Here is a 110,128-nt window from a genome sequence, read left to right on the forward strand (position 1 = left end):
CCCCGCCCGCCCGCGCGGGGCGGGCGCGGCCCCCCCCCCCGCCGCGCCGCCGGGCGGCGGGGGGGGGCGGGCCCCGGCCCCCCCCCCCCCCCCCCCCTCGGGGTTTCCCGCCCCGTGGGCGGCGTGAAGTCGGCTTCCCCCGGCCCTACCTGAGGGCGTTGAGGACGGCGTCGGCCATGACGCGCTCGCCGGTGGCGTTCGGGTGGAACGGGACGGCCGGGGAGCCGGGCAGCGCGCCCTCGACCCAGCGGTCGTCCGAGCAGACGTCGTGTCCGGCGGTCGGCGTGGCGGTGTCCACGAAGGTGGCGCCGTTGGCGGCGGAGGTGGCCGCCAGCATGGCGTTGAGCTTGCCGAGCACGCCGTTCAGGTACGGGATGTCGCGCGGGGCGATGGGCTGGCGGAGCACGCAGTCCGCCCCGTCGGCGGGCAGCACGGACGGGTAGCCGACCACCAGGATCCGGGCCTTCGGGGCCTTGGCGCGGATGCGCTTCAGGGTGTCCGCGACCTGCGGGGCCGCCGCGGCGACCCGGTCGGCGAGGTCGTCGTTGCCGTACTGCCAGGACCAGCTGGACCAGTCCCAGTGGCCGTGGTGGTAGAGGTCCTTGCACGGCGTGCCGAGCGGGTTGACCACCGCGCCCGCGATGCAGGCGCCGACCACCTCGCCGATCCCGAGGTCGGTGACGCCCAGGTCGTTGCCGCCGATCCCGAGAGTGACCAGGTCCGTGTCGGCGGTCACCGCGTTCAGCTGCGGGTCGTTGACCCGGATGAAGGCGTCGTACTGCGGCTGCGTCATCGCCTTCACCTTGGCCGCCGCGCAGGTGACGTCGGTGTACGCGCCGGCGCGCAGGGCGGCGGCGACCAGGTGGCCGTAGTTGCGGTCGGAGCGCAGGCAGAGCCCGGCCGACTGGCCCGGAACGCCGGCGCCGGCGGCGTACGAGTCGCCGAGCGCGACGTAGTGCCGGGGCGCGGGGGCCGCGGCCTGCGCGCCGGTCGTGGTCAGGGCGAGGGCTGCGCCCAGTGCGGCGGCGCCGAGCAGCGCGGGCTTCCGGGAGGTACGGGTCGTGCGGCGGTTCCGGGCAGGGCGGAGCACGGTTCCTCCTGGGGGAGAGAAACGGGTGGGGTGGGGGGTCGTGCGAGCCTGGCCACAGCTACTGGAAGGTAAGTTACTTCCGGGTTTCGTATTCGTCCATGGTTTGCGCGGAAACACCCGAAAATCCGTCAGAGGTATTTCGAATTTCGCTCCACGGCGTATCGAAGGTATTTCCGAAACGGGGTGGAGCGGAATTCACGCCGCCGTTCGTCGCGGCCCCCGCAGGCCGCCGACCTGTTGACGGGCCCCGCCGCAGGCCGCAGTATCGGGCGCACCCGCACCGCCCGCGGGCAACAGCACCGCGCACGGCCGGAGCACCGATGGAGGAGCCCGCATGGCCCTGGACGCCGACGTCATCGTCATCGGAGCCGGACTCGCGGGCCTCGCCGCGACCGCCGAACTCGCCGACGCCGGACGGAAGGTGATCCTGCTCGACCAGGAACCCGCGGCCTCGTTCGGCGGCCAGGCGCACTGGTCCTTCGGCGGGCTCTTCCTGGTCGACTCGCCCGAGCAGCGCCGCATGCGGATCCGCGACTCGCCCGCCCTCGCCCGGCAGGACTGGCTCGGCACCGCCGGGTTCGACCGCCCCGAGGACGCCTGGCCGCGCCGCTGGGCCGAGGCCTACGTCGACTTCGCGTCCGGCGAGAAGCGGGCCTGGCTGCACGCGATGGGTGTCCGGTTCTTCCCCGTGGTCGGCTGGGCCGAGCGCGGCGGACAGCTCGCCGACGGTCCCGGAAACTCCGTCCCCCGTTTCCACATCACCTGGGGCACCGGCCCCGGACTGCTCGAACCGTTCGTCCGCCGGGTCCGTGCCGCCGCCGCGCGCGGACTCGTCGACCTCCGGTTCCGCCACCGGGTCACGGGCCTGTCCGGGAGCGCCGGCGCCGTCGACACGGTGACCGGCGAGGTGCTCGTCCCGAGCGGCGCGGCCCGGGGCGAGGCCAGCTCGCGGGAGGTCGCCGGCCACTTCGAGCTGCGTGCCCAGGCCGTGATCGTCACCTCCGGCGGCATCGGCGGCAACCACGAGCTGGTCCGCAGGTCCTGGCCGGCCCGGCTCGGCACCCCGCCCGACCGGATGCTCTCCGGTGTCCCCGCCCACGTCGACGGGCTGATGCTGGGCATCGCCGGCGAGGCGGGGGGCCGCCTGATCAACGGCGACCGGATGTGGCACTACACCGAGGGCATCGCCAACTGGGACCCGGTCTGGGCCAGGCACGGCATCCGCATCCTGCCCGGTCCGTCCTCGCTCTGGCTCGACGCCCTCGGCCGCCGGCTGCCCGTCCCGCTCTTCCCCGGCTTCGACACCCTGGGCACGCTCGAACACATCCGCACCACCGGGCACGACCACACCTGGTTCGTGCTCAACCGCCGGATCATCGAGAAGGAGTTCACCCTCTCCGGCTCCGAGCAGAACCCCGACCTCACCGGCCGGTCCGTGCGGGGCGTCCTCGCCCGCGCCCTCCCCGGTGCCCCCGGCCCCGTCCGGGCCCACCTCGACCACGGGCCGGACTTCGTCGTCGCCGGCAACCTCCACGACCTCGCCCGCGCGATGAACGCCAAGGCGCGCGCCCAGCTGATCGACGCGGCCGAACTGCGCCGCGTCGTCGAGGCCCGCGACCGCCAGATCGCCAACCCCTTCGCCAAGGACCTCCAGGTCACCGCCATCCACGGGGCCCGCCGCTACCTCGGCGACAAGCTCATCCGCACCGCCGCCCCGCACCGCATCCTCGACCCGGACGCCGCCCCGCTGATCGCCGTCCGGCTGAGCATCCTCACCCGGAAGTCCCTCGGGGGGCTGGAGACCGACCTGTCGTCGCGTGTCCTGCGGGCGGACGGCTCGGTACTCGACGGCGTCTACGCCGCGGGTGAGGCGGCCGGCTTCGGTGGCGGCGGCGTCCACGGATACCGCTCCCTGGAGGGCACCTTCCTCGGGGGCTGCCTCTTCTCCGGCCGCGCCGCCGGGCGCGCCGCGGCGGAGGCGACGGGGTAGTGGCGGCGGCGTAGCGGGGACGGCGGCGCAGCGGCGGTGGCCTGACGGCGGTGTGCGGTGTGACGGCGGTGGCCGTGCCGCCGCCGGGGCCGCCCCGGCCCCGCGTCAGGCGGCGGGCACGCCCGAGTACTGCCGCGGCGGCAGGACGGCCTGCGCGTCGTGACCGGCGAACCAGAGGCCGATGGCGAACGCGGTGGCGGCCTCCAGCAGCCCGGCACGGGCCAGCGGGCCGGCCGTCACCGGCGTCGCACCGAGGTCGGCGGTGAGGCGGCCGACCAGGGCGAGCGCCCCCGGGTCGTCCCCGCAGAGCGGCACGGCGAGCGGGCGGCCGTCGAACACCGGCGGCGTGAGCCGCCAGACGCTCTCGTGGCAGGCGTTGAACGCCTTCACCACGTGGGTGCCGGGAGCGGCGGCGGCGATCCGTTCGGCCATCGACGGGCCGCCCGCGGTGGTGAGGTGGAGACCGATCGGGCCGGGGGCGATCGGGTTGGTGCAGTCGACCAGCACCCGCCCGGCCGGCGGGGCCGCCGCCGCGACCACCGCCTCCACCGCGTCGGCCGGGACGGCGAGCAGCACCACCTCGCCGAACTCCGCCGCCGCCGCCGGGCCGGCCACCACCCACGCCCGCGCACCCGCGCTCTGCGCCGCCTCGGCGGCCCGCGCCGCCGACCGTGCGCCGAACACCACCTCGTGCCCGGCCCGGGCCCACTGCCCGCCGAGCGCCCGCGCCATGTTCCCCGCCCCGATGATGCCGATCCGCATGCGAAGTCTCCTGTCCGTCCGGCCTGTTCGGCCCCGTTCGGTCGATTCGGGATGACACTAGGAGCGCCGTCGGTTACCGATCGGTGCGTGACCGACGAACTCTGGGGGAGCGGTGGACGAGATTCCGGGCCAGACCTACCTGGCCGACTGCCGGGCCCGGGCGGCCTTCGACCTGCTCGGCAACACCTGGAGCCCGGTGGTGCTCTGGGCGCTGCGCGACGCACCCAGGCGCCCCGGCGCGCTGCGCACCCGGATCGGCGGCATCAGCGCCAAGGTGCTCACCGAGACGCTGCGTCGGCTGGAACACAACGGCCTTGTGGAGAGGCGCAGTTACCCCGAGTCCCCGCCCCGCGTCGAGTACGCGCTCACGCCGCTCGGCCGTACCCTCCTGCCCGCCCTGGAGACCCTGGGCGCCTGGGGGTCCCGGCACGGTGACGCCGTCCTTGCGGCCCAGGACCGCGCGGAGGAGTCCCCCCGGTGAAGGTGGCGGTGGCGCGGCGGGGCGGGCGGTGCCGTACGGCGGCCTCCGGGGGTCTCAGCGGTCGTCGGTGAGGCCGAGGCGGAGGTGGTCGACGTGGTAGACGGCCTGGTCGAGGAGGGCGGCGACGTGCTCGTCGTGGAGCGAGTAGACGACCGAGCGGCCGCGCCGTTCGCCGACCACCAGGCCGAGGTTGCGGAGCAGGCGGAGCTGGTGGGAGCAGGCGGACTGCTCCATGCCGACGGCGTCGGCGAGTTCGGTGGCGGCCCGGGGGCCCTCGCGGAGTTGGGCGAGTATCAGCAGGCGCGAGGGGGTGGCGAGGGCCTGGAGCGTACTGGCCACCTTGGCCGCGTTGGACGCGTCCAGGCGCATCTGCGGCACGGCGTTCTCGGCGGCTGAGTGTCCCATGGCTGAATCCTACGGGGCGGGTCCTCGGGCGGGCCGGCCGTCCATATGAACACATGAAGGTGTGTTCATGTGTTCCTGTATCGTGACGCCCATGCCCGCCACCGTGCTCACCCGCCCGCCCACCGCCGCCCCGCCCGCCGCACCGGCGCCGCACCGCACCCGCGTGCTCGCGCTGCCCGAGGCGCGCTGGGCGGCGGCGAGCCTCGTCGCCTTCCTGGCCGCGCTCGCCGTCCAGCTGCCCGGTGGCCCCGGCTGGGCGTACGGCGCGCTGTACGCCGTCGCGTACCTCGCCGGCGGGTGGGAGCCGGCCCTGGCCGGACTGCGCGCACTGCGCGAGCGGACCCTCGACGTCGACCTGCTGATGGTGGTCGCCGCCCTCGGCGCCGCCGCCGTCGGCGAGGTCCTGGACGGCGCCCTGCTGATCGTCATCTTCGCCACCAGCGGCGCCCTGGAGGCCCTGGCCACCGCCCGCACCGCCGACTCGGTCCGCGGCCTGCTCGACCTCGCCCCCGCCACCGCCACCCGGCTGCGCGGGGACGGCCACGGCGCCGTGACCGGCCCCTGGGGCGGCACCGAGGAAACCGTCCCCACGACCGAACTCGCCGTCGGCGACACCGTGCTGGTCCGCCCCGGCGAGCGGATCGGCGCCGACGGCCGCGTCCTCGACGGCGCGAGCGACGTCGACCAGGCCACCATCACCGGCGAACCGCTCCCCGCCCCCAAGGCCGCCGGGGACGAGGTCTACGCGGGCACCCTCAACGGCGCCGGCGCGCTGCGCGTCCGGGTCGAACGCGACGCCGCCGACACCGTGATCGCCCGGATCGTCGCCATGGTCACCGAGGCGTCCGAGACCAAGGCACCCACCCAGCTCTTCATCGAGAAGGTCGAACAGCGCTACGCCGCCGGCCTGGTGGCCGCCACCCTGCTGCTGTTCGCCGTCCCGCTCGCCCTCGGCGCGGACCTCTCCGGCACGTTGCTGCGCGCCATGACCTTCATGATCGTCGCCTCGCCGTGCGCCGTGGTGCTCGCCACCATGCCGCCCCTGCTCTCCGCGATCGCCAACGCCGGCCGGCACGGCGTCCTGGTCAAGTCCGCGGTCGTCATGGAACGACTCGGCCAGGTCGACGCCGTCGCCCTGGACAAGACCGGCACCCTCACCGAGGGCACGCCCCGGGTCACCGAAGTCCGCCCGTTCGGCGGCGTCACCGAACACGGCCTGCTGGCACTCGCCGCCGCCGCCGAGCACCCCAGCGAGCACCCGCTCGCCCGCGCCGTCGTCGCCGCCGCCCGCGAACGCGGGACCGGCGTCCCGCCGGCCACCGACTTCACCGCCACCCCGGGCGTCGGGGTGCGGGCGGTCGTGGACGGCGCGGTGGTCGCCGTGGGCGCCCCCGGCCCCTACCGGGAACACCCCGAGGTCGTCGCCCTGGAGGCCGCGGGCCGCACCGCCGTCCTGGTGCTCCGCGACGGCGAACCCGTCGGCGTCCTCGGCCTCGCCGACCGCCCGCGCGAACAGGCCGCCGCCGCCGTCCGGGCCCTGACCGCGCTGACCGGCCGCCCGCCCGTGCTGCTCACCGGCGACAACCCGCGCGCCGCCCGCCACCTGGCCCGCGAGGTCGGGCTGACCGACGTCCGGGGCGGGCTGCTGCCGCAGGAGAAGGTCGCCGCCGTCCGCGCGCTGGCCGACGCCGGCCGGAAGGTCCTGATGGTCGGCGACGGCGTCAACGACGCCCCCGCCCTGGCCGCCGCGCACAGCGGGGTGGCGATGGGCCGGGCCGGCTCCGACCTCGCCCTCGAGACCGCCGACGCGGTCGTCGTCCGCGACGAGCTGACCGCCCTCCCCGCCGTGGTGGCACTCTCCCGGCGGGCCCGCACGCTCGTGGTGCAGAACCTGGTGATCGCCGGTGCGTGCATCACCCTCCTGGTCGTCTGGGACCTGGCAGGTACGCTGCCCCTGCCGCTCGGCGTCGCCGGGCACGAGGGCTCCACCGTGGTCGTCGGCCTCAACGGCCTGCGGCTGCTGCGCGAACGGGCGTGGCGGCGGGCCCTGGAGAACGAGGCCCCGCACGACGAGGCCCGCACCACGAGGCCCCGCGCCGTGAGGAGAGCTGAGACACCATGAGCCGCCGAGACCGCGAGCACACCGGCCGGCAGGGCCCGGCCTCCCCCGTGACCGTCACCGTCTGCCGGGGCTGCTGCTGCGGCACCGAGCAGAAGCACCCGGGCATCGACCACACCGGCCAGTACGAGCGGCTGCGCACGGCCGTCGGGGCATCGGGCCGGGTCCGGGCCGTCAAGTGCCTCGACACGTGCGCGCATTCGAACGTCGTGGTGGTCGGCCCGTCGAGCGAGGGCCGCGCGGCCGGGGGGCGGCCGGTCTGGCTCGGCTGGGTCCTGGCCGACGACATGATCGAGGAGATAGCCGAGTGGGTGCAGGCCGGCGGTCCCGGCCTCGCCGACCCCCCGGGCATGCTCGACCTCCAGCAGATCGCCGTCTCCCGCCGCGTCCGCGAGGGCCTGTCGGGCTGACCCGTCGGACCAGGGTGTCGCCGGGTGCCGCCGGGCCTCGGGGTCGGGCAGGGGCGTCCCTCCGCGCCGGATGAACGGGCGGTGAACAGTGCCGAGGGCCCCGGCGAAAGCAGGCCGAAGCCGACGGTCCGGGGTTTCCGGGGGAGCGCAGGGCCTAGCATGACCTTGGTTCCGACCCGGGAGGAAGACGATGACCACGGTCTGCCGCATCTGCGCGGGCACCGGCCGCACCGCCGGCCTCAGCTGTCGGACCTGCCAGGGCACCGGCACCACCGAGGTGGGCGGCGGCGGCGGGAACTGCTTCCTCTGCGACGGGACCGGCGTCTACGTCCGCTACCGGGTCGACGCCGGTGGCGCCAAGCACGCCTACCGCGACGAGATCTGCCGCACCTGCGACGGGACCGGCAACCGCGCCCCCTCGCCGTGGGACGAGTCCGCCTGAGCGGAGCCGGTCCGCAGGGCGGGCCGCGGGCCGGGCCGCGGACCGGGCGGTCCGGCCGGCTGACAGGTCGTCCGGTGCGGACGCTCCACGCTCCCCGCGCGTGCCCGCCGCCCGGGTGACGGTTGGACTGTAAGGGTGCGGCTGGTCACCGCATCAGCGTAGACGGCCACCTCACCGGTGACCCGATCCGCGCTGCTGCCGGACGCTACGACTATGGCTTCCTTCAACCGACTGCTCTCCCGCGTCCGCAGACGCGCCGGAGCACTCGCCGTCCCCTGTACCGTCATCTCGGCCCTCGTCCCGGTGCTCGCCCTCGGCCCCGGGGCGGTCACGGCCGTGGCGGCCCCGCTCCCCGGCGGCTTGGGGCCGTGCGTCCCGGGCGACTGCCCGAACCCCTACCCGAGCTCGATCAACAACGGCCCGTTCGCCGGTCGGGACAACGGCATCAACGTCTTCGTCGGCGGAGACTTCCTGGTGACCGGCCGCGCCGCCGAGGCCGAGGGACGCGTCGTCGTCCTCAACAACTTCAGCCAGGCCAAGGAGGTGGGGGTCAGCTCGATCTACAACGTCGGCATCGCCGGCGTCGGCTCCCGGGTGCCCCCGCCGGACGGCGCGGACTTCCTCACCACCGGCGGCGGCGTCACCGTCGTCCCCGGTCAGACCCTGGTCGCCGAGGGCGGTGTCGTCCGGCACGCCGGCCCCGTCACCGGCACCGTGACCGGCACCCTGGTCACCGACCCCAACGCCGTACAGCCCTACAGCGGCCTGCGGGACCAGCTCACCTCCGCGTCCGACTGCTACGCCCGGGTCGGAGGCACGCCCCGGACCCCGACCGGCACCGCCGTCAACGAGGGCGGGCAGACCCTGTTCACCGGGGACGGCAGCTCGGCGCTCCAGGTGTTCAACGTCGACTTCAACCTCACCGGCCCGACCGGCGGCCAGCAGGGCATCGTCTTCGCGAACATCCCCACGGGCGCCACGATCCTGGTCAACGTGCTCGGCGCCACCCGGGCCCTGAACACCTTCAGCGGCGGCATCAACGACACCGACGACCCGCTCAACGCCTACCGCGACCACCTGCTGTGGAACTTCCCCGACGCCTCCGTCGTCAGCCTGGGCGGCACCGGCCAGTTCCAGGGCAGCTTCCTGATCGGCGAGCAGGCCTCGGTGACCACCGTGACCCTCGCGGGCGTCAACGGCCGGTTCTTCACCGCCGGCACCCTCAACCACACCAGCCTGGCCACCGGAGGCGGCGGCCAGGAGTTCCACGCCTGGCCCTTCAACGGCGACCTTCCCGCCTGCGGCACTCCTCCGGTGACGGGTGAGGTGCGGGTGTTGAAGACGGATGCGAATACGGCGGCGCCGTTGGCGGGTGGTGTGTTCGATCTGTGGGAGGAGACGAACGGTGTTCCGGGTCTGCAGACGTCGGGGGTGAATCCGGACACGCAGGTGGGTGCGGCGTGTACGACGGGTGCGAATGGTCTGTGTGTTCGGACGGTGGAGGTCGGCACGTATTACTGGCGTGAGACGGCTGCCCCGCCCGGGTATCAGTTGCCTGCTTCGCCGGTGTTCGGTCCGTTGGTTCTGACTCCGGCGAATGCTTCGGCCGGTGTGCAGGTGACGGCCGCTGATCTGCCGCAGCCCCCGGTGACGGGTGAGGTGCGGGTGTTGAAGACGGATGCGAATACGGCGGCGCCGTTGGCGGGTGGTGTGTTCGATCTGTGGGAGGAGACGAACGGTGTTCCGGGTCTGCAGACGTCGGGGGTGAACCCGGACACGCAGGTGGGTGCGGCGTGTACGACGGGTGCGAATGGTCTGTGTGTTCGGACGGTGGAGGTCGGCACGTATTACTGGCGTGAGACGGCTGCCCCGCCCGGGTATCAGTTGCCTGCTTCGCCGGTGTTCGGTCCGTTGGTCCTGACTCCGGCGAATGCTTCGGCCGGTGTGCAGGTGACGGCCGCTGATCTGCCGCAGCCCCCGGTGACGGGTGAGGTGCGGGTGTTGAAGACGGATGCGAATACGGCGGCGCCGTTGGCGGGTGGTGTGTTCGATCTGTGGGAGGAGACGAACGGTGTTCCGGGTCTGCAGACGTCGGGGGTGAACCCGGACACGCAGGTGGGTGCGGCGTGTACGACGGGTGCGAATGGTCTGTGTGCTCGGACGGTGGAGGTCGGCACGTATTACTGGCGTGAGACGGCTGCCCCGCCCGGGTATCAGTTGCCTGCTTCGCCGGTGTTCGGTCCGTTGGTCCTGACTCCGGCGAATGCTTCGGCCGGTGTGCAGGTGACGGCCGCCGATCTGCCGCAGCCCCCGGTGACGGGTGAGGTCCGGGTCCTGAAGAAGGACGCGAACACGGGCGCGGTCCTGGCCGGTGCGGTGTTCGAGCTGTGGAAGGAGACCAACGGCATCCCCGGTCTGCAGACGACCGGCGCGAACCCCGACACCCAGGTCGGCGCCCCGTGCACCACCGGCGCCGACGGCCTCTGCCGACGGACGGTGGAGGTCGGCGGGTACTACTGGCGTGAGACCGCTGCCCCGCCCGGGTACCAGCTGCCGTCCCTGCCGGTCTTCGGTCCGCTGGTCCTGACGGCGCAGAACGCGTCCGAGGGCGTCCAGATCACGGCGCGCGACTGCCCGTCGCCGAAGCCGCCGGCCGACGGCTCGATCCACCTCACCAAGAAGGACGACAAGTCGGGCAGGCCGCTGGCCGGCGCCGTGTTCGAGCTGTGGAAGGAGACCAACGGCATCCCCGGTCTGCAGACCGGTGGGCCCAACCCCGACACCCGCTCGGGTGCGTCCTGCACCACCAGCGCCGACGGCGGGTGCGACTTCAGGCACCTGTCGGCGGGCCAGTACTACCTGCGGGAGACCGTCGCGCCTCCGGGCTACGACCTTCCGCGTGACCCGGTGACCTGCCCCTACACGGTCGACGAGGACGACTGCGTCACCGTCGTGCTGACCAACAAGAAGCACGACGACGACTGCTAGGAACCGAGGAAGCCGGGAACCCGGGACCCGGGAACCCGACGACGCAGGAGCGTCGGACCGTCGGAATGCCGGACCCGCCCGGAGCCCCGTGCTCCGGGCGGGTCCGCCATGTCCGGCCCGCCCTCAGGCGAGGACGTGCCGCAGGCCCCCGAGCAGGTGGGCGCGGAAGGCCGGGTCCGTGTACGCCTCGGGCGCGTGGCCGAGGGAGGTGTAGAAGGTGGGGACGCCGTCGTGCTCGCCGCACCAGGCGATCGGGTGCCGGTCGGCCGACCCCATCGAGGCGCCTCGGTAGTCGGCCTCGTCGACGGTGAGCAGGACCCGGGCGCCGCCTTCGCGCGGGTCGGAGCGGAAGTCGTACCACTCGTCGGTCCAGTCCCAGCGGGCCGGGAGATGCGCGGTGGACGGGTGGTCGGCGTCGGCGACCCGGACGACGGCGGGCTGGATCGGCGGGTGCCGGTCGAAGCGGGCGCCGACCAGGCCCTCGAACCAGGGCCACCCGTACGCGGTGGTGGAGGCCGCGTGCACGCCCAGCCAGCCGTGGCCGGCGGTCAGGTGGGCGCGCAGCGCGTCCTGCCCGGCCTCGTCGAGCACCTCGCCGCCCGTGGAGAGGAAGACCACGGCCGCGTACCGGCGCAGGGCGTCCGGCCGGAAGACGGCCGGGTCCTCGGTGGCGTCGGCGGTGAAGCCGTGCCGTTCGCCCAGCTCGTGCAGCGCGCGGGTGCCGTCCAGTGCCGAGGCGTGCGGGAAGCGGAGGTTGCGACGGTAGATCAGGATCCGGGCCATGGGGGCGATCCTGCCAGGTGCCCGGGCGGGCGCGGCCGGGCGTTCCGTCGGCGAGGGCCGGGACGGCGACCGCGCCGGGGTCCGGGGGCGCGTCGTAGGCTCTCGGATCATGACCGTCCTGCGCTCCGCCCTCCTGTTCGTCCTCGCCGCCCTCCTGGAGATCGGGGGCGCGTGGATGGTCTGGCAGGGGGTGCGTGAGCACCGCGGGTGGGCGTGGATCGGGGCGGGCGTCGTCGCGCTCGGTGCCTACGGCTTTGTGGCGACCCTGCAGCCGGACGGCAACTTCGGTCGGGTGCTGGCCGCGTACGGCGGGGTGTTCGTGGCCGGCTCGCTGCTCTGGGGCATGGCGGTGGACGGCTTCCGGCCGACCCGGTACGACGTGGTCGGGGCACTGGTCTGCCTCGCGGGCGTCGCCGTGATCATGTACGGCCCCCGGCGCTGAATCCGGCCCCGGCTCTCACCTGCCGGACGGGTCGTGCAGTGCCGAAGCCCCCTGCCCACGTCTCGGGGAGTCCCGAACGGTCGGCACACCACGCGATCTGCTGCGCGCCCCTTTCGGGTTCCGGGCGCCGGGGCGGCGGGTGCACGCGAGCGACCCCGCGGACCGGGGTGTCCGCGGGGTCGGGCCTTGAACGGGGCGGGACGGGGCCGGGGCGTGCCGATGCGGCGGGTCCGCCCGGCTGCGGCCCGGTTACGTCTGGCGGTAGGTGGCCAGGAAGCGGCCGATCCGGTTGATCGCGGTCTCCAGGTCGTCGGCCCGGGGGAGGGTGACGAAGCGGAAGTGGTCGGGGCGGGGCCAGTTGAAGCCGGTGCCCTGGACGACGTGGATCTTCTCGCGGAGCAGCAGGTCCAGGACGAACCGCTCGTCGTCGACGATCCGGTGGACGGCGGGGTCCAGTTTGGCGAACGCGTACAGCGCGCCCTTGGGGCGGACGCAGCTGACGCCGGGGATCTCGTTGAGCGCCTTGTGGGCGACGTCGCGCTGCTCGGCGAGGCGGCCGGTGGGCAGGACCAGGTCGTTGATGGACTGGTGGCCGCCGAGCGCGGCCTGGACGGCGTACTGGGCCGGGACGTTGGGGCAGAGCCGCATGCCGGAGAGCATGGTGAGGCCCTCCAGATAGTTGGACGCGTGCTGCTTGGGTCCGGACACGACCAGCCAGCCGCTGCGGAAGCCGGCCACCCGGTAGGACTTGGAGAGGCCGTTGAAGGTGAGGGTGAGGACGTCGTCGGCGAGCGCGGCCAGGCAGTGGTGCTCGGTGCCGTCGTAGACGATCTTGTCGTAGATCTCGTCGGCGAGGACCATCAGGTGGTGCCGGCGGGCGAGGTCGAGGATGCCCTCCAGCAGTTCCTTCGGATAGACGGCGCCGGTGGGGTTGTTGGGGTTGATGACGACGATCGCCTTGGTACGGGCGGTGATCTTCGACGCGATGTCGTCGAGGTCCGGGTACCACTCCGCCTCCTCGTCGCAGACGTAGTGCACAGCCTTGCCGCCGGCCAGCCGGATCACGGCGGTCCAGAGCGGGAAGTCCGGCATCGGGACGAGCACCTCGTCGCCGTCGTCCACGAGTGCGGTGACGGACATCTGGATCAGCTCGGAGACGCCGTTGCCGAGGTAGACGTCGTTGACGGTGACGCCGCTGACGCCGCGCTGCTGGTAGTACTGCACGACGGCGCGCCGGGCGGGCAGGATGCCGCGGGAGTCGCTGTAGCCGTGGGCGTTGGGGAGGTTGCGGATGATGTCCTGGATGATCTCCTCGGGCGCCTCGAAGCCGAACGTGGCCGGGTTGCCGGTGTTCAGCCGGAGCACGCTGTGCCCGGCCTCCTCCAGTGCGTTGGCCTGGTCGACCACCGGGCCGCGGATCTCGTAGCACACGTCATTCAGCTTGCTGGACTGCCGAAACTCCATCTGCGGCCTCCCGACCGTCACACCGCGTGGATCCTTCTTGCTTTGTTCTACCAAGTAAGCACTTGGAAAGTCCAACCTTTTGGCTATGCTGATCCACATGTCACGCCGAAGCTACGACCAGTACTGCGCCGTCGCCCGCGCCCTGGACGCGGTGGGGGAGCGCTGGAGCCTCCTGATCGTCCGTGAACTCCTCGCCGGCCCGCGCCGATACACCGACCTGCACGCCGACCTGCCCGGAGTCTCCACCGACATCCTCGCCGCGCGCCTCAAGCAGTTGGAGGGTGAGGGGCTGGTGGAGCGGCGGCGGCTGGAGCGGCCGGCCAACGCCACCGTCTACGAGCTGACCGCGCGCGGCGCCTCGCTCCGGCCGGTCGTCGACGCGCTCGGAGCCTGGGGGCTCCCGGCGCTCGGCGAGCAGCGGCCGACCGATGCGGTGCGATCGCACTGGATCACCGGGGAGGTGGATCCGGTGACGGCTCCGGACGGGGAACGGGGCGCGGGCCGGGATGCGGACCCGGACGCGGACCCGGACGCGGACGGAGCTCCGGAGGCTTCGGGAAGACCGGCGGACAGGGCGATGCTCGCGGGCTAGGGTCCGCCGGGCTCCGGGCGCCGCGCTTGGTCCGCCCGCCCGGCCGGGGCGGTGACCTCCCTGTGTGGCTCCGGTTCCGCCCGCCCGGCCGGGGGGACGCGGCCCGGCACCGCGGGGGCGCCCGTGTGGGAGGCGCCGCACCCGCGGCCCGGCGGTGGGGAGCTGCTGCGGCGCCCGGCTCCCCCGAGACCGGCCGTCGATCCGCGCAGACGGCCCGCACTGCTCGCGGCGTCCGTCCCTCCCGACCTGCACCACTCTGCCGGGCGGCGATAAACGGCGGATCGACATCCGCTTGTCGCGGTCGTTCACCGGGCAGCGGCGGCCGTGCCGCGGTCCGGTCGCGGGAGGGGTCCGCCCCGGGACGCGCGGGCGCTGCGCGTACGATCGTCGGGCCATCGAGAAGACTGTGGAGAACGCCGTGCGCCACGCGCCCACCACCTACAGCAGTTACGTCGCCGTCGGGGACTCCTTCACCGAGGGCATGTGCGACGAACTGTCGCCCGACGGTCACTACCGGGGCTGGGCGGACCGCCTCGCCGAGCGCCTCGCCGCCGAGCGGCCGGCCGGGGACTTCCGGTACGCCAACCTCGCCGTCCGCGGCAAACTCATCGGCCAGATCCACGACGAGCAGATCGACACCGCCACCGCCATGGGCGCCGACCTGGTCACCCTGGCCGGCGGCCTCAACGACGTGCTGCGTCCCCGCTGCGACGTCGTCCGCGTCGAGGAACTGCTCGGCCGCTCCGCCACCGCGCTGCGCGCCACCGGCGCCACCGTCGTCCTGTTCACCAGCACCGACCCGACGCGGCGGATGGCCGGCTCGGCCCGCCTGCTCCCGGCCATCCTGCGGATGAAGGCCTTCGTCCACGAGCTCGCCCAGGACCCGGGCATCGCCGTGGTCGACCTCTTCTCCGCGCCCTGCTTCGACGACCGGCGGCTCTGGTCGGAGGACCGGCTGCACCTCTCGCCCGAAGGTCACCGCCGGGTCGCCGAGGCCGTGCTGGAGGCGCTCGGCCGCCCCACCGCAATCGACTGGCGTGCCCCGCTGGCGCCCGCCGACCCCCCGCGCCGCACGGAGAAGCTGGCCGCCGACGCCCGCTGGGCCCGGACCCACCTGGGTCCGTGGGTCGGCCGCAGGCTCACCGGCCGCTCCTCCGGCGACGGCCGCGCGCCCAAGCGCGCGGAACTGCTGCCGTTCGAGGCCCGCGAGGCTCAGGGGGCGTAGCGGCCGGCCGGCCCGGAGGCGGCCACCCGCAGGCAGGTGCCCCGTCAGCCCCGGAAGAGGTGGTGACCGACGTCCGAGGGCACCTCGTCCTGGTACGGGGTGGAGTCCGGACCGGGTACGTGCTCGCCCGGGACCGGCTCGGTGCTCTCGCGGTGCAGCAGCACGACACCGTCCTCCGACCAGAGCGTCCGGTAACCGTGCGCCAGCAGCAGGTCGATCCTGGCCGCCTGCTCGCGGTCGGTCCGGAACGGGAAGGACCGCTTGTCGGCGCGGATCAGCACGTACTCGCGCCCGCGCGGCTTCTCGTCCACCAGGACCACGTCCGTCCGGGCCGTCAGCCGGGGCGCCGCCTGGTTGTCGGCCTCGACGGACGCGCCGTCCGGGATCCGTGCCGCGCCGCGCAGCAGCGCGGCCTCGCTCGCCTTCGGCTGCCAGTAGGCGGGCACGAACAGGTTCGCCGCCCCGAGCGGCAGCGCCGCCGCTACGGTGACGGCCGCCGCCGCCACACCGAGGCGTCGGGTCAGTGCCCGGTCGTGGTGGCGGCCCAGCACCTCCAGTGCGGCGACCAGCAGGATCGGCCAGAGGAACGCGTCGTAGTGCCGGGCGACCGACCAGTGGTTCGGGTTGCTGGAGAGCACCCGCTCGGCCAGCAGCGGCAGCGCGCAGAGGATCGTTGCGGAACGCAGCGGGAGGAGGAACAGCGTGCCGAAGATCCAGAGCAGCAGCAGCGGCTTCAGCGGCGCGTCGACGAGGGCCGAGAGGAGCCGGGTCGGATCGGAGAGCACGTTGGCCACCGCCGAGCCGCCGTCCTCGCCGAGCGCCTGGTAGTTCCAGTAGTAGCCGGGCACCCCGCCCATGGCCGGGACCAGCCAGGCGATGGCGACCACCGAGGCGAGCGGCCCGCCGAGCAGCAGCCCGGTGCCCCAGCGGACGGCCCGCCTGCGTCGCGCCGGCTCCGTGTCGCGGCGGGCCCGCAGCAGCAGCACCAGCCCGTACGCGCCGACCGCCAGCCCCATGTCCTCCTTGGTGCAGCAGAGCAGCAGTGCGGCGAACGCGGCGGTGCCGTAACGGCGGGCCAGCCCGCGCTCCAGCATCAGCAGCGTGAGCGGCACCGCGAACGCCACCTCGTGGAAGCCGCCGCGCGAGGCCACCAGCAGCGGCCAGCCCAGGCCGTACGCGAGCGCGGCGAGGTCGGCGGCGCGACGGGCGGTGCGCGGGTCGGCGTCGGCGAAGCAGCGGTCGGCGATCCGGCGGATCAGCGGCACTCCGGCCGCGAAGCAGAGCGCCTGGCCGAGGAGGAGGGAGCGCGGGTCGTCCCAGAGCCAGTAGAGCGGCGCCATCAGGGCGATCACCGGGGAGAAGTGATCGCCGAGGAGGGAGAAGCCGGGCGGGAACTCGTGGTGGTAGCTCTTCAGCGTCGAGACCGGCAGGCCGAAGTGCGCGTAGCCGCGTACGCCCTGGTCGAAGATGCCGAGGTCGAAGCCGCCCAGCTGGGCGGTGGTCCACTGCTGGGCGCCGATGGCCAGGCAGACGGCGAAGCAGAGCACGGTGAACGCGATCGTGCGGGCCCGCGGGGAGAAGCGGAGGTCGGCGAACCGGTCGGCGGACGTGCGGCCCCCGGCGTCGGCGGTGTTGCCCGCGTCGGCGGTGTTGCCCGCGTCGGCGGTGTCACCGGGGTCGAGGGCGTCCGGGTACGGCGTCACGTCGTGCCGGGACATGCCTGATTCCTCCAGTGTGCTGTGGTGCGCGGTGCTGCTCGTGCCGTGTGCGGTGCCCCCGGATCCTGAGCGGATCCGGGTCGCTTCCGTCCTGCTTGAGCCCTGACCGCCTCGCCCGGCCGAACCGACACCGGCCGACCACACTAACCGACCGCGGTTCCGGCGGATCGGTACGCTCTACAGCGCACGACCTCACCCGACCGGAGGAACACCAGCACCGTGACCGTCCCGAGCCTCAACCTCGTCTCCGACTGCGGGAGCTGCTTCGGGCTGTGCTGCGTCGCGCTGCCGTTCGCCGCGGGCAGCGATTTCGCCGTCAACAAGTCCGCCGGAAGCCCGTGCCGCAACCTGCAGACCGACTTCACCTGCGGCATCCACGAGCGGCTGCGCGACACCGGCTTCCCCGGCTGTACGGTGTACGACTGCTTCGGGGCCGGCCAGCACGTGTCGCAAGTCACCTTCGGTGGGCGCAGCTGGCGGGAGGAACCGGAGAGCGGCGCGCGGATGTTCGAGGTGTTCCCGGTGGTGCGGCAGCTGCACGAGCTGCTGCGGTACCTCACCGAGGCGCTCACCTTCGCCCCCGCCCGTCCGGTCCACGCCGAGCTGGGCGAGGCGCTGGAGGAGACCGGCAGGCTCGCCGCCGGCACGCCCGAGGAGATCCTGGCGGTCGACGTGCCCGCGCACCGGCAGCGCGTGGCCGAGCTGCTGCTGAAGGCGAGCGAGCTGGTCCGGGCCGCCGTGCCGCGCCGCCGCGAGCACCGGGGCGCGGACCTGTTCGGCGCCCGCCTGCGCGGCGCGGACCTGCGCGGCGCCAACCTGCGGGGCGCCCTGATGGTCGCCGCCGACCTGTCCGGCGCGGACCTGCGGCTCGCCGACCTGATCGGGGCGGACCTCCGGGACGCCGACCTGTCCGGCGCCGACCTCACCGAGGTGCTCTTCCTCACCCAGATCCAGCTCAACGCGGCGCGGGGTGATGCGACGACCCGCCTGCCGGAGACGTTGGAGCGCCCGGGGCACTGGCCGGAGGCCGCGGGCGGTCGGCCACGCGGTGGGGGGCAGCGCGGCGGTGCCCGCAGCGGCCAGGGCGGGGAGGGAGGCCGGAGCGGTCAGGGTGCTCAGGGCCGGGACGGCCGAGGCGGCGGTCAAGGGCGGAGCGGCGGGCAGCAGGGCAGGCCGCGCCCGCGGTGAGGCGGTGCCGGCGTTCCGTCCGACCCGTTCCACCCCGCCCGTCCTGTTCGCCCCGCGCACCCGGCCCCACCGCACCCGGCCGCGTCGCACTCGGCCGCGCCGGGTCGGCGCGGCCGGGTCAGTCGATGTACACGCTCCGGCCGGTCGGGTAGGTGCCCTGTCGGCCGGGTAGGACGACGGCGATCTCCGAGCCGCCGCAGCCCGGGGCGTCGAAGACGGAGACGGGCTCGTCGGTCTGGTTGGTGACCGTCAGCGGCGTGCGGATCCCCTCGTAGCAGCCGCTCGGGTGTTTGTAGCGGGCCCCGTTGACGGCGAGCGAGCCCTGGGCGGCGAGGGCCGAGGTGGGCAGGGCGAGGGTGAGGGCACCCGCTGCGGCCAGGGTGCCGCAGACGGTGACGAGACGTCGCACGATCGATACCTCCGGGGGTGGTGAGGGGCTGGGTCGGGCGGGGTCGGGCGGGGTCGGGCGGGTCCTTCAGACGGCCAGTACCCGTTGTTCGGTCACCGGATGCCGGCGGAGCAGTGCACAGGACGTACCGGCGAGCACGGTGAGCGCGACATCGGCGAGCGCGTACGCCGAACCGGCCGGGTGGAGGGGCCAGGCCCAGGGTTCGGGGCGGCCGTCGGGGTTCCAGCCGGTCGCCGAGCAGAGCAGCGGGACGACGGCGAGCGCGGCGGCGGCCGGGCGGTGGCCCACCAGGGGGTGGAGCAGCAGCGCGAGACCGAGGTAGCCGGCGGTGTCGCGGGCGATGACGAGGGTGAGGTCGCCCTGTCCGGCCGCGTACGCGAGGGCGCCGACCGCCGTGCCGGTGACGGCGACGCCGAGGGTGAGCGCGACGTCCCACCCGCGCAGGAACCGCCCGGCGACCGTCTCCGTCCGCAGGTCACCCCGGCCCAGCCCGTACAGCAGGAAGACCGCCGGGATCAGGGTGATCACGTGCGCGACCAGGAAGTGTCCGGTCCGGCCGCGCAGCGCGGGCACCGGCAGTTCGCCGTCCCCGAGCAGCAGGCCGAGGGCGAACGTGCCCGCGAGCGCGGCGGTGACGGCCGGCACCGCACGGGCCTTGCACCACCAGATCACGGGGCGCCACCCGCCCCGACGCTCCCCGGTCCGGCCGTCGTGGTCCCCGGTCCGACGGCCGGCGGTGGGGCGCCGCACCGGCCGAGTGCCTCGACGGCCCTTCGGTACCAGTCGAGTTGGGCCTCCCGGGGAAGGCGCAGCAGCTGCGCGGCGCGGGCGGCGTCCGCGTCGTCGAACCGGCCGCCGGAGGACGGCGGCACGGTGCTGCCGTCCGGACCCGCCCGTGCGGCGAGCCAGGCGGCGGCCGTGCCCGCCGCCGCACCCGCCGGGTACGGGCCGCCGTGCAGGGCGCAGTCCGGGACCCGGGGGAGCAGACCGCCGACCACGGCGGGCGCGACGTCTCGCACCCGGGCGTCGGTGGGGACGCCCAGCTTGGCCTCGCCGGGCCCCGGTCGGCCGGCCATGGTGAACGCCTCCGGTACGGGCACACCGTGCCCGGCCAGGGTGCCGGCGAGTCGCCGGGTCTCCGCGCGGACCATGGTCGAGCGGGCGGCGCCCAGTTCGGGCCAGAGGCAGACGCGAGGCCGGTCGTGGTCGCAGACCAGGGCGGCGGCGGACCGCGTCCGGACGGGCTCCGGGCCGAGGTCGCGGGCGAGGTGTGCGGCGAGTCCGATGCCGGCCGCCGTCACCGCCAGCGCGGCTGCCAGGGCGATCGGCGCGCCCCGCTGCCGGATCAGCAGGACGGCGGCCGAGCAGACCGCGGCCGAGAACACCAGTGAACTCGCCACCGCCCGGCCGTCCAGGACCTGGTCCACCGCGCAGCAGTCGGCGAGGCCGCCGCCGACCAGGTGCCGCAGCCAGTAGGTGTCGAACGAGGCCGGGTAGGCGTTCAGGACGAAGCTGCTGACCAGTGCGAGAGGGACGGCGACCACCGGCGCCAGCACCCGCCCGACGACCGACCCGATCAGGGTGTCGGCGAGCAGGAGCCCGGCCCAGACGGCGAGGACACCGGGCTGCGGCACCCCGGTCACCGTGCCGCCGGCCGCCGCGGTGGTGCCGAGCGCGGTCACCATGCCCAGCCCGCCCATCGCGGCGACGGGCAGGAGCAGCGGCGCGGTGATGGTCAGCGGGGACCGGACCGGCGAGCGGTCGAAGACCCGGCCGCGGTGCAGTCGCCCGCCCTCCCAGGCCCCGGCGGCCGCGCAGGCGGCGCCGGCGAACGGCAGCGCGAGGCTGGCGTGGCCGGCGGCGGCGAGCCCGTAGGCGGGGGTGATCCAGGCGGTCAGGTCGTCGCCGAGGGCGACCAGGACGAAGCCGAGCAGGAACGGCAGCACACGGGTGCCCGCCGAGACCCGGAGGACGGTGCGCAGCAGCATGTCACGTCTCCCGTTCGATCAGGCGGGCGTACGCGGCCTCGGCGCTCGGGGTGCCGGGGCCGCGTACGCCGGTATCGGGGCCCGCGGCACCGCCACCCGCGGCACCGCCACCCGCGGGGCCGCGACCTGTGGGACCGCCGCCCGCGGCGCTCCCGGCACCGGGGCCGGTGGCGTCGGCGGCACCGACGACGGCGCCGTCCGCGAGCGCGTGGAACTCCCCGGTGCCGCCCTGGAACCGGATCCGGCCCCGGTCCAGCACCACCACGTGCCGGTAGGTCTCGGCGAGGTCCTCGGTCTGGTGGGTGGAGACGACGACGCTCACGTCCTCCGTCAACTCCTCGACCAGCGAACGGAACACCGCCCGCTGGGTCGGGTCGAGTCCGGCGGTGGGCTCGTCCATGAGGATCAGCTCGCTGTGGTGGGCCAGGCAGCCGGCGATGCCCAGCCGGCGGAGCTGGCCGCCGGAGAGCTGATGCCCGGCCCGGTCGGCGAGCCGGTCCAGCCCGACCCGGGCGAGCGCGCCGGCCGAGGCCTGCCAGGCGGCGGTGCGCGACATGCCCTTCAGCCAGCCGCAGTACGCGACCTGCTCGCGCACGCTGAGCCCCGGGACCGGGGTGACCTGTTGGGGTAACCAGGCCACGGCGCGCCGGTAGGCGGCCCGGTCGCCGCCGCCGGTGGCCGGGTTGACGCCGTGCCAGGTGACGGATCCCCGGTGCGGGGACAGGTGGGAGGCGGCGAGGGACATCAGCGTGGACTTCCCGGCGCCGTTGGGGCCGAGCAGGACGGTGGCCCGGTTCTCGATCCTCAGGTCGAGACCGGCGAAGAGGGTGGCCTTTCGGTTGTACTGGAATTCGATGCGGTGGAATTCGAGAGCCATGGCGGGGTCGACGCATTTCGCTCGGGGAAGTGGGCCGTCGTTCCGGGTGGTGTTCCGGGTGTTCCCGGGTGTTTCCGGGCGTTCGGGTCGTGCCGACGGAAGGGGCGTCCGTCGGCACGCCTCGGCACGGCGGCGGATCGGCGGCGGATCGGGTCCGGGTGTGTCAGTACCGGGTGCTCACGGTGTCCACCCAGAGCTTTCCGCCACCGCGCACGCCCTCCAGTACGAAGTAGTAGTCGCCGGAGCTCTGGTCGCCCCAGGCGGAGCCGTCGCAGTGGTTGAGCCGGTAACCGTAGGACTTGTCCGGGCCGAACACGTCCTTGAAGAGCGCGAGGTCGGCGTCCTTGAAGTCGTTGGTGTCGGTGGTGCAGCCCTGGAAGGTGACCGTGGTGACGGTGTCGTCCCGGTCGGCGTCCGCCCAGCGGCGGGACTCCGAGCCCGGGCCCCACTTGCCGATGTGCGACGTCCAGGAGCCCTCGGCGAGGGCGGGCGTGGCCCCGGCGAACCCGATCAGTGCGGCGGCCACCAGGGCGCCGCGCAGGAGCGTGCGGTTCTCGGCGTGCATGTTCCGTCCGATCTTTTCGGTGACACCGCCGTGCGGGGCGGAGTCATGCAGGCAAAAAGAAACGAGCGGAGGTTCGACCGGAACGGTCTTGGTCACCCGATCGGCCGAGCCGCCGCGGGAATGACATTAGCGTGCACGAACAGGTGGCCAGCACTATTTTTTCCGGCCATTCGGAGGGCCGAGGTCTGGGGGAGGAGGGATGGCAAGGGCGTGATCGATATTCACCGTAAATTCTCTACCACGGCACCGGTCCGGACAATATCGACCGCCGGTGTCCGTTTTTGAACAGAAGGCCGAGCGATTCCTTTTCTATGTGATGGTCGTTCCGGTGATGTACTGGCCAGTTACCGCCCTCGGGCGGCTACACCGTGAGAAGCCGGGCGCGGAGTCCGCCGATCACGGCCCCGTCGATCCCGACCTTGCCGGTGGCGTAGGCGTGCACCGACCCGTGGGCGGCGGTCAGGTCCGCGAGCGTCAGCCGGATCACCTCCTCCGGAGCGCGTCCGAACGCCGGCCAGCGCAGCGCGCGCCCCGGGTTGGAGGCCCGCCAGTCGGCCACCAGCCGGGCGGTGACCAGCTCGGTGAGCGCGAAGTCCGCGGCGACGTCGTCCTCGTCGACTCCGAGCAGGGTGAGCACCAGTGCGCCTATCAGCCCGGTGCGGTCCTTGCCGGAGGCGCAGTGGAACACCACCGGCCGGTCGGCCGCGGCGATCACCTCCAGCACCTCCCGGATCTCCGCCGCCCCGTCCTCCGCCACCTCGGCGAAACGATCCGCCAGGTGCCGCCAGGGATCCACGTCCGGGTCGATCTCGGCCTGGTCGTAGGGCCGGTGCTCGATCGAGAGGTTGTGGTACGCGACCCCGTCCAGCTCCGGGACCCTCCCCTTGCGGGCGATCTCCCACGGGTAGCGCAGGTCGATCACCGTTCCGATGTCCAGTGCCCGGAACCGTTCGAGGTCGGCGGGGGAGGCGAGGGTGCCCAGGGACGCGGAACGGTAGAGCCGGCCCCAGCGGACCGACCGGCCGTCGGCGGTCGGGTAGCCGCCCAGGTCGCGGAAGTTGATCGGGCCTTCGAAGGTGATGTGGCGTGTCATGTTCGCACCCTAAGGGGTGGTGCGTGCGCGCCCCCGGGCGGGACTCACCGCTGCTCCGGCGCCGTGACGACGGCCTGGAGCAGCCCCGGGAAGGCGTCCTCGAACTCCTCCCGGCGCAGTGCGTTGAGGCGGGAGGTCCCCACGTAGTACTGGCGGATGAGGCCGGCCTCGCGCAGGACGTGGAAGTGGTGGGTGGCCGTCGACTTGCCGACCGGCAGTTCGATCACCCCGCAGGCGAGGTCCTCGCCGGCCGCGTGCAGCTCGCGGACGATGTGGCGCCGGACGGGGTCGACGAGCGCCTCCAGCACCTGCTGGAGCGCGACCGTGCGGAGGTCGGGGTGGGGCGGGACGCGGTCCCCGGTGGTGCCGCGCTGCGCTGCTCGTGTCATCGGTGGTGGGCCTCCCGCCGGTCATCGTACGACAGCCGGCGCGGTGCGGCCGGGTCGAAGTACGACAGCTGTCGAAGTTTGACAGCTGCCGTACTTTGAAGTTGTCTGGAGGGGTCGCCACCTAGGGGGAAAGGGAGTTGAGCGATGGTCAGGACTGTGCGCTTTCACGAGCTGGGCGGGCCGGAGGTGCTGCGGCTGGAGGACGCGCCGATCGCCGCGCCGGGCGCCGGTGAACTGCTGATCCGCGTCGACGCGATCGGGGTCAACCGGGCCGAGGTGCTGTTCCGCAGCGGCCGGTACATCGAGGACGTCCGGGAGTTCCCCGGTCGGTTGGGCACCGAGGCGGCGGGCGTGGTCGAGGCGGTCGGACCGGGGGTGGCGGGGTTCGCGGCAGGGGACCGGGTGAGCGTGGTGCCCGCGTTCTCGATGAACGACTACAGCGTCTACGCGGAGCGGGCGGTCGTCCCGGCGGACGCCGTCCTGCACCGGCCGGAGGGGCTGGACGCGGTCGGCGGCGCGGCGGTCTGGATGCCGTACGTGACGGCGTACGGGGCGCTGGTGGAGACCGGCGGCATGCGGGCCGGCGACACGGTGGTGATCACGGCCGCGTCCAGCAGCGTCGGCCTGGCCGCCCTGCAGATCGCCGACCGGGTGGGCGCGACGCCCATCGCCACCACCAGGACGGCCGCGAAGCGCGACGCCCTCCTGAAGGCCGGCGCGGCGGACGTGATCGTCACGGACGAGGAGGACGTCGCGGAGCGGGTCCTGGAGCTGACCGGGGGCCGGGGTGCGACGTTCGTCTTCGACGCCGTCGCGGGCCCGGGCGTGGTCGAGCTGGCCGAGGCCCTGGCCCGGGGCGGCACCCTCTTCGTCTACGGCATGCTGAGCGGCCTGGACACGCCGTTCCCGCCGATGGCCCTGATGAGCGGCAGGGCGATGCGCAGCTACATCCTCCACGAGACCACCAGGGACCCGGAGGCCCTGCGTCGTGCCGAGGCCTTCGTCGCCTCCGGTCTGCGCACCGGGGCCTTCCGGCCGGTGGTCGACCGGACCTTCCCGCTGGAGGAGATCGCCGACGCCCACCGCTACATGGAGGCGGGTACGCAGGTCGGCAAGATCGTGGTGACCGTCGACCACTGACGGCGGCTCCGGGACGCCCGGGAAGCCCCGTCGGCCCGGGGCGGCGGCAGGTCGCCGACGGGGAGGGCGGCGGGTGGCGGGCGGAGGGGAGGCCGGGAACGGGCGGCCGGGAACGGGCGTGCGCGGCGGTTCGTGGCCGCCGGCGCGGCCGAAGTGGGCAGCGGCGAAACGGTGGTGAAGACGGGGGCAGGGGGCGATCCTTCCGGCGCGGCCTCCCGCCGGCGGGGGTGGTGCGCCATGATGGGGACGGAAGGACGGTGCCCGGCGACCCGTGCCACGGAGGTCCCTTGGAACGCAACCTCGCGACCGCGGCCGACCGCGCCGACTACCTGGTCGAACTCTCCAACATCGCCTGCCAGGTCAACCTCGGCGGCCCCGCCCCGCGTTCACTGCACCGTCTCCACCTGGTGATCCAGGCGCTGATCAGGCTCACCGGAGACCGGAACGTCTCCGTCTACCTGGTCGCGGACCGCAGCCTGCTGGGCGGCAGGAGGGAGTTCACCCACCCTGCGGACGCCCGCATGCTGCGGCGGTGGGTCACCGCCGGCCTGGTGGAGGAGGTGCCGGACGCCGACGAACGCGTCCTGGAGATCGCCGGCATGACCGGCATCCAGGTCGTCACCGGCGACCACTACGACGACTTCCGCCTCGAACACCCGTGGATCCAGGGCAACACCTGGCAGTTCCTCAAGCCCGAGCCGGCCCGCGGGGGTACGGTGCGGCTGGTGCCGCTCGACATGGGGCACCGGACGGGCGCGGAGATCTCGAAGAAGATGGAGCTGTCCGCGCTCAAGAAGCAGGGACTGCTCACCCCCGCCCGCAAGCCCCTGGTCGAGGTCGTCGGCCGCGCCTGGCGCTGCCCCGAACAGCGCTGCACGCTCTACAGCGTCCACCGCGGGGGCCGGGTGATGCTCCCGCGGATGCGGCAGGGCCTGCCCACCTGCGAACTGCACGGCGCCCCGCTGCTCGACGACGGGACGCGGCCCGGCGCCGCACAGTTGAAGGTGGTCGTCGACGGGCAGTGCGTGGCCCGGTACACGCTCGACGAGGGCTCGCAGACGGCGGTAGGTCGGGCGCCCGGTACGGCGGACGGCATCGCGCTGCTCGCCCTGCTGCCGTCCGCGCTCGCCGCCCGGGTGAGCCGCCGGCACCTGGTGGTGTCGGTGCGCGGCGGCTCGGTGGTGGTGCGGGACACCAGCACGTACGGCAGCCGGATGCGCGCGGCCGGCCGGCACGGACAGTGCGGCCCCTGGGAGCAGTTGCCGCCCGGGGCGAACCGCCCGTTCCGGCCGGGCGACGAGGTCGAACTCGCGCCGGGGCTGGTGCTGACCCGCAGCGGTCGCCGCTTCCCCGCCGAACTGGCCGGCTCCTGGCAGTCCGAGGTCGCGCGCCGGCCGCTCCCGCCGGGAGCGGCGGAGGCCACCCGGACCATGTAGGCGTGAGCGGTGGCCGGTTCGCGCGGACGCCACGGCGGAGCGCCCGCGACGGAGCGCGGGCGACGGGGCGGCCGGGACGGGGCGCGGGCGGGGCTCACACGCTGCGGTCCGTCAGCACCTCCCGGAGCACGTGGCGGGCGTTGGCCGCCAGGGGCGGATTGGTCGTGCGGTAGTACGGCAGCTGGATCAGCGCGATCGAGAGGGCCCAGGCGCGGCCGCGCTCCCAGGTGGCGTCGTCGACGGCGAGGGCGGTGCGGAAGACGGGGCGGGCGCTGCCGGGGAGGAGGTTCCAGGCGGCGATCAGGTCGACGGTCGGATCGCCGACCCCGGTCTGGCCGAAGTCGAGGACGCCGCCCAGGTGCTGGCCGGTGAGCAGGAGGTTGCCGGGGGACAGGTCGCCATGGATCCAGGTGGGCGGTCCGGCCCGCTCCGGAAGGCGGAGGGCCTTGTCCCACAGGGCGGTTGCGGTGTCCGTGTCGATCATTCCGCGCAGCCGGCCGATGGCCGCGCGGGTCGCGGCGTCGCGGGCGGCGAGCGGTGCGCCGCGCGAGGCCGCCGGGGCGTCCGGAGTCGGCTCGACCTTGCGCAGCGAGGTGATGAAACCGGCGATCGAGTGGGCGAGCCGAACCGGTTCGGCGAGCGATCCGACGACCGGGTTGACGCCGTCCAGCCAGCGCACCACCGACCAGTTCCACTGGTATCCCGAGGACGGGCGGCCGTGGCCGAGCGGCTCGGGAACCGGGACCGGGAGCCGGGAGGCGAGGCGGGGGAGCCAGTGCTGCTCGCGCGTGACGCCGTCGGCGGCCCAACCGGCCCGCGGGAGACGGACGGCGAGCTCCGGACCGAGGCGGAACATCGCGTTGTCCGTCCCGGTGGAGGCGACCCGTTGCAGCGGAAGCCCCTTCCACTGCGGGAACTGAGCGGAGATCAACCGTCGGACCAGGCCGGCGTCGATGTCGGGTTCGTCGTCGTGCATGCGGTCGGGCGGTCGGGCGGCTGCGCACATGCCCGGCACTGTACGCCTGGACCGGCGGGTGATCGCCTCCTTTTCGAACACCAGGGTGGGATCGTGAGGACTTCACGGGGGTGTTGGGTTTCCAGGGGGGCGCTCGGGGGCGCGGCCGTGCTGGTCGGAGCCGCTTCCGCCGGAGGAGGGGCACGCGATGACCGACCCGCTCCGGCAGGTCTCGGTCGGCCGGGGACGCGGTCCCGCCGGAGGGACGGCCGCGCACCGCCTCCTCACCTTCCTCCACGCCGCCCGCCCGTCCCGTCGCACCCGCGCCACGCCCGGGGTGGTGGGGGCGGGCGGGGGTGTCGTCGGCAGCTGCCAGAATGCGGGGGTACGGACAGCAACTCTGAAGAAGGTGACCGGCTTCGTGACCACGCCAGTCGAACAGGCGGCCCGACAGGCCCAACAGGCGATCGAGCGGAAGATCGCCGAGGAGCTGGGCGTCCGCGAGGGACAGGTGAAGTCGGCGGTCGACCTGCTGGACGGCGGTGCGACGGTTCCGTTCGTGGCCCGCTACCGCAAGGAGGCCACCGGCTCGCTGGACGACACGCAGCTGCGCACGCTGGAGGAGCGGCTGCGGTACCTGCGGGAGTTGGAGGAGCGGCGGACGGCCGTCCTGGAGTCGATCGAGGCACAGGGCAAGCTGGACGACGCGCTGCGTGCGCAGATCCTCGGCGCCGACTCGAAGGCGCGGCTGGAGGACATCTACCTGCCGTTCAAGCCGAAGCGGCGCACCAAGGCGCAGATCGCCCGCGAGGCGGGGCTGGAGCCGCTGGCGGACACCCTGCTCGCGGACCCCTCGCAGGACCCGGCGGCGCTCGCCGGGACGTTCCTCAACGAGTCCGTCGCCGACGCGCCCGCCGCGCTGGAGGGCGCCCGGTCGATCCTGGTCGAGCGGTTCGGCGAGGACGCCGACCTGGTCGGCTCGCTGCGCGAGCGGATGTGGACGCGCGGCCGGCTGGTCGCCACCGTCCGCGACGGCAAGGAGCAGGACGGCGCCAAGTTCGCCGACTACTTCGACTTCGCCGAGCCGTACACCAAGCTCCCCTCGCACCGCATCCTCGCGATGCTGCGCGGCGAGAAGGAGGAGGTGCTGGACCTCGACCTCTCCCCGTTCGACGGCGACGAGGCGGGCGACCTGCCCGGCGCGAGCGACTACGAGCAGCGCATCGCCGCCCGGTTCGGGGTCGCGGACCACGGACGCCCGGCCGACAAGTGGCTCGGCGACACCGTCCGCTGGGCCTGGCGCACCCGCATCCTGGTCCGGCTCGGCATCGACCTGCGCGGCCGGCTGCGCCAGGAGGCCGAGGACGAGGCGGTGCGCGTCTTCGCCGCCAACCTGCGCGACCTGCTGCTCGCCGCCCCGGCGGGCACCCGCGCCACCATGGGCCTGGACCCGGGCTTCCGGACCGGCGTGAAGGTCGCCGTCGTGGACGCCACCGGCAAGGTGGTCGCCCACGACACGATCTACCCGCACCAGCCGGCCAACAAGTGGGACGCCGCGCTGGCGACCCTGGCGGCGCTGGCGAAGAAGCACTCCGTCGACCTGGTCGCGATCGGCAACGGCACCGCCTCGCGGGAGACCGACAAGCTGGCCGAGGACCTCCTCACGCGCCACCCGGAGCTGAAGCTCACCAGGGCGATGGTCAGCGAGGCCGGCGCCTCGGTCTACTCGGCCTCGGCGTTCGCCTCGCAGGAGCTGCCCGACCTGGACGTGTCGATCCGCGGCGCGGTCTCGATCGCCCGCCGGCTCCAGGACCCGCTGGCCGAGCTCGTCAAGATCGACCCCAAGTCGATCGGCGTCGGCCAGTACCAGCACGACCTCAGCGAGGTGAAGCTCTCCCGCTCGCTGGACGCGGTGGTCGAGGACTGCGTGAACGCGGTCGGGGTGGACGTGAACACCGCCTCCGCACCGCTGCTCACCCGGGTCTCGGGCGTCACCGGGACGCTCGCCGACAACATCGTGGCGCACCGCGACGCCAACGGGCCGTTCCGCACGCGCAAGGCGCTGAAGGACGTCGCCCGCCTCGGGCCGAAGGCCTTCGAGCAGTGCGCGGGCTTCCTGCGGATCCCGGACGGCGACGACCCACTGGACGCCTCCGGCGTCCACCCGGAGGCGTACCCGGTGGTGCGGCGGATCCTCGCCGCCTCGGGAGGGGAGCTGCGCGAGCTGATCGGGAACGGCACCCGGCTGCGGGCGCTGCGGCCGGGCGACTTCGCGGACGACACCTTCGGCATCCCGACCGTCACCGACATCCTCGGCGAGCTGGACAAGCCGGGCCGGGACCCGCGACCGGCCTTCCGCACCGCGACCTTCAAGGAGGGCGTCGACAAGATCGGCGACCTGGAGGTCGGCATGGTGCTGGAGGGCGTGGTGACCAACGTGGCCGCGTTCGGCGCCTTCGTGGACGTGGGCGTCCACCAGGACGGGCTGGTGCACGTGTCGGCGCTGTCGAGGAACTTCGTCAAGGACCCGCGCGAGGTGGTCAAGCCGGGCGACATCGTGACCGTCCGGGTCACCTCGGTGGACGTGCCGCGCAAGCGGATCGGGCTCACACTGCGGCTGGACGACGAGGTCGGGCGCGGGGCCGGGGACCGCGGCGGAGACCGCGGCGGTGAGCGGCGCGGTCCCGGTGAGCAGGGCGGACGCCAGCGGCAGGGCGGCGGTGGCGGTGCCGGTGGTAGCGGTGGTGCCGGTGGTGGCCGCCCGCCGCGCCAGGACCGGCGCGGGTCGGGCGGCGGCTCCGCCGCTCCGGCGCCGGCGGGGAACAGCGCCATGGCGGACGCGTTGCGGCGGGCCGGGCTGACCGGCGGTGACCAGCAGGGTCGCGGTTCGGGTGACCGGCGGTCCGGGCGGCGCTGACGCGGTGCGCCGAGCCGGCGGGCCCGCGGGCGGGGGAGCTCCCGCGCCCGCGGGCCCACCCGCCGCCCGTCGGTCCGTCGGCCGGCGGGTGGGCGGGCTGCCGGGCGGGCCCGGGCCCGGTCACACCAGGAGCTTCTCCTTGGCCCGCTGGTAGTCCTCCTCGGAGATCGCCCCGCCGGCCTTGAGCTCGGCGAGCTTGGCGAGGTCGTCGACGTGACTGCGTGAGCCGGTCGCCCCGGTCCCGCCTCCGGACCCGGCCTCGCCCGCCGGAGTGCTGCCGGCCGCCTCCCGGATGTACTGCTTGAACGCGGCATCGGACTGCCGGGCCTGGGCGACGTCGCGCTCGCCCATGCTCCTGCCGCGGGCGATGACGTAGACCAGCACGCCGATCAGTGGCAGCAGGATCACCAGGAGCAGCCAGCCGGCCTTGGCCCAGCCGCCGATGTCGTGGCTGCGGAAGATGTCCGTGATGATCTTGAACAGCAGGAAGAACCAGAGGATCCAGAGGAACAGCTCCAGCATCGTCCAGAAGATGTTGAGCAGCGGGTAGTTGTCCATGACGCTCCCGTCGGTGCAGGCCCGAGTCCCTTCGAGTCATACCACCGCCGGTCGGACACCACGGTCCGCTGTTGAGCCATTCCGGTGATCTTCAGGACGTGCGGGAACACCCCGGGCGCAGACTTCCGGAGCGGGCGGGCCCTCAGCCGGCGGAGGGGCGCTCCCGCAGCTCCACCGCCAACCCGATCAGCTCGCCCCACCACGCCTCGTGGCCGTCCAGCAGCAGCCGCTGCGCCTCGGCCGGCTCCACCGCCCGGACCTCGACGACCTGCTCGCCGTCGTCCGGATTGGTCGGGTCGGAGTCCACCGCGACCTCTCCCCAGCCCCAGAGCCAGGCCTTCTCGGGGTGCGGCTGCCACGGCCGGTACGGCTCGGTGTCCTCGGTGACGCAGCGGTGCGCGCCCAGCCAGACCGGCTCGCCGAGCAGCCGGGCGCCGGCCTCCTCGCGGAGTTCGCGCACCAGGCAGGACTCGACGGACTCGCGGTCCTCGCGGGTGCCGCCGGGCAGGAACCAGTGGTCGCGCTCGTCGCGGCAGAGCACCACCAGACCGTCGCCGGTGAAGCCCACCAGGTGGATGTTGGTGACCAGCTCGTCCGGCGGCAGGGCCGTGGAGAACTGGGCGTCGTAGCGGCCCCAGGTCCAGTACTGCGGCGCGTGCAGCGCGGGGAAGAGGGTGGCCAGCTCGGCCGCCCGGTCGGCGGTGGTGGCCGGGCCGGTGCCGGCCACCCGGTCGGCCGCGGCGGCCCGGTCGGTGGCGGCGCTGCGGGGGATCCGGGCGGTCCGGTCGGCTCTGGCGGCGGCGCCCGTACGGTCCGTGGTATCGGTCATTCGGTGATCGTAGTCCCGGCCGGGCGCAGCAGGGGGGCCGTCGGGTGAGTCAGCGTCAGCTCGGCGGTGTCGATCGCGCGCGGCCGGCGCGGGACCACGGCCTCCAGCGGTGCGCCGACCCAACTGCCCAGGGAGATCTCGGCGGTGATGCCGGGGCCGAATCCGGCGATCAGCCCCTGGGTGCCTTCGGTGACCTCGCCCTCGTCGAAGAGCCGGGCCAGTGCGTCGAAGACGACGGCGCTGGCGATGTTGCCGCGCTCGGTGAGGGTCGCGCGGGAGAACCGGAAGGCGGCCGGCTCCAGGTTGAGGAAGTGGCAGAGGTCGTCGAGGATGCGCGGGCCGCCGGCGTGGACGATGTAGAAGCCGAGGCCGGAGACGTCCCAGGCGTGGTCGGTGGCGAGTGCCCGCAGGGCGGGGGCGAGCATCTCCATGGTGCCGGGGACGCGCTTGTCGAGCTGGAAGTGGAAGCCGGTGTCCTTGACCCCGTAGGAGATCCAGTCCTCGGTGTCCGGGACGAGGTGCGAGCCGTTCCGCTCCAGGTGGATGCCGGCGCCGCCGCGCCCGCGCAGCACGGCGGCGGCGATCGCGTCGCCGAACAGGCCGTTGGAGAGCAGCGAGCCGACGCCGATGTCGGTGGGCTGGTAGCAGAGCGAGCAGAACTCGCAGGCCACGATCAGCACGTTGGCGCCGGGGTAGGCGCGGCAGAAGTCGTGCGCCCGGTTGACGGCGGCGCCGCCGGCCGCACAGCCGAGTTGGGCGATCGGCAGCTGACGGGTGTCGGAGCGGAAGCCCATGGTGTTGATCAGCCACGCGGTCAGCGAGGGCATCATGAAGCCGGTGCAGGAGACGTAGAGGATCAGGTCGATGTCCCGGGCGCCGAGTTCGGCGTGGCCGAGCGCGCGCTCGACCACCTCGGGGACGCGGCGCTTGGCCTCGCGCTCGTAGACGGTGTTGCGCACCGTGAAGCCCGGGTGGGCCAGGGTCTCCCCGATGGGCTGGACGAGGTGCCTGGTCCGCACCCCCGTGTTCTCGATCAGCCGCAGGGCGAGGCCGAGTTGGGGGTGGCCGGCGTGCAGGGTGCGGGCCAGGTCGAGGGTCTCGTCGAGGGTGATGACGTGCTCGGGCACGGCGATGGCGGGTCGGCAGAGTGTTGCCATGGGTGGACTCCCCTGGTGGCCCGGGCGGGGTGGTGGGTCGGCGCGGGCGGTGGCCTACGGATGCGTGGGGCGGGCGCCGCCGCGCGGGCGGGTCGGCGCGGTGCCGCCGGGGCGGCTGCGGGGGCGGTGCGGCGGGGAGGCGGTCACCAGGCGATCGGGAGGGTCTGCGGGTAGCGCCAGATCGAGCCGGTCTGCCAGTCGAGTTCGGCGGGCGGGACGGCGAGCCGCAGGCCGGGGAAGCGCCGCAGCAGGGTGCCGATGGCGACCTGGAGTTCCATCCGGGCGAGGTGGGCGCCGAGGCAGTGGTGGGTGCCGTAGCCGAAGGTCATGTGGTTGGCGGTGCCGCGGTCGAGGTCCAGCTCGTCGGGTCGCTCGAACATCGCCGGGTCCCGGTTGGCGGCCAGGTAGGAGACGTGCACCGGCTCGCCTGCGCGGATCAGCACGCCGCCCAGCTCGACGTCCTCGGTGGCGACCCGGGCGATGCCGACGCCCTGCCGGAACGGGATGAAGCGGAGCAGTTCCTCCAGGGCGCGCGGCAGCATCTCGGGCTGGGCGCGCAGCTTGGCGAGCTGCTCGGGGTGGGTGAGGAGGGTGTAGGTGATGTTGGAGAGCTGGTAGGTGCTGGTGTCGTGACCGGTGACCAGCAGGACCATGGCCATGACGGCGAGTTCGTCGTCGTCCAGCAGCTCGGCGCCGTCCCGTGCGGTGGCCAGCGCGCTGATCAGGTCCTCGCCGGGCGAGCGCCGCCGCGCGCTCGTGAGCTCGGCGAAGTAGGCGCGCAGGGCGGCTTTGGCGTTGACCTGCCCGGCGCCGCTGCCGGGACCCATCGTCATCATCGCGACGGCGTGGCCGCGGAGTTCGGCGCGGTCCTGCTCGGGGATGTCGAGCAGCTCGCAGATGGTGGTGAGCGGGAGCCGGCTGGAGAGGTGGTGGACCAGGTCGGCGGGGGCGCCGTGCTCCTCCATCCCGTCCAGGTAGCCGTCCACGACGCCCTGGGTGTGGGCGCGCATCCGCTCGACCTGGCGGTTGGTGAAGCCCTTGGCGACCAGGCGGCGGAGCCGGTTGTGGGCCGGCGGGTCCATCAGGTTGATCGACTCGACCTGGGCGATCGGGGCGGGCGTCATCCGGGGCAGGTCGCGGCCGATGCCGGCGGCGCGACTGAACCGGCGGTCGGTCGTCACGACGCGGACGTCCTCGTAGCGGGTGGCCAGCCATGCCTCGCCCTCGCCGTGCGGGAGGCGGATCCTGGCGATCGGCTCCTCGGTGAGCAGGCGCTTGAGGAGCGGGTCGAACTCCAGGCCGTCGGTGTGGTTGAAGGGGCAGTCCCACACGGGGGCGGAGGTAGTCACGGGCTGATCCAGGGGCCGGTGTGCTGCCGCCCGACCGGGGTCGTTCGGGCGCGGACGTGCTGATGTTCCCCCATCTGGCCGCGAAAATGTGGACAAGAGAGATTGTTCCCTCGATCGAGGGAGATAGATGATTATCGTGCGATAAAGGGCAGTTGGGGGCTCCGGATCGCCGCCTGATCGGTGCGTTCCCCGTCCGGCACGTCGGAGGGCGTGTCAGGGGGCGGGTCGGAGGGCGGTGCGCGGGCCGACGCCGTGGAGCAGGGTGTCGACGATCCTGGCCGCGAGCGCGTCGGGGTCCGGGTCCGGGGCGGTGTCCGGGCCGGTGGCGTGCTCGCCGTGGAGCGCTTCGCCGATGAGGGCGTAGAAGACGCGGCGGACCCATTCCAGGTCGGCGTCCGGGGCGATCAGGCCCTGGGCCCTGAGCCGGCCGAGCAGGTCGACGCAGCGGCGGGCGATCTCGTCGTGCGTCCGCAGGGCCCGGTCGCTCTCGGTGGCCGCCGTTCCGAGGGCGAAGCCCCAGGCGCCCTTGACCCGCAGCACGTTGGCGGTGGCGCGGTGCAGTGCGACGAGCGGCGGCGCGGTCTCGGGGTGCCCGTCCTCGATGGCCTCCGCGAGCTTCGCCGCCGCCTCGGCGGCCAGGGCGTCGACCAGCGCCTGCCGGTTGGCGAACCGCCGGTGGACGGTGGTCCGGGTGACCCCGGCGGCTTCCGCGATCTGTTCCATGGACGCGCCGGGGTTGACGGCCAGGACGCGCTCGGCAGCGGCCAGGATCGCTCGGACGCTGCGCTCGGCGTCGGCCCGCAGGGGGCGGCCGGCCGTCTTGCTCATCTGTTGCCTCCAGTGGGGTCGTCCCCGGAAACGGTACAGCCGGGGAGAGGCTCCCCAAATAAATGACACACATGTGTTGCGGATAACTCTTGATCCGATACTGTGGTGTTACAGATAGCGGGCGTCGCCCCGGCTCCGCGCTGTCCAAGGGAGAAGGAGCACCACTGTGCGCACCACCGCTTTGATCACCGGCGCGTCCTCCGGCCTCGGCGCGGAGTTCGCGGCCCAGCTCGCCGCGCGCGGTCACGACCTCGTCCTGGTGGCCCGCTCCGCCGACCGCCTCGAAGCCCTTGCCGAGCGGCTCGGAAAGGCCCACGGGATCACCGCCCACGTCCTCGTCCAGGACCTCTCGGCGCCGGATGCCGCCCGCCGCGTCGGCGCCGAACTGGCCGACCGGGGGCTGACCGTGGACCTGCTGGTCAACAACGCGGGCTTCGGCACCTGCGGCCGGTTCGAGGAGATCGACGGGTCGCGCGACCACGACCAGCTGATGGTGAACGTCGTCTCGCTCGTCGACCTCACCCATGAGGTGCTGCCCGGCATGCTCGCCCGGGGGCGGGGCTCGGTGGTCAACGTGGCCTCCACCGCCGCCTACCAGCCGACGCCGTACTTCGCCGTCTACGGCGCGTCCAAGACCTTCGTGCTCAACTTCAGCCTCGCGCTCCGCCAGGAGTACCGCCGGCGGGGCATCCGGGTCCTCGCCCTCTGCCCGGGGCCGGTGGAGACCGCGTTCTTCGAGGTCATCGGCACCCGGAAGGCCGCCGTCACGGGCAGGTTCGACTCTCCCGGGGCGGTGGTCCGGGCCGGCCTGCGCGCCCTCGACGCCGACCGCTCCTACGTCACGCCGGGTCTGAGCAACTTCGCGGGTGCCCACCTGGTGCCCCGCCGGCCGCGCGGCCTGGTCGCGGCGATCGCCGAGCGCGTCACGCGCGGCGTCCGGGACGCGGCCCGGGTGGCGTGACCCGGCACGTGATCCGGCGGCGTGACCCGGCGCCGTCGCCGGGCCGCCGGGCCGGTGGTTCGGCTCGCCGGTTCCCTGTGCGCGCTCGCCGCCCTACCGGTCCGCGGTCTCGGCGTTCACCCAGTCCAGGTACGCGGCGCTTCCGGTCACCACCGGAACGCCGACGACCTCGGGGGTGTCGTACTCGTGCTCCTCTTCGACGAAGCGGGCGAGCGGGCCCGCCAGTGCCGCCCGGGTCTTGAAGTCGATCCGCCACTCGGCACCCTCCTGCACCTCGCCCTCCCACCAGTACACCGACCGGATCGGGTACACCTGCGCGCACGCCGCGAGGCGGGCCCGCACCACGTCCGCCGCCAGGGTCCGGGCCTTCGCCTCGTCGTCGTGGGTCGTCGTCACCACGACGAAGGCGCGATCTGTGGTCGTCATGCCGCGCAGCCTAGGCGGTTCGGGGCCGGTTCGAGTCCCGGCCCGGATCCGGGGCGGCCCCCGGGCCGGTCCGGGGCCCGCTCCGGAGGGCGGGGACGCGTCGTGTCCAATCTGAAATCATCATCTGTGAGACAAAACTGACGGAGTGTCGAAAAATCCCCTACGGTTGCGCGTGCCAGCAGCACACCGCACGTCACCGTCAAGGGAGCACCTATGTCCCGGAGCCGGAAGCTCCACCGCGTCAGCAACCCCGACACCACCGAGCGTCGCGCCCAGCGGATGCTGTTCCGTCACCTCCGTGACGACACCAACGCGAACCGCGGCCGGATGGCGAAGCGGGTGCGCGAGCTCCAGCTCCTGCTGGCGATGGACCCGGTCGAGTTCGAGCAGCTCGTCGCCCGCCTGATGGAGGCGATGGGCATGAAGGTCGAGCTCACGGCCCGGTCGAGGGACGGCGGGGTGGACGTGCGCGGGATCGACACGGACCCCTTCCGCGGCGGGAACGTCATCGTGCAGGTGAAGCGGTACCGGGACACGGTGACACCGTCGGCGGTGCGGGACCTCTACGGCACGCTCCAGCACGACCGGGCCGCGACGAAGGCCGTGCTCGTCACGACCAGCAAGTTCGGTCCCAGCTCGCACCAGTTCGTCGGGGGCAAGCCGATCACCCTGATCAACGGCGCCGAGCTGGTCGGGCTGCTCAAGCACCACGGCTTCCACGAGGTGTTCACGGTCGCCGAGGCGGACGTCGACGGCCCGGAGGCCGACGGCGAGGGACTGCCCGGGATCGAGGTCGCCGCCGAGCCGGCCCGACTCCTCCTGCACTGGACCGGCGAGGACGAGTACGACATCGCCGCCCTGGTCTGCCAGGGGAACAGGGCGATGTCGGACGAGCACCTGGTGTTCTACAACAACGGTTCCACGCCCGACGGTTCGGTCCGGCTGGTCACCGGCTACGACGACGCGAACGCCTGCCTGATGGTCGACTTCGACGCGCTGCCCGCCGAGGCCGACCGGCTCGTGATCATCGCCGCGGCCGACACCGAGAACCACCCGGCGGCGACCATGGCCGGTTTCGCCGGTCCGGCCCTGATCCTCGAAGCCGGCGCCGACCAGCCCGCGGCCGTGGCACACCTGGCCGACGGGGCCGGGACCAACACCGCGATGCGGCTCGGACGGTTCGACCGCGACACCGACGGGAACTGGGACTTCACCCCCGCCCTCGCCGGGTACCCGGGCGGACTGCGTCAGGCCGTCGTCGCCTACGGCCTGGAGGTCGAGGAGGCCGCACCGGAACCGGTCGGGTAGCGGCTGCCCGGCGCGACCGCGCCCGAGCCCGCCCCCGCCGAGCCCGCCCCCGCCGTGCCGCGCTCGCCGCCACGCCGGGTGCGGCCCCGGCGACGCCGCAGCGCGGGACCTCCGGCGTAGGCTCCGGCGCATGCCGAGGACACTGGAGAACAAGGTGGCCCTGGTCGCCGGAGCGACCCGAGGCGCAGGCCGGGGGATCGCCGTCGAGCTGGGTGCACAGGGGGCGACCGTGTACGTGACGGGGCGCAGCACCAAGGGGAAGCGCTCGGAGTACGACCGGCCGGAGACCGTCGAGGAGACCGCCGAACTGGTCACGGCCGCGGGCGGCACGGGCATCCCCGTGGTCTGCGACCACCTGGAGTCCGCCCAGGTCGAGGCCCTGGTGAGGCGGATCGACACCGACCAGGGCGGCCGGCTGGACGTCCTGGTCAACGACGTCTGGGGCGGCGAGCTGCTCTTCGAGTGGGACAGCACGGTCTGGGAGCACGACCTGGACAAGGGCCTGCGGCTGCTCCGGCTCGCCGTCGACACCCACGCGATCACCAGCCACCACGCGCTGCCGCTCCTGCTGCGCACGCCCGGCGGGCTGGTGGTCGAGATGACCGACGGCACGGCCGAGTACAACGCCGACCGGTACCGGGTGTCGTTCTTCTACGACATCGCCAAGTCCGCGGTGCTGCGGATGGCGTTCGCGCTCGGTCACGAGCTCGGCCCGCGCGGGGCGACGGCGGTGGCCCTCACGCCGGGCTGGATGCGCTCCGAGATGATGCTCGACACCTTCGGCGTGACCGAGGCGAACTGGCGTGACGCGACCGGGCGCATCCCGCACTTCGCCATCTCCGAGACGACGTCGTACGTGGGCCGCGCGGTCGCGGCGCTGGCCGCGGACCCCGAGGTGTCCCGGTGGAACGGCCGGTCGCTCAGCAGCGGCGGGCTGGCCCGGGTCTACGGCTTCACCGATCTCGACGGCAGCCGTCCCGACGCCTGGCGGTACATGGTGGAGGTCCAGGACCCTGGCCTCCCGGCCGACACCACCGGCTACCGGTAGCTGCGGCGGAACCTCCCCGTGCGGCCGGTGCGTTGGGCGGACGTGGTGATGGTGACCGTGGTGATCGTCCTCGTGGCGCCGGTGACCGGGCTGGTCGCGCTGGTGTGGGCCGGCCAGGCGGCGCGTCGGGCCCGGCTGACCGGGCGGGCGGCCGGACCTGCGAGGTCCGGCGGCGCCGTCGTGCCGGGGATGACGGCGTTCGAGGAACTGCACGCCCTGTTCAGTGCGGGCAAGCGCGTCCAGGTCGAGCAGCGTCAGGCCCGGCTCGTCCTGCGTGACGACGACCGGGCCGGCGCCCCGCCCCGGACGGGTGTCGACCTGGACGCGGGCACCGCGGTCCTCCGACGAGGGCAGGACCGGGGACGGGGGACGGGGGAGGGCGGTGTCACCACGTCGCCTCCCGGTAGTCCTTGAGGAAGGTGCCCGAGACCGGGGAGCCGGCCTCGCCGCGCACGATCGGGTCGTAGACGCGGGCGGCGCCGTCGACGATGTCGAGCGGGGTGCGGAAGCCGTCGGCGGCGAGCCTGGTCTTCTTCGGGGCCGGGTTCTCGTCGGTGATCCAGCCGGTGTCGACGGCGCACATGTGCACGCCCCGGGCGGCGAGTTCCTCGGCGCTGGTGCGGGTGAGCATGTTGAGCGCGGCCTTGGCCATGTTGGTGTGGGGGTGCCCGCCGGTCTTGTTGCGGACGGCGAACCGGCCCTCGACCGCCGTGACGTTGACGATGTAGCGGCGCGGGTGGGGTGAGGCGAGCAGCAGCGGAAGCAGCCGGTCGCAGAGCAGGGCCGGGGCGAGGGCGTTCACCAGCTGGGTCTCCAGCAGCTCGGCCGGATCGAGCGAACCGAGCCGGGCCGACCAGGAGTTGGCCGGTGCGAGGTCGGGCAGCAGCCCGGCCTCGTCGGTCGGGTCGGCCCGCTCCGGCAGTACGGCGGGGGCCGGTGATCCGCCCGGGAGGGCGAGGCCGGTGGTCGGCCAGGCCGGGGTGAGCGCGGGCATCGGCCGGAATCCGGGCGCGTGCACCACGGCGCGGGCGTCGGCGGCGGCCAGTGCGGACCGCTCGCCCGCGGCGAGCCGGGCGTACGACTCCGGCGGGCGCCGCAGGGTCTGCGCGGCGTTGTTGACCAGGATGTCCAACGGGGCGCCCTCGGAGCGCAGCCGGTCGGTGAGGCCGAGGACCTGGCGGGGGTCGCGCAGGTCGATGCCGACCACGGTGAGCCGGTCCCACCACTCCTCGCTGCCCTCCGCCGCGCGGAAGCGGCGCACGGTGTCGTGCGGGAACCGGCTGGTGACCACCAGCCGGGCGCCGTCGCGCAGCATCATCAGCGCCAGCTGGTGGCCGATCTTCACCCGGCCGCCGGTCAGCAGCGCACGGCGGCCGTGCAGATCGGTGGAGAGGGCGCGGCGGGCGGTGTTGTCGGCGGCGCAGGAGCGGCAGAGCATGTGGTAGAAGGCGTCCACCTCGCGGTAGTGCTGCTTGCAGACGTAGCAGCGGCGCCCGCCCCGGAGCCGGCCGCCGGACCCGGCGGTGGGCCCCCCGGCGGGCCCCGTGTCGGGCCCCGGGGCGAGCGCGGCGTCCTCGCGGCGGTCGCGCGCGCCGGTGGCGGTGGCGGCGAGCAGTTCGGCGTCGGCGGCGCGGGCCTCGGCGCGCAGGGCCTGGCGGCGGCGCTTGCGGCTCTCGCGGACGAAGGACTCCAACTGGCGCTCGGCGTGCTGCCTGGTCCGGTGGTCGGTGGGCAGGGCCCGCAGGCGGCCGAGGGTGCGGCTGAACGCGGCCAGATCCTCGGGGGAGACCTCGTCGGTGGTCGTGTCGTCGTCGCTCCGGACCGCCATGTCCGCCCCCCTTGTGCTGCTGCCGAGTGGTCCCGCGAGGCGGTCCCGGCCGGAGGCGAACCGGCGTGTCCGCCGTGAGGGAGCGGCGCGCCTGCCTCTGCGCGGCTCCCGGGCCGTGGGAGGACTGTAGCGGGAGGCTCGGGAACGCACGATCGAATATCCGGGGAGGGGGGCGGGAGGTCCCGGACGTGCCGGTGCCGGTGGTTCCCGCCCGGAGGAGGGGGGGAACCACCGGCACCCGGGTGCGCGTCGGAGCGCCGGCGGGTCAGCCGGCGTAGGGGGCGAGGATCTTCGCGAACTCGTACGGCTGCTGCGGGATGTTGGTGCACTTGAACAGACCGCCGGTGCAGGCGTTCGCGTCCCGGGTGGCGTCCCAGAAGGACAGCATGCCGAGGTGGTGCTGCCGGGCGAAGGCGACCAGCTGCCGGGCGTCCGCCTGGTCGTAGACCTGGTGGTCGTCGTTCTCGCCGATCATCGGCGTGACCCCGACCGTGGCCCACAGCTGGGCGTCGCTCTTCGCCGGGTACAGGACCTTGAGCTGTCCGTACAGCGACTGCGCGGCCTGCACGGCGGCGTCGCCGTAGTCGGTGCCGGCCCGGTAGTAGTCCATCGCCATGATGTTGACGACGTCGACGTTCACACCGGCGTCCCGGGCCGAGCGGACGATGGCGACGCCCTCGGCGGTCAGACCCTCGGGCAGCACCGGCAGGGTGAACGAGACCCTCAGCCCGGGGTGGGCCTTCTGCAGCCGGGCCAGTGCGGCGGACCGGCGCTCGTTGGCTGCGGTGTCGGCGATCGCGGCGCCCTCGATGTCGAAGTCGACGTGGCGCAGGCCGTAGGCGTTCACCACGGCCTCGTACTCGGCGAACAGGGAGTCCACCGTGGTGCAGGCCGCGGCGAGTTCGGTGCCGCCGGCGCCGCCGAAGGAGACCTTGACGTCGCCGCCGGCCGCGCGGAGCGCGTCGACCTGCTCCTTGGCCCAGCCGGTGCGCGGGTCGTAGGCGTTGAACCAGCTGGCCCTGCAGCCGACTCCGGTGACGAAGCCCATGGTGAAGGACTTGAGGTTGCCGGCCGCGGCCATCGCGGGCAGCGACGGCGTGGGCCAGGCGCCCATGTCGATGTACGGGGCCACCGGGAGAGCCACGCCCGGCGCCGGGGTGGTCGGGCCGGTCGGGTTCGGCGTGGTCGGCGGGGTGCTGGTGGGCGGTGCGGTGGTCGGCGGTGCGGTGGTGGGCGGCGGGGTGCTGGGGGTGCCGCCGGGCCCGGAGAGCGTGACGTCGTCGGCCAGGTAGGCGCCCTGCCCGTACCACCCGTGCAGGTAGACGGTGACGCCGGTGGTGGCCGGCCCGGTGGTGAAGGTGGTGGAGAGCTGGTGCCAGCCGCTCCCGCCGGGCGTCCAGACGGCGGGGTCGGTGACGCCGTTGCCGGTCGCGCCGAGGTACACGTACTGGCCCTGGACCCAGGCGCTCAGCGTGTACTTGGTGCCGGGCTGCACCGCGACGGTCTGGCCGCACTGCGCGGTGTCGCTGCTCCCGGCGGCCCCCCGGAGCGCGTACGAGCCGCCGTGGGCGCCGGAGCCGGTCACGCTGCCGGTGGTGCCGGAGCAGCTCCACGGGCCGAGCGTGCCGCTCTCGAACCCGGCGTTGCCGAGCAGGTTCCCGTCCGCCGCACCGGCGTTCCCGGCGATGGTGGCGAGCCCGCCGGCGGCGAGGGCGACGGCGCCGGCGAGGCCGAGGAGTTTGGTCCGGGTGGACGGTCGGCGGTGTCGGGCGGGGGCGTCGTGGGGCGCGCGTGGCATGGGGGTGCCTCTCGGGGACGGGGCCGCCGCCCGTCGCGCGAGGGGGAGGTGGCGCGACGGGCGGCGGTGGAGAAGGTGGTCCGGTGGGGGAGTTGCGCGGTGCTGCCCAACAAACTGGACTAGACCTCCTGGGCACGTCAAGAACCTCCGATGCATCGGAGGCGGGTCGCAGCCGGGCTTACGTGGACCTTAAGGTTCCGGCATGACCGGAGACATGACGAGGAATCTGCGCATCTGCTTCATCGGGGACTCCTTCACCCAGGGCGTCGGCGACCCGGAGTTCCGTGGCTGGGTGGGCCGGGTGATGGCGGCCACCTGGGCCGACCTGGCCGGGAGCGCGGCGGGCGGGGTCGGTTCGGCGGGCGGGGTCGGCGCGGAGGAGGGCGGGGGCGCCCGGTCCGCCGGCGTGACCGTGTTCAACCTGGGCGTCCGGCGGAACACCTCGGCCGACGTGCTGGCCCGCTGCTGGACCGAGACGGGGGTGCGCGCACTGCCGGGGGCGGACAACCGGCTGGTGCTGTCGGTGGGCGCCAACGACACGACGATCGAGGACGGCCGCCCCCGGGTCGAGCCGGAGCAGTGCCTGGCGAACGTCGCCGACCTCCTCGACGGTGCCCGCGAACGCGGCTTCGCGGCCCTCGTGGTGGGACCGCCCCCGGTGGCCGACGGCGGCGAGGAGCGGCTGGCCCGGCAGCTGGAGCTGTCCGAGGGGATCGCCGCCCTCTGCGGCGCCCGCGGAGTGCCGTTCGTCGACGTGACGCGCGCACTGGCCGAGGATCCGCTCTGGGTCGCGGAGGCCCTCGCCGGGGACGGCGCGCACCCGGGCGCGGGCGGGTACGGGCGGCTGGCGGAGCTGGTGCTGCGGGGAGGGTTCCGCGAGTGGCTGGCGGACGGCCGGGTGCGACACGCCGCGGTGGCCGGCCGGGCTTGACCTAGAGCGCACTCGAAGGGACAGGCTGTTCACCGGTGAGCCACCCGGTGCCGCTTCCGGGCCGCCGGGAGCCGAACCACCCGCCGTTGACCCACGAAGGAGAACCGTCATGCGCAATGCCACGCTCGGCAGCGAGGGCCCCGAGGTCGGAGTGATCGGCCTCGGTTGCATGGGGATGACCTGGGCCTACGACCCGCAGAGCCGCGACGACGAGACTTCGATCGGCGTGATCCGGCAGGCCCTGGACCTCGGCGTCACGCTGATCGACACGGCCGACATCTACGGCCCGTACAGCAACGAGGAGGTGGTCGGCGCAGCCCTGGCCGGCCCCCACCGGGAGCGTGCGGTGCTGGCGACCAAGGTGGGACTGGTGCCCGGCAGCGGCACCGAGCGGGTGGTCCGCAACGGCCGGCCCGAGCACGTCCGGCAGGCGATCGACGCGAGCCTGCGCCGGCTCGGCACCGACCACGTCGACCTGTACCAGCTGCACCGGGTGGACCCGGAGGTGCCGATCGAGGAGACCTGGGGCGCGCTGGCCGAGGCGGTCGAGGCCGGCAAGGCCCGCCGGATCGGGCTCTCCGAGGTGGGTGTCGAGGAGATCAAGCGGGCGCAGGCGGTGCACCCCGTGGCGTCCGTGCAGTCCGAACTGTCGCTCTGGACCCGGGACGCGCTGGCCGAGGTGCTGCCGTACACCGAGGCGGAGGGCATCGCCTTCCTGCCGTTCTCGCCGCTCGGCCGGGGCTTCCTGACCGGCAGCATCTCGTCCTTCGACGAGCTGCCGGCGGACGACTTCCGCCGCTCGCTGCCGCGCTTCCAGCAGGACGCCCTGAAGGCGAACCTGGCGCTGGTGGAGAGGGTCGGGGCGGTCGCGGAGCGGGTCGGCGGGACGTCCGCCCAGGTGGCGCTGGCGTGGGTGCTGGCGCAGGGGCGGTACGTGCTGCCGATCCCGGGCACCAGGACGCCGCGCTACCTGGTCGACAACGCGGCGGCGGCCGAGCTGGTGCTCTCGGCGGCCGACCTCGCCGAGCTGGACGCGCTGCCGGCGCCGACCGGCGGGCGGTACTGAACCGCCCCGCCCGGTGGCCGCGCCCGGCCCGGCGGCGACGGCCCCGCCCGGCCGCGCTCAGTGCCCCTTGACCCAGACCATCTTCCGCCCGGTCTCGCCCGGTGCCCGCAGCGCGGCGCCGGTGACCCGGTCGAGCCGGTAGCCGAGCCTGCGCGGCACGGCGGCGCTGGCGGTGTTGGCCTCGTCGCAGTGGATCTCGATCCGCCCGATGCCGGGCAGGGCCAGCGCCGCCTCCGTCACGGCCCCGGCCGCGGTGGTGGCGATGCCCCGCCCGAGGTGGTCGGCGCTCAGCCAGTAGCCGAGTTCCAGCGCGCCCGGGCCGATCCGCCCGTGCAGGCCGAACGAGCCGATCACCCGCCCGGGTTCGGCGTCCAGGCCGACCAGGTAGATGAAGTCGGTGCCGGCGTCCCAGGCCGCGGAGCCGGCCACGGCGAGTTCGGCGGTCTGGGCGGGGGTGGGTGCCTCGGCGGCCCACTCCAGCCAGGGCCGCAGGTGTTCCAGGTTGGCCCGGACTGCGGCGTTGAGCGCGGGTGCGTGGGCGGGGGACCGGCGGTGCAGCGTGATGCCCCCGGCCGGCCGCAGGAGTTCCGGCGGCCGGCCGGGGGTGACCGCCCCGGGGGCGGTGCGCGGAGTCCCGGGCCTGGGCACGTCCCCGCACGGTTGTGGCATGACGTGGCTCATGACAGCGATTATGGCGACGTCCTGTACCTGTCACCACCGGCCGTCGCCGCGCGGCGGCACCGCCCGGGGGCGCGTCAGAGGCGCACCAGCACCTCGTCGAGCTCCTTGCGCTGCAGATCCGGCACGCGCGCCCCCTCGGCGGGGTAACCGACCGGGATCACGTAGGCGGCCCGTTCCTCCAGGGGCCGTTCGCACACCTCGTTGAGGAACTTCATCGGGCTCGGGGTGTGGGTGAGAGTGGCCAGGCCCGCCTGGTGCAGCGAGGCGAGCAGCAGGCCGACCGCGATCCCCACCGACTCCTTGGTGTAGTACGGGCGTGGCGAGTTGGGGCCCTTGTGCACCTCGAAGACGACGATCACGGCCGGGGCGTCCTCCAGGAACGGCTTCTCCCAGTCGGTGCCGATCGGCGCCAGTGCGGCCAGCCACTCCGGGGAGGCCCGGTGGGCGTAGAACTCGCGCTCCTCCGCCTCGGCGGCCTCGCGCAGCCGCCGCTTGCGCTCCGGGTCGGTGATCACCACGAACCGCCACGGCTGGACGTGCGCGCCGCTCGGCGCGGTGTTGGCGGTACGGATCGCCCACTCGACCACGTCGTCCGGGATCGGACGGGTCGAGTAGTCGCGGACGGTCCGGCGCTGCGCCATCACGTCGTGGAAGGACCTGCTCCGTGCCCCGGCCTCGTGGGCGGGCACCGTCATCGGGCGGAGCGGGACGCTCGGGTACGGCGTCCCGGCTGCCACAGTGCTGTCAACCATGGGCGACAGCACAGCACATGACGACCGGCCGGGGAAGGGGTCAGGTTCGGACCACATCCCCGGGCCGGTCGCGCGGACCGGTGCTCGCGCCCGGACGGCCGGGCGCCTCAGCTCTCCTGCACGCGGCCCCCGCCGACCTCGATCCGCCGGTTCACCGAGACGGTGTCCAGCATCCGGCGGTCGTGCGTGACCAGCAGCAGCGTGCCGGTGTAGGAGGCCAGCGCCGACTCCAACTGCTCGATGGCGGCCAGGTCCAGGTGGTTGGTGGGCTCGTCCAGCACCAGCAGGTTCACCCCGCGCGCCTGGAGCAGCGCGAGCGCGGCCCGGGTCCGCTCACCCGGGGAGAGGGTGCCGGCGGGGCGCCTCACGTGCACCGCCTTCAGGCCGAACTTGGCCAGCAGGGTGCGCACCTCCTCCGGCGACAACTCCGGTACGGCGGCGGCGAACGCGTCGGACAGCGGCTCCCCGCCGAGGAACAGCCCGCGTGCCTGGTCCACCTCGCCGACCACCACGCCGGAGCCCAGGGCGGCGCTGCCGGAGTCGAGTTCGAGGCGTCCGAGCAGTGCGGCCAGCAGGGTGGACTTGCCGGCGCCGTTGGCGCCGGTGATGGCGACCCGGTCGGCCCAGTCGATCTGGAGGTCCACCGGGCCGAGGACGAAGTCCCCGCGCCGGACGGTGGCCCCGCGCAGGGTGGCGACCACGGAACCGGAGCGCGGCGCGGTGGCGATCTCCATCCGCAGCTCCCACTCCTTGCGGGGCTCGTCGACCACGTCCAGCCGCTCGATCATCCGCTGGGTCTGCCGCGCCTTGGACGCCTGCTTCTCGGTGGACTCGGTCCGCATCGCGCGGCCGATCTTGTCGTTGTCGGAGGACTTGCGGCGGGCGTTGCGCACGCCGTGCTCCATCCAGCCGCGCTGCATCCGGGCCCGGGCCTCCAGACCGGCCTTGGTGTCGGCGTACTCCTCGTACTCGTCACGGGCGTGCCGACGGGCCGTCGCGCGCTCCTCCAGGTACGCGTCGTAGCCGCCGCCGTACAGGTTGACCTGCTGCTGGTGCAGGTCCAGCTCCAGCACCCTGGTCACCGTGCGGGCCAGGAACTCGCGGTCGTGGCTGATCAGCACGGTGCCCGCGCGCAGACCCTTGACGAAGGACTCCAGCCGCTCCAGGCCCTCCAGGTCGAGGTCGTTGGTGGGCTCGTCGAGCAGGAAGACGTCGTAGCGGGAGAGCAGCAGCGAGGCGAGACCGGCCCGGGCGGCCTGGCCGCCGGAGAGCGCGGTCATCGGCAGGTCGAGGGAGACCTTCAGCCCGAGCGAGTCGGCGACCTCCTCCGCCCGCTCCTCCAGGTCGGCGCCGCCCAGCTCCAGCCAGCGGTCCAGGCTCGACGCGTAGGCGTCGTCGGCGCCCGCCACGCCGTCCACCAGGCCCTGGGTGGCCTCGTCCAGCTCGGCCTGCGCGGCGGCGACCCCGGTCCGGCGGGCCAGGAAGTCGCGGACCGACTCGCCCGGGCGGCGCTCCGGTTCCTGGGGGAGGTGGCCGATGTTGGCGGAGGCCGGGCTGAGGCGCAGCGAGCCGCCCTCGGGGGTGTCCAGGCCGGCCAGCAGGCGGAGCAGGGTCGACTTCCCTGCCCCGTTGACGCCGACCAGACCGATCACGTCGCCGGGGGCGACGACCAGGTCCAGGCCGGAGAAGAGGGTGCGCTCGCCGTGGCCGGCGGCGAGGTCCTTGACGACGAGTGTGGCGCTCATGATGGACCCGATTCTAGGCGGGCCGCGGGGCCCGGTGCGGGGGAGGCCGGGGACCGCCGGCCGGGGGCGCGTGCGAGGGGTGCGGGGGAACTGCCGTCCGGGACCGTCGGGAACGCCGCCGGGGCCGCAGCGGAGGTGCTGCGGCCCCGGCGGGGGCGGGCTCAGAACGTGCCCGAGGTCACTTGCTCTTCTTGGAGAAGTAGTCCAGCGCGTGCTGGGCCACGTCGTCCAGGTACGGGCCGGCCTCCCAGGTGTTGTCGGACCCGCCGATGGAGGTGTCCGAGACCAGCACCTGCTTGCCGTCCTTGGTGGTGAACCAGCCGCCGCCGCTGTCGCCGCCGGTGCCGTTGCAGCCGGTCATCAGCATCGTCGGGCGGGCCGGGTCCATCGAGCGGCGGGCCGGCTTCCCGCTGTCGCAGTGCTCCAGCTCCATGCCGTCGAAGGGCTTGCCGGCCGGGTAGCCGTAGCTGCTCACGGCGGTGATCTGGTCACGCGGGGCGTTGAACCAGATCGGCACCGAGCCGCCGACGACCTCCTCCAGGGACCTGCCGCTGCCGTCCGGGTTGGCCACCCGGAGGATGCCGAAGTCGTACTGGCTCCACGGGCCGCCGTTCTCCGGGTCCGCCTCGCCCGCCCACTGCGGGGCGATCACGCCCGCGACCGCGCCCCACTCGCCGTACGGCTCGGCCTGCGCGAGGGAACCCTGCTTGCCGCCGCTCAGCGCACCGGTGCTGTTGAACGCCGGGGCGAAGGTGATGTTGGTGTGGTACTTGCCGCCCTTGCCGCCGTGCAGGCAGTGGCTCGCCGTCCACACCAGGTTGCTCCGGCCGGGGTTGGCCGGGTCGGAGACCACGGTGCCGGAGCAGACGTACTCCTCGCTGCCCTTCTGGAAGAACAGCTTGCCGTTCACGTGGTACTGCTTCGCGAACGGGTGCGGGACGGGCTTCTCCTCGATCAGCTTCGGCTGCGGGTCGTTGCCGCCGTCCCCCGGGGGCTGCGTGGTCGGCTGGGCCGGCCGGCTGGGCTGGGCCGTGGGCTGCGCGGGCGGCTGGGTGGGCGCCGCGCCGGTGGGCTGGGCGGCCGTCGGCTGCGCGGTGGGCTGCCCGCCCGGGCCCGGCTTGTAGGGCTTGGCCTTCAGGATCTTCTGCAGGTCCCAGTAGCCCTTGACGGCCGGGGTGATCACGTTCTGCTGGGCCCACTTGTCCCAGTCGTCGAAGTTCCACTTCTTCAGCTCGTCGACGCTGGGCAGCTTGAGCGGCGCCGCACCCGGCTTGTCGGTGGTTCCGGCGGTGGCCGCGGCGGTCGGCGCCGCGACCGGGTCGGTGTTCTCCGGGCCGCACGCGGTCGCGACGACCACGGTCAGTGCGACGACGGAGGCGCCCAGCGCGGCGCGCGTCGCCCGGGATATCGGTGACATGTGTTCAGTTCCCCCTGTGGATGCACGCCACGGCGCCGCGCGGCCCGGAAGCCCGCGGGTGTGGCGGTTGTGGCAGGGGAGGAGTCTGCCACGCGGTGCGGACCGGTCCCGGTCCCCGGAGCGGTCCGGGGCGCGGCTGTCACCGGATCGGCACGCGATCGGCACGGAACGCCCAACGGAACACTGAACGGAACGCCCGACGGAACGCCGGGGCGGGCGGCAGGGCAGAGCAGGGCAGAGCAGGGCAGAGCAGGGCAGAGCAGGGCAGAGCAGGGCAGAGCAGGGCAGAGCAGGGCAGGGCAGGGCAGAGCTGGTGGCAGGGGGGCGGGGCGGCCTGCGGATCGGTGGGCGAGCGGTGGATCCCCACGTCGGCGCCCGGTCGGCGGGACCGTCGGGGGAAAACCGGTTGCACGGCCCTGCGCGCCTTCGTAGCTTGGTCCCCGTCAGCCGCCAGAACAGGAGAAGGCCGTTGCTCTACTGAGGTCCCGAGACACCGCCCCCGCCGCGCCGCAGCCATGTCGCTGCCCGCGGTCCGTGAGTGTGCGAGTGCCCGACCTCAGTGGTGAGCCGACCCGGCGTCCCCCGTCCTGCTGACGACCCCGGTCGCCCGTTCCCGGCCCACCCCTTCCGGCCTCCGCCTCCCCCCGCGGTGTCTCCCGTGTTGCCCTGCGACCCCGAGTCGCCCCGCGACCGCACCGCCGTTCCGCGACGCCGCCGTTCCACGGCCGCGTCCCCGCCGGACGGCCGTCGGGCCGCTCCACGACCACGGCCGGTGACCGGCCACGTCCGGCAATGCCCGGGAGGCTTCCATGGCACAACCCACCACCTCGCTCCTCTGCACCGACCTCTCCTTCGAGTGGCCGGACGGCAGGCCCGTCCTCGACGGCTTCCACCTCGCGGTCGGCCCCGGGCGCACCGGACTGATCGGGCTCAACGGCGCCGGGAAGTCCACCCTGCTGCGGCTGCTGGCCGGTGAACTCACCCCCGCCTCCGGCACCGTCAAGGCGGCCGGGGAGATCGGCTACCTGCCGCAGGGCCTCACCCTGGACACCGCCCTGCGGGTCGACGAGGCGCTCGGCGTCCGGGCCGTCCGCGAGGCCCTGCACGCCGTCGAGGCCGGCTCCACCGACCAGCGCCACTTCGACGCGGTCGGCGACGACTGGGACGTCGAGGAGCGCGCCCGCGCCCTCCTCGACCGGCTCGGCCTGCACCGGCTCGACCTGGACCGCACCACCGGCGAACTCTCCGGCGGGGAAGCGGTGCTGATGCGCCTCGCCGCCCTGCTGCTGCGCCGTCCCGACGTCCTGCTGCTCGACGAGCCGACCAACAACCTCGACCGGGCCGCCCGCGAGCGGCTCTACGAGACGGTGGCCGGCTGGGGCGGCGTGATGGTGATCGTCAGCCACGACCGCGAGCTGCTCCAACACGTCGACCAGATCGCCGAACTGAGGGACGGGCAGGTATCGTGGTACGGCGGCAACTTCGCCGAGTACGAGCGCACCGTCGCCGCCCAGCAGGAGACGGCCGAGCGGCTCCTGCGCAGCGCCGAGGCCGACGTCGAGCGCCAGAAGCGGGACCTCACCGAGGCGCGGACCAAGCTGGATCGCAGCGCGAGCTACGGCAGGAAGCGCTCGGTCACCCGCAACGATCCGCACATCTTCGCCGGGAAGCTCAAGCGCCAGGGCCAGGAGACCGCCGGCCGCCTCCAGGGCATGCACACCGAGCGACTGGAGGAGGCGAGGCGCCGGCTCACCACCGCCGAGGAGGCGGTCCGGGACGACGCCGAGATCCGGATCGACCTGCCCCGTACCGCCGTTCCGGCGGGCCGCACCGTCCTCACCCTGGACAAGGTCCGACTGCCCTACGGCGCCACCGCCGACCTCGACCTGCGCGGACCGGAGCGGATCGCCCTGGTCGGCCGCAACGGATCCGGCAAGACCACCCTGCTGCGCACCATCGCCGGTGAACTCGCCCCGCTGCAGGGCGAGGTGACCACACCGGTGCCGCTGCGCCACCTCCCGCAGCGGCTCGACCTGCTGGACGACGGCCTGACGGTCGCGGGGAACGTCAAGCTGTTCGCGCCCGGTGCCGGGGACAACGCGATCAGGGCCCGGCTCGCCCGCTTCCTGTTCCGCGGCGGCCGGGCCGACCAGCTCGCCGCCACGCTCTCCGGCGGCGAGCGGTTCCGCGCGACGCTGGCGGCGCTGCTGCTGGCCGACCCGCCGCCGCAGCTGCTGCTGCTCGACGAGCCGACCAACAACCTCGACCTGGCCAGTGTCCGCCAGCTCACCCAGGCGCTCGCCGCCTACCGGGGCGCCCTGGTCGTGGCCAGCCACGACCTGCCGTTCCTGCGCGGCCTCGGGATCACCCGCTGGCTGGAGCTGGACGGCGAGCTGAGGAGGGTGGAGCCGATGTGACGATCGGTGTCTCGGCCCGGTCGGCGCGGGTCGGCGCCCGGGCCGAGACGCCGGTGCACCGAGACACCGGTGCGCCGGGGTGGTGGCGCGCCGGGGTGGTGGACCCGCAGGGTGGCGGGTCCACCACCTACTCCGCGCGGGGAGCACCGCCGAGGACGCGTCGGGCGGTGGTCAGGGCGGAGTCCCGTCCCAGGCTCAGCTCCTCGTCGGTGAAGACCGGGGTCGCGATGTCCGGCGGGATGCCCGGGCCGTCGAAGGTGGTGCCGGCACGGGTGAGGAACTTCTCGTTCGGCAGGACGGCCGTGAACGCGTCCGAGACGGGCTTGAACATGATGTCGGAGAAGACGCCCTGGGTGTTCTCGCCGATCCGGACCGCCGCCGGGCGCCGTTCCATCAGCGCCTGGGTGAACGTCTCGCCCGCGCTCACCGTCGAACCGGCGGTGAGCAGGGCCACCGGGCCGGTGAACCGCGTCGCGGCGGCCGGCCGGACCGGGACGTGCTGCGGGGCGGTGAAGCGGGTCGGGTCGGCCGGGTCGTTCCGGGCGACCTTGCGGTAGGCGAGGTACGGCCGGTCGGTCAGCCGGGCGGCGATCCGCAGCCCGAGCTCGTCCGAGCCGCCACCGTTCAGCCGGAGGTCGATCACCAGACCGTGCAGCTGCCCGGGGCGGGCCAGGAGCGTGTCCAGGGCCCGGTCCAGCTCGGCGGCGTGGGCCGGGTACCCGCCGTCGTCGACGTACCCGTCGAAGGCGCTCACCCGCAGGTAGCCGATCCCGCCGGGCAGCTCGCCGACGCCCAGCGCTCCCCGGCCGAACGTCCGCTCCGGGGCGATCAGTTGGGCGGCGACGGCCTTCGCCGCCAGTTCCTGCACCTCGTCGGTGGGCTCCCGGGTGCCCGGCCGCTGACCGGCGAAGACAGCACCGAGCCCCCCGTCGGCCCGCTTGCGGGCCAGCGCGGTGTGGGCGTCCCCGAGCGGCCGGAGCATGTCGACGAAGATCTGCTGGAGATCGTCGTCGGTGGTCTGCGCGGTGATCCGTGCCCGCTGGGTGGCTCCGACGGCGTGCCAGTCGATGCCCTTGGCGGCGAAGAACGGGTAGTTCTCCTCGAAGGTCGCCCAGAACCGGTCGAAGGCCGAGAAAGGGTCCTGCGGCGCTGGCCGGCGGCAGAGCGCCGGCAGGCCGCCCGGCAGCCGGGCCAGGTCCTTGGTCGCGCTGGCCCCGTCGTCCTTGTACACGGCCCGGTTGCGGCCGTCGGGGGTGACCGTCAGCTCGCCGTAGGCCTTGCCGGGCGAGCCGAACCTGACGGCCCCGCCGGGCCCCGGGGGGCCGACCTGCTCGGCCCTCACCCGGCCGGGGGTGCAACTGATCCGGGTCACGTCGTAGGTGGTGAGCGCGGTTCCGGTGAACTCGACGATCGTCCCGTAGCCGTCCACCTGCCAGGCGCCCGCCAGCCGGCCGACGCCCGGCCGCCTCGCGTCGTCCGCCGCGGCGGGTGCGGCCCGGGCCGCACCGACCGCCCCCGCGGTCACCGCGAGCGCCACTGCCGCGACTCCCGCCGTCCTGGCCGCGGCGCGGGGTCGGGTGCGCCGCTCGGTCGTCCTGGCCGGGGTGTTCCTGTGCCTCATCGTCCGTCTCCGGTTGCTCGGGTGGTGCCTCTGTCGTGCCGGGTCCTGCGTGCCGCGGCCTCCGCCGCCGAGGGCCCGCAGGCGTTCGTGCTGCGTGCAGTGGGCTGCGGTGCGTGCCGGGGCGGGTGGGCTGCGGCGGTGGGTGCGGTGCTACCCGGCCGGACCGGCGAGGATCCGCCGGGCCTCGGTGAGCGCCGAGTCGCGGCGGCCGTCCGGTTCCTCCGCCCGCGCCCGCTCCCGAGGCCGGCGCCGTCGCCGCGGCCCCCGCCCCCCGTGCGGCGTCGCCGAACCCGCCACCCCTGAAACCCGGACCGGACCCCGCCCCCAGGTCCGGGCCTCCCCCGCGGAACCCCTCCGCCGCCCACGACCGACGGTACGGATCCGGCGCACGTCCGCACGTCCACCCGCAGGGCGGTCCCCACCGGGACCCCAGAGGTACACCGCCTCAGCCCCGCCTCCGCCCGGAGGCGTACGGCCGTGAATCCCGCGGACGAGCCCCGCCCGTCGGTCGGCGGGGCTGCCGGCCACCGCGGCCCCGGTGCCGTCCGCGCGGTGCCGGTCCGGTACCCAACTCCCGTACGCTCCAGTACCATCGGCGCCATGCCAGCGCTCAACATCGAGTACACGGAGCACGAGCTCGCCGCCATCCGCGAGGCGGCGGCCGCCGACGGGAAGAGCGTCAAGGCGTACGTGCACGACCTCAGCGTGCGGGAGCAGCAGCGGCGGGTGTTCGTCGACCACGCGGTGGCGTTCTGGAACGCGCACCGGGAGGAGTTCGACGAGGCGTTCCCGGAGGACGCGCCGGCGGCGTGAGCGTGCGTAGGGGCGCGGGCCGGGCGGCCGGGGCGGGCGGGGCGGGAAGGGTGCCGCGATGATGCTGCTGCGCGTCGATCTGCGCTGGCTGCTCGACATCCAGGAGCAGGCCTCGCCCGAGGACCTGAGCGTGCGCGACTACTCGGCGCTGCAGGCGGCCGTCGCGCGGCACCGGGTGAACACCGCGCAGCTCGGCCACGACGCCGATCCGGCCTGGTGCGCGGCCACGTTGATGCACACCATCGTGCTGCTGAGGCCGCTGCCGGTGCGCAACAACCTCTACGCCTGCATGACCACGGCCGCGTACATGCACGCGGCCGGGGAGGGCATCGACCCGCCGTACGGCGCGCTGGTGGAGCTGGCGCGGGACATCGGCGAGGGGCGGGCGGACGTGTTCGCGGCGGCCGACCGGGTCCGCTCCTGGAGGATCTGAGCGGGGTCCGGGCCGGCCGCCGCGAGGACGGGACGGGTGTGGGGGCGGGGGAGCGGCGCGGTCAGGCCTCGGAAGGGAGGGCGGTCCGGCGGAGCTTGCCGGCGACCAGGGTGCCCAGCCGGTCCAGCCCCACCACGACGGCACCCAGGACGACGAACTCGACCGTCAGCAGCGCGATCTGACCCCAGACGTAGCCGTACCCCTCGGTCGTCGGGTCGAAGAAGAAGTAGGGGTACGGCATCGGGTAGTTGGAGAACAGCGCGTTGCGGGCCAGCACGATCCCCGCGTAGCCGAGCGGGAACGCCAGCCAGAGCGGGATGTCCCGCCAGGAGGAAGCGTTGCGCGGCCGGAGCACCAGCCAGTCGGCGATGACCAGCACCGGCGTGACGTAGTGCAGGAAGAACGACGACCAGTGCTGGAGCTTGTCCGGCCCGTCGAAGAGCCCGGGCAGCGGGTTGGCGCCGTGCTCCAGCAGGACGTGCGAGACCAGGCCGGTGATCAGGATGTACAGCGTGGCGGCGCCGCGCAGGCGGGGCGCGGGGGCGTCGACGGTGCCGCGCTTGACCATCCAGTAGACGGCGCCGATGAAGTAGCCGAGCACGATCACGTTGCTCTGGATGGTGAAGTACACCAGCGGCGCGGTCTGGAGGGTCAGGCCGAGGCCTGCCGAGAGCACGATGCCGAGGCGCCACCAGAGCGCCGGGCTGGTCCGGACTGACATACGGTCACCAGTTCGTTTCAGGCGATACGGGAGGTATCGGACGGTCGGGAGGCGAAGGCCGCACTCTACCCGCCGGTAGGCCCGGGGTGGAAGAAACGTCCCGCTCGCCGGCCCGCCCGCCCCGGTGGCTCAGCCCGGCAGGACGAAGCCCGACTCGTACGCCGCGATCACCGCCTGGGTGCGGTCCCGGGCGCCCAGCTTGGCGAGCACGCTGCCGACGTGCGTCTTGACCGTCTCCTGGCTGACGACGAGCTTCGCGGCGATCTCGCCGTTGTTGAGCCCGGCCGCCATCAGCCGCAGCACCTGGCCCTCCCGCTCGGTGAGCCGCCCGATCGGTCCGCGGTCCCGCTCCGTGGGCTTGTCGGCCGAGCCGTACCGGAGGGCCAGCTCGCGCACGGCCGCCGGGAAGAGCAGCGAGTCGCCGCGCGCGATCAGCCGCACCGCCTGCACCATCTCCTCCGCGCGGGCCCGCTTCAGCAGGAACCCGGCGGCGCCCGCCCGCAGCGCGTCGTAGACGTGGTCGTCGTGTTCGAAGGTGGTGACGACCAGGATCCTGGGCGGGTCGGCCATGCCGCCGACCAGCTGCTCGGTGGCCCGGATGCCGTCGATGCCGGGCATCCGGACGTCCATCAGCACCACGTCCGGGCGCAGTCGGCGCACCAGCGGCACGACCTCGGCGCCGTCGGCGGCCTCGCCGACCACGGTGAGGTCCGGCTCGGCGTCGATCACCACCCGCAGGCCCGTCCGGACCAGCCGCTCGTCGTCGGCGATCACCACCCGGACGGTGCCGCCCGCCGGATCGCCGGTGCCCCCGGTGCCCTCGGTGACTGCGGTGTTCACGGCGCCTCCGGTGCTCGCAACGTTCATCGCTCTCCTCCTGCCGGCAGCCAGACGGCCAGCCGCCACGTCGTCCCGTCGTCCGCGGGCCCGGCCTCGCAGCCGCCGCGCAGCGCCGCCGCCCGCTCGCCGATCCCGCGCAGCCCGCGCCCGCCGCCGGGGCGGCTGGGCCGGGCCGGGCCGACCGGGTTGGTCAGTTCGATCTCCAGCCGCCCGCCGACCGGTCCGACCCGCAGCCGTGCGGGCGCGGGGCCGGCGTGCCGGAGCACGTTGGTGAGGCCCTCCTGGACGATCCGGTACGCCTCGCGGGAGAACGCGGCCGGCAGCCGGTCCAGGCCGGGGGACAGCTCGGCGTCGACCGTCAGCCCGGTGCGGGCCAGCTGGCGCAGCAGGTCGTCCAGCCCGGCGAGCGTGGGCCCGGCGGGCCCGGCCTCCGCACTGTCCTCCTCCCGCAGCAGGCCCAGGACGGCGTCCAGTTCGGCGACCGCGCCGCGCGCGGTCTCCTCGATGGCCGCCAGCGCCTCGGCGGCGAAGTCCGGGTCGGTCCGCAGGACCCGGGCGGCAGCCGAGGCCTGGATGCCCACAGCGCTGAGCGCGTGCCCGACCGAGTCGTGCAGCTCGCGGGCCAGCCGGTTGCGCTGGGCGAGGACGGTGGCGCGCCGTTCGGCGGCGGCCACGCGTTCGTCCGGGGTCGGGCCGAGCAGGACGGGCGCCCAGCGGGCGAGCAGCGCGCCGAGGCCCGCGCTGGTGGAGACGATCAGGGCGAGCAGTGCGAGGCCCGTCAGCGGGCCGGGCAGCCAGCCGGGGAAGCCGCGGTCCTCCCAGAACTGGACCAGCTCCTCCAGCCCGGTGGGGGAGAACAGCAGCACCATCGCGAACGGTGCCCCGGCCAGCGTCATGCCGCTGACGACGCCGCCGAACAGCACGTGCAGGACGTACCAGGCGGCGGTCCGCCGCCGGGCCGCCCAGGACCGGGCCGGGCCGGTGACCACCTCGTCCGGGCGGGCCGGCGTGCAGAGCGCCCGCGCGGCGGCGCCCTCCAGGGCCCGGGCGATCGGCACCAGCGCGGTGACGGCGGCCATCGGGAGCGACAGGCCCAGGGCGGCGAAGTGGAGCAGGAGCTGGCGCAGCGGGCCGTTGCGCTGGTCGAGGCTGCCCAGGACGACGGCCGAGAGCATCCAGTACGGCATCAGCAGCGCGCCGCCCAGGACCAGGTGCACCCAGCGCAGCCGGGCCCGCCGCCCGAACAGCGCACCCGCCGCCCGCCGTACCGCCGCGCCCCTGCCGGCGCCCGTCCCCGGTCGCTTCCCCGCGCCCGCGTCCGCGTCCGTCCCCGTGCTCGCCCCCGTGATCACTGCGCAGACTCTACGTCAGCAGTACGGGAGCGGCCGAGGTCCGGCGCCTTCCGGGCGGCCCCCCGGAGCGCCGCCGCGCGTTCGACCAGGGCGATCGCGCCGACCGTCAGCACCAGCAGGCCGGTCACCACCTGCGCCGACTCCACCAGCGGGAGCAGCCCGGGCACGGCCCGGCCGAGCCCGGCCACCTCGGTGGTCGTTCCGAACGCCACCAGCTGCCACGACCCCCAGCCGAAGATCGACCCGGCCGCCGTCCAGGCCACCGCCAGTGGCACCCGCAGCCGCCACCCGGGCCGGATCCGGAACACCAGGAGGAGCAGCGCGACCGCCGCCGCTACGGCCGCCGCGGCGGTCACCCCGTCCATCACCGCGACGCCCCGGCTGTGCTGCTCCCGCCACTCCAGCGGCAGCCCGGCGTGCCCGCCGAAGGCCCAGTAGAGGCGGGCCGAGGCCACCCCGGCGGCGAGCGGCGCGGCCACGCAGGCGAACGTCCGCTGGACGGTGAGGGTGGGGGAGCGGGGCAGGTCGCCGATCCGGTCGTGCAGCAGCCCGGCCCAGCGCTGCCGCGCGTACAGCAGGAACCCGGTGATCAGGGCCAGGCCCTGGACGGCGAACCCGCCGTACACCACGGGGAAGATCCAGCCGCTCGGCCCGTCGTCGGCACCGGCCGCGGGCTCCTCGGGGCCGAGCACCACGGTGGTGAGCAGGAAGAGCGGCAGCGCCACCAGGATCGTGCCGAGCAGCCCGGTGGCCACCCACATCGGGAAGGCCAGCAGCCCGGCCGGGGCCCGCCGGCCCCACGGCCGGACGAAGGACAGCGCGAGCACCACGGCGATCGCGTCCATGCCGAAGGTGAGCAGGTTGACCAGCCACAGGTCGTCCATGGCGTCGGCGTCACCGGCCCCGACCGGGTGGCCGGTGAGCCAGAGCAGTTTGAGGGCGAGGTACGGCAGGGTCGCGGCGACGGCCACCACGGCCGCCGCGGCGCGTACCCGGCCGACGGGCGGCGCGGCGGGGGCCGGGGCCGGACGGAGCGCGGTCGTCGAGGTCATGCGGCCACGCTCCCGCGCGGGGGACCGCCGGCGCGTCCTCCGTGAACGGGATCCGCCTCCCCCGCCAGGGGGATCCGGCGGGGAGGGCACGGTTCCGGGGGAGGAGCGGGAGGTGCGGGGCGGCCCCGGGCAGGCTCCGGTCCGACCGGCGTGCGGCACCGGGCGGGGCGGGTCCGAAGGTCTTGTTACCGACGGGTCGCTTCCCTATCATCGCGGGTGTGACAGCTTTACTGTCAGACCTCGGAGGGGCAGGGGCGCCCGTGCGTGACGGTGGTGTGCGTGGGAACGGCGGCCCGCTGGCCGGGGTCCGCGTGGTCGAACTCGCGGGGATCGGCCCCGGCCCCTTCGCCGCCATGCTGCTGGGCGATCTCGGCGCCGACGTGGTCCGGGTGGACCGCCCGGAGCCCTCGCCGCTCGGCATCGAGCCGGCGTACGACGTCGCCAACCGCAACAAGCGCTCGGTGGTGGTCGACCTCAAGTCCGCCGACGGGCCCGCGCGGGTGCTCGACCTGGCCGCCCGGGCCGACCTGCTGATCGAGGGCTACCGCCCCGGCGTCGCCGAACGCCTCGGCGTCGGGCCCGAGGAGTGCCACGCCCGCAACCCGGCGCTGGTGTACGGCCGGATGACCGGCTGGGGGCAGCAGGGGCCGCTGGCCGCCCGGGCCGGCCACGACATCGGGTACACCGCGGTGGCCGGGGTGCTCGGCCTGGTCGGCCGGGCGGGCGGCGGCGCGGACGAGCCGCCCGCCGTCCCCGCCAACCTCCTCGGCGACTACGCGGGCGGCTCGCTCTACCTGGTCGTCGGCCTGCTCGCCGCGCTCCACCACGCCCGCGCGACCGGCGCCGGCCAGGTCGTCGACGCCGCGATCGTCGACGGAGCCGCCCACCTCACCGCCGTCCTTCAGGGCCTGCTCGCCGCCGGCCGGTGGCAGGACCGGCGGGGCGCCAACCTGCTCGACGGCGGCGCCCCGTTCTACGCCGTCTACCAGGCCGCCGACGGCGGCCACCTCGCGGTCGGTGCGCTGGAACCGCAGTTCTACGCCGAGTTCGCGCGACTGCTGGAGCTCGGCCCGGACGCGCCCGGCCAGTGGGAGACCGACCGCTGGCCCGAGCTGCGGGCCCGCATCGCCACCCGGTTCGCGAGCCGCACCCGGGCCGCGTGGGAGGCCGTCTTCACCGGCTCCGACGCCTGCGTGGAACCGGTCCTGACGATGCGTCAGGCCGCTTCGCACGCACACCTGGTGAGCCGCTCCACCTACGTCGAGGTGGACGGCGTCACCCAGCCCGCGCCCGCCCCGCGGTTCTCCGCCACCCCGGGGGCGCTGCGCCGCCCGCCCGCCCGCCCGGGCGCCGACACCGCCGAGGTCGCCCGCGACTGGGGCGTGCCCTCCCTGGCGGCCGGACCCCCGGGCGCCGGCTGACGGCTCGCCCCTTCCCCGGCCCCCGCCCGGCCGCCACCCCCTCGACCCTTCCCCCCAAGGAGCCCACCGTGCAACGTGATCTCTTCACCGAGGAGCACGAGGACTTCCGGGCGACCGTCCGGTCCTTCCTCGCCAAGGAGGTGCAGCCGCACTACGACCGCTGGGAGAAGGCCGGCATCGTCGACCGCGCGGCCTGGCTGGCCGCCGGCCGCCAGGGTCTGCTCGGGCTCGCCGTCCCCGCGGAGTACGGCGGCGGGGGCACCGCCGACTTCCGCTACGCCGCCGTGCTCGCCGAGGAGTTCGCCCGGGCCGGCGCCTCCGGGCTGGCGCTCGGCCTGCACAACGACATCATCGGCCCGTACCTCACCTCGCTCGCCACCGAGGAGCAGAAGCGCCGCTGGCTGCCCGGCTTCTGCAGCGGCGAGCTGATCACCGCCGTCGCGATGACCGAGCCCGGGACCGGGTCGGACCTCCAGGGCATCCGCACCCGGGCGGTCGACGACGGCGACCACTACCTGCTCAACGGCGCCAAGACCTTCATCTCCAACGGCATCCTCGCCGACCTGGTGGTCGTGGTCGCCCGCACCACCCCCGAGGGCGGCTCGCACGGCCTCAGCCTGCTGGTGGTCGAGCGCGGGATGCCGGGCTTCGAGCGCGGTCGCAACCTCGACAAGATCGGCCAGAAGGCCCAGGACACCGCCGAGTTGTTCTTCCAGGACGTCCGCGTCCCCAAGGGGAACCTGCTCGGCGAGCTGAACGGGGGCTTCGTCCACCTGATGCAGAACCTCGCCCAGGAGCGGCTCACCATCGCGGCCGCCGCGATCGCCGGCGCCGAGTACCTGGTCGAGATCACCACGGAGTACGTCAAGCGGCGCGAGGCCTTCGGCCGGCCGCTGGCCAAGCTCCAGCACGTCCGCTTCGAGATCGCCGAACTGGCCACCGAGTGCGCGGTCACCCGGGCCTTCGTCGACCGCTGCATCACCGAGCACAACCGCTACGCGCTCACCCCGGCCGACGCCTCGATGGCCAAGTGGTGGGCGACCGAACTGCAGAAGCGGACCGCCGACCGATGCCTCCAACTCCACGGCGGGTACGGGTACATGACCGAGCACCCGGTCGCCCGGGCGTTCACCGACGGCCGTGTCCAGACCATCTACGGCGGGACCACCGAGATCATGAAGGAGATCGTCGGCCGCTCCCTCCTCGGCTGACCGCGCCCGCCCGCCCCGCCGCCGGCCCGCCGCCGGCCGTCCGCTCGTCCGCCCGACCGTCCGCCCCTCGCTCCGACCGGCTTCCGACCGCCCGGACACCCGTGCAACCCTCCGCGTCTGAAAGGCTCCTCACCGTGACCACCGAAGCGTACGTCTACGACGCGATCCGCACCCCGCGCGGCCGGGGCAAGGCCGGCGGCTCGCTGCACGGCACCAAGCCGATCGACCTCGTCGTCGGCCTGATCCACGAACTGCGCCGCCGCTTCCCCGACCTGGACCCGGCGGCGGTCGACGACATCGTGCTCGGTGTGGTCAGCCCGATCGGCGACCAGGGCTCCGACATCGCCCGCATCGCCGCCATCGCGGCCGGCCTGCCCGACACCGTGGCCGGCGTCCAGGAGAACCGCTTCTGTGCCTCCGGTCTCGAAGCCGTCAACCTGGCCGCCGCCAAGGTCCGTTCGGGATGGGAGGACCTCGTCCTGGCCGGCGGCGTCGAGTCGATGTCCCGGGTCAGGATGGGCTCCGACGGCGGCGCCTGGGCGATGGACCCGATGACCAACTACGAGGGCTACTTCGTCCCGCAGGGCGTCGGCGCCGACCTGATCGCCACCATCGAGGGCCTCTCCCGCACCGACGTCGACGCCTTCGCCGCCGAGTCCCAGGCCCGGGCGGCCAAGGCCCAGGCCGACGGCCTCTTCGACCGCTCGGTCGTCCCGGTGCGCGACCGCAACGGCCTGCTCGTCCTGGAGCGCGACGAGTTCATCCGCCCCGGCACCACCGTCGAGACGCTGGCCGGACTCAAGCCCTCCTTCGCCACCATCGGCGAGGCAGGCGGCTTCGACGCCGTCGCCCTGCAGAAGTACCACTGGGTGGAGGCCGTCGACCACGTCCACCACGCCGGCAACTCCTCCGGCATCGTGGACGGCGCGGCCCTCGTCGCCATCGGCAACCGCGGGATCGGCGAGCGGTACGGGCTGCGCCCGCGCGCCCGGATCGTCTCCGCCGCCGTCTCCGGCTCCGAGCCGACCATCATGCTCACCGGTCCGGCCCCCGCCACCCGCAAGGCGCTCGCCAAGGCCGGACTGACCGCCGCCGACATCGACCTGGTCGAGATCAACGAGGCCTTCGCGGCCGTCGCCCTGCGGTTCATCCGCGAGATGGGCTTCTCGCCCGAGCAGGTGAACGTCAACGGCGGCGCGATCGCCCTCGGCCACCCGCTCGGGGCCACCGGCGCGATGATCCTCGGCACCCTGATCGACGAGCTGGAGCGGCGCGACCTCCGCTACGGCCTGGCCACCCTCTGCGTGGGCGGCGGTATGGGCATCGCCACCGTCGTCGAGCGCATCTGACCCCCCTCCTGGAGACGTAGATCCCATGTCTGACACCACCATCCGCTGGGAGCAGGACCAGGACGGCGTGGTCACCCTCGTCCTCGACGACCCCACCCAGTCCGTCAACACCATGAACGAGGCCTTCACGGCCGACTTCGAGGCAACCGTCGCCCGGCTGGCCGGCCTCGGCGAGGAACTGCGCGGCGTCGTCGTCACCTCCGCCAAGAAGACCTTCTTCGCGGGCGGCGACCTCAAGCTGCTCTCCGTCGCCCGCTCCGAGGACGCCGCCGCCGTCTTCGAGAAGTCGATGCGCATCAAACGCGCCCTGCGTGCCCTGGAGACCCTGGGCAAGCCGGTGGTCGCCGCGATCAACGGCAGTGCGCTCGGCGGGGGCCTGGAACTCGCCCTCGCCTGTCACCACCGGATCGCCCTGAACACGCCCGCCAGCCGGATCGGCCTGCCCGAGGTCACCCTCGGCCTGATGCCCGGCGGTGGCGGAGTCGTCCGCACGGTACGGCTGTTCGGCATCACCGACGCGCTGCTCAAGGTGCTGCTGCAGGGCCGCCAGTACCGGCCGGCGCAGGCGCTCGACAACGGGCTGATCCACGAACTCGTGGAGACCCCGGAGGAGTTGACCGCCCGAGCGCGTGCCTGGATCGAGGCGAACCCGACCGCCGTCCAGCCCTGGGACGTCAAGGGGTACCGGATCCCCGGCGGTACGCCCAGCACCCCGGCGCTCGCCGCCAACCTGCCCGCGTTCCCGTCCAACCTGCGCAAGCAGCTGGCCGGCGCCCCCTACCCGGCGCCGCGCAACGTGCTCGCCGCCGCCGTCGAGGGCGCCCAGGTGGACCTCGACACGGCCATGGTCATCGAGGCCCGCTACTTCACCGAGCTGGCCTGCGGACAGACCAGCAAGAACATGATCCAGGCCCTGTTCTTCGACATGCAGGCGGTCAACTCCGGTGCCGGCCGGCCGGATTCCTTCGAGAAGCGGACGGTCCGCAAGGTCGCCGTCCTCGGCGCCGGCATGATGGGCGCTGGCATCGCCCACGCCTGCGCCAAGGCCGGCCTCCAGGTGCTGCTCAAGGACGTCACCGTCGAGGCCGCGGAGCGCGGCAAGGCCTACTCCGAGGGCCTGTTGGCGAAGGCGGTGGCCCGCGGCCGCACCACCGCGGCGCAGCGCGACGAACTGCTCGCCCGGATCACGCCCACCGCCGAGGCCGCCGACCTGGCCGGCTGCGACGCGGTGATCGAGGCCGTCTTCGAGAACCCCGAGCTGAAGCACAAGGTGTTCCAGGAGATCGAGGGCGTCGTCGCCCCGGACGCGCTGCTCTGCTCCAACACCTCCACGCTGCCGATCGGGCTGCTCGCCGAGGGCGTCGAGCGCACCGCCGACTTCATCGGCCTGCACTTCTTCTCGCCGGTCGACAGGATGCGGCTGGTGGAGATCATCCGCGGCCCGCAGACCGGGGACGAGGCGCTGGCCCGCGCCTTCGACCTGGTCCGGCAGATCGACCGGACGCCGATCGTGGTCAACGACTCGCGCGGCTTCTTCACCTCCCGGGTGATCGGCCAGTTCCTCAACGAGGGCGTGGCGATGGTCGGTGAGGGCGTCGACCCGGCCACCGTCGAACAGGCCGCCGCCCAGGCCGGCTACCCCGCCAAGGTGCTGTCACTGCTCGACGAGCTGACCCTCACCCTGCCGCGGAAGATCCGTGACGAGTACCGGCGGTCCGTCGAGGCGGCCGGCGGCGAGTGGACCGCCCACCCCGCCGACGCGGTGGTGGACCGGATGGTCGACGAGTTCGGCCGCCCCGGCCGCAGCGGCGGCGCCGGCTTCTACGAGTACGGCGAGGACGGGAGGCGCGGCCGGCTCTGGCCGGGTCTGCGCGAGCACTTCACCCGGGCCTCGGTGGAGGTCCCCTTCGAGGACCTCAAGGAGCGGATGCTGTTCAGCGAGGCGCTGGACTCGGTCCGCTGCCTGGAGGAGGGCGTGCTCACCTCCGTCGCCGACGCCAACGTCGGCTCCATCCTCGGCATCGGCTTCCCGGCCTGGACGGGTGGCGTCCTCCAGTACGTCAACGGCTACCCGGGCGGGCCGGCCGGCTTCGCGGCCCGCGCCCGCGAACTCGCCGCCGCGTACGGCGAGCGGTTCGCGCCGCCGGCCCTGCTGGAGCGGATCGCCGCCGAAGGCCGCACCTTCAAGGACTGACGTACCGTCAGCTGGGCGAGGCCCCGTCCTCCGCGGCCTCGCCCAGTTCCTCCCGGAGCGACCGCTGGAACGCCGTCACCAGCGCCTGCGCCACCATCGGCCGGATGTGGCCCGTGAGCGCCTTCATCCGCTCCACCTCGTCCGGAGCCGGCTCGCTCTCCCGGTACGGCCGCCACACCGTCTCCCGGAACAGCCGCTGCAACTCCCGCGCCGTCGCCCGGCTGTGCTCCAGCACCACCGCGCGCGCGGCCTGCAGCGTCTCCAGGGGGATCGGCACGTCCAGGATCCGCACGCCCAGCGGCAGCAGTCCCGGGTCCACCCGGAACACGTCCGGGTCCGCCGTCCGCTCCAGCGCCCCCATCGCGGCCAGCCGGTCCACCTGCTCCTCGGACAGTCCCCGCCCGGCCCGCCGCTCCAGCTGCACCCGGCCCACCTCCTCCGGTGTCTCCGGCGTCCACGACGCCACCAGCGCCCGGTGGATCGCCAGGTCCAGCGGGGTCGAGTCGTGCGGCAGCCGCCCCAGGTACCGCTCGATCGCGGCCAGGGTCAGGCCCTGCCGCTGCAACTCCTCGATCAGCCCCAGCCGGTCCAGGTGCTCCGCCCCGTACCACCCGACCCGCCGGGCCCCCAGCACCGGCGGCGGCAGCAGCCCCTTCGTCCCGTAGAACCGTACCGTCCGGACGGTCACCCCCGCCCGCGCCGCCAACTCGTCGACCGTCAGCCGCACCTCCACCCCCGCCTCCCGCTCCGCGCCCGCCGCATCCCGCACCGTCACTGTGACACCGCGAGTGTGACACCGCTGTGCCACCCGGTCCACTGCCGCCGCCCGCCTCCCGCCGCCCGCCTCCCGCCGCCCGCCGCCCCGGCCTTCCGCCGCCCGGCCGCCCCGGCCGCCCGGGGAGTCCGGGTACGGCGCCGGGCCCGCGCTCCGTGGGGAGCGCGGGCCCGGCGGTCGTGGCAGCGGTGGTGCCGACGGTGCGGACGGTCGCGTCGGCGTCAGCGGGTGGCGGTGTCGACGAGGTCGGGGTGGTGGCGGCGGGTGACCTCGGGGTGGGCCCTCGTGTACCCCTTCCACTCGTTGAAGCCGAAGTCGGCGTAGAGCGGGTTGGCCGGGTCCTGGGTGGCGCCCGGGGCGTGGTGGGCGAGGGGGAAGTCCAGCGGTTCGACGTGGGCGTCGAGCCGCGGGTTGTAGAAGAAGGGGACGGAGAAGCGCTCCCGGGCGCCGGCCGGGCTGACCACGCGGTGGCTGGTGGCCTTGAGGTAGCCGTCGGTGGCGACCTCCAGCAGCTCGCCGAGGTTGACCACGAAGGCGCCCTCCATCGGCGGGACCTCCAGGAAGCTGCCGTCCGAGCGCTCCACCTGGAGACCGCCGACGGTGTCCTGGAGGAGGAGGGTGATGAAGCCGTAGTCCTTGTGCGCGCCGACGCCCTGGCCGGCGCCGTCGGGGGCGGTGCCCGGGTAGCGGACCAGCTTCAGCCGCAGGTGCGGGTGGCCGGCGAAGGCGTGCTCGTAGAAGTCGGGGCGGGCGCCGATCGCGGCGAGCAGTTCGTGCAGCAGCCGGCGGGCGACGTCACCGAGCCGGTCGATCCAGCCGAGGGCGGCGGTCCGCAGCTCCGGGAGCGCCTCGGGCCACTGGTTGGGGCCCTCCAGCCACCAGTAGGAGGGCTCGCCCGGGGCGGGGACGTGCGGGGGCAGCTCGGCGCCGATGTCGAGCTGGTCGCGCCAGTCCTGGCTGCCGCCGGTGCGCTCGTCGCCGGTCCGGGTGTAGCCGCGGTAGTGCGGGGAGTTGAGGTTGGCGACGGCGAGGCGGTCGGCCTCGGGGAGGGCGAAGAAGGCCCGCATGGCGGCGGTCAGGGCGGTCGTCTCGTCCGCGGGGACGCCGTGGCCGACGAGCTGGAAGAAGCCGACGTCGGTGGCGGCGGCGCGGAGCTCGTCGTGCAGCCGGGTGCGGTCCTCGGGGCTGCCACCGGCGAGCGAGAGGTCGATCACCGGGAGGCTGTCCAGCAGGGCGGGCGCCGTCCCGGGGGCGGTCCCGGATGCGGCCGCTGCGGTCGTGGCGACGGCTGCGGCCGGGGCTGCGGTCTCGTGCTCGACGGAGGGGGTGGTGGGGTGCTGCTGCGTCATGGGTGACATCCGCTGGGTCTCGTCCCGACCCGTTCCGGTGGTGACCGGGGACGCCGGGGACGCGCCTGGTGCGGCGGGTGTGCCCGGGGGTCGGGGAGGGGGAACGGCCGGCAGGGGCCGCGCTGAGGGTGGGAAGGTGCGAGGTTCAGCTGGAGCGTCGACAGGACATGCTGGTCACGCGGAGCAGGTCCACGTGGCGACGGCGAACGAGTATGAGCACGTCACCAGCCTAGATCAAGGGTTCGAGGAGCGGAGAAGGGCCCGTGGCGCCGGGGGTCCGGGCCGGAACATGTCATAGCCATGACGAGATGGTGCTCTCGTGGTGGACGGCAGGCAAGAGGGCGGGAAAGGGGTACGGGCAGCGGGCGCGGGACGGGCGGGCGCGGAGGGGCCCCGTCCGCCCGTCCCGCGCCCGCCCCGCCGGTCAGGCCGGCAGCGTCGCCGCGTACGCCTCGATCGCGTCCCGCTGGTACGCGGCCAGGCCCGGCGCGATCGCCTCGTACGCCGCCCGCCACGGCTCGTTCTCCACGCAGGCCCGGCCCATCGCGCGGAACTCCTCCACCGGCACCGGCCGGATCCCGGTCAGCGCCCGGTGCTGCGCCTCGATCTGCGCCCGCACCGGCCCGTCGTCGACGGGCCGGCCGGCGACCATCAGCTCGGCCAGCCGGACCATCTGCGCGGTGCGCAGCCGCTGGCCGGCCTCGACCTCCTGCGGACTCATCGCGGCGGTGACGCGCCCGGCGGCCTCGGCGAGCTCCGGGAACTCGCGCAGACCCTCCTCGTAGTCGGTGGGCCGGACTCCCTCGAAGAGGTTCTCCGGCCGGTTGATCTCGGTCATCGGCGTGCCGTCCTTCCTGGATCGCTCCAGTTCGGTGATCGTGCGGGAGACGGTCCCGGCCAGCGCGTCGAGCCGGTCCCGCTCGGCGAGCAGTCGCCGGTGGTGGCCGCGCAGGGCCTCCAGCTCGTCCACCTGGGTGGCCAGGATCCGGCCGATCTCGGAGAGCCCCAGCCCCAGCGCCCGCAGCACGAGGATCTGCTGGAGCCGCAACAGGTCCCGCTCCTCGTAGTAGCGGTGGCCGTTGGGGCCGATCCGCGCGGGCGGCAGCAGCTCGATCTCGTCGTAGTGCCGCAGCGTCCGGGCGGTCACGCCGGACATCCGGGCGACGTCGGCGATGGGCCAGGCGGCCATGCGTTCTCCCTCACGTGTCCCACCGGGCCGGTCGGTCCGGCCCTGGTCAGGACGGTAGGGGCTTCCGTTGCGGCAACCGCAAGCCCCGGCGCGCCTCCGGCGCGCCCGGCGGGCCCGCCCGTGACGGATCCCACCCTGCCGCTCGGGTGGCGGAGGGTGAGGCCGGGCCCCGGCCGCCGCGTCGTACGCCCCACCGGCCCTGCCGGTCGGGGGGAATGGTGCCGCTCAGGGGGCTCGCTCTCTGCTGCCGGCCGGTCGTTCGGCCGGGCGGGGCATCCATCCTGACGCCCCGCCCGGGCGCGGCTGATCAGTCGGAGTCGGCGTTCGACTCGTCGCGCGGGCGGAGCCGTTTGCCCCGTGCCGCCCGGACCGCCTTGTTCTGGCGGCGTCGCGATCCCTCCTCGTCGCCGTCCTCGGTCGAGTAGCGGGCGATCTCGGCCTGTGCGGCGGCCTCGGTGGCGCGCTCGGGGGCGGCCGGGGGCGGGGTGGTACGTCGGAAGAACGGCACGGATCCTCGATGGGTCAGCGGTGGATGGTGGAGATGATCAGGAGCGTGGCGAGGACCAACAGCCCGGCGCCCGAAACGGCGTAGGCCGCTCTCGCCCGCGCGGGGTCCGGCAGCCCCCACCGGTAGCGGTCCGAGGTATCGCGGTACTCGCCCTGGCCGTCGTCGATCACCGGGCCGGGGCCCGCCCGGGGCATCCGGGGTGACCGGAGATCAGTTCACGCCGCGCGTCGACCGTGCGGTGCAGGGGCCCGCGCGTGCAGGCCCGGAAGTGAATGCACGTCCCCGTGGTCTCTGGCAGGGGAACTCCGGTCCCGCCCGCGATGCTCACCGGGCCCCGCCGACTGCGTGGAAACGCCGCTGCTCCAGCTTCTGTCGAGTCTCCCAGAGCCGGCGGCTCCGGGCCAGCATCTCCTCGACACCCTGGAGCGCCTTCTCCCAGGCAGGGCCTGATGGGGCGAAGAACCCGGTAGGGGTGGCGTCGGTGTCGATGGTGAGGTTGCTCATCGCTGTCGTCACGCGCCCAGCATCGACATCCCCGCGGACCGACACCAGGGCCACGGTGGGTACCCACGATGGAGCCGTGTCAGGACGTCGAGCAGAGCTACGCTGCTGCCACCATCGACCCCGGGAGGCCCCCGTGCCCGCACCGGAACCACTGCCCGGACGCCTGCTCGGCGACCCCGCGTTCGCCAGCGCGTGCGCCAACCGCGAGATCAGCATCCTCTTCCAGCACGCGAAGAGGGCAGGCATCGGCTCCGCGCAGATCGCCCGCCGCACCGGGCTCACGACCAGCCGTGTCACCGAGATCATGACCGGCGGTCGGGCCGTGTCCAGTATGGACGTGATCGAGCGCATCGCCGACGGTCTGCGCATCCCCGGCCGCATGCTCGGCCTCGCCGACCGCCCGTGGGAGCCGGCTCCCGAGCCGACCTCCTACCGTCCCTCCGCCGTACCCGAGACCTGGGAAGTCCTCGACATGCTGTCCCGCTCCACTGCCTCCGACGCCGCACTCGGCCATCTGGAGGCCGCGGTCGCCGATGTCGCCTACCGCTACCCGGCCACCCCGCCCGCCGAGTCGGTGCCCGTACTTCAACGCCAACTCGTCGGCGTGCACGACATGCTCGCCCGTCCGCAGGCCCTCGCCGCGCGGCGCCGGGGTGTGCGGATACTGGCGGCAGTCTCCGGCCTCCTCGGCCTCGCCCACCACGACCTCGGAGACCGTGGCCGCAGCGACGCGCACTTCCACCTCGCCACCGCCGCTGCCAGCGAGGGGGAGGCAGGCGACCTGACCGCCTGGCTCCTGACCATGCAGAGCATCGTCGAGTACACCGCAGGACGGCGCGGCACCGCCGCCGCCCTCCTCCAGCAGGCCGCCGCCCACGCCGAGACTGCTGCCCCGCGACGTCGGGCGTGGGTCACCGCCAACCTGGCCAGGGTCCTCGCCGCTCACGGGGACCGCTCCGAGGCGCTGGCCGTGCTCGACCAGGCTGCCCACCACCTAGACCTCGCCGACAGCGAGCCCCCCGGTGGCCTCGACTTCTTCACCGCCCCGCGCCTCGACGGCCTCGCCGGCGAGACACACTCCCATCTCGGCGAGCATGAGGCGGCCGGCCGCCTGCTCGAAGCCGCACTCGGTCGGCGGGACGCCGCCGACACCAAAGGGCGCGCCGTCCTCACGCTCGACCTTGCCGGGGTACGGCTCGCTCAGGGCGATCTTCAAGCAGCGTGTGAGACCGCGCACGCAGCCCTCGATGTCGCGGGGGCCACCGTCGTCCAGCCCCTCCTTCTCCGGGCCCGTGCGCTCCAGCAGGCCCTGACCCCGTGGGCTGCAGAGAGGCCCGTGCAGGAGCTGACTGCGCGCGTGAGAGAGTCGAACCGCCAGCTCGCACGCGCGTAAGAGGGGGCCCGGTGTCGGACTCGGAGTGGCAGGTCTACGGGCAGCGGCAGGTCTACGGCTCGCCGTGGGTAGAGCTGTGGCTCGCCGATGTCGAGGTGCCCGGCGTCGGCCGGATCGACCACCACGTCGTCCGGATGCCCCGGGCCTCCACCACCGCAGTCGTCACCGACGAGGACGGCCGGTTCCTGTTGATCCACCGGCACCGCTTCATCACCGGCCGTTGGGGCTGGGAAGTGCCGGCAGGCTGGGCCGACCCCGGTGAGGAGCCGGCCGCAGCCATCGCCCGCGAGGTCGAGGAAGAGACCGGGTGGCGTCCCGGCCGGATCGAGCTGATGACCGAGTACGACGCCATGGCAGGCATCTCGGATGCCCACTTCCGCTCCTACCACGTCACCGGCTGCACGCGGATCGGCGAGCCGACCGACATCTCCGAGGCAGCCCGGGTGGAGTGGCTGACCGAGGCCGAGGTGGTCGACCTGCTGACGAGCCGGGAGGTCTCCGACGGCCCCTCGCACGCCGCGCTCTCCTACTACCTAGGCCCGCACCGGCTCGCGAGGAGATCGAGGCCGCACTGAAGGGCTGACCCCGGACACGTCGTCGGCGGCGACCGGAACGGTCAGCCGGGTGTGGGCGGTCAGCGTGGTGCTCGTGGGCCAGGCGGCCATGCGTTCTCCCTCACGTGTCCCACCGGGCCGGTCGGTCCGGCCCTGGTCAGGACGGTAGGGGCTTCCGTTGCGGCAACCGCAAGCCCCGGCGCGGCCTCCGGCTCGCCCGGCGGGCCCGCCCGTGACGGATCCCACCCTGCCGCTCGGGTGGCGGAGGGTGCGGCCGGGCCCCGGCCGCCGCGTCGTACGCCCCACCGGCCCTGCCGGTCGGGGGGAATGGTGCCGCTCACGGGGCTCGCTCTCTGCTGCCGGCCGGTCGGTCGGCCGGGCGGGGCATCCATCCTGACGCCCCGCCCGGGCGCGGCTGATCAGTCGGAGTCGGCGTTCGACTCGTCGCGCGGGCGGAGCCGATTGCCCCGTGCCGCCCGGACCGCCTTGTTCTGGCGGCGTCGCGATCCCTCCTCGTCGCCGTCCTCGGTCGAGTAGCGGGCGATCTCGGCCTGTGCGGCGGCCTCGGTGGCGCGCTCGGGGGCGGCCGGGGGCGGGGTGGTACGTCGGAAGAACGGCACGGATCCTCGATGGGTCAGCGGTGGATGGTGGAGATGATCAGGACGGTGGCGAGGCCGTCACGTGTCCGGGTGGTCGGCGGTCGGCGGCGGGCAGTGCAGGACGAGCGCGGTGAAGGCGGTGAGGTCCGCCAGCCACGGAACCGCCCGTGAGGCTCACTGTCTGGGTCCCTCGGCGGTGATCTGCACGGTGCACCCGGCGTGGTCGACGATCCAGTAGTCGACCAGGTCGCGCGCGCCGTCCTGCTGACCGTGGCCGTACTGCAGGCAGCGGCGGCAGACGCCGCACGTCCCCCGCTCCGCCTCCGGCTGCTCGGGCGACGAGATGGTGCGCTCGGTCACGGCTCCTCCTGAGGGGTGGAGCGACAGGTGGGGTGTGCGACGACCGCCCAGCCGAGCGGGGCCGTGGCGGGTCCGGTCTGTACGTAGCGGTGCCCGTCCGGTATCAGGTCGCCCTGGTCGCCACCGCAGCAGATACACGCGCGACGCTGGCGTTGGGCCTCGGTGAACGGAGCGGGGGGCGGCGGGTACGTCGTCGTCACACCGGAATGGTCGGCTCACCTGATGGGACGTCATACCGCGGTTGCGGGACGTTCGGGACGTTTCGCTGGTACACCTTGATTCGTCCCCACCGTGAGAGGCGAGTCCATGAGTAGTCCCCTTCGCGACGCACTGACCCGTGCTGGAATGACCGAGTCTCAGCTCGCTCGGGTGTGCGGAGTCGACCCCAAGACGGTCGGTCGTTGGATCTCCAATCCGACGCGCGAGCCCCATGCCCGGCACCGCGCGGCGGCCAGCCGGGTCCTCGGCGAGGAGGAGATCGTGCTCTGGCCGTTCGTTCAGCAGCTCGTGAAGTCGGGCCCGGACCGCGAGCTCGTCCAGATGTACCCGTACCGGTCGGCGGCGCCGGCCACGCTGTGGCGTCAGCTGATAAGGGGTGCTACCCGCGAGCTGACGTTCGCCGGGTACACCAACTACTTCCTGTGGCTGGAACACGCCAACTTCGGGGCCCTGCTCCGCCAGAAGACGGAGCAGGGCGTCCGCGTCCGCTTCATCCTCGGCGAACCCGGCCACCCGATCACCCGGCAACGCGAGCTGGAGGAGGACGTCCCCCTCACTCTCTCCACCCGGATCGAGGTCACCCTCTCCGAGCTGGCCAAGCTGAGGGACACCAGCATCGCGGCGCGGTACGAGACCGGGCACGTCAGCCTGTCCGTCTTTCGCTTCGACACCGACATGATCGTCACCCCGCTGCTTCCCGGTAGGACCGGCCACGACGCCCCGATGATGCACCTCCGGCGCGCCCAGGACGACGGAGTATTCGACCGCTTCGCCGGGCACACGGAGGAGTTGTGGGCCAAGGGCCGCGACGTGTGGACGATCCCGACGACGACGGAGGCTGCTCATGCCCAGGCGTGATTACGAGGACGACCCGAACGCCCCCAAGGCCAACAGCCTGGTGCCGGCCGCGAGCGTCGTAGTGGTCGATGACGACGGCCGCGTCCTCCTCCAGCGCCGCACCGACAACGGCATGTGGGCCCTCCCGGGCGGCAAGATGGACCTCGGCGAATCCCTCGCAGGGTGCGGCATCCGCGAGACCCGCGAGGAGACCGGCCTCGATGTCGAGATCACCGGCATCGTCGGCACCTACACCAACCCCGGGCACGTCTTCGCCTACGACGACGGCGAGGTCCGCCAGGAGTTCAGCATCTGCCTCCTCGGCCGCCCGGTCGGCGGCGAGCTGGCAGTCTCGGACGAGTCCCACGAGGTGGCGTGGTTCACCCCGGCCGAGACGGACGCCCTGCCGATGGTGGCGAGCATCCGCAAGCGGCTCTCGGACTGGCGGTCTGGAGCGATCCCGGCCGTGCGCTGACCTGGCCCAGCAGTGACCACACAGGACGAAGCGCCCCCGCCCGCCCGCCCGGCCGTAGCCGAGGGAGGGCGCGGTGCTTCACGGGCGGATGATCGCCAGCGCAGTGGCCAGAGCTGTCAGGATCCCCGAGGCGATGCCGACGACCGCCGCCACCACCTGCTTGGTGACGCCGGCGGCTACGGCCAGGCCGACGCCGACACCGGGCGTTGCCTCGGGGATGCCGGATGCCGGATGTCTGGACGATGAGCGACAGCGCAGCCGCGATGCCGAGGCAGGTCTGGACGGTGGTACGGATCGTACGGCGTGTGGAGTCGCGCATCGTCAGTTCCCCTTCGTGGTGACGTTGAGCTGCAGGCCGTCGGCGAGCGCCTGCTCGACTGCGGCGCGCACCTCGTCCTGGGTGGTCTGCGGCAGGGATCGCAGGGCCTGCCCGAGCGGCCCGACGACCCACTTCAGCGGGTGGTCGCGCGGGTCGGCCGGGTCGGGCTTCAGGGCCTGGAGCAGCCAGTACAGGACGGAGTGGGTGTCGAGGTCGCAGGTCGCGTCGAGCTGGCGCCGGACGGCGGCCACGATGTCGCCGATGGTGATGCCGGCCAAGGGGTCCTCCTCCGGTACGAGCGTCGGGGTGCCCGGCGCCGGGGGCTTGGGGTGGGCGGGGCGGTCGCCCCGGTCGCGCCGGACATCCGGGCGACGTCGGCGATGGGCCAGGCGGCCATGCGTTCTCCCTCACGTGTCCCACCGGGCCGGTCGGTCCGGCCCCGGTCAGGACGGTAGGAGCTTCCGTTGCGGCAACCGCAGGCCCCGGCGCGGCCTCCGGCTCGCCCGGCGGACCCGCCCGTGACGGATCCCACCCTGCCGCTTTCCGTCCGGTTCGAGGCCGTTCCCGCCCACCGGGTGCCCGGTCCTGCTCGGCCAAGGTTTCTTGGCCGAGCCTTGGTCGCGTCTTTGCCTTGCGCCGTCCGGGCGCGCACCCGTCCCTCGCGAGAGTGATCCCACACCAGGGACCGCAGCCTCTCCCCAGCAGGAGCACCGATGAACCGTACGATCCGCACCCGCACCGCCGTCGCCGCAGGCGCCGTCGCCCTCGTGGCCGCCGCGCTGGGCGCGTTCACCGCCGGTGTCGGCGTCGCCCGGGGCGACGACGAGCAGGACCGCCGCAACAAGGCCGCCCAACGCGAGGTCGCGGCCCTCTTCGACCAGTGGAACGCGACCCTGCAGTCCGGCGACCCGGAGAAGGTCGCCGCCCGCTACGCGGCCGACGCGGTGCTGCTGCCGACCGCCTCGCCGCGGATCCGCACCAACCGGGAGGAGATCGCCGACTACTTCGAGCACTTCCTGCAGAAGAAGCCGTACGGCGAGCGGCTCCGCTCGGTGGTCACCGTCCTGGACGCCGACTCGGCGATCGACGCCGGCCTCTACCGCTTCCACCTCACCGACCCGGGGACCGGGGCGGCCGAGCAGGTCGACGCCCGTTACTCGTACGAGTACGAGAAGCGCGGCGGCAGATGGCTGATCGTCAACCACCACTCGTCGGTGCTCCCGGCCGAGAGCTGACCGGACACGGCCCGGACACGGCCCGATCGCGGCCGGGACGCGGCTCGGATGTGGCCGGGATGAGGTCCGGACGCGGCCCGGCCAGGCCGGTTCCACCGGCCGGCCTGGCCGGAAACCGCCCCCCGCGCGGAAACTCACGAGCCCTCGCCGCCTCCGCTCCGTACCCTCGCGCCAGTGAAGACCCGACCGGACGACATCGACGACCACCGGCTCCGGAGCGGCCTCCGGGCGTTCGGGATCGACGCCGCCGACCTCTCCCACGCGCCGGTCGGCCACGGCGACCACCACTGGACGACGGTCGGCGCCGACGGCCGGCGGTGGTTCGTCACCCTCGCCGACCTCGCCCACAAGAGCCACTGCGGACCCGAGCCGGAGTCGGCGTACAGCGGACTGCGCCAGGCCATGGCCACCGCCCGGGCGCTCCGCCGGCTCGATGTCGTGGTCGCCCCCGAGGCGACGGCCGGCGGCGAGAGCGCGCTCCGGCTCGGAGACCGGTACGCGCTCAGCGTCTTCCCGCACGTCGACGGCGCCACCGGCCACTTCGGCGAGGAGCTCGCCCCGGCCGACCGGGCCCGCCTGGTGGACGCGCTCGCCCGCCTCCACCGCGCCGAGCCGCCCGCTCCGGTGCCGCACCGCCACCCCGGGCTCTCCGCCCGCACCCGCCTCGACGCGGCCCTCGCGGACCGGACCCGGCAGTGGACCGCCGGCCCGTACGGCGAGCGCGCCCGTGAGCTGGTCGCCGACCACACGCCCGGCCTCCGGCGGGCGCTGGACCGGTTCGACCGCCTGGTCGGCGGGCTCGACGGCGCGCTCGTCGTCACCCACGGCGAGCCGCACCCCGGCAACCTGCTGCGCCCGCCCGGCCGCGTGCTGCTGGTCGACTGGGACACCGTCGGGCTGGCCGTTCCCGAGCGCGACCTGTGGTTGGTCGGTGCGGACGCCGACGACCTGGCCCGTTACGCCGAGGCCACCGGCCACACCCCGCGTCCGGCGGCGCTGGCCCTGTACCGGCTGCGCTGGGCGCTGGAGGACGTCGACGCGTATCTGCACTGGTTCCGCTCGCCGCACACCGACAGCGAGGACGCCCGCGACTCCTGGGCCGCCCTGGCCGGCACGGTGCGCGAGCTGGCCGCGTCGGCCTGACCGGCTCGGCGGGTACCGCCCCGCCGCCCACCGCCCCCACCGCCCACCGAACGGACGAACGGACGATGACCCCCGAATCACCCTGGCGAATACCCGACTTCCGCACCCTCTTCACCGCCACCGCCCTCGCCCAGCTCGGCACCAACATCGGCTACGTCGCCCTCCCGCTGATCGCCGTCACCGCCCTCGACGCGAGCCCCGGCCAGGTCGGCGCGCTCGCGACCCTCAGCACCCTCGCCTTCCTGCTCATCGGCCTGCCGGCCGGCGCCTGGGTGGACCGGATGCGCCACCGGCGCGTGCTGATCGTCGCCGACCTGGTGAAGGCCGCGCTCTACGCGTCCATCCCGCTCGCCTGGGCGTTCGGCTCCCTCACCCTCTGGCAGCTGTACGGCGTCGCCCTGCTGGCCGGCTGCGCGACGGTCTTCTTCGACGTGGCCTCACAGAGCGTGCTGCCCCAGCTCGTCGGACGCGGCCACCTGGTGCAGGCGAACGCCGCCGTGGTCGGCCTGATGGCGGTCGGCAACATCGCCGGGCGCAGCGCCGGCGGCGCGCTCGTCCAACTGCTCACCGCACCGGCCGCCATCGCCGCGACGGCGGTCAGTCATCTCGGCTCCGCGCTGCGCCTGATCGCCCTCGGCCGCACCCCTGCGGCCACGCCTGCGGCCGGATCCCCGCCCGGCCCGGTGCCCGCCACCGGGCCTGCGCCCGCACCCGGACCGGCGTCGGGGGAGCGGACCGCACCGGGCCTGGGCGCGCAGATCGCCGAGGGTCTCCGGCACGTCTTCGGCAACGCCGAGCTGCGGGGGCTCGCGCTCTCCGCCGCCGTCGTCAATCTCGGCTACCAGGTCGTCAACACCCTGCTTCCCGTGGTGTTCGTCCGGGAACTGCACCTGCCCGCCGGTGCCCTGGGGCTGTTCTGGGCGGTCGGCGGGGTCGGCATCCTGCTGGGTTCCCGGTGCGCCCGCCCGATCGCCGCCCGGGTCGGCTACGGCCGGACGCTCGGGCTGGCCGGGCTCGTGGTCGCGCCCGCCGCGCTGCTGATCCCGCTGGTGGGGGAGGGTGTGCGGCTGTACGTGGCGGGCCTCGGCTGGCTGTTGATGCTCTTCAAGACCGGGATGGACAACGTGCTGGGCGTCAGTCTGCGCCAGCGGATGACCCCGGACCCGCTGCTCGGCCGGATGAACGCGACCTTTCGCTTCCTGCTGACGGGGGCGATGGCGGTGGGGTCGGCGCTGGCCGGCGTGTTCGGTGAACTGGTCGGACTGCACGCCACGTTGTGGCTGGGAGGCGCCCTGCTCTCGCTGTCGTTCCTGCCGGTCTTCCTGTCGCCGGTCCGGACCCGCCGAGCCCTCCCCGACGCGTCCTCCCCGGACTTCCCTCCGGTCCCGCCCGTGCTGCCGTCCGCTCCGTCGGCTCCGACCCTTGACCTGAAGCGGGGTTGAGGTTCGATCATGGTCACCATGAACGCGAACGAGATCAAGAACGAGAGCACGAGCACGAGCACGAACGAGAACGGCGGTGCGGTCGGGGCCGGGGTGGACGTCGAGGCCGAGACGGAAGCCGTCCGGCGGGTCGTCGCCGCCGTCGAGCACGCACAACGCAACGAGCTCCCGGAGGAGTTCATCAGCCTCTTCCGGGCCGACGCGATCTGGACCACCGGCCACGGAAAGCTCCTCGTGGGTCGGGAGACGATCGCCGAGTTCACCCGCAAGGTGCTGCCGGGCGCCTTCGCCGGCACCGGCACCACCCCCGCCTACGAGGTGGTGCACGTCCTCTTCATCCGCCCCGACGTCGCCGCCGTCAAGGTCCGCCAGCGCTACCTGGACGCGGCCGGGGAGCAGATCGGCGAGGAGGGCAGCCCGCTGTACGTGATGGCCAAGGAGGGGGACCGCTGGCTCCTGACGGCCAATCAGAACACCCTGGTACAGAGCTCCTGAGTGCGCGGAACCCCCCCGCCGGTCGGACCGGTCTTACCGGTCGCCGGCCGGGCGGGGGGTCCGCGCGGTCAGCGGTGCCGCAGGTAGGCGGCGGCCGTCTCCCGGAGCCGGTCGTGCAGGCCGTCGTACGCCCGGGCGCGGCCGAGCAGGGACTTGGGCAGCTTGGCGGCCATCGTGTAGTTGGTGTCGCAGACGTTGGCCGCCGGCGCCAACCCGGCCTGGCTGACGAGCTGGTAGGCGTCCAGCAGGTCCAGGCCGAGCAGCTCCCGGGTCCAGCCGACCAGGTCGTGCTGGCTGATCCGGAAGGCGTCCTCCAGCGGGCGGGCCGAGCCGGTGGAGATCAGGTGCCGGTCGTTCTCCAGCCGGGGCCAGGCCGGTCCGCCGCCCTTGATCAGGTCGACCACCACCGTGGTGCGCATCGCCGTCTCCACGGCCGTCCCGCACACCTCGCCCTCGCCCTGGCGGGCGTGGCCGTCGCCGATGGCCAGCAGCCCGCCGGGCACGTTGACGCCGAAGTAGGCGGTGGTGCCGGCCCGCATCTCCGGGGTGTCGAGGTTGCCGCCGTGCGCGCCCGGGGTGATCGACATCAGGGTCTCGCCGCCGGCCGGGGCGACGCCGACCGTGCCGTGCATCGGGTCGAGCGGCAGTTCGGCGGTGAAGTCGCTGCTGCGGGCCCGGAACCGGCAGATCCCGGCCGCCGTGTCGAGCTCGTACACCCAGACCCGTTCCTCCAGCGGCGCGTGCAGCATCGCGGTGGTGTGGGTGGCGGTGAGGGCCCCGAAGTGCGGGAAGGTGCTGGAGATCCCCCAGTCCCTGGCCGGGGTGATCTCGACGAAGTGCACGGCGAGGGTGTCGCCCGGCTCGGCGCCGGCCACCGCGATCGGGCCGGTCACCGGGTTGAGGTAGGGGAACTCGCAGACCGCGCTCGGCAGGTCGCCGATGCCGCGGACCCGTCCGCCGAAACAGTCCTCGGTGCTCAACTCGACGACCGTGCCCGGCCGGACGGTCACCAGCGGGGCGCGTCCGCCGAAGGTGTAGGCGTACTCGTCGGGGGCGGGGGAGAGCTGGACGAGGTCGGGCAGGTTCACGGGTTCTCCTTGGTGAGCGGGGAGTCGTCGGTCGGGGAGCTGTCGGCCGGGGCGCTGTTGGCCGGGGCGCCGTCGGGGGAGGCCGCCGCGTCGGTCACGGCCAGGCGCGGGCGGCGTCCGGTGAGGATCAGTCCGGTCAATACCAGTCCGCCGACCGCCAGCCAGACGAAGCCGAGCCGCTGGGCGGCGATGTCGGCGTTGACGACCACGTAGGCGAGGATCGCGAACCCGAGGACCGGCGCGACCAGGTGGCGCCACCAGTCCCGGCTGCGCCGCCGCACGACGTAGTGCACCACCACCGACACGTGCAGGACGAGGAACGTGGTCAGCGCGCCGAAGTTGACCAGGGTGGAGAGCAGCGTGATGCCGTCCTCGCGCGAGGCGGTGTAGAGCCCGAGGACCAGTGAGATTCCGGCGGTCAGCAGGGTGGCGTTCACCGGGACGCGGTGGCGCGGGTGGACCTTGGCGAGGAAGGCGGGCAGCTGCCGGTCCCGCGCCATCGCGTACAGCAGCCGCGAGGTCGCGGCCTGGGCGACCAGCGAGTTGGCGAACCCCCAGGCCACGGCGGTGGCGGCGGCCGTCACCGTGGCGAGCCAGCCGCCGGCGGCGACCCGGGCCGCGTCGTAGAACGCGGTGCCGTCCGGATCGCCCTGCGCGATCAGCGCGTCCGGGTCCGGGACGAGGAGGGAGGCGATCCAGGTCTGCGCGATGAACAGCGAGCCTGCCAGCAGCAGGGCGGCGATCATCGAGCGGCCGATCGCCTTGGCGGAGTCGCGGTTCTCCTCGGAGAGGGTGGAGATCCCGTCGAAGCCGAGGAAGCTCAGCACCGCCACCGACACCGCGCCGAACGCCAGACTCCACGAGAAGGTCTGCGAGTTGTAGACCGGCGTGAGGTCGAAGCCCCGGCCCCTGCCGGCCGCCAGCGCCGCCAGGCCGAACCCGATGAACACCAGCAGTACGATCAACTCGCCGACCAGCATCGCCTTGTTGACCTTCGACGTCATCTCGACGCCCAGGTAGTTGACGGCGGTGTTGAGCAGCACGAAGCCGACCAGCCAGAGCCAGACCGGTACTGCGGGCACCAGCGAGTTCATCGCCACCCCGGCGATCAGGTAGAGCAGGCCGGGCACCAGCACGTAGTCCAGCAGGATCATCCAGCCGGACAGGAACCCGACGGGCGGCGCGATGCCGCGCCCCGCATAGGTGTACACCGAACCGGCCATCGGGAAGGCCCGCGACATCTGCGCGTACGACAGGGCGGTGAACATCATCGCCACCATCCCGAGCACGTACGCCAGGGCGACCATGCCGCCGGAGCCCTGGAAGACGCTGCCGAAGATGCCGAACGGCGCGATCGGCACCATGAACACCAGTCCGTAGACCAGCAGGTCCGTGAAGCGCAGGGAGCGGCGCAGCTCCTGTCGGTAGCCGTAGCTCTCGATGGTCTGGGGCGCGGGTGCTTCGGACATGGGGGCTCTCCTCCGTGACGACCCGGGGTGGTGGGGGAGACAGTAGAGGCAGTTATTTCCAAATGGAAGGGTTTTCGTGCCGTGGCCTGCCGCGATGCCGGCGCGAGCCGCTCCCCGCCGAGCCGCTCCCCGCCGAGTCGCTCCCCGCCGACGCCTCACCAGAGGACGGTGAACCCCGCGCCCTCCGCCCGCGCCAGGTGCACGCCCTCCCGGGGCGGCCCCAGCGGCGCCCGGGCCCAGGCCCGCCGGACCGCCGCGCCCTCCCCGTGCAGCAACCGCGCCGCCGCCCGCGCCAGCCCGCCCGACGGCACCAGCTCGCCGCGCGACGCGAGCGCCGCCGCCAGGTGCAGCCCGTCGTACAGGCCCACCGCGTACGCGTCCAGCACCGGCGCGTACGGCCCGAACACCGCGCGGTGCCGCTCGGCCAGCCGCAACCGCCGGTCCTCGGCGAGCGAGACGAACGACGGCATCGCCGCGTACAGCGTGCCCGTGTCGTCGCCGCCGTAGGCGAGCAGGCTGTTCTCCTCCAGCGCGCCGGAGAGCCGCACCAGCCGCCGGTCCAGACCGCTGCGCCGCAGCGCCCGGTTGAACCGCACCAGGTCGGCGCCGATCAGGCTCAGCAGCAGGGCGTCCGCGCGCGACGCCCGGAGCGCGTCCAGCAGCGGCTCCAGCGCGCGCTCCGTCGTGCCGAACGGCAGGTGCCGTTCCAGCACCACGCCCGCCCCGGCCCGGGCGACCGCCGCCTCGGCGGCCCGGTGCACCGCGCGCGGCCAGATGTAGTCGTTGCCGACCAGCGCCCAGCGGTGCAGCCGGTGGCGGGCCGTGAGCCGCTCGACCACGCCGTCCAGCTGCCGGACCGGGTCCGCCCCGGTGCAGAGCACCCCGGGCAGTCGCGGCCCGCCCTCGTGCGGCGGGGTGAACACGTACGCGGCGCGTCCCGCCGTCACCGCCTCGACGGCCCGGTGCACGTCGCTGGAGTGGCAGCCCGCCACCGCGTCGACCGCCCCGGCGTCCAGCAGTCGGGCCACCTCCCCGGCCACCGCGGCCGGTGCGCCCCCGCCGTCCACCAGCACCAGCTCCAGCGGCAGGCCGCGCACCCCGCCGCCGGCGTTCACCTCGTGCGCGGCGAGCAGCGCCCCGTCCAGCGCCGACGGTCCGGTCAGCCCCAGCGGGCCGGACTGCGGCACGACCAGGCCCACCCGAAGCGCCGGCGCCTCGCGGGGGAGGTGCAGCGCGTCGAGCGGTTCCAGGAGCTTCACGTCGGCGCTCATCGCTTGCGAGTATCGTCATGGCAGCCGATCCGGCAAGCAGCAGGCCAAGCAGCAGGCACTACGGCGGGGAAAGAGACACGGCCATGACACCCAGCGCGACCGCCCCCGCCGCCACTCCCGGAGCCGCGTCCGCCGCCCCCGCCGCCGCGCCCGCCGTCGACCGGCCCCTCCTGATCGAGCTCCTCACCGTCGCCCAGCGCCGGCTGGCCCGGGGCCTCACCGCCCAGCTGGAGGCCGAGGGCTGCACGCTCGACCAGTGGCGGGTCATGCGCGCCCTCACCGACGACGCCGGCCGCTCCATGGGCGAGCTCGCCCAGACCCTGCTGATCCCGCAGGCCAGCCTCAGCCGCATCGTCGACGCCCTCGCCGAGGCCGGCTGGGTCTACCGCAGGCAGGACGAGCACGACCGCCGCCGCATCACCGCCCACCTCTCCCGCCGCGGCCAGACCCGCCTGACCCGCCTCGACGCCCTCGCCGCCGCCCATGACGCGGCCGTCCGCGCCGCCTGCGGGAGCGAGGACCCGGGGCCCTTGCTGAGGCACCTCACCGAAGCCTGACCGGACCTCCGGACCTCCGGACCCGGCGGCCGTCACGGCCGGTCGAGGGCCTCCGCGTCCGCCGCCCAGCGGGGCTCGGCGTCCCGGCGCCGCTTCCTGGACGAGCGGTTCCGGTACAGGACCACCGCGGCGACCACCGTCAGCAGCAGCAGCGCGTAGAACGCCACGATCTGCCAGAGCGGCCCCGATGCCACCGTCCCGCGTTCGTGCTCGCACACCGTGCGCGGGGGGAACGCGCCGGTCTCCTCCCTCAGGAACCGTCCGGTCTTCTCGGCGAAGAACCCGTGGGCGCACATCTCGTCGAACTCCAGGGTCATCAGGAGCATCCACACGTACAGCAGCACCGCCAGCAGCGGTGCGAAGCACACCGAGACCTCGGCCCAGATCCGTCGTCGTCCCGCCATCGCCCCACCCTCGTGACCCTGTCGTTCCGCGCTCCGCCGCCCGTCGCGCCCCCGTCGTCCCGCCTTACGGAGCCGCCGGGACACGGGGACGCCGGGACCGTCGCTCCGCGCGCCGGGTCCTCCCTGCGCCCCCGTCGGCCACCGTACTGCTGCCGCGGATCCGGCTCAGCCGTCGGCCTGCGGCGCCCGCGCCTGTGCGGCCCGGGTCTCGGGGGACTTCGCGTGCGGGAACGGGCAGCCGCCGGCCGGGCCGGACCCCTCCTCGAACGTGCCGAGGTCGCCGATCCGGTAGCCGTACGGGTAACCGGGATACCCGCGCACCTGGCGGTTGTCACGGGCCAGGTAGGGCCGGCGCCGGGGCGGGAGGAGCCGGACGGCGCGCCCGCGCAGCCACATGCCGGTGCGGACGGCGCGCCGGAGCGCGGCCGGCGGGGCCGGGTAGCCGAACGCCTCGCGCAGCGGGTCGTCGAGCAGGCAGATCGACGAGAGCCGCATCGACGGCCGCAGCGGCGCGGGGTACCAGGAGGCCATCAGCCCCAGGGTGGAGTCGGAGACCGCCCGGCCGCCCGGGTCGAAGGCGAAGTGCGCGCGCTCGTAGTCGTCGAGCAGCTGCTCGAACTCCTCGAACGTCTCCGGTATCCCGGGCAGGCCCATATGCCGGCCCAGCTCGCGGAAGTAGTTGGTGGCGGCCCGCCGCTCGTGCGGGGAGTAGCGGCGCCAGCCGTAGTCGTCCAGCCAGCGCTTGGGGATCACGACGAAGGTGGCGAGCACGTACAGGAAGTCGGCGTCGGAGATGTCGTACCGGCGGTGCATCTGGTTCATGCGGCGGATCGCCTCGCGCCCCTGCGTGGAGTCGAAGCCGTGTTCGAGCACCGCCTCCAGGATCAGCGTGGTGTCGTCGTACCGCTTCTGCGTGCGGCCGGTGAACTCGCCGGTCTCCGCGAGCAGCCGGCCGATGCCGGGGACCGCGTAGGTGCGGTAGAGCGCGAAGCTGAGTGACTGGACGGTGTCCCAGGGGAACTCGTACCAGCTGCTGATCCGGTAGATCTCGGTGAACTCGGTCTCCGGGTCCATCTGCTGAATCTTCCTCAGCCAGTCGTATCGCTGCACCCGGCCGACCCTAGGGGGCCGGTCGGGAAGCGGTCAACGGGCTCCCCCCGCGGTGGGCGGGGTGTCGCTGCGCGCGGGCCGTCGGGGGGTCCGGCTAACTTTTTCCCGAGATTCCCGCCGAGGACGTCGAAATCGCGCGGCGTGCTTCTACCTACCCGTGAGAGCCCCTCCGACCGGGGCGGGCACGACGAACGAGGAGCGGAACCATGAAGTACATGCTGCTGATGCAGTTCAGCGAGAAGGCCGCCGACTTCCCGAAGATCGACGAGTGGAAGCCCGAGGAGATCCAGGCGCACATCCGCTTCATGCGGGACACCAACACCAGGCTCGCCGAGGACGGCGAACTGGTCGACGCCCAGGGTCTGGCCATGCCGGAGACCGCCCGGATCGTCCGCTCGCACAGCGGCGGCGCCCCGGTGGTCACCGAGGGGCCGTTCCCGGAGACCAAGGAGTGGGTGGCCGGCTGGTGGATCGTGGACTGTGACACCGAGCGCCGGGCGGTCGAGATCGCCGCCGCCGTCTCCGCCGCGCCCGGCCCGGGCGGGGAACCGCTGAACATGCCGATCGAGGTGCGCCAGGTCATGTCGGCCCCGCCCACCGAGCAGTGACCGGACCCGAGCCGCCGGCGCCCGGACCGGACGCCCCACCGGCCGTCGACGACCTGCTGCGCTCCCTCGCGCCGCAGGTCGTCGGCGTGCTCACCCGCCGCTACGGAGACTTCGCCACCGCCGAGGACGCCGTCCAGGAGGCCCTGCTGGACGCCGCCACCCAGTGGCCGGACGAGGGCGTGCCGCGCAACCCGCGCGGCTGGCTGGTCCAGGTGGCCGGCCGGCGGATGACCGAGCAGGTCCGCAGCGAACAGGCCCGCCGCCGGCGCGAGGACCTGGTGGCCGGGCAGGTCCCGGCCGACCGGCAGGCCGCGCCCCCGGCCGACGCCGAGGACGGGGGCTCCCGGGACGACACCCTCACCCTGCTCTTCCTCTGCTGCCACCCCGCCCTCTCGCCCGCCTCGGCGATCGCGCTCACCCTCCGCTCGGTCGGCGGCCTGACGACCGGCGAGATCGCCCGTGCCTTCCTCGTCCCCGAGGCGACCATGGGACAGCGGATCAGCCGCGCCAAGCAGCGGATCAAGTCCTCCGGCGTGCCGTTCCGGATGCCGGAGCCGGACGCCGCAGAGTGGCCGGCCCGGCTCGACGCGGTGCTGCACGTCCTCTACCTGGTCTTCAACGAGGGCTACGCCAGCAGCACCGGCCCCGCCCTGCGACGCGTCGAACTGTCCCGGGAGGCGATCCGCCTCACCCGGGCCGTCCACGCGCTGCTACCGGACGACGCCGAGGTGGCCGGACTGCTCGCGCTGATGCTGCTCACGGAGGCCCGCGGTCCGGCCCGCACCCGCCCGGACGGCGAGCTCGTCCCGCTCGCCGAACAGGACCGCGGCCGCTGGGACGCCGCCGCGATCGCGGAGGGCGTCGCGCTGATCACCGCCGCCCTGCCGCGCGGCCCGGTCGGCCCCTACCAGGTGCAGGCGGCGATCGCGGCCGTCCACGACGAGGCACCGACCGCGGCCGCGACCGACTGGCCGCAGATCCTCGCCCTGTACGGGGTGCTGGCCCGGATCTCCGACAATCCGCTGATCACCCTGAACCGGGCGGTCGCCACCGCCATGGTGGACGGCCCGGCGGCGGGCCTCGCCCTGCTCGCCGAGGTGCCGCCCGCGCTGACGGACCACCACCGGCTGTACGCCGTCCGGGCCCACCTGCACGAGCTGGCGGGGGAGCGGGAGGCCGCCGTCGCCGACTACCGCGCCGCCGCCCGCCGCACCGCCAGCCTCCCGGAACGGCACCACCTCAGCCTGCGCGCGGCCCGGGCGGCGGCGGGGGCGGAGCCGGAGGCAGGGGGAGGGGCGGCGCCGGTGGGGGAGACCCCCGTGGGGGAGGCGTCCGCCCGGGACGTGCCCGCCGTGTCCGCCGACAGCGATCGGTCGCCTGAAACGGCCGGGGGCGGGGGAGGCTGCGGACCATGACGACGCCCGCCGCCGCCGAGGCCGCCCCCGCCCCCGCTTCCGCCTCCGACGCCCGTGCCGCGTCCGCGCCCCCCGACTTCTCCGGTGACGTGGCCGCCTACTACGCCGACTACCGCCGCGGCTACCCGCCGCCCGTCCTCGACGCGCTGCGGACCGCCTTCGCCCTGGACGCCCACCCCGCCATCGGTGACCTCGCCCTCGACCTCGGCTGCGGCACCGGTCAACTCGCCCTCCCGCTCGCCGCCCACGTCCGCACCGTCATCGGCATGGACCCCGAGCCGGACATGCTCCGCCAGGCCAGAGCCGCCGCCGACCGCGACGGCGTGCACAACGCGCTCTGGCTGCTCGGCACCGACGCCGACGTCCCGGCCCTCTCCGCCCTGCTGCCCGGCCGCCGTCCGCTCGGCGTGACCGTGATCGGCAACGCCATCCACTGGATGCGCCCCGACGAGCTCTTCCGCACCCTCCGCCCGCTCACCCGCCCGGGCGGAGGCGTCGCGGTGATCGCCAACGGCACTCCCGTCTGGGCCCAGGACACCGACTGGTCGCGTGCCCTGCGGTCCGTCCTGGAGGACCACTTCGGCCGTCCGGCCGCCACCTCCTGCGGGACCGCGACCGACGACCGCGACCGCTACGCCCGGGCGCTGGCCGCCGCCGGGTTCGCGGACGTCGGCGAGACCGTCCTCGACTACGAGGACGCCCTGACCCCCGACCAGCTCCTCGGCACCGTCTACTCCGCCATCCCCGCCCCCGAACTGCCCGCCCCGGCCGATCGCCCCGCCTTCGCCGCCCGGCTGCTCGCCGCGCTGCCCGAGCCCGGCGACCGCGGCTACCCGGAGCAGGTCCGGGTCTCCGTCCTCACCGGGCGGGCGTAGCCACCGGACGGGGAGGCGGACGAGGACGAGGGGCGGGCGCGGGGGGCCGTCCCCGGGCGGCGGGGCTCAGTCGAGTTCGTAGGCGAAGACGTACGGGAACGGCGACTCGCCCGGACGGTAGACGAAGGAGCCGCTCCCGCGCAGGCCGGCCAGCTCGCCGACGGCCGTTCCCGGGACCACCTCGAAGGTGCAGCGCACCGTGCCGTCCTCCTCGAACGATCCGCGTTCCTCCAGGGTGAAGGAGCCCGCGCGGCCGTCCAGTCGTCCGGTGACCGACTCCAGCCCGGTGAAGGTGCCGGTCGTCCCGGTCGCGTAGACGAAGACGTACTCGCAGGCGGTGTCCGCCGCCTCGATCCCGCCGGTGAAGGTGTTGACGACGGAGGCGCGCGCCAGCCGGGGCGTGACCTCCGTCGAACCGATCGCCGTCTCCTCCCACTGGGCGTAGCCGATCCGGCCGGTGGTGGTGATGGTCTGTGCGCTCATTGCCGTCCTCGGAATAGTCCGCGTGTGCGGGCGGGGAGTGCGGGCGTGCGCCGGGTGCGCCTGTGTGGCCGTGCGCCGGTGCGGCTGGGCGCGCGCCTGCACCCGCCCTGCGTACGGCAGGTGTGCCGTACGCCCGAGGACCACTCTGGTGCCCGTACCTGACACCTTCTGTCAGGTACGGGCAGCAGAATGCGGGCATGCGCGCCGACCGGCTCCTCGCCCTCCTGCTCCTGCTCCAGAACCGTGGCCGGACGACGGCCGGCGAACTCGCCGCCGAGCTGGAGGTGTCGGTCCGTACCGTCTACCGGGACGTCGAGGCGTTGGCCGCGTCGGGCGTCCCCGTCGTCGCCGACCGGGGTCCCGAGGGTGGCTACCGGCTGATGGACGGGTACCGCACCCGGCTCACCGGGCTCACCGACGCGGAGGCCGACGCCCTCTTCCTCACCGGGGCGCCCGGCCCGGCGCGGGAGCTCGGCCTCGGCGCGGTGCTCGCCACCGCCCAGCTGAAGCTCCAGGCCGCCCTTCCGGCCGAACTCGCCGAACGCACCCGCCGCGTCCAGGACCGTTTCCACCTCGACACCCCGGCCTGGTTCCGCGACGCCGACCCGGTCGCCCTCCTGGCCCCCGTCGCGCGGGCGGTCTGGGACCGGCGGGTGGTGCGCGTCCACTACCGCCGCTGGCGCGGCGAGGTGCACCGGGTGCTGCACCCGCTGGGCCTCGTCCTCAAGGGCGGCATCTGGTACCTGGTGGCCCGCACGGCCCCCGCCGTCGCGGTGGCCCCTGCCCCGGAGGCCCCCGCCGTCGCGGACTCGGCCGCCCCCGCCGAGTCCGTCCGCACCTACCGGGTCTCGCGTCTCCTCGCCGTCGACGTCACCGCCGAGACCTTCGAACGCCCCGCCGGCTTCGACCTGGCCGCGCACTGGGAGGAGAACTCCCGCCGTCTGACGGCGGCCCTCCACCAGCAGACCGCCCACCTCCGCGTCTCCCCGGAGGCCCGGCGCCTGCTCCCCATGCGGTTCGGTGCCGCCGGCGCCCGGGCGCTCGCCACCGCCGGACCGCCCGACGCCGAGGGCTGGACGGAGGTGCGACTCTCCGTCGAGAGCACGGCGGTGGCCGTCGGGGACCTCCTCCGCCTGGGCCCCGAGGCCGAGGTCCTCGGCCCGCCCGACCTCCGCAGCGCCGTCGCCCGGGCCGTCACCGCCCTCGCCCGCCGCTACGCCCCGCCCCCGCTCCCGCCCGCCTGAGCCCTCCCGGCCTCCTGGGCGGCGCGCTCCACCCGGTCCCGGTGCCCCGCCCACCACGCCTCGTCGCCGGGCGCCATGTTGCCGCCCTCCCGGCGTTGTCCGGTGGCACCGTCCACGAGCTCCCGGACGACGTCGGCGTGCCCGGCGTGCCGCTGGGTCTCGGCGATCATGTGGACCAGGCTGTGGTGGAGGGTCACCTCGCTCCGGTTCCCCCAGGGCACCCGTCCGACCGCCTCCAGCGCCAGTGACGCGATGGTCTCGTCGGCGTGGGCGCAGGCCGCGCGGTACAGCTCGACGATGTGCTCTCGGCTCTCCTCCGGCGTCGCCCAGAAGTCCGAGTTGGGTTCGGCGTCACCCGTGATCCAGGGGCGCGGCGCCTCGAACGGCCGCCCGAAGACCTCTCCGAAGTACATCGCCTCCGCGGCGGTCGTGTGTTTGACCAGCCCCAGCAGGTTGGTCCCGGTGGGGGTCAGCGGTCGGCGGACGTCGTACTCCGACAGCCCTTCGAGCTTCCACAGCAGGGCGTCGCGGGCGTCCTGCAGATAGGTCCGGAGGTCCTTCTTGAAGTGATCCGTGCGCGTCATGGGGGAAGTCTGCTGTCCCCTCGACGTTCGATCACCCCTATGTCCCCGTCGGGTACTTCGGCGTCCGGACCCGCGTCGGGCCTTCGACGGTGAGGGGTGGTCGAGCGCGGTCCGAGACGGTCCGAGACGGTTCGCGGTGGGGCGGTCGAGGGCGGGTTCCGGATCCTGCGGGCGCCCCGGCCGCCGGCTCCCCGACCCCTGGGCCGGGTGCCCGGTCGATGCCGGGACGCCCGTCGATGTCACGGAGCGTAGCGGCTGGGGTGGGGTAATCGGACTTGAATCTTTACGAACGAATGTTCGATCCTGGGGGCGTGCCCGTTTTCGAATCTGTTTTCGAATCCACCGTCGAGCGGAGGCCGCTCCGACCGGTGGCGTCTGCGGCTGCGCTGCGCGAGGCCGGCGGGACGGGCACCGACGCCGGGCGCGGACTGCTCCCGGTGGTGCCGGCGCTGCGGGGCGTACTGCCGGAGGGCGGCCTGCGGCGCGGGACGGCGGTGTCGGTGGCGGGCGGGGACGCCGGGCTGCTGCTCGCGCTGGCCGCCGGAGTGCGGGAGACCGAGGGCGGGTGGGCGGCGGCGGTCGGGCTGCCTGACCTCGGGCTGGCCGCGGCCGCCGGATACGGCCTGGACCTGCGGAGACTGCTGGTGGCCGACGACCCCGGGCCGCACTGGGCCGAGGTGGTGTCGGTGCTGGCCGGGGCGGTCGAGCTGATCATGCTGCGCCCGGACGGCCCCGTTCCGCCGAACCTGGCCGCCCGGCTGGCGGCCGTGCTGCGCCGCAGCGCCTGCGTGCTCCTGGTGGCCGGGCCGTGGCCGGGGGCCGGGCTGCGGTTGGGCGTGCGGTCCGGGCAGTGGTTCGGACTGGGCGACGGGCACGGGCAGCTCACCGGGCGGCAGGTGGAGGTCGTCGCGGAGGGGCGCGGCTCGGCCGTGCGCGGGCGGACCGCCCGGCTCTGGCTGCCGGACGCGCACGGCACGGCGCGGGTCGTGGAGGAGACGGCCGCCGGGGTCGTGGTGGACGAGGCGGGGGAGGACGTGACGTCGGGGGCCGGGGCGGGCCTCGACCGTATGGCGGTGGTGTGAGATGGCCGACGGCGGAGCGAGCGGGGTGAGCGGGGCCGGTACCCCGCGGGTGCTGGTGGTCTGGTGCCCGGACTGGCCGGTGGTGGCCGTCGAGCGCCCCGGGGACGCCGGCCCGGCGGTGGCCGCCGGTGCGGACGGGAGCATCGGCGCGGACGGGCGCCCGGTCGCGGCGGGGAGCGCCGGCGGCGGCATCCCGGTGGCGGTGGTCGAGGGCGGCCGGGTGCTGGCGTGCTCGGCGGCGGCCCGGGCGGCCGGAGTGCGGCAGGGGCAGCGGCTCAAGCTGGCCCAGCGCCTCTGCCCCGCGCTGGAGCTGCGCGACCGCGACCCGGAGGCGGAGACCCGGCGGTTCGAGCCGGTGGTCGCGGCGGTGGAGGCCTTCACCCCGCGGGTGGAGGTGCTGCGCCCGGGGCTGTGCGCGATCCCGGTGAAGGGGCCGGGCCGGTACTTCGGCGGGGAGGAGGCGCTCGCGGCGAAGGTCCAGGGCGCGGTGACGGCTGCCCTGGCGGCGGCCGTCCCGACGGCGGCGGCCACCGACGCCGGCCCTGCGGCGGCCGGCCGGCCGGTGCACCCGGTAGATGCCGAGTCGGCGGCCGGTGTCCGCCCTGCGCCGGACCCCGGACTCGACCCCGGCACCCGTCCCGGCGCGAGCCCCGGCACGAGCCCCGACGACCGGGGCCCCGCTCCGGTCGCCGAGGTCGCCGAGGTCGTCCCGCTGCACCCGGCGGACGCGGACGCGGACCGGACCGCACCCCGCCGCCGGACCGCCGGGGTGGACGAGCTGTTCGCCGCCACGCCCGCGGCCAGGGACGGCGCGCGCGGCGGTTTCGCCCGGCCGGCGGCCTACCCGCCGGAACCCGCCCGTCCGGACGGCCGCCCGGAACCCGGCCGCCCGGAGTCCCGCCCGGACGGCCTCGGCCCGGCGGCTGCGCACCCGCCGGAGGTTCCTCACCCGGCGGAGTCCCGTCGGGAGGGCGCGCGCCCGCAGCCCGACCCGTCCGGCCCGCAGCCCGGGGGGCCGGAGGCCGGGCGACCGGGGCCCCCTGCGGCGGAGGGTCTCGCCGCTGCCCCTGCCCCGTGCGGGCAGGTCGGGGTGGCCGACGGCCTGTTCGCCGCCGTGCTCGCCGCCCGCGCCGGCGTGCTGGTCCCGGCCGGGCGGACGGCGGAGTTCCTCGCGCCCTACCCCGTGGCCGTGCTCGGTGACGAGGTACTGGCGGAGCTGCTGGACCGGCTGGGCCTGCCCACGGTCGGGGCGTTCGCCGCGCTGCCGGCCGAGGCGGTGGCGGACCGCTTCGGCCCGGCCGGTACGACGGCGCACCGGCTGGCCCGCGGGTTGCAGCCGCGCCCGCTGGTACCGCGTACGGGCGGGCCGGACCTCTCGGTCGAGCAGCGCTTCGACCCGCCCGAGCCGCTCGCCGAGCCCCTGGTGTTCGTGGCCCGGACCCTGGCCGAGCGGCTGCACCAACGGCTCGCCGGGGCGGGGCTGACCTGCCAGCGGGTGGCCGTCGAGGTGGAGTGCGCGGACGGTCGGACCGTGGCGCGGCTCTGGCGGCACGAGGGCCGGCTCTCGGCGACGGCGCTCGCCGAACGGGTCCGCTGGCAGCTCCAGGCCTGGCAGAGCACGGGCACCTTCGACGCCGGGCCGGCCGACGGCCCCCGCGGCCCCCACGGCCCGGACGGCCTCCGCGGCCCCGGCAGTCCCCGGGGCCGCCGGAACCCCCGGGGCCCGGAGAGCCGCCACGACTCCGAGGACCCCGGCGCGGGAGGCTTCACCGCGCTGCGCCTCGTCCCCGACGACCTCACCCCCGACCAGGGCCGGCAACTCGCCCTCTGGGGGCAGGCGGTGGCGGACGACCGGGTGGAACGCGCGGTGGCCAGGGTCCAGGCGGTGCTCGGGCATGCCGGGCTGCGCCGGATCGAGCCGGCAGGCGGACGGGGGCCGGACGAGCAGGCGGTCCGAGTGCCGTGGGGCGAGCCGTACGACCCGGACGCGCCCGCCGACGCGCCCTGGCCGGGGCGGCTGCGGGACGTCTGGCCGACCGTGGTGCACCGCACCCCGCTGCCGGCGGCGGTGCTGGACGCGGACGGGCGACCGGTGACGGTGGACGGCCGGGCGGGGGTGTCGGCCCGGCCGTCCACCGTCACGGTGCGCGGGCGGCAACTGGCGGTGGACGGCTGGACCGGGCCCTGGCCGGCCGTCGAGTACTGGTGGGATCCGGCGCGCGCCCGCCGCCGGGCGCGCTTCCAGGTCACGGTGGCGGGCGGCCTCGCGCTGCTGCTGACGGTGGAGGGGGGCGTCTGGCTCGTGGAGGCCGGCTACGACTGACACCGGGGCGCTTCGGCGGCCCGGCGCGAACGACCGAGGGGGGTCAGGAAAACGAGAGACCGAAGGCGTCACCCCCGATGGGATTCACGAGTCACCCCACCCTCCCCTGGAGCGAGCTGCGCCGCCGCCTGACCGGCGGCCGGCCCGGCCCGGCGGGTGGCGACGTCGTCCCGCTGCGCCGCGATCCTGAAACCGCCGGACCTGCCGGACCTGCCGGGTCTGCCGGGTCTGCCGGTGCCACCGGCCCGGCCTCTGCCCCCGCCCCTGCCCCCGCCTGGGCCGAACTGCACGTCCACTCCGCCTTCAGCTTCCTCGACGGCGCCAGCGACCCCGAGGCACTGGTCGCCGAGGCCGCCCGGCTGGGCGTCGAGGCGCTCGCGCTCACCGATCACGACGGCCTCTACGGAGCGGTCAGACTCGCCGCGGCGGCCCGTGAGGCGGGCGTGGCCACCGTCTTCGGCGCGGAACTGACGATCGGTCACGAGAGGGGGCGGGTCGAACACCTCCTCGTCCTGGCGCGCGACCCGGAGGGCTACCGCCGCCTGTCCGCCGCCATCGGGGCGGCCCAACTCGCGGGCGGGGCCAAGGGGAAGCCGGCCTACGACTTCGCGGCTCTCGCGGACGCGCACGACGGCCACTGGGCGGTGCTCACCGGCTGCCGCCTCGGCCGCGTCCCCGCCGCCCTCGCGAGCACCCCCGCGTCCCCGGCCGCACCCGCCGGTTCCGGCACCGGCGGCGGTCCTGTCCCCGGCCCCACCCTCCTTCCCGGCCCCGCCCTCCTCCCCGGCCCCGGCTCCGACGCCGGCGGGGCCGAGCGTCAACTCCGCTCGCTCGCCGAGGCGTTCGGTCGCGACAACGTCCACGTCGAACTGATCGACCAGTGGCTGCCCGGCGACGACCTGCGCAACGACGCCCTCGCGGCCCTGGCCGCCCGGCTGGGCCTGACCACCGTCGCCTCCACCAACGCCCACCACGCCGGCCCCGCCCAGGGCCGTCTCGCCCAGAGCCTCGCCGCGCTGCACGACCGCCGTACGCTCCCGGAGGCGGCGGGCTGGACGCAGGCCGCCGGCACCGCGCACCTGCGCTCCGGCCGCGAGATGGCCGCCAGGCTGGCCCGCTTCCCCGGCGTGCGGGAGGCGACCGTGGACCTGGCCCGTGCCTGCGCCTTCGACTTCGCCAAGCTGGATCCGGAACTGCCCGGCTACCCCGTCCCGTCCGGCCACACCGAGATCAGCCATCTGCGCGCGCTGGTCGCCGAGGGCGGCCCGGCCCGCTTCGGGCCCGGCAACGGCCCGGCCCGCCGTCAGCTCGCCCGCGAGCTGGACGTCATCGAGGATCTCGACCTGGCCGGATACTTCCTGATCGTCCACGACATCGTCGACTTCTGCCGCCGGGAGGGGATCTGGTGCCAGGGGCGCGGTTCGGCGGCCAACTCGGCGGTCTGCTTCGCGCTCGGGATCACCGCCGTCGACCCGGTCCACTACCGGCTGCTCTTCGAGCGCTTCCTCTCCACCGCCCGCGACGGGCCGCCCGACATCGACCTGGACATCGAGAACCGCCGCCGCGAGGAGGTCATCCAGTACGTCTACCGCCGGTACGGGCGCGAGCACGCCGCCCAGGTCGCCAACGTGATCACCTACCGGCCCCGGCTGGCACTGCGCGACGCCGCCCGGGTGCTCGGCTACCCGCAGGGGCAGGTGGACGCGTTCAGCCGGCAGGCCGACTTCCGCTCCCCGCCCGGCGCGGACGCCGTGGTGCCCGCCGACGTGCTCTCCCTCGCCGGACAACTCCACGGTCTGCCGCGCCACCTGGGCATCCACTCGGGCGGCATGGTGCTCACCCGGGAGCCGATCGCGGAGATCTGCCCGACCGAGTGGGCCCGGATGCCGGGGCGGTCCGTGCTGCAGTGGGACAAGGAGTCGGTGGCCGGCGCCGGACTCGTGAAGATCGACCTGCTCGGTCTCGGCATGCTCGCGGCCCTGCACGACGCCTGTGACCTGGTCGAGCAGCACCACGGCCTGCGCTACGACCTGGCGACCGTCCCGGACGACGACCCGGGCGTGTACGCGATGCTGCGGCGGGCCGACACGGTGGGTGTCTTCCAGGTCGAGTCGCGCGCCCAGATGGCCACCCTGCCGAGGCTCAAGCCGGACCACTTCTACGACCTGGTGGTGGAGGTCGCGCTGATCCGGCCCGGCCCGATCCAGGGCGGGTCCGTCCACCCGTACCTGCGCCGGCGTGCGGGGGTGGAGCCGGCCGGCTGCCCGCACCCGCTGATGGAGAACGCGCTCGGCAAGACCCTCGGGGTGCCGCTCTTCCAGGAGCAGATGATGCAACTGGCCATCGACTGCGCGGGGTTCACTCCCGTCGAGGCGGACCTCCTCCGTCAGGCGATGGGCGCCAAGCGCTCGCACGAACGCGTGGCCCGGCTGCGCGAGCGGCTGTTGGGCGGGATGGCCGAACGCGGAATCCCGGAGGAGGTCGCCGAGGACGTCTACACCAAGATCGAGGCCTTCTCCAACTACGGCTTCCCGGAGTCGCACGCGATCAGCTTCGCCTACCTCGTGTACGCCAGCGCCTGGCTCAAGTACCACTATCCGGCGGCCTTCACCTGCGCGCTGCTGGCCAACCAGCCGATGGGCTTCTACTCGTCGCTCAGCCTGATCGCGGACGTCCGGCGGCACGGCGTCCGGGTGCGCGGGGTGGACGTCAACGCCAGCGGGTCCCGGCCCACCCTGGAACCGTACCGGGGGCCGACGCCCGCGCCGCCGCTGACCGCGGGCACGCCGCAGCCCGCGATCCGGCTCGGCCTGGACACCGTACGGGGCATCGGCGCCGCGCAGGCCGAGGCGGTCGCGGCCGGGCAGCCGTACACGGACCTGGAGGACTTCGCCCGCCGGACCGGTCTGCCCGCACCGGCCATGGAGGCGCTCGCCTCGGCGGGCGCGTTCGGCTGCTTCGGGTTGAACAGGCGGCAGGCGCTCTGGGCGGCAGGGGCGTTCGCGGGGGTCTCGGCGGATCTCATCCCCGGGACGACGCCCGGCACCGAGGCGCCGCCGCTCCCCGGGATGACCCCGATCGAGGAGACCATCGCCGACCTCTGGGCGACCGGCACCTCCGCGACCAGCCACCCGCTCCAGCACCTGCGCGACCACCTGGAACGCGGCGGCGCGCTCACCGCCGCCCAGCTCCCGGACGTGGTGCCGGGTTCGGCGGTGGTGGTCGGCGGGCTGGTCACCCACCGGCAGCGTCCGCCGACGGCGGGCGGGGTGCTCTTCCTCAGCCTGGAGGACGAGACCGGGCTGATCAACGTCATCTGCAGTCGGCCGGTCTGGGAGTCGCAGCGCCGCGCCGCCCTCGACCGGGCCGGCCTGCTCGTGTACGGGCACGTCGAGCGCGACCGGGGCGCCACCAACCTGATCGCCACCCGGCTCACCCCGCTGCGGATCGGCATCTGAGGCGCCGCGGCCCGGCGGAGGCCCCGGGCCCCCGGACCCGCCGCCTCCGCAGCGGTCCTGACGGGGTTCGGGTGGTTCAGCGGTCCGGACGGTTCGGGCGGCGCAGACGGCCCGGGCGACTCACGCGGCTCGCCAGGCGGCGGCGAACTCCTCGACGCCGGGCCAGCGTTCGGCCGGATCGGCCGCCGTGGCCCGCTCCAGCACGGCGAGTCGGGCCGGGCCCCCGCGCCAGTCCCGTTCCTCGTCGCCGGCGTCGAGCAGGAGCCGCAGGGCACGGCCCAGCGTGAACACCGTGGTGCGGGCGTCGATCACCGAGCCGCGCCGGAACTCCTCCGGCGCCATGAACCGCTTCGAGCCCGGCAGCCGGTCCACGTCGACGGTGAACGGCCCCGGGCGGTACTCGTCCAGGTCGCACAGGTGCAGCCGGTGCCGCGCGAAGTCGTACAGCAGGCAGCCGTCGTAGAAGTCGCAGGCGACGAACCCGGCCCGGGCGACCGCCAGATGCGCGTCCAGGACGGTGTCCAGGGCCTCCGCCACCCGGGGCACCGGCAGGGAACGGAAGCGGGCCGTCGGGCTCGCCGGGTCGGTCCGGGCGGCGGTACCCCGGCCGCCGTCCGTCGTCGGGTGGTACAGCACCTCGCCGTCGCGCCACGGCATCACCACCGCCGGCAGCCCGGCGGCCGTGAAGCGGTGCAGCTGCGGGACGATCGCCTCGTGCCGGACGGCGGCGTGCAGTGCGGCGGCCCGCTCCATCGAGGCCACCGCGCGCTCCGTCACGGCGGCCTTCACGAACCAGCGGGCCCCGCCGGGTTCCACCACCCCGTACGCCACGCAGCCGGAGTCCTGTGCGGTGAAGGAGGCGAACACCGTTCCCACGGAACGGAGATGGGACAGGAGGTCGGGGACCGGCGGCGAGTCGAGCATGGCGCGAGCCTACGCCGCGCACGAACGGAGTGCCTCCCGTTTCATGCCATGATCGGTCCCATGAACTCGACCCAGTCGGCCGCCGCCCGCCGGACACCGATCCCGGCCCGGGCAGGTGTGCTGCTCGGGGCCGTCGTGGCGGTGGCCGGCTGCGGAAGCACCTCGGTGACCGGGGCCGGCGGGGGAGCGCCCGGCCCGGCGCGCACGATCGGCGACGCGCCGTCCTCGGCCGCGCCCACCGCTTCGGCTGCCGCCGCCCCGGCTGCCACCGCCCCGGCGGCGAGCGCCCGGCCGACCGCCTTCCCGCTGGTCACCGCCGATGCCCTTCCCTCCGGTGCCGTGCCCCCCGGGCCGTCGACCCCTGCCCCCGTCTGTTCCCCCGAGGGCGTCTCGCCGGCCGTCGGCGAGGTCGCCGCGGCGATGGGCCTGCGTGTCATGTCGATCCGGCTGACCAACTGCGGGACCCGCCCCTACACCCTCAACGGCCGTCCCGGCATCCGCGTCCTCGACGCCGAACGCGCGCCCCTCGCGGTGACCGTCGGCAGCGGTTCGGCGGGCATCGCGACGCTGGAGAACTTCGACGCAGCCGCGAAGCCGGTCACCCTCCGGCCCGGGGAGACCGCCGAGTTCCAGGTGGCCTGGCGCAACACCGTCACCGCGGGCGACAGGGCGGCCGACCACGGCCGCTTCCTGGACGTCGCCCCGCTGCCGGGCCGCCCCCGTCTCACCGTTCCCGCCGAGCTCGATCTGGGGACCACCGGCAAGCTCGGTGTCTCCCCCTGGACCAAGTCGGCCGAGACCGCCGCGCGGACGCCGGACCGGCGGCCCGGACAGTCGACCCCGTGACCCAGTGACCCAGTGACCCAGTGACCCCGTGACCTCGCGACCCCGGGGCGGGCCCGGCCGGGTCGTGCCGTCGTGCCCCTCAACGACCCTGCGGTGGAGCCGACATGGCGGTGTGCAGATAATCGGGGATGGCTGAACAGTACCTCTCCGCATACGCGGTCGACGCGGACGCCCTCCTCTCCCTGGTCGGATCCCGGGACGAGGACCTCGTCCGGCAGGCCCTCGGAAGGATCGAGGACCTGACGGCGGCCGGTGCCCTGCTACGGGCCACCGAGCCCGCCGAGGTCCGAACGACGCTGCGGGAGCTCGTCACCGGGCGTCTCGATCCGGACCGCCCGGCGGGCTACACCTGGCTGCTGGAACTCCTCGGCCCCACGGTCGGGGAGCCGCTCGGTTCGATCGTCCTGCCCGGTCGGGGCTGGGACGAGCTGACGGAGGCCTTCGTCGCCTGGGGGCTGCCGGCCCTCGCCGAGCTCTGGGGGCGGCCGTGGGCCTTCCCGCGGGCCGGGGCGGCGCCCGACGATCCGTGGCCCTTCCCCACCTTCGCGGAGCCGGGGGCCCTCGCCGCCGTCCTCGCCGAACTGGCCGGCTTCGACACCGGCCGGATCCACGACGACGTCGAGCTGCTCCCGGGCGGTGACGAGGACGCGATCGAGGAGGTCGAGGCACTGGTCGGAGAGGACCTGCCGGCCTGGGTCGACGGGGCGCTCGGCGCGGGCCGGGGCCTGCTCCTCGTCCGTGACGGCGGCAGGTGACCCGGGCCCCGGTGCCCGGGGACGTCACCGGCGCGGCGCAGTCGTGGGGGGGTGTCTGCGCCGCGCCGGAGTTCTTCTCTCAGCCGTCCGGAGGTCGTTCCCCGGGGCTCAGAAGGCGGGTCGGTCGTTGAGTTCGACGATCCGCAGGTCGACGAGGCGGACGACGTACCAGACGTGCCGGCTCTCGCCCCCGCTCCAGAACTCGGTGAGCCGGACGGAGGCGAAGCCGAGTTCCTCCTTCACCTGCTGGGCGGACCAGTCCGCCGGGACGTTCTGGGCGCGGAACACCGGGTCGGCGTCGTGATCGTGCGCCCAGGCGTCGAGCCGGAAGTCGAGGTGCGGGGTGAGGTAGCGCTCGCGGACGGCGCGCGGGGTCTCGCCGCTCTCCCCGAGGACCGCCCGACGGTACTCCTCGAAGAAGGTGACCACCCGGTGGGCGGCCGGAGTGCCGGCCCGCACCTCCGCGTGCGCGGCGGCGGCCGTGCCCGCGGGCGGCGCGAACGCGGCCTGGGCGGGTGTTGCGGCCAGGCCGCCCACCGCGAGGAGGGCGGCGGCGCCGGCCAGGACGGTACGCATGGTGTTCATCCGAGTCATGGCGGCAGTCCATCATTCGCCAACGAACTCTGGCTATCGCCGAAACGTGTGGTTTAGACCGATTGCGCCGTGATATGACGCATCATCATGTTATTTACCGGGGTGATGATCCCGCTTTCCGGCCCTCCCCGGGCGGCCCCGCGAAGGCCTGTGCGATCGGCAGCCAGGTCTCCGCCGCGTCGCCGGTGGTCGTCAGCGAGAGGTCGTCGCGGTGCCGGCGCCGGGTGACCAGCAGGCAGAAGTCCAGGGCGGGCCCGTCGACCCGGTCCGCCGCCCCGGCCGGGCCCCACGTCCACACCGTCCCGTCCGGCGCGGTGAGTTCCACCCGCACCGGGGACTCCGGCACCGGCAGTCCGTGCACCGTGAACGCGAACCCCCTGGTCCGGATGCCCAGGTGCGCGATGTGCCGCAGCCGCGCGGTCGGCTCGCGGACGGCGCCGAGCGCGTCCGCGACGTCCTGCCCGTGCGCCCAGGTCTCCATCAGGCGCGCGGTCGCCATCGACGGGGCCTTCATCGGCGGGCCCAGCCACGGCAGGCGCGTGTCGGCCGGCACCGCCGCGAGGGCCTCCGCCAGCCGTCCCCGCCCCGACCGCCAGCGGGCCAGCAGGGCGGCCGGATCCTCGGCGGCTCCGCGGGAGGCGCCGTCCTCGACCGGGTCCGCGCCGGCCGCCAGCAGTTCGCCGAAGATCCGGCCGGACTCGGTGACGAAGCCCTCGGGGTCGCGGGCCGCCCGGTCCGACCAGTCGTCCGTCCAGGCGAGGTGCGCGATCTGGTGCGCGATCGTCCACCCCCGGGCGGGGGTGTCCGCGGCCCACTGTTCCGGCTCCAGTCCGGCGACCAGCCCGTCCAGCACCTCGCTCTCGGCCCGCAGGTCGGCCAGCAGTCCGGTCAGCACGGCCGACCCCCCGGGAGTGTTCGGTTCCGTCATGGATCTCCCCTTCGCACCTGTGGCCACCCTGGTAGTGACTCGCCGGTAACCTCGCGCCCGCACCCTACGCCGTGCCGCCCGGACTCGCCCGGAACTCCACGGAACACGCACGCCGAAGGCGCGTCCCGACCCCTCCTCAACGCCCGGACCCCGTGTGAGAATCACGCATGACCGCCACGACCGCCGTCACCGGAGCCCCCGACGACCTCGCCGCACGGGCCGCCGAGCTCGTGCGGGACGCCGTGCTCGGCGACCTCGCCCGCCGGGTGGTGGCCGACTGCGGCGCCGACGTCGGCCTGGTCGGCGTGCCGGAACCGGGTGCGCCCGGCCGGGGAGCCCGCGGGCGCGGTCCCGCGGGCATGGTGCTGCGGCACTGGGCCGGCACCAGGGCCGACCTGTTGCACGGCCTCGCCGTCCCCGCCGGGACCGGCCTCGGCGGCCGGGCGCTGGCCGAGCGCGCCCCCAGCTGGGTGCCCGACTACCGGGCCGCCACCACCATCTCGCACCACTACGACGCCGCCGTCATCGCCGAGGACCTGTACGCGATGCTCACCGTCCCGCTGCTGCACGGCGGTGCCGTGCACGGCGTGGTGTACGCGTCGCTGCGTGCGGTCGTCCCGTTCGGGGACGTCCGGATCGCCGCCGTCGGCAGGCTGGCCGAGGCGGCCACCAGGGCGCTGGCCGGGGCCGCCGCCTGGAGCGGCCCCCCGACCCGGAAGGCGACCGGGGCGGCGGCCCCCGCGACGCCGTTGACCCGGCGCGAGCACGAGGTGCTCCGCTGGGCGGCGACCGGCCGGACCAACCCGGAGATCGCCGCCCAGCTCGGCCTCACCTGCAACACGGTGACCGGCTACCTGAAGAGCGCCATGCACAAGCTGGGTGTCCGCAACCGCACCGAACTCGCCCTTGCGGCGCGCGAGTCGGGCCTCCTGGACGCGAGCTAGTTGACCTTCCGGTCCCGCCCCGCCCAGTACGGCTCGCGGAGCCGGAACTTCTGCAGCTTGCCGGTGGTCGTGCGCGGCAGCGTGTCCCGGATCTCCACCGAGGTGGGTGACTTGTACCCGGCCAGGCGCTCCTTGCAGTGCGCGATGAGCTCCGCCTCGTCGGCCTCGGCGCCCGGCTTGAGCACCACCAGCGCCTTGACCGTCTCGCCCCACCTGGCGTCCGGGACGCCGATCACCGCGGCCTCGCCCACCGCGGGGTGGTCGTAGAGGCAGTCCTCCACCTCGATCGAGGAGACGTTCTCCCCACCGCTGATGATCACGTCCTTCTTCCGGTCCGAGATGGTCAGGTAGCCGTCGACCAGGGTGCCGCCGTCGCCGGTGTGGAACCAGCCGTCCCGGATCGCCTCGGCGGTGGCCGCCGGCTGCTGCCAGTAGCCGTCCAGCACCACGTTGGAGCGGACCAGGACCTCGCCCTGGTCGTCCACCCGCACCTGGTTGCCGATCGCGGGCGAGCCCGCCTGCACCAGCCTCTCGGCCCGCTCGGCGGCGGGGAGGAGGTCCCACTCGGCGCGGGAGCGGTTCACCGTCACCACCGGCGAGGTCTCGGTCAGGCCGTAGATCTGCATGAACTCCCAGCCGAGTTCGGACTCGACCCGCTGCACCACCGAGGTCGGCGGCGGCGCCCCGGCCACGATGATCCGCACCCGGTCCCGGCCGGGGACCGGACCGTCCCAGTCCTCGGCCGCGTCCAGCACCATCTGCACCACCGCCGGCGCGCCGCAGAGGAAGGTCACCCCGTGCCGGTCGATCCGGCGCAGGATCTCGGCGCCGTCCACCTTCCGGAGCACCACGTGCTGCGCGCCCAGCCCGGTGAGGGAGAACGGCAGGCCCCAGCCGTTGGCGTGGAACATCGGCAGGGTGTGCAGGTAGACGTCCCGGTCGCCGGCCCCGAAGTGCAGTCCCATCAGGACGGCGTTCAGCCAGATGTTCCGGTGGGTGAGCTGAACGCCCTTGGGGCGGGCGGTGGTTCCGCTGGTGTAGTTGACGGTGGCGGTGTCGTTCTCGGAGATCGCGTACCGGCGCGGCGCGTTGTCGAAGTCGTACAGCAGGGCGTCGCTGTCCGCACCGATCACGAACTTGTGCTTGGCGACCACCCCGGCCAGCGGGTCGGCCAGTTCAGGGTCCACCAGCAGGACGGAGGCGCCGCTCTGCTCGACGATGTACGACACCTCCTCCGCCTTCAGGCGGAAGTTCACCGGCACCAGTACCCGGCCGTGGCCGCTCACGCCGTACATCGAGGTCAGCAGCCGGGCGGAGTTGTGCGACACGACGGCGACCCGCTCGCCCGGGCCGACCCCGATCCGGTCCAGTCCGGCGGCCTGTGCCCGGGCCAGCCGGGCGACCTGACGATATGTCAGATCGCCCCAGGATTCGGCCGGTTGGAGCGGCTCGTCGACGATGCCGACCCGGTCGCCGTAGACCAGCTCGGCCCGGTCGAGGAAGTCCATCACGGAGAGTGGAATCTGCATGCGCCCACTGTCCTCCGCGCGTCGCGCCCTGCACACCCCCGATCGGGGGTGTCACCCGTACGGGCGCCCGCGCCGAACCGCCGGCCCGTCCGGCCCCCGCGCCCGCCGCGTCGCCGCGTCGCCGTCCGGCATCAGGCCGGTGCGGCCGCCTCGTCGGCCGCGACCGCGGCCACTCCCTGCCCGGGAGACGCGCCCTGTGCGAGGGTTTCGGCCTCCGCGGCCGCGATCGCCGCGACCAGCCGGTCCCGGGCCTCGTGCTGCGCGGCGATGCGGCGTTCCAGCACGGCCAGCCGCTCCCGGGCGATCCGCAGCGCGCCGGCGGACGGCGGGCCGAACGCGTCGCGGTCCAGGCACCCCAGGAACGGCCGGACGTCCTCCAGGGTGAACCCGGCCTCCAGCAGGCCGCGGATGTTGCGGACCCGTACCGCGGCGCCCTCGCCGTACACCCGGTACCCGTTGGGAGCGCGCCCGGACGACAGCAGCCCGGCCTGCTCGTAGTGCCGCAGCGCCCGGGCCGTCGTGCCCGTCACCCGCGCCAGCTCCCCGATCCGCACCCGCCTGCCTCCGTAAGCTCCGCCCGGCGCCCGGTTCCATGCCCGGTTCCATACCCGGCCCCGTGCCCGCGCCCGGTCCCGCGTCCGATCCTGTCCGGACGCGCTATCCGACGACGGCGCCCCCGTCCACCGGCAAGACTACGCCGGTGACGAACGAGGCCTGTGGTGAGGCGAGTTGCACGACCGCCCAGGCCACCTCGGCCGGCTCCCCGAGCCGGCCCAGCGGGGTCCTCTCCACCTGCCACCGGCGAACGGCCGCCCGCCGCTCCGGGCCGAGCCCCGCGTGGTCGGCGATCGGCGTCTCGATCGCGCCGGGTGCCACCGCCACCACCCGGATGCCGCGCGGCGCCAGCTCCACCGCCCAGCTGCGGGTGATCGTGTCGATCGCGGCCTTGCCCGCCGCGTACACCGAGTTCGTCGGCCAACCCCGTTGGCCGACGGCGGTGCTGACGTTGACGATCACGCCCCGGCTCGCCGTCAGTGCGGCGAGGGCGGCCTGGCCGAGCAGGACGGGGGCGGTGAGGTTGGTGGCGAGGAGCGCGCCGACGCCCTCCGCGGTGTAGTCGCCGAGCGGGCCGGGCGGGGCGATGCCGGCGTTGTTGACCAGGACGTCCAGTCGCCCGAACCGCTCCAGCGTCTCCCGGACGATCGCCTCCGGCCCGTCCGGCGCCGTGATGTCCACCGCCAGCGGCACGATCCGGCCCGGTGCGCGGCTCGCCGTCTCCGCGAGCGGTTCGGCCCGCCGCCCGACCGCCACCACCCGGACCTCCGGCCCCTGCGCGGCGAACGCCCACGCCGTCTCCTGCCCGATCCCCGTCCCCGCCCCGGTGACCACGACCACCCGGGGGTCCTGCCGCACTGCCTCACGTGTCCGCGTCGTCTCGTTCATGGCGCAACCTTCCGACCCTGCCGCCTGCGTCAAGGTCAAGGGCGCCCGAACCGGAAGGTCGACATCCGGTTGCTGAGCCAGCGGCGAAAACACCCGGGAGGAGGAACGGCGCGCTCCGCACCCCTGCTAGGAAGGGTCACGACACACCGACCCACGGGGGAGTACCGCTGATGAGCGACCACCGCTCCGACAGCCTCGACCGTTCCGACAGCTTCTACGACGCGATCGGCGGCCTGGACGCCCTTCGCCGGCTGAGCAACACCTTCTACCGGGGCGTCCTCGCCGACCCGCTCCTCGCACCGGTCTTCGCGGACTTCACGCCCACCCACATCGAGCACGTCGCCGTCTGGCTGGCCGAGATCTTCGACGGTCCGGACCGCTTCACCACCGACCTCGGCGGTCACCAGTCCCTGCTCCGCTCCCACCTCGGCCTCGCCATCACCGAGGAACAGCGCACCCGCTGGGTGGAGCTCATGGCCGAGGCCGTCGGGAAGGAACTGCCCGACGACGAACTCCTCCGCCGCCGCGTCCTGGAGTACTTCGACTGGGGCACCAGGATCGCCAAGGACGTCTCCGCCTCCCCGGCCGGCACCGACCTCGGAGACCCGGGTCCCACCCCTCGGTGGGGCTGGGAGGGGCTCCGGTGACGACCGTGCTCGGCGGGCCGGCGGCCGACGGGCTCGTCCTGCGCCCCTTCCGGGCGGAGGACGCCCCGGCCCTGGTCGAGATCTACCGGGACGCGACGCTGCGGCACTTCACCCGGTTCCCGGTGACCGGCCTCGACGGGGCCGCCCGCTGGCTCGACGCGCAGGAACGCGGCTGGGCGGAGGGCACCCGGTACAGCTTCGCCGTCCTGGCGGGCGGGGGCGGCGCGGAGGATTCCGGCGGCCCCGGCGGTTCCGGAGGCCCCGGCGGTCCGGCCGGGACGCTGCTCGCCAACGTGGTGCTCAAGCGCGGCGAGCGCGGCAGCCCCGTCTCCGAGGTGGGCTACTGGACGGCCGCCGCCGCGCGCGGCCGGGGTGTGGCTCCGCGCGCGCTGGAGGCGCTCACCGGCTGGGCGTTCGAGGTGTTCGCGGCGGACGGCCTGGTCCGGTTGGACCTGCTGCACCAGGTGGACAACCCGGCGTCGTGCCGGGTGGCGGAGAAGACCGGCTACCGCTACCGGGCGCTCCTCCCGGCGTTCCCCCCGTTCCCGCTCGACGGCCACCTGCACAGCCGCCGGGCGCCCGGGTCGGCCTCCGATCCCACCGCTCCCGTCGCCGGTCCGGGGAGCGGCCCGGATTAAGTGCTGGACCGGGAGGAAGATCGAGGTCAGAGTGGCCCTCATGGCCTCTCTTGTGCGACATGTGACGATCGATTGTGCCGACGCCTACCGCCTCGCCCAGTTCTGGGCGCAGGTGCTGGACGGCAAGGTCGGCGACGACGACAACCCCGGTGACCCGGAGGCCCTGGTGGTCTCGTCGGGCGTCTCGCTGCTGTTCATCCAGGTGCCCGAGGGCAAGACGGTGAAGAACCGCATCCACCTCGACGTCCAGCCGCAGGACCGTACCCGGGACGAGGAGGTGGAGCGCGTGCTCGCGCTGGGCGCGACGCTGGTCGGCGACCACCGCACGCCCGACGGCAAGGGCTGGGCCACGCTCGCGGACATCGAGGGCAACGAGTTCTGCGTCGAGCGCAGCGCCGCCGAGCGGATCGCGACCGAGTCGGCCACCGCCACCGCCTGACCGTGACACGGCCCGGCCCACGGCCTGATTCCACGGTCTGATTCCACGGCCGCCCGCCGGATCTCACGAGATCCTGCGGGCGGCCGTCCGGCGTGCCGCGCCCGGCGCGGCCTCCGGCCTCCGGGGGCCCGGACCCGGTCTCCGGAGACCCGGGTCAGCCCACCTGGATCGAGCGCTTCGCCAGTCCGTTCCAGAACCCGTCGATGACCGTGCGCTGACTGCCCAGCTCGCCCTCGCCCGCGCCGAGCGTGACGAAGAGCGGCGCGAAGTGCTCGGTCCGCGGGTGGGCGAGCCGTCCGGCCGGGGCCTTCCGCTCGAAGTCGAGCAGTGCGTCGAGGTCCTGCGCCGCCAGGGCGCGCCGGCCCCAGTCGTCGAACTCGGCCATCACCGAGGTGACCCGGCCGTCCTGGCTGAGCGCCCGCAGGTTGTGGGTGAAGAAGCCGCTGCCGACGATCAGGACGCCCTCGTCGCGCAGGGGCGCGAGCCGGCGGCCGATCTCCAGCAGCCGCTGCGGGTCGAGGGTGGGCATCGAGACCTGGAGGACGGGGACGTCCGCCTCGGGGAACATCTCGACCAGCGGCACGTACGCGCCGTGGTCGAGGCCGCGGTCCGGGATGTCCTGCACGGGGGTGCCGGGGGCGCGCAGCAGCTTGCGCACGCGCTCGGCGAGCTCCGGTGCGCCGGGAGCGGCGTACCGGACCCGGTAGTAGTGCTCGGGGAAGCCCCAGAAGTCGTAGACCAGCGGTACGGGCAGGACGGCGCCGAGGGCGAGCGGGGCCTCCTCCCAGTGCGCGGAGACCATCAGGATCGCCTTGGGGCGCGGCAGGTCGGCCGACCAGGCGGCCAGCTGGCCGGGCCAGATCGGGTCGTCGGCGAGCGGCGGCGCGCCGTGCGACAGGTAGAGGGCGGGCATGCGCTCGGGGGCCGCGGTGCTCATGACGTCTCTTTCCTCTGCTCCTCGGGCGGGTGGTCGGGCGACCGGCTAGTAGTTCAAATTTGAACTCCGACACTTTAGACCGTACACCGTCGTTCGAATTTGAACAACAGGAGTACGATCCATTCATGCCCTCCACGTCGTCCGCACCCTCCGCGCCCCCCGCGCCCTCCACGCGCCCGCCGAGCGAAACCCGCTGGCTGGACGACGAGGAGATGGCAGCCTGGCGGGGCTTCGTGACCGCGAGCAACCTCCTCAACCGCCGCCTGGAACGCCAGCTCAAGGAGGACTCGGGGCTCTCCCACACCCAGTACGAGATCCTGGTCCACCTCTCCGCGGCGCCGGCCGGCTCGCTGCGGATGACCGAGTTGGCGGACAAGCTGGTCACCTCCAAGAGCGGACTGACCTACCAGGTCACCCAGCTGGAGCGGATGGGCCTGGTCGGACGCCGCTCCTGCCCCAGCGACGTGCGCGGGGTCTTCGCCGAACTCACGGAGGAGGGGCACGAGATGCTCCGCGAGGCCGCCCCCGGCCACGTCGCCCTGGTCCGGGAGCTGCTGATCGACGTCCTCAGCCGGGAGCAGCTCACCGTCCTGGCCCAGGGCCTCGGCCAGGTCAGCGCCCGGTTGCGGCTGGACGAGGCACTCTGAGGGCTCACCGCCCCGCCCGCCCCTCCGCTCCGGCTCCGCCGGAATCCGCTCCGCCGGATTCCGCTCCCGCTCCCGCTCCCGCTCCCGCTCCGCCGAACGTGCCCGTCGTCCCGGAGGTGTCCGCCCCGGTGGCCGCAGCCCTCGCCAACAGCAGCTCCCGCTCCCGTGCGTTGCGGGTCAGGCCCGCCGCGCGCGTGAACTCCGCCCGGGCCTCCGCGCCGCGCCCCAGGCGCGCCAGCAGGTCGCCCCGCACGCTCGGCAGCAGGTGGTACCCGGCCAGTGCCGGTTCCGCCATCAGCGCGTCCACCACCTCCAGTGCGGCGGCGGGGCCCTCGGCCATCGACACGGCCACCGCCCGGTTCAGTTCCACCACGGGGGACGGCGTGATCGCCATCAGCCGCGCGTAGAGGGCGGCGATGGTGGCCCAGTCGGTGTCCTCGTACCGCGCGGCCTGCGCGTGGCAGGCGGCGATCGCGGCCTGGACCGCGTACGGCCCGGTGCCGGCCCGGCGGAGGGCGGCGAAGCCGCGCCGGATCAGCAGCCGGTCCCAGCGGGCGCGGTTCTGGTCGGCCAGCAGGACCGGTCGCCCGTCCGGCCCGGTCCGGGCGGCCGTCCGGGAGGCCTGGAGCTCCAGCAGGGCCGCCAGGCCGTGCACCTCGGGCTCCTCGGGCATCAGCCCGGCGAGGACCCGGGCCAGCCGTAGCGCGTCCTCGCAGAGCCCGGGCCGGAGCAGGTCGTCCCCGGCGGTGGCCGCGTAGCCCTCGTTGAAGATCAGGTAGATGACCTCCAGGACGGAGGAGAGCCGCGCCGCCCGCTCCGCCCCGTACGGGACCTCGAACGGGACCCGGGCCTTCGCCAGGCCGCGCTTGGCGCGCACGATCCGCTGGGCGACGGTCGCCTCGGGGGCGAGGAAGGCCCGGGCGATCTCCGGGGTGGTCAGCCCGCCGAGCAGCCGCAGGGTCAGCGCGATCCGGGCCTCCGCCGACAGCACCGGGTGGCAGGCGGTGAAGATCAGCCTCAGCAGGTCGTCGTCGATGTCGTCCGGCCCGGCGGGCTCGGGCGGCGGGACGTCCTCCAGCGTGCGCCCGACCTCGGCGAGCTTGCGCGCGTAGGTCTCCCTGCGGCGGACGAGGTCGATCGCCCGGTGCTTGGCGGCGGCCGTGAGCCAGGCGCCCGGGCGCTCCGGGACCCCCGACTCCGGCCACTGCTCCAACGCGGCGACCAGCGCGTCCTGGGCCAGTTCCTCCGCGATGCCGACGTCGCGGACGATGCGGGCGGCACCGGCGATGATCCGCGCCGACTCGATCCGGAAGACCGTCTCGACCATCGCGGCGACGCCGGCCCCGCCGGCCGTACCCGCCCCGCCGGCCGTACCCGCCCCGCCGGCCGTACCCGCCCCGCCGGCCGGGCCGACCGCGTCCGCCGCTTCCGTCGGGTCGGTCGGGCCGGCCGCGCCGGCCCCGCTGCGCTCCGTCACGGTCACCCATCAGAGCAGCCGCACCGGACCGGGGCAAACGCGGCCACGACCCGTCCGATCGTCCGACGATCAGGCCTCCGGAGGCGTGGCGGCCTCGTCGATCTGCCGCAGTTCGGCACCCACCGTCCAGTTCACCGGGTGGGTCTCCAGGAACCGCCTGGTCCACTCCAGCGCCTCGGCCTTGTCCTTGCACTGGAGGAGTGCGTAGCCGCCCACCACCTCCTTGGTCTCGGTGAACGGCCCGTCGGTGTAGCTGAGCTTCCCGCCCTCCCAGAGGACCCGGGTGCCCTCCTCGGTCGGCAGCAGCCCGGCGGTGTCCAGCATCACCCCGGCCTTGGTGATCTCCGCGAACAGCGCCCCCATCCGCTCCTCGAACCCGGGGTCCGGCTCGGCCTGGCCGGGGCCGTCCTGCTCGTCGATGCGGATCAGTGTCATGAAGCGCGGCATGGTGGCTCACTCCTCGTCGATGCGGGCGGGGCGTCTCCCCGCCTCTCACCCCTGCGTCGAACGGGCAGCGGCCGGATCGACACCCACGCCGAGATTCTTCCGAGAGATGTCCGGCCCGGCCACCGGGCTCCGCCGCCTCCCGCACTCGTGATGCCGGGCCCGGTCCGGCGGGGTAGCGTCGCAGACAACACCTCTCCCGGCCCGCCGGCTGCTGCGCCGGACGCCGTCCCGTGGTGCCCGACGACGTCGTCGCGCCGTGTCGGTCCACGCCGCAGCACGTCCCCCGGTGGTGCCGAGCCCGTCTTTCCCCCGGGCCGCGTCCTCCAGGAGCTGATGTGAGCAACGACCCCGCCGAAGCCGCCGCGACGGGCGAAGCCGGCGAACCGCTCGAACCGGGCCCCATCGACTACGTCATCATCCAGTTCCCCGGCAGCCGGCTGACCGGCGAGGGGATGCCCCTGCTGGTCGACCTGGTCGACCGCGGCATCATCCGCATCCTCGACCTGACCTTCGTCAAGAAGGAGGAGGACGGGTCGCTGGTCGGCCTCGAACTCGCGGACGTCGACGGGGACGGCCGGCTCGACCTGACCGTGTTCGAAGGCGTCTCCTCCGGGCTGGTCGACGAGGAGGACGTCGCCGAGGCGGGCGCCCTCCTCGAACCGGGCGACTCCGCCGCCGTCCTCCTCTACGAGAACCTCTGGGCCGCTCCGCTGGCCGCCGCGCTGCGCCGGACGGGTGCCCGGATGATCGCGAGCGGCCGCGTGCCGCTCCAGGACCTCGTGGAGGCGCTGGACGCGCTCGAAGAACTCCGCTGACACACCGCCCGACGTACTGCACCACCTCCGTCCCCACGTCCGAAGGAGGAGACCATGCCCGGATTGCTCCGCGGGGTCGCCCGTACCGCGGTCGTCGCCGGTACGGCCACCGCCGTCTCCAACAGGGTGTCCCGCCGCCAGGCCGGCCGGTGGGCCCAGCAGGAGCCCGCCCCGGCTCCCGCTCCCGCGGCCCCACCGCCTGCGGCCCCGCCGGCCGCCGCGTCCTCCATGGAGGAGAAGCTCGACCAGCTCAAGGAACTCGCCACGCTCCGTGACCAGGGCGTCCTCACGGACGAGGAGTTCGCGGCGCAGAAGGCCCGCGTGCTCGGCAGCTGACGCCCCGGGCCCACCTGCGCGGCGGCGAGTCGCTCCTGGTGACGGCGGGTGGGTGCCACGCGGAAAACGGCTCGCCGAACGACCCCTTCCGTGGAAGCATGCGCTCTATGGGGACGATCCTGCACGGCACCCACGTCACGCTCCGCTCCGCAACGGCCGACGACATCCCGGCCCTCGTCGCCGTGCGCCGCACACCCGAGGTCTACGCCCGCTGGCGGGGTGGTGACGACCTCACCGACGCCGTCACCACCGACCTCGCCGAACCGGGCACCGAGACCCTGGTGATCGAGGCGGAGGGGCAGACGGTCGGAGCCGTCCAGTGGTACGCGGAGAACGACGACGAGTACCGCCACGCGGGCATGGACATCTACGTCGACCCGGTCTGCCACGGCCGGGGGTACGGAACGGACGCCGTCCGCACCCTGGCCCGTCACCTCGTCG

Annotated in this window: 107 protein-coding genes and 2 pseudogenes (1 of these 109 only partly in view); 52 read left to right on the top strand and 57 right to left on the bottom strand. The window is 74.4% G+C overall.

The features are described from left to right. Window positions 1-145 precede the first annotated feature (145 nt). Window positions 146-1,090, bottom strand: a complete 945-nt coding sequence (locus ACFWIC_RS03570) for an SGNH/GDSL hydrolase family protein (RefSeq protein WP_380515469.1) — start codon at window positions 1,088-1,090, stop codon at window positions 146-148. A 334-nt stretch (window positions 1,091-1,424) separates the two neighbouring features. Between ACFWIC_RS03570 and ACFWIC_RS03575 the strand changes: the two genes are divergently transcribed. Then, window positions 1,425-3,080 carry an FAD-binding dehydrogenase gene (locus ACFWIC_RS03575; protein WP_380515472.1) on the top strand — a complete coding sequence of 552 codons (1,656 nt, stop codon included), beginning with the start codon at window positions 1,425-1,427 and terminating at the stop codon, window positions 3,078-3,080. A 105-nt stretch (window positions 3,081-3,185) separates the two neighbouring features. Here the strand turns inward: ACFWIC_RS03575 and ACFWIC_RS03580 are convergent, their stop codons facing one another. Beyond that, on the bottom strand, window positions 3,186-3,842 hold the full coding sequence (locus tag ACFWIC_RS03580) for an NADPH-dependent F420 reductase (protein ID WP_380515475.1): 657 nt from the start codon (window positions 3,840-3,842) through the stop codon (window positions 3,186-3,188). A gap of 112 nt (window positions 3,843-3,954) precedes the next feature. Here ACFWIC_RS03580 and ACFWIC_RS03585 point away from each other — a divergent pair, with 112 nt between their 5' ends. Beyond that, window positions 3,955-4,323 (top strand): helix-turn-helix domain-containing protein, encoded by a 369-nt coding sequence (locus ACFWIC_RS03585; protein ID WP_329879095.1) that lies wholly within the window; start codon window positions 3,955-3,957, stop codon window positions 4,321-4,323. A gap of 54 nt (window positions 4,324-4,377) precedes the next feature. Here ACFWIC_RS03585 and ACFWIC_RS03590 read toward each other — a convergent pair whose 3' ends face one another. Next, window positions 4,378-4,728 (bottom strand): metalloregulator ArsR/SmtB family transcription factor, encoded by a 351-nt coding sequence (locus ACFWIC_RS03590; protein WP_329879094.1) that lies wholly within the window; start codon window positions 4,726-4,728, stop codon window positions 4,378-4,380. A 91-nt stretch (window positions 4,729-4,819) separates the two neighbouring features. Between ACFWIC_RS03590 and ACFWIC_RS03595 the strand changes: the two genes are divergently transcribed. The 4 genes from ACFWIC_RS03595 (at window position 4,820) to ACFWIC_RS03610 (ending at window position 10,687) form a co-directional block, all read left to right on the top strand. After that, on the top strand, window positions 4,820-6,850 hold the full coding sequence (locus tag ACFWIC_RS03595) for a heavy metal translocating P-type ATPase (RefSeq protein WP_380515478.1): 2,031 nt from the start codon (window positions 4,820-4,822) through the stop codon (window positions 6,848-6,850). Further along, window positions 6,847-7,257, top strand: a complete 411-nt coding sequence (locus tag ACFWIC_RS03600) for a (2Fe-2S) ferredoxin domain-containing protein (RefSeq protein ID WP_329879092.1) — start codon at window positions 6,847-6,849, stop codon at window positions 7,255-7,257. Before ACFWIC_RS03595 ends, ACFWIC_RS03600 begins: the two co-directional genes overlap by 4 nt. A 190-nt stretch (window positions 7,258-7,447) precedes the next feature. Continuing rightward, a complete protein-coding gene (locus tag ACFWIC_RS03605) occupies window positions 7,448-7,699 on the top strand; it encodes a hypothetical protein (RefSeq protein WP_329879091.1) in 252 nt (83 codons plus the stop codon). A 213-nt stretch (window positions 7,700-7,912) separates the two neighbouring features. Further along, window positions 7,913-10,687 carry a SpaA isopeptide-forming pilin-related protein gene (locus ACFWIC_RS03610; protein WP_380515481.1) on the top strand — a complete coding sequence of 925 codons (2,775 nt, stop codon included), beginning with the start codon at window positions 7,913-7,915 and terminating at the stop codon, window positions 10,685-10,687. Window positions 10,688-10,810: 123 nt separating this feature from the next. On the opposite strand, the gene ACFWIC_RS03615 is transcribed toward ACFWIC_RS03610, so the two are convergent. After that, window positions 10,811-11,470 carry a ThuA domain-containing protein gene (locus tag ACFWIC_RS03615; RefSeq protein WP_380515484.1) on the bottom strand — a complete coding sequence of 220 codons (660 nt, stop codon included), beginning with the start codon at window positions 11,468-11,470 and terminating at the stop codon, window positions 10,811-10,813. 109 nt (window positions 11,471-11,579) lie between these two features. On the opposite strand from ACFWIC_RS03615, the gene ACFWIC_RS03620 reads away from it, so the two are divergent. Then, window positions 11,580-11,912, top strand: a complete 333-nt coding sequence (locus tag ACFWIC_RS03620) for a YnfA family protein (protein ID WP_329879413.1) — start codon at window positions 11,580-11,582, stop codon at window positions 11,910-11,912. Window positions 11,913-12,161: 249 nt separating this feature from the next. On the opposite strand, the gene ACFWIC_RS03625 is transcribed toward ACFWIC_RS03620, so the two are convergent. Continuing rightward, window positions 12,162-13,376, bottom strand: a complete 1,215-nt coding sequence (locus ACFWIC_RS03625) for a pyridoxal phosphate-dependent aminotransferase (RefSeq protein WP_380515487.1) — start codon at window positions 13,374-13,376, stop codon at window positions 12,162-12,164. A gap of 97 nt (window positions 13,377-13,473) precedes the next feature. On the opposite strand from ACFWIC_RS03625, the pseudogene ACFWIC_RS03630 reads away from it, so the two are divergent. Next, a pseudogene (locus ACFWIC_RS03630) lies at window positions 13,474-13,824 on the top strand (winged helix-turn-helix transcriptional regulator); the annotation flags it as partial. Between the two features lie 562 nt (window positions 13,825-14,386). Continuing rightward, a complete protein-coding gene (locus ACFWIC_RS03635; RefSeq protein ID WP_380515489.1) occupies window positions 14,387-15,193 on the top strand; it encodes an SGNH/GDSL hydrolase family protein in 807 nt (268 codons plus the stop codon). Window positions 15,194-15,237: 44 nt separating this feature from the next. On the opposite strand, the gene ACFWIC_RS03640 is transcribed toward ACFWIC_RS03635, so the two are convergent. Beyond that, window positions 15,238-16,911, bottom strand: a complete 1,674-nt coding sequence (locus ACFWIC_RS03640; protein WP_380515492.1) for a DUF2079 domain-containing protein — start codon at window positions 16,909-16,911, stop codon at window positions 15,238-15,240. Window positions 16,912-17,130: 219 nt separating this feature from the next. Here ACFWIC_RS03640 and ACFWIC_RS03645 point away from each other — a divergent pair. After that, a pseudogene (locus tag ACFWIC_RS03645) lies at window positions 17,131-17,931 on the top strand (pentapeptide repeat-containing protein); the annotation flags it as partial. Window positions 17,932-18,217: 286 nt separating this feature from the next. Here ACFWIC_RS03645 and ACFWIC_RS03650 read toward each other — a convergent pair. The 7 genes from ACFWIC_RS03650 to ACFWIC_RS03680 all read right to left on the bottom strand — a co-directional run bounded on the left by ACFWIC_RS03650 (window position 18,218) and on the right by ACFWIC_RS03680 (window position 23,420). After that, entirely contained in the window at window positions 18,218-18,508 is a 291-nt protein-coding gene (locus tag ACFWIC_RS03650; RefSeq protein ID WP_329948117.1) for a hypothetical protein, read from the bottom strand. Window positions 18,509-18,574: 66 nt separating this feature from the next. Continuing rightward, entirely contained in the window at window positions 18,575-19,180 is a 606-nt protein-coding gene (locus tag ACFWIC_RS03655; protein WP_380515495.1) for a hypothetical protein, read from the bottom strand. Then, window positions 19,177-20,496, bottom strand: coding sequence for a hypothetical protein (locus ACFWIC_RS03660; protein ID WP_380515497.1), 1,320 nt, complete (start codon window positions 20,494-20,496; stop codon window positions 19,177-19,179). The genes ACFWIC_RS03655 and ACFWIC_RS03660 overlap by 4 nt, the downstream gene beginning before the upstream one ends. Window position 20,497: 1 nt before the next feature. Further along, window positions 20,498-21,373 (bottom strand): ATP-binding cassette domain-containing protein, encoded by an 876-nt coding sequence (locus ACFWIC_RS03665; protein ID WP_380515500.1) that lies wholly within the window; start codon window positions 21,371-21,373, stop codon window positions 20,498-20,500. 163 nt (window positions 21,374-21,536) lie between these two features. Continuing rightward, the gene (locus ACFWIC_RS03670) at window positions 21,537-21,938 is read right to left on the bottom strand and encodes a hypothetical protein (RefSeq protein ID WP_329879404.1); all 402 of its coding nucleotides are present in this window, start codon (window positions 21,936-21,938) and stop codon (window positions 21,537-21,539) included. 361 nt (window positions 21,939-22,299) lie between these two features. Further along, window positions 22,300-23,031: a tyrosine-protein phosphatase gene (locus ACFWIC_RS03675; RefSeq protein ID WP_329879403.1), complete on the bottom strand. Its 732-nt coding sequence runs from the start codon at window positions 23,029-23,031 to the stop codon at window positions 22,300-22,302. 44 nt (window positions 23,032-23,075) lie between these two features. After that, a complete protein-coding gene (locus ACFWIC_RS03680; protein ID WP_329948112.1) occupies window positions 23,076-23,420 on the bottom strand; it encodes a helix-turn-helix transcriptional regulator in 345 nt (114 codons plus the stop codon). Between the two features lie 144 nt (window positions 23,421-23,564). Between ACFWIC_RS03680 and ACFWIC_RS03685 the strand changes: the two genes are divergently transcribed. Continuing rightward, complete coding sequence (locus ACFWIC_RS03685; RefSeq protein ID WP_329879401.1) at window positions 23,565-24,560, top strand: zinc-dependent alcohol dehydrogenase family protein; 996 nt, start codon at window positions 23,565-23,567, stop codon at window positions 24,558-24,560. 287 nt (window positions 24,561-24,847) lie between these two features. Then, window positions 24,848-25,996, top strand: a complete 1,149-nt coding sequence (locus ACFWIC_RS03690) for an FHA domain-containing protein (protein WP_329948110.1) — start codon at window positions 24,848-24,850, stop codon at window positions 25,994-25,996. 94 nt (window positions 25,997-26,090) lie between these two features. Here the strand turns inward: ACFWIC_RS03690 and ACFWIC_RS03695 are convergent, their stop codons facing one another. Beyond that, entirely contained in the window at window positions 26,091-27,002 is a 912-nt protein-coding gene (locus ACFWIC_RS03695) for an aminoglycoside phosphotransferase family protein (RefSeq protein WP_329948109.1), read from the bottom strand. 157 nt (window positions 27,003-27,159) lie between these two features. Between ACFWIC_RS03695 and ACFWIC_RS03700 the strand changes: the two genes are divergently transcribed. Further along, window positions 27,160-29,868, top strand: coding sequence for a Tex family protein (locus tag ACFWIC_RS03700; RefSeq protein WP_380515505.1), 2,709 nt, complete (start codon window positions 27,160-27,162; stop codon window positions 29,866-29,868). A 120-nt stretch (window positions 29,869-29,988) separates the two neighbouring features. Here ACFWIC_RS03700 and ACFWIC_RS03705 read toward each other — a convergent pair whose 3' ends face one another. From ACFWIC_RS03705 to ACFWIC_RS03725, 5 genes are all read right to left on the bottom strand, one after another. After that, a complete protein-coding gene (locus ACFWIC_RS03705; protein ID WP_329948107.1) occupies window positions 29,989-30,426 on the bottom strand; it encodes an SHOCT domain-containing protein in 438 nt (145 codons plus the stop codon). A gap of 142 nt (window positions 30,427-30,568) precedes the next feature. Beyond that, window positions 30,569-31,255 (bottom strand): NUDIX hydrolase, encoded by a 687-nt coding sequence (locus tag ACFWIC_RS03710; RefSeq protein ID WP_329948106.1) that lies wholly within the window; start codon window positions 31,253-31,255, stop codon window positions 30,569-30,571. After that, window positions 31,252-32,412: a type III polyketide synthase gene (locus ACFWIC_RS03715; protein ID WP_380515509.1), complete on the bottom strand. Its 1,161-nt coding sequence runs from the start codon at window positions 32,410-32,412 to the stop codon at window positions 31,252-31,254. The genes ACFWIC_RS03710 and ACFWIC_RS03715 overlap by 4 nt, the downstream gene beginning before the upstream one ends. Window positions 32,413-32,555: 143 nt before the next feature. Further along, entirely contained in the window at window positions 32,556-33,761 is a 1,206-nt protein-coding gene (locus ACFWIC_RS03720; RefSeq protein ID WP_329948104.1) for a cytochrome P450, read from the bottom strand. Between the two features lie 213 nt (window positions 33,762-33,974). Then, window positions 33,975-34,589 carry a TetR/AcrR family transcriptional regulator gene (locus ACFWIC_RS03725; protein ID WP_380515512.1) on the bottom strand — a complete coding sequence of 205 codons (615 nt, stop codon included), beginning with the start codon at window positions 34,587-34,589 and terminating at the stop codon, window positions 33,975-33,977. A gap of 166 nt (window positions 34,590-34,755) precedes the next feature. On the opposite strand from ACFWIC_RS03725, the gene ACFWIC_RS03730 reads away from it, so the two are divergent. Further along, a complete protein-coding gene (locus tag ACFWIC_RS03730) occupies window positions 34,756-35,550 on the top strand; it encodes an SDR family NAD(P)-dependent oxidoreductase (protein WP_380515515.1) in 795 nt (264 codons plus the stop codon). A gap of 93 nt (window positions 35,551-35,643) precedes the next feature. On the opposite strand, the gene cutA is transcribed toward ACFWIC_RS03730, so the two are convergent. Then, the gene (gene cutA, locus ACFWIC_RS03735) at window positions 35,644-35,976 is read right to left on the bottom strand and encodes a divalent-cation tolerance protein CutA (protein WP_329948101.1); all 333 of its coding nucleotides are present in this window, start codon (window positions 35,974-35,976) and stop codon (window positions 35,644-35,646) included. Window positions 35,977-36,189: 213 nt separating this feature from the next. Here cutA and ACFWIC_RS03740 point away from each other — a divergent pair, with 213 nt between their 5' ends. The 3 genes from ACFWIC_RS03740 (at window position 36,190) to ACFWIC_RS03750 (ending at window position 38,746) form a co-directional block, all read left to right on the top strand. After that, complete coding sequence (locus tag ACFWIC_RS03740) at window positions 36,190-37,284, top strand: restriction endonuclease (RefSeq protein WP_329948100.1); 1,095 nt, start codon at window positions 36,190-36,192, stop codon at window positions 37,282-37,284. 130 nt (window positions 37,285-37,414) lie between these two features. Continuing rightward, the gene (locus ACFWIC_RS03745) at window positions 37,415-38,332 is read left to right on the top strand and encodes an SDR family oxidoreductase (protein ID WP_329948099.1); all 918 of its coding nucleotides are present in this window, start codon (window positions 37,415-37,417) and stop codon (window positions 38,330-38,332) included. An 18-nt stretch (window positions 38,333-38,350) separates the two neighbouring features. After that, window positions 38,351-38,746: a DUF6191 domain-containing protein gene (locus ACFWIC_RS03750; RefSeq protein ID WP_380515519.1), complete on the top strand. Its 396-nt coding sequence runs from the start codon at window positions 38,351-38,353 to the stop codon at window positions 38,744-38,746. On the opposite strand, the gene ACFWIC_RS03755 is transcribed toward ACFWIC_RS03750, so the two are convergent. Both ACFWIC_RS03755 and ACFWIC_RS03760 read right to left on the bottom strand, forming a co-directional pair. Continuing rightward, window positions 38,718-40,160 carry an SDR family NAD(P)-dependent oxidoreductase gene (locus ACFWIC_RS03755; RefSeq protein ID WP_380515522.1) on the bottom strand — a complete coding sequence of 481 codons (1,443 nt, stop codon included), beginning with the start codon at window positions 40,158-40,160 and terminating at the stop codon, window positions 38,718-38,720. The genes ACFWIC_RS03750 and ACFWIC_RS03755 overlap by 29 nt on opposite strands. A gap of 265 nt (window positions 40,161-40,425) precedes the next feature. After that, entirely contained in the window at window positions 40,426-41,958 is a 1,533-nt protein-coding gene (locus ACFWIC_RS03760) for a carbohydrate binding domain-containing protein (protein WP_329948096.1), read from the bottom strand. Window positions 41,959-42,160: 202 nt separating this feature from the next. Here ACFWIC_RS03760 and ACFWIC_RS03765 point away from each other — a divergent pair, with 202 nt between their 5' ends. Both ACFWIC_RS03765 and ACFWIC_RS03770 read left to right on the top strand, forming a co-directional pair. Continuing rightward, window positions 42,161-42,889 carry a GDSL-type esterase/lipase family protein gene (locus tag ACFWIC_RS03765; RefSeq protein ID WP_380515525.1) on the top strand — a complete coding sequence of 243 codons (729 nt, stop codon included), beginning with the start codon at window positions 42,161-42,163 and terminating at the stop codon, window positions 42,887-42,889. A 109-nt stretch (window positions 42,890-42,998) separates the two neighbouring features. Beyond that, window positions 42,999-43,955, top strand: a complete 957-nt coding sequence (locus ACFWIC_RS03770) for an aldo/keto reductase (protein ID WP_380515527.1) — start codon at window positions 42,999-43,001, stop codon at window positions 43,953-43,955. Window positions 43,956-44,012: 57 nt separating this feature from the next. Here the strand turns inward: ACFWIC_RS03770 and ACFWIC_RS03775 are convergent, their stop codons facing one another. The 4 genes from ACFWIC_RS03775 to ACFWIC_RS03790 all read right to left on the bottom strand — a co-directional run bounded on the left by ACFWIC_RS03775 (window position 44,013) and on the right by ACFWIC_RS03790 (window position 48,550). Then, window positions 44,013-44,636 (bottom strand): GNAT family N-acetyltransferase, encoded by a 624-nt coding sequence (locus ACFWIC_RS03775; RefSeq protein WP_329879383.1) that lies wholly within the window; start codon window positions 44,634-44,636, stop codon window positions 44,013-44,015. Between the two features lie 74 nt (window positions 44,637-44,710). Continuing rightward, window positions 44,711-45,388 (bottom strand): nitroreductase family protein, encoded by a 678-nt coding sequence (locus tag ACFWIC_RS03780; protein ID WP_329879382.1) that lies wholly within the window; start codon window positions 45,386-45,388, stop codon window positions 44,711-44,713. Between the two features lie 107 nt (window positions 45,389-45,495). Next, on the bottom strand, window positions 45,496-47,133 hold the full coding sequence (locus ACFWIC_RS03785) for an ABC-F family ATP-binding cassette domain-containing protein (protein ID WP_329948093.1): 1,638 nt from the start codon (window positions 47,131-47,133) through the stop codon (window positions 45,496-45,498). 178 nt (window positions 47,134-47,311) lie between these two features. Further along, complete coding sequence (locus tag ACFWIC_RS03790; RefSeq protein ID WP_380515531.1) at window positions 47,312-48,550, bottom strand: hypothetical protein; 1,239 nt, start codon at window positions 48,548-48,550, stop codon at window positions 47,312-47,314. Between the two features lie 809 nt (window positions 48,551-49,359). On the opposite strand from ACFWIC_RS03790, the gene ACFWIC_RS03795 reads away from it, so the two are divergent. Further along, window positions 49,360-50,967 (top strand): ABC-F family ATP-binding cassette domain-containing protein, encoded by a 1,608-nt coding sequence (locus ACFWIC_RS03795; protein ID WP_329948091.1) that lies wholly within the window; start codon window positions 49,360-49,362, stop codon window positions 50,965-50,967. Window positions 50,968-51,094: 127 nt separating this feature from the next. Here the strand turns inward: ACFWIC_RS03795 and ACFWIC_RS03800 are convergent, their stop codons facing one another. Further along, entirely contained in the window at window positions 51,095-52,588 is a 1,494-nt protein-coding gene (locus tag ACFWIC_RS03800; protein WP_355401816.1) for a S41 family peptidase, read from the bottom strand. A gap of 600 nt (window positions 52,589-53,188) precedes the next feature. Between ACFWIC_RS03800 and ACFWIC_RS03805 the strand changes: the two genes are divergently transcribed. Together ACFWIC_RS03805 and ACFWIC_RS03810 are read left to right on the top strand one after the other, a co-directional pair. Next, window positions 53,189-53,401, top strand: coding sequence for a hypothetical protein (locus tag ACFWIC_RS03805; protein WP_329879377.1), 213 nt, complete (start codon window positions 53,189-53,191; stop codon window positions 53,399-53,401). 61 nt (window positions 53,402-53,462) lie between these two features. Continuing rightward, window positions 53,463-53,834 (top strand): toxin Doc, encoded by a 372-nt coding sequence (locus tag ACFWIC_RS03810; RefSeq protein WP_329948123.1) that lies wholly within the window; start codon window positions 53,463-53,465, stop codon window positions 53,832-53,834. A gap of 61 nt (window positions 53,835-53,895) precedes the next feature. Here ACFWIC_RS03810 and ACFWIC_RS03815 read toward each other — a convergent pair whose 3' ends face one another. The 4 genes from ACFWIC_RS03815 to ACFWIC_RS03830 all read right to left on the bottom strand — a co-directional run bounded on the left by ACFWIC_RS03815 (window position 53,896) and on the right by ACFWIC_RS03830 (window position 57,799). Then, on the bottom strand, window positions 53,896-54,555 hold the full coding sequence (locus ACFWIC_RS03815; protein WP_329879376.1) for a Pr6Pr family membrane protein: 660 nt from the start codon (window positions 54,553-54,555) through the stop codon (window positions 53,896-53,898). Between the two features lie 129 nt (window positions 54,556-54,684). Beyond that, window positions 54,685-55,422 carry a response regulator gene (locus ACFWIC_RS03820; RefSeq protein ID WP_380362670.1) on the bottom strand — a complete coding sequence of 246 codons (738 nt, stop codon included), beginning with the start codon at window positions 55,420-55,422 and terminating at the stop codon, window positions 54,685-54,687. Continuing rightward, the gene (locus ACFWIC_RS03825; protein WP_380515535.1) at window positions 55,419-56,747 is read right to left on the bottom strand and encodes a sensor histidine kinase; all 1,329 of its coding nucleotides are present in this window, start codon (window positions 56,745-56,747) and stop codon (window positions 55,419-55,421) included. The genes ACFWIC_RS03820 and ACFWIC_RS03825 overlap by 4 nt, the downstream gene beginning before the upstream one ends. Continuing rightward, window positions 56,744-57,799: a hypothetical protein gene (locus tag ACFWIC_RS03830; protein ID WP_380515537.1), complete on the bottom strand. Its 1,056-nt coding sequence runs from the start codon at window positions 57,797-57,799 to the stop codon at window positions 56,744-56,746. Before ACFWIC_RS03830 ends, ACFWIC_RS03825 begins: the two co-directional genes overlap by 4 nt. 260 nt (window positions 57,800-58,059) lie before the next feature. Between ACFWIC_RS03830 and ACFWIC_RS03835 the strand changes: the two genes are divergently transcribed. From ACFWIC_RS03835 to ACFWIC_RS03850, 4 genes are all read left to right on the top strand, one after another. Continuing rightward, a complete protein-coding gene (locus ACFWIC_RS03835; protein WP_380515540.1) occupies window positions 58,060-59,220 on the top strand; it encodes a CaiB/BaiF CoA transferase family protein in 1,161 nt (386 codons plus the stop codon). 68 nt (window positions 59,221-59,288) lie between these two features. Beyond that, entirely contained in the window at window positions 59,289-60,431 is a 1,143-nt protein-coding gene (locus ACFWIC_RS03840) for an acyl-CoA dehydrogenase family protein (protein ID WP_380515542.1), read from the top strand. Between the two features lie 134 nt (window positions 60,432-60,565). After that, complete coding sequence (locus ACFWIC_RS03845; protein ID WP_329879370.1) at window positions 60,566-61,780, top strand: acetyl-CoA C-acetyltransferase; 1,215 nt, start codon at window positions 60,566-60,568, stop codon at window positions 61,778-61,780. A 25-nt stretch (window positions 61,781-61,805) separates the two neighbouring features. Beyond that, window positions 61,806-63,974, top strand: a complete 2,169-nt coding sequence (locus ACFWIC_RS03850; RefSeq protein WP_380515545.1) for a 3-hydroxyacyl-CoA dehydrogenase NAD-binding domain-containing protein — start codon at window positions 61,806-61,808, stop codon at window positions 63,972-63,974. Between the two features lie 7 nt (window positions 63,975-63,981). On the opposite strand, the gene ACFWIC_RS03855 is transcribed toward ACFWIC_RS03850, so the two are convergent. From ACFWIC_RS03855 to ACFWIC_RS03880, 6 genes are all read right to left on the bottom strand, one after another. After that, a complete protein-coding gene (locus tag ACFWIC_RS03855; protein WP_329948082.1) occupies window positions 63,982-64,749 on the bottom strand; it encodes a MerR family transcriptional regulator in 768 nt (255 codons plus the stop codon). Between the two features lie 221 nt (window positions 64,750-64,970). Beyond that, window positions 64,971-65,981, bottom strand: a complete 1,011-nt coding sequence (locus tag ACFWIC_RS03860; RefSeq protein ID WP_329948122.1) for a 2-oxoglutarate and iron-dependent oxygenase domain-containing protein — start codon at window positions 65,979-65,981, stop codon at window positions 64,971-64,973. A 541-nt stretch (window positions 65,982-66,522) separates the two neighbouring features. Continuing rightward, a complete protein-coding gene (locus ACFWIC_RS03865) occupies window positions 66,523-67,287 on the bottom strand; it encodes a MerR family transcriptional regulator (RefSeq protein WP_380515548.1) in 765 nt (254 codons plus the stop codon). A 307-nt stretch (window positions 67,288-67,594) separates the two neighbouring features. Then, entirely contained in the window at window positions 67,595-67,795 is a 201-nt protein-coding gene (locus tag ACFWIC_RS03870; protein WP_380515550.1) for a hypothetical protein, read from the bottom strand. A 14-nt stretch (window positions 67,796-67,809) separates the two neighbouring features. Beyond that, window positions 67,810-67,989 carry a hypothetical protein gene (locus ACFWIC_RS03875; protein WP_380361046.1) on the bottom strand — a complete coding sequence of 60 codons (180 nt, stop codon included), beginning with the start codon at window positions 67,987-67,989 and terminating at the stop codon, window positions 67,810-67,812. A gap of 130 nt (window positions 67,990-68,119) precedes the next feature. Further along, complete coding sequence (locus tag ACFWIC_RS03880) at window positions 68,120-68,311, bottom strand: hypothetical protein (protein ID WP_380361047.1); 192 nt, start codon at window positions 68,309-68,311, stop codon at window positions 68,120-68,122. A gap of 121 nt (window positions 68,312-68,432) precedes the next feature. Between ACFWIC_RS03880 and ACFWIC_RS03885 the strand changes: the two genes are divergently transcribed. Together ACFWIC_RS03885 and ACFWIC_RS03890 are read left to right on the top strand one after the other, a co-directional pair. Beyond that, the gene (locus ACFWIC_RS03885) at window positions 68,433-69,692 is read left to right on the top strand and encodes a helix-turn-helix domain-containing protein (protein ID WP_380515554.1); all 1,260 of its coding nucleotides are present in this window, start codon (window positions 68,433-68,435) and stop codon (window positions 69,690-69,692) included. 11 nt (window positions 69,693-69,703) lie between these two features. Then, complete coding sequence (locus ACFWIC_RS03890; RefSeq protein WP_329948981.1) at window positions 69,704-70,267, top strand: NUDIX hydrolase; 564 nt, start codon at window positions 69,704-69,706, stop codon at window positions 70,265-70,267. Window positions 70,268-70,665: 398 nt separating this feature from the next. Here ACFWIC_RS03890 and ACFWIC_RS03895 read toward each other — a convergent pair whose 3' ends face one another. From ACFWIC_RS03895 to ACFWIC_RS03905, 3 genes are all read right to left on the bottom strand, one after another. Continuing rightward, window positions 70,666-70,866 carry a hypothetical protein gene (locus tag ACFWIC_RS03895; RefSeq protein ID WP_380361045.1) on the bottom strand — a complete coding sequence of 67 codons (201 nt, stop codon included), beginning with the start codon at window positions 70,864-70,866 and terminating at the stop codon, window positions 70,666-70,668. A 153-nt stretch (window positions 70,867-71,019) separates the two neighbouring features. Further along, complete coding sequence (locus ACFWIC_RS03900) at window positions 71,020-71,205, bottom strand: hypothetical protein (RefSeq protein ID WP_329879360.1); 186 nt, start codon at window positions 71,203-71,205, stop codon at window positions 71,020-71,022. Then, window positions 71,202-71,405, bottom strand: a complete 204-nt coding sequence (locus ACFWIC_RS03905) for a hypothetical protein (protein WP_329879359.1) — start codon at window positions 71,403-71,405, stop codon at window positions 71,202-71,204. The genes ACFWIC_RS03900 and ACFWIC_RS03905 overlap by 4 nt, the downstream gene beginning before the upstream one ends. Before the next feature lie 145 nt (window positions 71,406-71,550). Here ACFWIC_RS03905 and ACFWIC_RS03910 point away from each other — a divergent pair, with 145 nt between their 5' ends. Together ACFWIC_RS03910 and ACFWIC_RS03915 are read left to right on the top strand one after the other, a co-directional pair. Then, window positions 71,551-72,282 carry an XRE family transcriptional regulator gene (locus ACFWIC_RS03910; RefSeq protein ID WP_380515559.1) on the top strand — a complete coding sequence of 244 codons (732 nt, stop codon included), beginning with the start codon at window positions 71,551-71,553 and terminating at the stop codon, window positions 72,280-72,282. Continuing rightward, window positions 72,269-72,736: an NUDIX domain-containing protein gene (locus ACFWIC_RS03915; protein ID WP_329879357.1), complete on the top strand. Its 468-nt coding sequence runs from the start codon at window positions 72,269-72,271 to the stop codon at window positions 72,734-72,736. The genes ACFWIC_RS03910 and ACFWIC_RS03915 overlap by 14 nt, the downstream gene beginning before the upstream one ends. Before the next feature lie 321 nt (window positions 72,737-73,057). On the opposite strand, the gene ACFWIC_RS03920 is transcribed toward ACFWIC_RS03915, so the two are convergent. Further along, window positions 73,058-73,333 carry a hypothetical protein gene (locus ACFWIC_RS03920; RefSeq protein ID WP_380361052.1) on the bottom strand — a complete coding sequence of 92 codons (276 nt, stop codon included), beginning with the start codon at window positions 73,331-73,333 and terminating at the stop codon, window positions 73,058-73,060. Window positions 73,334-73,768: 435 nt separating this feature from the next. Between ACFWIC_RS03920 and ACFWIC_RS03925 the strand changes: the two genes are divergently transcribed. From ACFWIC_RS03925 to ACFWIC_RS03940, 4 genes are all read left to right on the top strand, one after another. After that, window positions 73,769-74,290, top strand: coding sequence for an SgcJ/EcaC family oxidoreductase (locus tag ACFWIC_RS03925; RefSeq protein ID WP_329948316.1), 522 nt, complete (start codon window positions 73,769-73,771; stop codon window positions 74,288-74,290). 174 nt (window positions 74,291-74,464) lie between these two features. Continuing rightward, window positions 74,465-75,433, top strand: a complete 969-nt coding sequence (locus ACFWIC_RS03930; RefSeq protein WP_380515563.1) for an aminoglycoside phosphotransferase family protein — start codon at window positions 74,465-74,467, stop codon at window positions 75,431-75,433. A gap of 65 nt (window positions 75,434-75,498) precedes the next feature. Beyond that, a complete protein-coding gene (locus ACFWIC_RS03935; RefSeq protein ID WP_380361054.1) occupies window positions 75,499-76,875 on the top strand; it encodes an MFS transporter in 1,377 nt (458 codons plus the stop codon). Window positions 76,876-76,893: 18 nt separating this feature from the next. Further along, complete coding sequence (locus tag ACFWIC_RS03940) at window positions 76,894-77,370, top strand: SgcJ/EcaC family oxidoreductase (protein WP_380361055.1); 477 nt, start codon at window positions 76,894-76,896, stop codon at window positions 77,368-77,370. Between the two features lie 68 nt (window positions 77,371-77,438). Here ACFWIC_RS03940 and ACFWIC_RS03945 read toward each other — a convergent pair whose 3' ends face one another. From ACFWIC_RS03945 to ACFWIC_RS03955, 3 genes are all read right to left on the bottom strand, one after another. After that, complete coding sequence (locus ACFWIC_RS03945) at window positions 77,439-78,458, bottom strand: acetamidase/formamidase family protein (RefSeq protein ID WP_380515566.1); 1,020 nt, start codon at window positions 78,456-78,458, stop codon at window positions 77,439-77,441. After that, a complete protein-coding gene (locus tag ACFWIC_RS03950) occupies window positions 78,455-79,927 on the bottom strand; it encodes an APC family permease (RefSeq protein ID WP_380515569.1) in 1,473 nt (490 codons plus the stop codon). Before ACFWIC_RS03950 ends, ACFWIC_RS03945 begins: the two co-directional genes overlap by 4 nt. Before the next feature lie 155 nt (window positions 79,928-80,082). Beyond that, window positions 80,083-81,198 (bottom strand): ABC transporter substrate-binding protein, encoded by a 1,116-nt coding sequence (locus ACFWIC_RS03955; RefSeq protein WP_329948310.1) that lies wholly within the window; start codon window positions 81,196-81,198, stop codon window positions 80,083-80,085. Between the two features lie 83 nt (window positions 81,199-81,281). On the opposite strand from ACFWIC_RS03955, the gene ACFWIC_RS03960 reads away from it, so the two are divergent. Further along, window positions 81,282-81,755, top strand: coding sequence for a MarR family winged helix-turn-helix transcriptional regulator (locus tag ACFWIC_RS03960; protein ID WP_380515572.1), 474 nt, complete (start codon window positions 81,282-81,284; stop codon window positions 81,753-81,755). A gap of 32 nt (window positions 81,756-81,787) precedes the next feature. On the opposite strand, the gene ACFWIC_RS03965 is transcribed toward ACFWIC_RS03960, so the two are convergent. Further along, entirely contained in the window at window positions 81,788-82,159 is a 372-nt protein-coding gene (locus ACFWIC_RS03965) for a hypothetical protein (protein WP_380515575.1), read from the bottom strand. 165 nt (window positions 82,160-82,324) lie between these two features. Beyond that, the gene (locus tag ACFWIC_RS03970; RefSeq protein ID WP_380515578.1) at window positions 82,325-83,269 is read right to left on the bottom strand and encodes an oxygenase MpaB family protein; all 945 of its coding nucleotides are present in this window, start codon (window positions 83,267-83,269) and stop codon (window positions 82,325-82,327) included. Between the two features lie 206 nt (window positions 83,270-83,475). Between ACFWIC_RS03970 and ACFWIC_RS03975 the strand changes: the two genes are divergently transcribed. From ACFWIC_RS03975 to ACFWIC_RS03985, 3 genes are read left to right on the top strand one after another with little or no spacing between them, the layout of a single operon-like run. Beyond that, window positions 83,476-83,877, top strand: coding sequence for a YciI family protein (locus ACFWIC_RS03975; RefSeq protein WP_329879343.1), 402 nt, complete (start codon window positions 83,476-83,478; stop codon window positions 83,875-83,877). Continuing rightward, window positions 83,874-85,292, top strand: a complete 1,419-nt coding sequence (locus ACFWIC_RS03980; RefSeq protein ID WP_380515581.1) for an RNA polymerase sigma factor — start codon at window positions 83,874-83,876, stop codon at window positions 85,290-85,292. The genes ACFWIC_RS03975 and ACFWIC_RS03980 overlap by 4 nt, the downstream gene beginning before the upstream one ends. Next, entirely contained in the window at window positions 85,289-86,167 is an 879-nt protein-coding gene (locus ACFWIC_RS03985) for a class I SAM-dependent methyltransferase (protein ID WP_380515583.1), read from the top strand. Before ACFWIC_RS03980 ends, ACFWIC_RS03985 begins: the two co-directional genes overlap by 4 nt. A gap of 66 nt (window positions 86,168-86,233) precedes the next feature. On the opposite strand, the gene ACFWIC_RS03990 is transcribed toward ACFWIC_RS03985, so the two are convergent. Beyond that, window positions 86,234-86,650: a DUF3224 domain-containing protein gene (locus ACFWIC_RS03990; RefSeq protein ID WP_329948304.1), complete on the bottom strand. Its 417-nt coding sequence runs from the start codon at window positions 86,648-86,650 to the stop codon at window positions 86,234-86,236. 197 nt (window positions 86,651-86,847) lie between these two features. Between ACFWIC_RS03990 and ACFWIC_RS03995 the strand changes: the two genes are divergently transcribed. Continuing rightward, a complete protein-coding gene (locus tag ACFWIC_RS03995) occupies window positions 86,848-87,894 on the top strand; it encodes a helix-turn-helix transcriptional regulator (RefSeq protein ID WP_380515586.1) in 1,047 nt (348 codons plus the stop codon). Here ACFWIC_RS03995 and ACFWIC_RS04000 read toward each other — a convergent pair. After that, window positions 87,864-88,478 carry a DinB family protein gene (locus tag ACFWIC_RS04000; protein WP_355401856.1) on the bottom strand — a complete coding sequence of 205 codons (615 nt, stop codon included), beginning with the start codon at window positions 88,476-88,478 and terminating at the stop codon, window positions 87,864-87,866. The genes ACFWIC_RS03995 and ACFWIC_RS04000 overlap by 31 nt on opposite strands. A 368-nt stretch (window positions 88,479-88,846) precedes the next feature. Between ACFWIC_RS04000 and ACFWIC_RS04005 the strand changes: the two genes are divergently transcribed. The 3 genes from ACFWIC_RS04005 to ACFWIC_RS04015 all read left to right on the top strand — a co-directional run bounded on the left by ACFWIC_RS04005 (window position 88,847) and on the right by ACFWIC_RS04015 (window position 95,341). Continuing rightward, a complete protein-coding gene (locus ACFWIC_RS04005) occupies window positions 88,847-89,560 on the top strand; it encodes a hypothetical protein (protein ID WP_329879338.1) in 714 nt (237 codons plus the stop codon). Between the two features lies 1 nt (window position 89,561). After that, complete coding sequence (locus ACFWIC_RS04010) at window positions 89,562-91,883, top strand: hypothetical protein (protein ID WP_380515589.1); 2,322 nt, start codon at window positions 89,562-89,564, stop codon at window positions 91,881-91,883. 77 nt (window positions 91,884-91,960) lie between these two features. Beyond that, window positions 91,961-95,341: an error-prone DNA polymerase gene (locus ACFWIC_RS04015; protein ID WP_380515592.1), complete on the top strand. Its 3,381-nt coding sequence runs from the start codon at window positions 91,961-91,963 to the stop codon at window positions 95,339-95,341. 120 nt (window positions 95,342-95,461) lie between these two features. Here ACFWIC_RS04015 and ACFWIC_RS04020 read toward each other — a convergent pair whose 3' ends face one another. Further along, on the bottom strand, window positions 95,462-96,265 hold the full coding sequence (locus ACFWIC_RS04020; RefSeq protein ID WP_380515595.1) for a serine/threonine protein kinase: 804 nt from the start codon (window positions 96,263-96,265) through the stop codon (window positions 95,462-95,464). A 60-nt stretch (window positions 96,266-96,325) separates the two neighbouring features. Here ACFWIC_RS04020 and ACFWIC_RS04025 point away from each other — a divergent pair, with 60 nt between their 5' ends. Continuing rightward, window positions 96,326-97,111 carry a DUF4232 domain-containing protein gene (locus ACFWIC_RS04025; protein ID WP_380360859.1) on the top strand — a complete coding sequence of 262 codons (786 nt, stop codon included), beginning with the start codon at window positions 96,326-96,328 and terminating at the stop codon, window positions 97,109-97,111. Between the two features lie 128 nt (window positions 97,112-97,239). Continuing rightward, window positions 97,240-97,866 carry a hypothetical protein gene (locus tag ACFWIC_RS04030; protein WP_380515598.1) on the top strand — a complete coding sequence of 209 codons (627 nt, stop codon included), beginning with the start codon at window positions 97,240-97,242 and terminating at the stop codon, window positions 97,864-97,866. 108 nt (window positions 97,867-97,974) lie between these two features. On the opposite strand, the gene ACFWIC_RS04035 is transcribed toward ACFWIC_RS04030, so the two are convergent. Beyond that, window positions 97,975-98,460, bottom strand: coding sequence for a hypothetical protein (locus ACFWIC_RS04035; protein ID WP_329879332.1), 486 nt, complete (start codon window positions 98,458-98,460; stop codon window positions 97,975-97,977). 94 nt (window positions 98,461-98,554) lie between these two features. Continuing rightward, a complete protein-coding gene (locus ACFWIC_RS04040) occupies window positions 98,555-99,388 on the bottom strand; it encodes a TIGR03084 family metal-binding protein (RefSeq protein ID WP_329948294.1) in 834 nt (277 codons plus the stop codon). A gap of 167 nt (window positions 99,389-99,555) precedes the next feature. Here ACFWIC_RS04040 and ACFWIC_RS04045 point away from each other — a divergent pair, with 167 nt between their 5' ends. Further along, window positions 99,556-100,332 (top strand): LuxR C-terminal-related transcriptional regulator, encoded by a 777-nt coding sequence (locus ACFWIC_RS04045; RefSeq protein ID WP_329948293.1) that lies wholly within the window; start codon window positions 99,556-99,558, stop codon window positions 100,330-100,332. On the opposite strand, the gene ACFWIC_RS04050 is transcribed toward ACFWIC_RS04045, so the two are convergent. The 3 genes from ACFWIC_RS04050 to ACFWIC_RS04060 form a co-directional block, all read right to left on the bottom strand. Next, complete coding sequence (locus ACFWIC_RS04050; RefSeq protein ID WP_380515603.1) at window positions 100,329-101,861, bottom strand: AMP-binding protein; 1,533 nt, start codon at window positions 101,859-101,861, stop codon at window positions 100,329-100,331. The two genes, ACFWIC_RS04045 and ACFWIC_RS04050, sit on opposite strands and share 4 nt — an antisense overlap. A gap of 131 nt (window positions 101,862-101,992) precedes the next feature. Beyond that, window positions 101,993-102,415, bottom strand: a complete 423-nt coding sequence (locus ACFWIC_RS04055) for a MerR family transcriptional regulator (RefSeq protein WP_380360850.1) — start codon at window positions 102,413-102,415, stop codon at window positions 101,993-101,995. A 103-nt stretch (window positions 102,416-102,518) separates the two neighbouring features. Then, on the bottom strand, window positions 102,519-103,304 hold the full coding sequence (locus ACFWIC_RS04060; RefSeq protein WP_355401877.1) for an SDR family oxidoreductase: 786 nt from the start codon (window positions 103,302-103,304) through the stop codon (window positions 102,519-102,521). Between the two features lie 170 nt (window positions 103,305-103,474). Here ACFWIC_RS04060 and ACFWIC_RS04065 point away from each other — a divergent pair, with 170 nt between their 5' ends. Genes ACFWIC_RS04065 through ACFWIC_RS04075 form a run of 3 tightly spaced genes read left to right on the top strand, consistent with a single transcriptional unit; the run spans window position 103,475 to window position 105,028 of the window. Next, window positions 103,475-103,951, top strand: coding sequence for a group II truncated hemoglobin (locus ACFWIC_RS04065; protein WP_329879327.1), 477 nt, complete (start codon window positions 103,475-103,477; stop codon window positions 103,949-103,951). Beyond that, window positions 103,948-104,589, top strand: a complete 642-nt coding sequence (locus ACFWIC_RS04070) for a GNAT family N-acetyltransferase (protein ID WP_380515607.1) — start codon at window positions 103,948-103,950, stop codon at window positions 104,587-104,589. The genes ACFWIC_RS04065 and ACFWIC_RS04070 overlap by 4 nt, the downstream gene beginning before the upstream one ends. A 40-nt stretch (window positions 104,590-104,629) precedes the next feature. Next, on the top strand, window positions 104,630-105,028 hold the full coding sequence (locus ACFWIC_RS04075) for a VOC family protein (protein ID WP_329948288.1): 399 nt from the start codon (window positions 104,630-104,632) through the stop codon (window positions 105,026-105,028). Between the two features lie 154 nt (window positions 105,029-105,182). On the opposite strand, the gene ACFWIC_RS04080 is transcribed toward ACFWIC_RS04075, so the two are convergent. Beyond that, window positions 105,183-105,965 carry a class III extradiol ring-cleavage dioxygenase gene (locus tag ACFWIC_RS04080; RefSeq protein WP_329879324.1) on the bottom strand — a complete coding sequence of 261 codons (783 nt, stop codon included), beginning with the start codon at window positions 105,963-105,965 and terminating at the stop codon, window positions 105,183-105,185. Between the two features lie 125 nt (window positions 105,966-106,090). On the opposite strand from ACFWIC_RS04080, the gene ACFWIC_RS04085 reads away from it, so the two are divergent. Beyond that, window positions 106,091-106,612 (top strand): MarR family transcriptional regulator, encoded by a 522-nt coding sequence (locus ACFWIC_RS04085; RefSeq protein ID WP_329879323.1) that lies wholly within the window; start codon window positions 106,091-106,093, stop codon window positions 106,610-106,612. A gap of 4 nt (window positions 106,613-106,616) precedes the next feature. Here the strand turns inward: ACFWIC_RS04085 and ACFWIC_RS04090 are convergent, their stop codons facing one another. Together ACFWIC_RS04090 and ACFWIC_RS04095 are read right to left on the bottom strand one after the other, a co-directional pair. Then, on the bottom strand, window positions 106,617-107,939 hold the full coding sequence (locus ACFWIC_RS04090) for an RNA polymerase sigma factor (RefSeq protein ID WP_380515629.1): 1,323 nt from the start codon (window positions 107,937-107,939) through the stop codon (window positions 106,617-106,619). A 219-nt stretch (window positions 107,940-108,158) separates the two neighbouring features. Then, on the bottom strand, window positions 108,159-108,536 hold the full coding sequence (locus tag ACFWIC_RS04095) for a YciI family protein (RefSeq protein ID WP_329879322.1): 378 nt from the start codon (window positions 108,534-108,536) through the stop codon (window positions 108,159-108,161). A gap of 335 nt (window positions 108,537-108,871) precedes the next feature. Here ACFWIC_RS04095 and ACFWIC_RS04100 point away from each other — a divergent pair, with 335 nt between their 5' ends. From ACFWIC_RS04100 to ACFWIC_RS04110, 3 genes are all read left to right on the top strand, one after another. Further along, window positions 108,872-109,351 (top strand): DUF6325 family protein, encoded by a 480-nt coding sequence (locus ACFWIC_RS04100; RefSeq protein WP_380515612.1) that lies wholly within the window; start codon window positions 108,872-108,874, stop codon window positions 109,349-109,351. Between the two features lie 54 nt (window positions 109,352-109,405). Continuing rightward, a complete protein-coding gene (locus tag ACFWIC_RS04105) occupies window positions 109,406-109,687 on the top strand; it encodes an SHOCT domain-containing protein (RefSeq protein WP_329948286.1) in 282 nt (93 codons plus the stop codon). Between the two features lie 107 nt (window positions 109,688-109,794). Then, on the top strand, window positions 109,795-110,128 hold the 5' portion of the coding sequence (locus tag ACFWIC_RS04110) for a GNAT family protein (protein WP_329879319.1). The gene runs 182 nt beyond the window's last position; the window shows 334 of its 516 coding nt (coding positions 1-334); it begins with the start codon at window positions 109,795-109,797; its stop codon lies beyond the right edge, outside the window.

Source organism: Kitasatospora sp. NPDC127035, assembly GCF_042726075.1.
GTDB lineage: Bacteria > Actinomycetota > Actinomycetes > Streptomycetales > Streptomycetaceae > Kitasatospora.

Excerpts from the sequence above, each read along its gene's own strand:
- ACFWIC_RS03765 (WP_380515525.1), top strand. The coding sequence starts at position 42,161 with ATGACCGGAGACATGACGAGGAATCTGCGCATCTGCTTCATCGGGGAC.
- ACFWIC_RS03820 (WP_380362670.1), bottom strand. The coding sequence starts at position 55,422 with ATGAACGTTGCGAGCACCGGAGGCGCCGTGAACACCGCAGTCACCGAG.
- ACFWIC_RS03640 (WP_380515492.1), bottom strand. The coding sequence starts at position 16,911 with ATGTCCCGGCACGACGTGACGCCGTACCCGGACGCCCTCGACCCCGGT.
- cutA (WP_329948101.1), bottom strand. The coding sequence starts at position 35,976 with ATGACGACCACAGATCGCGCCTTCGTCGTGGTGACGACGACCCACGAC.
- ACFWIC_RS03755 (WP_380515522.1), bottom strand. The coding sequence starts at position 40,160 with ATGGCGGTCCGGAGCGACGACGACACGACCACCGACGAGGTCTCCCCC.
- ACFWIC_RS04060 (WP_355401877.1), bottom strand. The coding sequence starts at position 103,304 with ATGAACGAGACGACGCGGACACGTGAGGCAGTGCGGCAGGACCCCCGG.
- ACFWIC_RS03595 (WP_380515478.1), top strand. The coding sequence starts at position 4,820 with ATGCCCGCCACCGTGCTCACCCGCCCGCCCACCGCCGCCCCGCCCGCC.
- ACFWIC_RS03960 (WP_380515572.1), top strand. The coding sequence starts at position 81,282 with ATGACACCCAGCGCGACCGCCCCCGCCGCCACTCCCGGAGCCGCGTCC.
- ACFWIC_RS03775 (WP_329879383.1), bottom strand. The coding sequence starts at position 44,636 with ATGAGCCACGTCATGCCACAACCGTGCGGGGACGTGCCCAGGCCCGGG.
- ACFWIC_RS04075 (WP_329948288.1), top strand. The coding sequence starts at position 104,630 with ATGGCCTCTCTTGTGCGACATGTGACGATCGATTGTGCCGACGCCTAC.
- ACFWIC_RS04050 (WP_380515603.1), bottom strand. The coding sequence starts at position 101,861 with ATGCAGATTCCACTCTCCGTGATGGACTTCCTCGACCGGGCCGAGCTG.
- ACFWIC_RS03805 (WP_329879377.1), top strand. The coding sequence starts at position 53,189 with ATGCCAGCGCTCAACATCGAGTACACGGAGCACGAGCTCGCCGCCATC.
- ACFWIC_RS03760 (WP_329948096.1), bottom strand. The coding sequence starts at position 41,958 with ATGCCACGCGCGCCCCACGACGCCCCCGCCCGACACCGCCGACCGTCC.
- ACFWIC_RS03695 (WP_329948109.1), bottom strand. The coding sequence starts at position 27,002 with ATGTGCGCAGCCGCCCGACCGCCCGACCGCATGCACGACGACGAACCC.
- ACFWIC_RS03785 (WP_329948093.1), bottom strand. The coding sequence starts at position 47,133 with ATGAGCGCCACACTCGTCGTCAAGGACCTCGCCGCCGGCCACGGCGAG.
- ACFWIC_RS03830 (WP_380515537.1), bottom strand. The coding sequence starts at position 57,799 with ATGACCTCGACGACCGCGCTCCGTCCGGCCCCGGCCCCCGCCGCGCCG.
- ACFWIC_RS03575 (WP_380515472.1), top strand. The coding sequence starts at position 1,425 with ATGGCCCTGGACGCCGACGTCATCGTCATCGGAGCCGGACTCGCGGGC.
- ACFWIC_RS03740 (WP_329948100.1), top strand. The coding sequence starts at position 36,190 with ATGTCCCGGAGCCGGAAGCTCCACCGCGTCAGCAACCCCGACACCACC.
- ACFWIC_RS03660 (WP_380515497.1), bottom strand. The coding sequence starts at position 20,496 with ATGCTGCTGCGCACCGTCCTCCGGGTCTCGGCGGGCACCCGTGTGCTG.
- ACFWIC_RS03685 (WP_329879401.1), top strand. The coding sequence starts at position 23,565 with ATGGTCAGGACTGTGCGCTTTCACGAGCTGGGCGGGCCGGAGGTGCTG.
- ACFWIC_RS03985 (WP_380515583.1), top strand. The coding sequence starts at position 85,289 with ATGACGACGCCCGCCGCCGCCGAGGCCGCCCCCGCCCCCGCTTCCGCC.
- ACFWIC_RS03950 (WP_380515569.1), bottom strand. The coding sequence starts at position 79,927 with ATGTCCGAAGCACCCGCGCCCCAGACCATCGAGAGCTACGGCTACCGA.
- ACFWIC_RS03815 (WP_329879376.1), bottom strand. The coding sequence starts at position 54,555 with ATGTCAGTCCGGACCAGCCCGGCGCTCTGGTGGCGCCTCGGCATCGTG.
- ACFWIC_RS03615 (WP_380515484.1), bottom strand. The coding sequence starts at position 11,470 with ATGGCCCGGATCCTGATCTACCGTCGCAACCTCCGCTTCCCGCACGCC.
- ACFWIC_RS03725 (WP_380515512.1), bottom strand. The coding sequence starts at position 34,589 with ATGAGCAAGACGGCCGGCCGCCCCCTGCGGGCCGACGCCGAGCGCAGC.
- ACFWIC_RS03590 (WP_329879094.1), bottom strand. The coding sequence starts at position 4,728 with ATGGGACACTCAGCCGCCGAGAACGCCGTGCCGCAGATGCGCCTGGAC.
- ACFWIC_RS03995 (WP_380515586.1), top strand. The coding sequence starts at position 86,848 with ATGCGCGCCGACCGGCTCCTCGCCCTCCTGCTCCTGCTCCAGAACCGT.
- ACFWIC_RS04020 (WP_380515595.1), bottom strand. The coding sequence starts at position 96,265 with ATGCTCGACTCGCCGCCGGTCCCCGACCTCCTGTCCCATCTCCGTTCC.
- ACFWIC_RS03990 (WP_329948304.1), bottom strand. The coding sequence starts at position 86,650 with ATGAGCGCACAGACCATCACCACCACCGGCCGGATCGGCTACGCCCAG.
- ACFWIC_RS04015 (WP_380515592.1), top strand. The coding sequence starts at position 91,961 with ATGGGATTCACGAGTCACCCCACCCTCCCCTGGAGCGAGCTGCGCCGC.
- ACFWIC_RS03865 (WP_380515548.1), bottom strand. The coding sequence starts at position 67,287 with ATGGCCGCCTGGCCCATCGCCGACGTCGCCCGGATGTCCGGCGTGACC.
- ACFWIC_RS03790 (WP_380515531.1), bottom strand. The coding sequence starts at position 48,550 with ATGTCACCGATATCCCGGGCGACGCGCGCCGCGCTGGGCGCCTCCGTC.
- ACFWIC_RS03975 (WP_329879343.1), top strand. The coding sequence starts at position 83,476 with ATGAAGTACATGCTGCTGATGCAGTTCAGCGAGAAGGCCGCCGACTTC.
- ACFWIC_RS03770 (WP_380515527.1), top strand. The coding sequence starts at position 42,999 with ATGCGCAATGCCACGCTCGGCAGCGAGGGCCCCGAGGTCGGAGTGATC.
- ACFWIC_RS03925 (WP_329948316.1), top strand. The coding sequence starts at position 73,769 with ATGAACCGTACGATCCGCACCCGCACCGCCGTCGCCGCAGGCGCCGTC.
- ACFWIC_RS04025 (WP_380360859.1), top strand. The coding sequence starts at position 96,326 with ATGAACTCGACCCAGTCGGCCGCCGCCCGCCGGACACCGATCCCGGCC.
- ACFWIC_RS03600 (WP_329879092.1), top strand. The coding sequence starts at position 6,847 with ATGAGCCGCCGAGACCGCGAGCACACCGGCCGGCAGGGCCCGGCCTCC.
- ACFWIC_RS04035 (WP_329879332.1), bottom strand. The coding sequence starts at position 98,460 with ATGACTCGGATGAACACCATGCGTACCGTCCTGGCCGGCGCCGCCGCC.
- ACFWIC_RS04095 (WP_329879322.1), bottom strand. The coding sequence starts at position 108,536 with ATGCCGCGCTTCATGACACTGATCCGCATCGACGAGCAGGACGGCCCC.
- ACFWIC_RS04045 (WP_329948293.1), top strand. The coding sequence starts at position 99,556 with ATGACCGCCACGACCGCCGTCACCGGAGCCCCCGACGACCTCGCCGCA.
- ACFWIC_RS03875 (WP_380361046.1), bottom strand. The coding sequence starts at position 67,989 with ATGCCCCGGGCGGGCCCCGGCCCGGTGATCGACGACGGCCAGGGCGAG.
- ACFWIC_RS03620 (WP_329879413.1), top strand. The coding sequence starts at position 11,580 with ATGACCGTCCTGCGCTCCGCCCTCCTGTTCGTCCTCGCCGCCCTCCTG.
- ACFWIC_RS04090 (WP_380515629.1), bottom strand. The coding sequence starts at position 107,939 with ATGGTCGAGACGGTCTTCCGGATCGAGTCGGCGCGGATCATCGCCGGT.
- ACFWIC_RS03710 (WP_329948106.1), bottom strand. The coding sequence starts at position 31,255 with ATGACCGATACCACGGACCGTACGGGCGCCGCCGCCAGAGCCGACCGG.
- ACFWIC_RS03700 (WP_380515505.1), top strand. The coding sequence starts at position 27,160 with ATGACCGACCCGCTCCGGCAGGTCTCGGTCGGCCGGGGACGCGGTCCC.
- ACFWIC_RS03605 (WP_329879091.1), top strand. The coding sequence starts at position 7,448 with ATGACCACGGTCTGCCGCATCTGCGCGGGCACCGGCCGCACCGCCGGC.
- ACFWIC_RS04000 (WP_355401856.1), bottom strand. The coding sequence starts at position 88,478 with ATGACGCGCACGGATCACTTCAAGAAGGACCTCCGGACCTATCTGCAG.
- ACFWIC_RS03915 (WP_329879357.1), top strand. The coding sequence starts at position 72,269 with ATGCCCAGGCGTGATTACGAGGACGACCCGAACGCCCCCAAGGCCAAC.
- ACFWIC_RS03715 (WP_380515509.1), bottom strand. The coding sequence starts at position 32,412 with ATGGCAACACTCTGCCGACCCGCCATCGCCGTGCCCGAGCACGTCATC.
- ACFWIC_RS03680 (WP_329948112.1), bottom strand. The coding sequence starts at position 23,420 with ATGACACGAGCAGCGCAGCGCGGCACCACCGGGGACCGCGTCCCGCCC.
- ACFWIC_RS03780 (WP_329879382.1), bottom strand. The coding sequence starts at position 45,388 with ATGGTTGACAGCACTGTGGCAGCCGGGACGCCGTACCCGAGCGTCCCG.
- ACFWIC_RS04030 (WP_380515598.1), top strand. The coding sequence starts at position 97,240 with ATGGCTGAACAGTACCTCTCCGCATACGCGGTCGACGCGGACGCCCTC.
- ACFWIC_RS03810 (WP_329948123.1), top strand. The coding sequence starts at position 53,463 with ATGCTGCTGCGCGTCGATCTGCGCTGGCTGCTCGACATCCAGGAGCAG.
- ACFWIC_RS03745 (WP_329948099.1), top strand. The coding sequence starts at position 37,415 with ATGCCGAGGACACTGGAGAACAAGGTGGCCCTGGTCGCCGGAGCGACC.
- ACFWIC_RS03705 (WP_329948107.1), bottom strand. The coding sequence starts at position 30,426 with ATGGACAACTACCCGCTGCTCAACATCTTCTGGACGATGCTGGAGCTG.
- ACFWIC_RS03940 (WP_380361055.1), top strand. The coding sequence starts at position 76,894 with ATGAACGCGAACGAGATCAAGAACGAGAGCACGAGCACGAGCACGAAC.
- ACFWIC_RS03965 (WP_380515575.1), bottom strand. The coding sequence starts at position 82,159 with ATGGCGGGACGACGACGGATCTGGGCCGAGGTCTCGGTGTGCTTCGCA.
- ACFWIC_RS04085 (WP_329879323.1), top strand. The coding sequence starts at position 106,091 with ATGCCCTCCACGTCGTCCGCACCCTCCGCGCCCCCCGCGCCCTCCACG.
- ACFWIC_RS03610 (WP_380515481.1), top strand. The coding sequence starts at position 7,913 with ATGGCTTCCTTCAACCGACTGCTCTCCCGCGTCCGCAGACGCGCCGGA.
- ACFWIC_RS03850 (WP_380515545.1), top strand. The coding sequence starts at position 61,806 with ATGTCTGACACCACCATCCGCTGGGAGCAGGACCAGGACGGCGTGGTC.
- ACFWIC_RS03955 (WP_329948310.1), bottom strand. The coding sequence starts at position 81,198 with ATGAGCGCCGACGTGAAGCTCCTGGAACCGCTCGACGCGCTGCACCTC.
- ACFWIC_RS04010 (WP_380515589.1), top strand. The coding sequence starts at position 89,562 with ATGGCCGACGGCGGAGCGAGCGGGGTGAGCGGGGCCGGTACCCCGCGG.
- ACFWIC_RS03910 (WP_380515559.1), top strand. The coding sequence starts at position 71,551 with ATGACCGAGTCTCAGCTCGCTCGGGTGTGCGGAGTCGACCCCAAGACG.
- ACFWIC_RS03665 (WP_380515500.1), bottom strand. The coding sequence starts at position 21,373 with ATGGCTCTCGAATTCCACCGCATCGAATTCCAGTACAACCGAAAGGCC.
- ACFWIC_RS03670 (WP_329879404.1), bottom strand. The coding sequence starts at position 21,938 with ATGCACGCCGAGAACCGCACGCTCCTGCGCGGCGCCCTGGTGGCCGCC.
- ACFWIC_RS04065 (WP_329879327.1), top strand. The coding sequence starts at position 103,475 with ATGAGCGACCACCGCTCCGACAGCCTCGACCGTTCCGACAGCTTCTAC.
- ACFWIC_RS03625 (WP_380515487.1), bottom strand. The coding sequence starts at position 13,376 with ATGGAGTTTCGGCAGTCCAGCAAGCTGAATGACGTGTGCTACGAGATC.
- ACFWIC_RS04040 (WP_329948294.1), bottom strand. The coding sequence starts at position 99,388 with ATGACGGAACCGAACACTCCCGGGGGGTCGGCCGTGCTGACCGGACTG.
- ACFWIC_RS04080 (WP_329879324.1), bottom strand. The coding sequence starts at position 105,965 with ATGAGCACCGCGGCCCCCGAGCGCATGCCCGCCCTCTACCTGTCGCAC.
- ACFWIC_RS03580 (WP_380515475.1), bottom strand. The coding sequence starts at position 3,842 with ATGCGGATCGGCATCATCGGGGCGGGGAACATGGCGCGGGCGCTCGGC.
- ACFWIC_RS04105 (WP_329948286.1), top strand. The coding sequence starts at position 109,406 with ATGCCCGGATTGCTCCGCGGGGTCGCCCGTACCGCGGTCGTCGCCGGT.
- ACFWIC_RS03800 (WP_355401816.1), bottom strand. The coding sequence starts at position 52,588 with ATGAGGCACAGGAACACCCCGGCCAGGACGACCGAGCGGCGCACCCGA.
- ACFWIC_RS03795 (WP_329948091.1), top strand. The coding sequence starts at position 49,360 with ATGGCACAACCCACCACCTCGCTCCTCTGCACCGACCTCTCCTTCGAG.
- ACFWIC_RS03675 (WP_329879403.1), bottom strand. The coding sequence starts at position 23,031 with ATGACACGCCACATCACCTTCGAAGGCCCGATCAACTTCCGCGACCTG.
- ACFWIC_RS03935 (WP_380361054.1), top strand. The coding sequence starts at position 75,499 with ATGACCCCCGAATCACCCTGGCGAATACCCGACTTCCGCACCCTCTTC.